Annotated in this window: 93 protein-coding genes (2 of these 93 running past the window's edge); 45 read left to right on the forward strand and 48 right to left on the reverse strand. The window is 69.9% G+C overall.

Annotation, left to right across the window (positions count from 1 at the left end; genetic code table 11):
• Together GTZ93_RS08615 and GTZ93_RS08620 are read left to right on the forward strand one after the other, a co-directional pair.
• Window positions 1-113, forward strand: the final stretch of a protein-coding gene (locus GTZ93_RS08615; protein WP_139920791.1) for a nuclease. It extends 1072 nt beyond the left edge of the window; 113 of the gene's 1185 nt are visible here — the last part of the coding sequence; the start codon falls outside the window, past its left edge; its stop codon occupies window positions 111-113.
• A 179-nt stretch (window positions 114-292) separates the two neighbouring features.
• Window positions 293-1051: a transglutaminase-like domain-containing protein gene (locus tag GTZ93_RS08620; protein WP_139920793.1), complete on the forward strand. Its 759-nt coding sequence runs from the start codon at window positions 293-295 to the stop codon at window positions 1049-1051.
• Window positions 1052-1063: 12 nt separating this feature from the next.
• On the opposite strand, the gene GTZ93_RS08625 is transcribed toward GTZ93_RS08620, so the two are convergent.
• Complete coding sequence (locus tag GTZ93_RS08625; RefSeq protein WP_139920795.1) at window positions 1064-1801, reverse strand: TetR/AcrR family transcriptional regulator; 738 nt, start codon at window positions 1799-1801, stop codon at window positions 1064-1066.
• Window positions 1802-1843: 42 nt separating this feature from the next.
• Window positions 1844-2404 (reverse strand): sugar O-acetyltransferase, encoded by a 561-nt coding sequence (locus GTZ93_RS08630; RefSeq protein ID WP_139920796.1) that lies wholly within the window; start codon window positions 2402-2404, stop codon window positions 1844-1846.
• Window positions 2405-2508: 104 nt separating this feature from the next.
• On the opposite strand from GTZ93_RS08630, the gene GTZ93_RS08635 reads away from it, so the two are divergent.
• Window positions 2509-3282, forward strand: a complete 774-nt coding sequence (locus GTZ93_RS08635) for an HAD family hydrolase (RefSeq protein ID WP_139920798.1) — start codon at window positions 2509-2511, stop codon at window positions 3280-3282.
• Between the two features lie 98 nt (window positions 3283-3380).
• On the opposite strand, the gene GTZ93_RS42670 is transcribed toward GTZ93_RS08635, so the two are convergent.
• The 5 genes from GTZ93_RS42670 to GTZ93_RS08655 form a co-directional block, all read right to left on the reverse strand.
• Window positions 3381-5093 carry an OmpA family protein gene (locus tag GTZ93_RS42670; RefSeq protein ID WP_257979373.1) on the reverse strand — a complete coding sequence of 571 codons (1713 nt, stop codon included), beginning with the start codon at window positions 5091-5093 and terminating at the stop codon, window positions 3381-3383.
• 36 nt (window positions 5094-5129) lie between these two features.
• A complete protein-coding gene (locus tag GTZ93_RS08640; protein ID WP_257979374.1) occupies window positions 5130-8429 on the reverse strand; it encodes a kelch repeat-containing protein in 3300 nt (1099 codons plus the stop codon).
• Window positions 8430-8558: 129 nt separating this feature from the next.
• Window positions 8559-9563, reverse strand: coding sequence for a type VI immunity family protein (locus tag GTZ93_RS08645; RefSeq protein WP_139920800.1), 1005 nt, complete (start codon window positions 9561-9563; stop codon window positions 8559-8561).
• Window positions 9556-10134 (reverse strand): hypothetical protein, encoded by a 579-nt coding sequence (locus tag GTZ93_RS08650; RefSeq protein ID WP_139920802.1) that lies wholly within the window; start codon window positions 10132-10134, stop codon window positions 9556-9558. Before GTZ93_RS08650 ends, GTZ93_RS08645 begins: the two co-directional genes overlap by 8 nt.
• A gap of 154 nt (window positions 10135-10288) precedes the next feature.
• A complete protein-coding gene (locus tag GTZ93_RS08655; RefSeq protein WP_139920804.1) occupies window positions 10289-11284 on the reverse strand; it encodes a hypothetical protein in 996 nt (331 codons plus the stop codon).
• Window positions 11285-11332: 48 nt separating this feature from the next.
• On the opposite strand from GTZ93_RS08655, the gene GTZ93_RS08660 reads away from it, so the two are divergent.
• A complete protein-coding gene (locus GTZ93_RS08660; RefSeq protein WP_139920805.1) occupies window positions 11333-12184 on the forward strand; it encodes a tRNA (5-methylaminomethyl-2-thiouridine)(34)-methyltransferase MnmD in 852 nt (283 codons plus the stop codon).
• On the opposite strand, the gene GTZ93_RS08665 is transcribed toward GTZ93_RS08660, so the two are convergent.
• Together GTZ93_RS08665 and GTZ93_RS08670 are read right to left on the reverse strand one after the other, a co-directional pair.
• Complete coding sequence (locus tag GTZ93_RS08665; protein ID WP_161662730.1) at window positions 12135-12752, reverse strand: DUF2378 family protein; 618 nt, start codon at window positions 12750-12752, stop codon at window positions 12135-12137. The two genes, GTZ93_RS08660 and GTZ93_RS08665, sit on opposite strands and share 50 nt — an antisense overlap.
• 79 nt (window positions 12753-12831) lie before the next feature.
• Window positions 12832-13833, reverse strand: a complete 1002-nt coding sequence (locus GTZ93_RS08670; RefSeq protein ID WP_261778169.1) for a LysR family transcriptional regulator — start codon at window positions 13831-13833, stop codon at window positions 12832-12834.
• Window positions 13834-13914: 81 nt separating this feature from the next.
• Here GTZ93_RS08670 and GTZ93_RS08675 point away from each other — a divergent pair, with 81 nt between their 5' ends.
• Entirely contained in the window at window positions 13915-14808 is an 894-nt protein-coding gene (locus tag GTZ93_RS08675) for an NmrA family NAD(P)-binding protein (RefSeq protein WP_139921161.1), read from the forward strand.
• Window positions 14809-14946: 138 nt separating this feature from the next.
• A complete protein-coding gene (locus GTZ93_RS08680) occupies window positions 14947-17715 on the forward strand; it encodes a bifunctional acetate--CoA ligase family protein/GNAT family N-acetyltransferase (RefSeq protein WP_139921163.1) in 2769 nt (922 codons plus the stop codon).
• Window positions 17716-17745: 30 nt separating this feature from the next.
• Here GTZ93_RS08680 and GTZ93_RS08685 read toward each other — a convergent pair whose 3' ends face one another.
• The 4 genes from GTZ93_RS08685 to GTZ93_RS08700 form a co-directional block, all read right to left on the reverse strand.
• Window positions 17746-18561, reverse strand: a complete 816-nt coding sequence (locus GTZ93_RS08685) for a hypothetical protein (protein WP_257979397.1) — start codon at window positions 18559-18561, stop codon at window positions 17746-17748.
• Window positions 18562-18579: 18 nt separating this feature from the next.
• On the reverse strand, window positions 18580-19416 hold the full coding sequence (locus GTZ93_RS08690) for a hypothetical protein (protein WP_139921164.1): 837 nt from the start codon (window positions 19414-19416) through the stop codon (window positions 18580-18582).
• Between the two features lie 60 nt (window positions 19417-19476).
• The gene (locus GTZ93_RS08695) at window positions 19477-21126 is read right to left on the reverse strand and encodes a serine/threonine protein kinase (RefSeq protein WP_139921166.1); all 1650 of its coding nucleotides are present in this window, start codon (window positions 21124-21126) and stop codon (window positions 19477-19479) included.
• 147 nt (window positions 21127-21273) lie between these two features.
• On the reverse strand, window positions 21274-21906 hold the full coding sequence (locus GTZ93_RS08700) for a DUF4142 domain-containing protein (RefSeq protein ID WP_139921168.1): 633 nt from the start codon (window positions 21904-21906) through the stop codon (window positions 21274-21276).
• A 192-nt stretch (window positions 21907-22098) separates the two neighbouring features.
• On the opposite strand from GTZ93_RS08700, the gene GTZ93_RS08705 reads away from it, so the two are divergent.
• Window positions 22099-24660, forward strand: coding sequence for a DEAD/DEAH box helicase (locus GTZ93_RS08705; protein ID WP_139921170.1), 2562 nt, complete (start codon window positions 22099-22101; stop codon window positions 24658-24660).
• A gap of 3 nt (window positions 24661-24663) precedes the next feature.
• Here GTZ93_RS08705 and GTZ93_RS08710 read toward each other — a convergent pair whose 3' ends face one another.
• Entirely contained in the window at window positions 24664-24957 is a 294-nt protein-coding gene (locus tag GTZ93_RS08710) for a LysR family transcriptional regulator (protein ID WP_120599136.1), read from the reverse strand.
• Between the two features lie 101 nt (window positions 24958-25058).
• Here GTZ93_RS08710 and map point away from each other — a divergent pair, with 101 nt between their 5' ends.
• Together map and GTZ93_RS08720 are read left to right on the forward strand one after the other, a co-directional pair.
• Window positions 25059-25850 carry a type I methionyl aminopeptidase gene (gene map / locus GTZ93_RS08715; RefSeq protein ID WP_139921172.1) on the forward strand — a complete coding sequence of 264 codons (792 nt, stop codon included), beginning with the start codon at window positions 25059-25061 and terminating at the stop codon, window positions 25848-25850.
• Window positions 25851-25970: 120 nt separating this feature from the next.
• Window positions 25971-26888, forward strand: a complete 918-nt coding sequence (locus GTZ93_RS08720; RefSeq protein WP_161662732.1) for a YeiH family protein — start codon at window positions 25971-25973, stop codon at window positions 26886-26888.
• Window positions 26889-27013: 125 nt separating this feature from the next.
• Here GTZ93_RS08720 and GTZ93_RS08725 read toward each other — a convergent pair whose 3' ends face one another.
• The gene (locus tag GTZ93_RS08725) at window positions 27014-27928 is read right to left on the reverse strand and encodes a LysR family transcriptional regulator (RefSeq protein WP_120578398.1); all 915 of its coding nucleotides are present in this window, start codon (window positions 27926-27928) and stop codon (window positions 27014-27016) included.
• Window positions 27929-28061: 133 nt separating this feature from the next.
• Here GTZ93_RS08725 and mltG point away from each other — a divergent pair, with 133 nt between their 5' ends.
• Window positions 28062-29078, forward strand: a complete 1017-nt coding sequence (gene mltG, locus GTZ93_RS08730) for an endolytic transglycosylase MltG (RefSeq protein WP_139917045.1) — start codon at window positions 28062-28064, stop codon at window positions 29076-29078.
• 9 nt (window positions 29079-29087) lie between these two features.
• A complete protein-coding gene (locus GTZ93_RS08735; protein WP_139917047.1) occupies window positions 29088-30791 on the forward strand; it encodes a sensor histidine kinase in 1704 nt (567 codons plus the stop codon).
• Between the two features lie 4 nt (window positions 30792-30795).
• On the opposite strand, the gene GTZ93_RS08740 is transcribed toward GTZ93_RS08735, so the two are convergent.
• Both GTZ93_RS08740 and GTZ93_RS08745 read right to left on the reverse strand, forming a co-directional pair.
• A complete protein-coding gene (locus tag GTZ93_RS08740; protein WP_180946039.1) occupies window positions 30796-31761 on the reverse strand; it encodes a hypothetical protein in 966 nt (321 codons plus the stop codon).
• Between the two features lie 148 nt (window positions 31762-31909).
• On the reverse strand, window positions 31910-34261 hold the full coding sequence (locus GTZ93_RS08745; protein ID WP_139917049.1) for an immune inhibitor A domain-containing protein: 2352 nt from the start codon (window positions 34259-34261) through the stop codon (window positions 31910-31912).
• Window positions 34262-34462: 201 nt separating this feature from the next.
• Here GTZ93_RS08745 and GTZ93_RS08750 point away from each other — a divergent pair, with 201 nt between their 5' ends.
• From GTZ93_RS08750 to GTZ93_RS08760, 3 genes are all read left to right on the forward strand, one after another.
• Entirely contained in the window at window positions 34463-37132 is a 2670-nt protein-coding gene (locus GTZ93_RS08750) for a phosphoenolpyruvate carboxylase (RefSeq protein WP_139917051.1), read from the forward strand.
• Between the two features lie 10 nt (window positions 37133-37142).
• Window positions 37143-37865, forward strand: coding sequence for a hypothetical protein (locus tag GTZ93_RS08755; protein WP_120580241.1), 723 nt, complete (start codon window positions 37143-37145; stop codon window positions 37863-37865).
• Between the two features lie 77 nt (window positions 37866-37942).
• On the forward strand, window positions 37943-39850 hold the full coding sequence (locus GTZ93_RS08760; RefSeq protein ID WP_139917053.1) for a CotH kinase family protein: 1908 nt from the start codon (window positions 37943-37945) through the stop codon (window positions 39848-39850).
• Here the strand turns inward: GTZ93_RS08760 and GTZ93_RS08765 are convergent.
• The 4 genes from GTZ93_RS08765 to GTZ93_RS08780 form a co-directional block, all read right to left on the reverse strand.
• Entirely contained in the window at window positions 39844-40197 is a 354-nt protein-coding gene (locus GTZ93_RS08765) for a DUF2845 domain-containing protein (protein WP_139917055.1), read from the reverse strand. The genes GTZ93_RS08760 and GTZ93_RS08765 overlap by 7 nt on opposite strands.
• Window positions 40198-40296: 99 nt before the next feature.
• Window positions 40297-40650: a DUF2845 domain-containing protein gene (locus GTZ93_RS08770; protein WP_120580244.1), complete on the reverse strand. Its 354-nt coding sequence runs from the start codon at window positions 40648-40650 to the stop codon at window positions 40297-40299.
• A 100-nt stretch (window positions 40651-40750) separates the two neighbouring features.
• Window positions 40751-42028 (reverse strand): SGNH/GDSL hydrolase family protein, encoded by a 1278-nt coding sequence (locus tag GTZ93_RS08775; RefSeq protein ID WP_139917057.1) that lies wholly within the window; start codon window positions 42026-42028, stop codon window positions 40751-40753.
• Between the two features lie 216 nt (window positions 42029-42244).
• A complete protein-coding gene (locus GTZ93_RS08780) occupies window positions 42245-43138 on the reverse strand; it encodes a hypothetical protein (RefSeq protein ID WP_257979086.1) in 894 nt (297 codons plus the stop codon).
• 127 nt (window positions 43139-43265) lie between these two features.
• Between GTZ93_RS08780 and GTZ93_RS08785 the strand changes: the two genes are divergently transcribed.
• Window positions 43266-43622 carry a TIGR02266 family protein gene (locus GTZ93_RS08785; protein WP_120580246.1) on the forward strand — a complete coding sequence of 119 codons (357 nt, stop codon included), beginning with the start codon at window positions 43266-43268 and terminating at the stop codon, window positions 43620-43622.
• A 59-nt stretch (window positions 43623-43681) separates the two neighbouring features.
• Here the strand turns inward: GTZ93_RS08785 and GTZ93_RS08790 are convergent, their stop codons facing one another.
• The 3 genes from GTZ93_RS08790 to GTZ93_RS08800 all read right to left on the reverse strand — a co-directional run bounded on the left by GTZ93_RS08790 (window position 43682) and on the right by GTZ93_RS08800 (window position 46338).
• Window positions 43682-44176: a GNAT family N-acetyltransferase gene (locus tag GTZ93_RS08790; protein ID WP_120580247.1), complete on the reverse strand. Its 495-nt coding sequence runs from the start codon at window positions 44174-44176 to the stop codon at window positions 43682-43684.
• A 96-nt stretch (window positions 44177-44272) separates the two neighbouring features.
• Window positions 44273-45328 (reverse strand): alpha-ketoacid dehydrogenase subunit beta, encoded by a 1056-nt coding sequence (locus tag GTZ93_RS08795; protein ID WP_139917059.1) that lies wholly within the window; start codon window positions 45326-45328, stop codon window positions 44273-44275.
• 2 nt (window positions 45329-45330) lie between these two features.
• Window positions 45331-46338 carry a thiamine pyrophosphate-dependent dehydrogenase E1 component subunit alpha gene (locus GTZ93_RS08800; RefSeq protein ID WP_120596976.1) on the reverse strand — a complete coding sequence of 336 codons (1008 nt, stop codon included), beginning with the start codon at window positions 46336-46338 and terminating at the stop codon, window positions 45331-45333.
• A gap of 345 nt (window positions 46339-46683) precedes the next feature.
• On the opposite strand from GTZ93_RS08800, the gene GTZ93_RS08805 reads away from it, so the two are divergent.
• The 6 genes from GTZ93_RS08805 (at window position 46684) to GTZ93_RS08830 (ending at window position 58965) form a co-directional block, all read left to right on the forward strand.
• Entirely contained in the window at window positions 46684-48483 is a 1800-nt protein-coding gene (locus tag GTZ93_RS08805) for a PP2C family protein-serine/threonine phosphatase (protein ID WP_139917061.1), read from the forward strand.
• Window positions 48484-48491: 8 nt separating this feature from the next.
• Complete coding sequence (locus GTZ93_RS08810; RefSeq protein WP_139917063.1) at window positions 48492-51005, forward strand: tetratricopeptide repeat protein; 2514 nt, start codon at window positions 48492-48494, stop codon at window positions 51003-51005.
• Window positions 51002-51928: a PhnD/SsuA/transferrin family substrate-binding protein gene (locus GTZ93_RS08815; RefSeq protein ID WP_233605253.1), complete on the forward strand. Its 927-nt coding sequence runs from the start codon at window positions 51002-51004 to the stop codon at window positions 51926-51928. Before GTZ93_RS08810 ends, GTZ93_RS08815 begins: the two co-directional genes overlap by 4 nt.
• Before the next feature lie 236 nt (window positions 51929-52164).
• The gene (locus tag GTZ93_RS08820; protein WP_139917064.1) at window positions 52165-54765 is read left to right on the forward strand and encodes a TonB-dependent receptor; all 2601 of its coding nucleotides are present in this window, start codon (window positions 52165-52167) and stop codon (window positions 54763-54765) included.
• A gap of 26 nt (window positions 54766-54791) precedes the next feature.
• On the forward strand, window positions 54792-55616 hold the full coding sequence (locus GTZ93_RS08825; RefSeq protein ID WP_233597447.1) for a hypothetical protein: 825 nt from the start codon (window positions 54792-54794) through the stop codon (window positions 55614-55616).
• A gap of 4 nt (window positions 55617-55620) precedes the next feature.
• Window positions 55621-58965, forward strand: a complete 3345-nt coding sequence (locus tag GTZ93_RS08830) for a protein kinase domain-containing protein (protein WP_139917066.1) — start codon at window positions 55621-55623, stop codon at window positions 58963-58965.
• 73 nt (window positions 58966-59038) lie between these two features.
• Here GTZ93_RS08830 and GTZ93_RS08835 read toward each other — a convergent pair whose 3' ends face one another.
• Window positions 59039-59431 carry a hypothetical protein gene (locus GTZ93_RS08835; protein WP_139917068.1) on the reverse strand — a complete coding sequence of 131 codons (393 nt, stop codon included), beginning with the start codon at window positions 59429-59431 and terminating at the stop codon, window positions 59039-59041.
• Window positions 59432-59518: 87 nt separating this feature from the next.
• Window positions 59519-59824, reverse strand: a complete 306-nt coding sequence (locus GTZ93_RS08840; protein ID WP_120581708.1) for a hypothetical protein — start codon at window positions 59822-59824, stop codon at window positions 59519-59521.
• Between the two features lie 242 nt (window positions 59825-60066).
• Between GTZ93_RS08840 and GTZ93_RS08845 the strand changes: the two genes are divergently transcribed.
• The 4 genes from GTZ93_RS08845 to GTZ93_RS08860 all read left to right on the forward strand — a co-directional run bounded on the left by GTZ93_RS08845 (window position 60067) and on the right by GTZ93_RS08860 (window position 66363).
• Window positions 60067-60597, forward strand: a complete 531-nt coding sequence (locus GTZ93_RS08845) for an SLOG cluster 4 domain-containing protein (RefSeq protein ID WP_161662733.1) — start codon at window positions 60067-60069, stop codon at window positions 60595-60597.
• 134 nt (window positions 60598-60731) lie between these two features.
• On the forward strand, window positions 60732-61133 hold the full coding sequence (locus GTZ93_RS08850) for a hypothetical protein (RefSeq protein ID WP_120580637.1): 402 nt from the start codon (window positions 60732-60734) through the stop codon (window positions 61131-61133).
• Window positions 61134-61151: 18 nt separating this feature from the next.
• Window positions 61152-65438: an AAA family ATPase gene (locus GTZ93_RS08855; protein WP_139921630.1), complete on the forward strand. Its 4287-nt coding sequence runs from the start codon at window positions 61152-61154 to the stop codon at window positions 65436-65438.
• A gap of 94 nt (window positions 65439-65532) precedes the next feature.
• Window positions 65533-66363 carry an acyl-CoA desaturase gene (locus GTZ93_RS08860; RefSeq protein WP_139921633.1) on the forward strand — a complete coding sequence of 277 codons (831 nt, stop codon included), beginning with the start codon at window positions 65533-65535 and terminating at the stop codon, window positions 66361-66363.
• On the opposite strand, the gene GTZ93_RS08865 is transcribed toward GTZ93_RS08860, so the two are convergent.
• Window positions 66341-67756, reverse strand: coding sequence for a B12-binding domain-containing radical SAM protein (locus GTZ93_RS08865; RefSeq protein WP_120580638.1), 1416 nt, complete (start codon window positions 67754-67756; stop codon window positions 66341-66343). The genes GTZ93_RS08860 and GTZ93_RS08865 overlap by 23 nt on opposite strands.
• 221 nt (window positions 67757-67977) lie before the next feature.
• Between GTZ93_RS08865 and GTZ93_RS08870 the strand changes: the two genes are divergently transcribed.
• Window positions 67978-69765, forward strand: coding sequence for a hypothetical protein (locus GTZ93_RS08870; RefSeq protein ID WP_139921636.1), 1788 nt, complete (start codon window positions 67978-67980; stop codon window positions 69763-69765).
• Between the two features lie 54 nt (window positions 69766-69819).
• Here the strand turns inward: GTZ93_RS08870 and GTZ93_RS08875 are convergent, their stop codons facing one another.
• The 3 genes from GTZ93_RS08875 to GTZ93_RS08885 all read right to left on the reverse strand — a co-directional run bounded on the left by GTZ93_RS08875 (window position 69820) and on the right by GTZ93_RS08885 (window position 72313).
• The gene (locus tag GTZ93_RS08875; RefSeq protein ID WP_139921637.1) at window positions 69820-70845 is read right to left on the reverse strand and encodes an inorganic phosphate transporter; all 1026 of its coding nucleotides are present in this window, start codon (window positions 70843-70845) and stop codon (window positions 69820-69822) included.
• 1 nt (window position 70846) lies between these two features.
• Window positions 70847-71473 carry a DUF47 domain-containing protein gene (locus GTZ93_RS08880; RefSeq protein WP_120580635.1) on the reverse strand — a complete coding sequence of 209 codons (627 nt, stop codon included), beginning with the start codon at window positions 71471-71473 and terminating at the stop codon, window positions 70847-70849.
• Window positions 71474-71650: 177 nt separating this feature from the next.
• Complete coding sequence (locus tag GTZ93_RS08885; protein ID WP_120580636.1) at window positions 71651-72313, reverse strand: TenA family transcriptional regulator; 663 nt, start codon at window positions 72311-72313, stop codon at window positions 71651-71653.
• Between the two features lie 218 nt (window positions 72314-72531).
• On the opposite strand from GTZ93_RS08885, the gene GTZ93_RS08890 reads away from it, so the two are divergent.
• A complete protein-coding gene (locus GTZ93_RS08890) occupies window positions 72532-73416 on the forward strand; it encodes a fatty acid desaturase family protein (protein WP_139915108.1) in 885 nt (294 codons plus the stop codon).
• Between the two features lie 68 nt (window positions 73417-73484).
• Here the strand turns inward: GTZ93_RS08890 and GTZ93_RS08895 are convergent, their stop codons facing one another.
• Window positions 73485-74918 carry a M28 family metallopeptidase gene (locus GTZ93_RS08895; protein ID WP_139915107.1) on the reverse strand — a complete coding sequence of 478 codons (1434 nt, stop codon included), beginning with the start codon at window positions 74916-74918 and terminating at the stop codon, window positions 73485-73487.
• Between the two features lie 317 nt (window positions 74919-75235).
• Here GTZ93_RS08895 and GTZ93_RS08900 point away from each other — a divergent pair, with 317 nt between their 5' ends.
• Window positions 75236-76051, forward strand: coding sequence for a hypothetical protein (locus tag GTZ93_RS08900; RefSeq protein WP_120593515.1), 816 nt, complete (start codon window positions 75236-75238; stop codon window positions 76049-76051).
• Window positions 76052-76106: 55 nt separating this feature from the next.
• On the opposite strand, the gene GTZ93_RS08905 is transcribed toward GTZ93_RS08900, so the two are convergent.
• Together GTZ93_RS08905 and GTZ93_RS08910 are read right to left on the reverse strand one after the other, a co-directional pair.
• On the reverse strand, window positions 76107-78557 hold the full coding sequence (locus GTZ93_RS08905) for a lytic transglycosylase domain-containing protein (RefSeq protein ID WP_139915106.1): 2451 nt from the start codon (window positions 78555-78557) through the stop codon (window positions 76107-76109).
• A gap of 209 nt (window positions 78558-78766) precedes the next feature.
• A complete protein-coding gene (locus GTZ93_RS08910) occupies window positions 78767-79456 on the reverse strand; it encodes a DNA-binding protein (protein ID WP_139915105.1) in 690 nt (229 codons plus the stop codon).
• A gap of 218 nt (window positions 79457-79674) precedes the next feature.
• Between GTZ93_RS08910 and menA the strand changes: the two genes are divergently transcribed.
• From menA to GTZ93_RS08935, 5 genes are all read left to right on the forward strand, one after another.
• Entirely contained in the window at window positions 79675-80601 is a 927-nt protein-coding gene (gene menA / locus GTZ93_RS08915) for a 1,4-dihydroxy-2-naphthoate octaprenyltransferase (RefSeq protein WP_139915104.1), read from the forward strand.
• A 234-nt stretch (window positions 80602-80835) separates the two neighbouring features.
• Window positions 80836-82767, forward strand: coding sequence for a hypothetical protein (locus tag GTZ93_RS08920; protein WP_120574272.1), 1932 nt, complete (start codon window positions 80836-80838; stop codon window positions 82765-82767).
• A 15-nt stretch (window positions 82768-82782) separates the two neighbouring features.
• Window positions 82783-83913, forward strand: a complete 1131-nt coding sequence (locus GTZ93_RS08925; RefSeq protein ID WP_139915103.1) for a hypothetical protein — start codon at window positions 82783-82785, stop codon at window positions 83911-83913.
• A 101-nt stretch (window positions 83914-84014) separates the two neighbouring features.
• Window positions 84015-85268, forward strand: coding sequence for a c-type cytochrome (locus GTZ93_RS08930; RefSeq protein ID WP_139915102.1), 1254 nt, complete (start codon window positions 84015-84017; stop codon window positions 85266-85268).
• Window positions 85269-85537: 269 nt separating this feature from the next.
• Window positions 85538-86383 carry a DUF5995 family protein gene (locus tag GTZ93_RS08935; protein WP_139915101.1) on the forward strand — a complete coding sequence of 282 codons (846 nt, stop codon included), beginning with the start codon at window positions 85538-85540 and terminating at the stop codon, window positions 86381-86383.
• A gap of 9 nt (window positions 86384-86392) precedes the next feature.
• On the opposite strand, the gene GTZ93_RS08940 is transcribed toward GTZ93_RS08935, so the two are convergent.
• Entirely contained in the window at window positions 86393-87790 is a 1398-nt protein-coding gene (locus GTZ93_RS08940) for a BamA/TamA family outer membrane protein (RefSeq protein WP_257978914.1), read from the reverse strand.
• A gap of 211 nt (window positions 87791-88001) precedes the next feature.
• Between GTZ93_RS08940 and GTZ93_RS08945 the strand changes: the two genes are divergently transcribed.
• Window positions 88002-88478 (forward strand): MaoC family dehydratase, encoded by a 477-nt coding sequence (locus tag GTZ93_RS08945; RefSeq protein ID WP_120574267.1) that lies wholly within the window; start codon window positions 88002-88004, stop codon window positions 88476-88478.
• A 94-nt stretch (window positions 88479-88572) separates the two neighbouring features.
• A complete protein-coding gene (locus tag GTZ93_RS08950; RefSeq protein WP_139915100.1) occupies window positions 88573-89724 on the forward strand; it encodes a fatty acid desaturase family protein in 1152 nt (383 codons plus the stop codon).
• A 2-nt stretch (window positions 89725-89726) separates the two neighbouring features.
• Here the strand turns inward: GTZ93_RS08950 and GTZ93_RS08955 are convergent, their stop codons facing one another.
• Window positions 89727-90224: a hypothetical protein gene (locus GTZ93_RS08955; RefSeq protein ID WP_139915099.1), complete on the reverse strand. Its 498-nt coding sequence runs from the start codon at window positions 90222-90224 to the stop codon at window positions 89727-89729.
• Window positions 90225-90362: 138 nt separating this feature from the next.
• Between GTZ93_RS08955 and def the strand changes: the two genes are divergently transcribed.
• From def to GTZ93_RS08980, 5 genes are all read left to right on the forward strand, one after another.
• Window positions 90363-90989, forward strand: coding sequence for a peptide deformylase (gene def / locus GTZ93_RS08960; protein WP_120574264.1), 627 nt, complete (start codon window positions 90363-90365; stop codon window positions 90987-90989).
• On the forward strand, window positions 90986-92053 hold the full coding sequence (locus GTZ93_RS08965; RefSeq protein WP_139915098.1) for an NADH:flavin oxidoreductase/NADH oxidase: 1068 nt from the start codon (window positions 90986-90988) through the stop codon (window positions 92051-92053). Before def ends, GTZ93_RS08965 begins: the two co-directional genes overlap by 4 nt.
• 19 nt (window positions 92054-92072) lie before the next feature.
• The gene (locus GTZ93_RS08970) at window positions 92073-92921 is read left to right on the forward strand and encodes an MBL fold metallo-hydrolase (protein ID WP_120574262.1); all 849 of its coding nucleotides are present in this window, start codon (window positions 92073-92075) and stop codon (window positions 92919-92921) included.
• Between the two features lie 30 nt (window positions 92922-92951).
• Window positions 92952-94112 carry an FAD-dependent monooxygenase gene (locus GTZ93_RS08975; protein WP_139915097.1) on the forward strand — a complete coding sequence of 387 codons (1161 nt, stop codon included), beginning with the start codon at window positions 92952-92954 and terminating at the stop codon, window positions 94110-94112.
• A 69-nt stretch (window positions 94113-94181) separates the two neighbouring features.
• Window positions 94182-94691, forward strand: a complete 510-nt coding sequence (locus GTZ93_RS08980) for a hypothetical protein (protein ID WP_139915096.1) — start codon at window positions 94182-94184, stop codon at window positions 94689-94691.
• Here GTZ93_RS08980 and GTZ93_RS08985 read toward each other — a convergent pair whose 3' ends face one another.
• The 4 genes from GTZ93_RS08985 to GTZ93_RS09000 all read right to left on the reverse strand — a co-directional run bounded on the left by GTZ93_RS08985 (window position 94692) and on the right by GTZ93_RS09000 (window position 100307).
• Window positions 94692-95456, reverse strand: a complete 765-nt coding sequence (locus GTZ93_RS08985) for an alpha/beta fold hydrolase (protein WP_139915095.1) — start codon at window positions 95454-95456, stop codon at window positions 94692-94694.
• A 14-nt stretch (window positions 95457-95470) separates the two neighbouring features.
• Window positions 95471-97030: a mucoidy inhibitor MuiA family protein gene (locus tag GTZ93_RS08990; RefSeq protein ID WP_139915094.1), complete on the reverse strand. Its 1560-nt coding sequence runs from the start codon at window positions 97028-97030 to the stop codon at window positions 95471-95473.
• A complete protein-coding gene (locus tag GTZ93_RS08995) occupies window positions 97030-99255 on the reverse strand; it encodes a DUF4139 domain-containing protein (RefSeq protein ID WP_139915093.1) in 2226 nt (741 codons plus the stop codon). Before GTZ93_RS08995 ends, GTZ93_RS08990 begins: the two co-directional genes overlap by 1 nt.
• A gap of 128 nt (window positions 99256-99383) precedes the next feature.
• Window positions 99384-100307, reverse strand: coding sequence for a hypothetical protein (locus GTZ93_RS09000; protein WP_167547949.1), 924 nt, complete (start codon window positions 100305-100307; stop codon window positions 99384-99386).
• A 118-nt stretch (window positions 100308-100425) separates the two neighbouring features.
• Here GTZ93_RS09000 and GTZ93_RS09005 point away from each other — a divergent pair, with 118 nt between their 5' ends.
• From GTZ93_RS09005 to GTZ93_RS09015, 3 genes are all read left to right on the forward strand, one after another.
• Window positions 100426-101418, forward strand: a complete 993-nt coding sequence (locus tag GTZ93_RS09005) for an alpha/beta fold hydrolase (protein WP_139915092.1) — start codon at window positions 100426-100428, stop codon at window positions 101416-101418.
• 40 nt (window positions 101419-101458) lie between these two features.
• Entirely contained in the window at window positions 101459-102667 is a 1209-nt protein-coding gene (locus tag GTZ93_RS09010; protein ID WP_139915091.1) for an extracellular solute-binding protein, read from the forward strand.
• A gap of 82 nt (window positions 102668-102749) precedes the next feature.
• A complete protein-coding gene (locus GTZ93_RS09015) occupies window positions 102750-105158 on the forward strand; it encodes a PAS domain S-box protein (protein ID WP_139915090.1) in 2409 nt (802 codons plus the stop codon).
• Here the strand turns inward: GTZ93_RS09015 and GTZ93_RS09020 are convergent.
• The 5 genes from GTZ93_RS09020 to GTZ93_RS09040 all read right to left on the reverse strand — a co-directional run bounded on the left by GTZ93_RS09020 (window position 105155) and on the right by GTZ93_RS09040 (window position 109587).
• A complete protein-coding gene (locus GTZ93_RS09020) occupies window positions 105155-105700 on the reverse strand; it encodes a M15 family metallopeptidase (RefSeq protein WP_139915089.1) in 546 nt (181 codons plus the stop codon). The genes GTZ93_RS09015 and GTZ93_RS09020 overlap by 4 nt on opposite strands.
• Before the next feature lie 121 nt (window positions 105701-105821).
• On the reverse strand, window positions 105822-106223 hold the full coding sequence (locus GTZ93_RS09025; RefSeq protein ID WP_120574251.1) for an MGMT family protein: 402 nt from the start codon (window positions 106221-106223) through the stop codon (window positions 105822-105824).
• Between the two features lie 88 nt (window positions 106224-106311).
• The gene (locus GTZ93_RS09030; RefSeq protein ID WP_139915088.1) at window positions 106312-107064 is read right to left on the reverse strand and encodes a hypothetical protein; all 753 of its coding nucleotides are present in this window, start codon (window positions 107062-107064) and stop codon (window positions 106312-106314) included.
• Between the two features lie 2 nt (window positions 107065-107066).
• Window positions 107067-108674 (reverse strand): patatin-like phospholipase family protein, encoded by a 1608-nt coding sequence (locus GTZ93_RS09035; protein ID WP_257978913.1) that lies wholly within the window; start codon window positions 108672-108674, stop codon window positions 107067-107069.
• A gap of 52 nt (window positions 108675-108726) precedes the next feature.
• Entirely contained in the window at window positions 108727-109587 is an 861-nt protein-coding gene (locus GTZ93_RS09040; protein ID WP_139915087.1) for an alpha/beta fold hydrolase, read from the reverse strand.
• A gap of 90 nt (window positions 109588-109677) precedes the next feature.
• Here GTZ93_RS09040 and GTZ93_RS09045 point away from each other — a divergent pair, with 90 nt between their 5' ends.
• On the forward strand, window positions 109678-110031 hold the full coding sequence (locus tag GTZ93_RS09045) for a hypothetical protein (RefSeq protein ID WP_139915086.1): 354 nt from the start codon (window positions 109678-109680) through the stop codon (window positions 110029-110031).
• Window positions 110028-110294 (forward strand): hypothetical protein, encoded by a 267-nt coding sequence (locus GTZ93_RS09050; protein ID WP_120574247.1) that lies wholly within the window; start codon window positions 110028-110030, stop codon window positions 110292-110294. Before GTZ93_RS09045 ends, GTZ93_RS09050 begins: the two co-directional genes overlap by 4 nt.
• A gap of 11 nt (window positions 110295-110305) precedes the next feature.
• Here the strand turns inward: GTZ93_RS09050 and GTZ93_RS09055 are convergent, their stop codons facing one another.
• From GTZ93_RS09055 to dgcN, 4 genes are all read right to left on the reverse strand, one after another.
• On the reverse strand, window positions 110306-111934 hold the full coding sequence (locus GTZ93_RS09055; protein ID WP_139915085.1) for a cell division protein FtsK: 1629 nt from the start codon (window positions 111932-111934) through the stop codon (window positions 110306-110308).
• 49 nt (window positions 111935-111983) lie between these two features.
• Window positions 111984-113624 (reverse strand): DUF2339 domain-containing protein, encoded by a 1641-nt coding sequence (locus tag GTZ93_RS09060; RefSeq protein ID WP_139915084.1) that lies wholly within the window; start codon window positions 113622-113624, stop codon window positions 111984-111986.
• 202 nt (window positions 113625-113826) lie between these two features.
• Window positions 113827-114555 (reverse strand): YebC/PmpR family DNA-binding transcriptional regulator, encoded by a 729-nt coding sequence (locus GTZ93_RS09065; protein WP_120574244.1) that lies wholly within the window; start codon window positions 114553-114555, stop codon window positions 113827-113829.
• 60 nt (window positions 114556-114615) lie between these two features.
• A protein-coding gene (gene dgcN / locus GTZ93_RS09070; RefSeq protein WP_139915083.1) for an N-acetyltransferase DgcN crosses the window boundary here: on the reverse strand, window positions 114616-115343 show its 3' portion. It continues 286 nt past the right edge of the window; only the last 728 of its 1014 coding nucleotides appear in the window; the start codon falls outside the window, past its right edge; it ends in the stop codon at window positions 114616-114618.

Below are 115343 nucleotides of genomic sequence, written 5' to 3' on the forward strand. Positions count from 1 at the left end.
AGCCCTTCGAGGAGGCCGCGGAGGCGCGGGCCGCGCTCGCTCGCACGCTGGAGCGCACCGTGGAGGGGCCGGACGAACCGGAGCCCGACGTCGCCTCCGAGCCGGTGGGGTGATGACGCCGGACATCACCCCGCGCACGGCTGTCATCAGCGGTGCGGGCCTTCGTTGACGAGGACTGGCCCACGGGCCTTGGAAACACAGGGGTTTGGCGTTCACCCCAGGAATCACGAGCGCTGGCACGCGCCGTGCTCATGGGACAGGCATCCCCGCTGTTTCCACGAGGCCCTGTCCCATGGCGATCTCCTCTCTCTCTCGTCCGTCCTCCACCCCATGCGCGAAGGTGTCCCCCGAAGCCGCGCAGGCCCCGAGGAATGTCGTGGTGAAGGTCGTCAACGCCGACGGCTCTCCCGTGAAGACGGTGGACTCCGCGAAGCAGCCCCAGGAGTTCGCCAAGCTGCTGAAGGAGCTGGGTCTGACGAAGGAGTCCCTGCTGAAGGGCGAGGGCGCGAAGGCCCAGGGCCCGAAGCCCACCGGCTCGCAGAGCTTCCAGCAGAACTGGCAGCGCGACAGCTTCGAGCCTTCCAAGGCCCAGGCCCAGAAGCCCCAGCCCGCTCCGGCCCCGACTCCCGCTCCTGCACAGGCGCAGGGTGCGAAGGGCCCGTCCTCCGGCAAGAGCGCGGATCAGGTGGCCCAGGACATCGCGAAGGAGGCCACGTCCTGGAAGTACGACTACTCGGGCGGCAAGACGTGGGATGCCGCCATGAAGAACTCCAGCAACTTCGACGCGTCCAAGTCCGGCGTCTGCGTGGACATGGCCATCGAGGCCGAGCAGCGCTTCGAGCAGGCCGGCGTGGACGCGCGCGTCGTCTTCGGCAATACGGACCGGGGCGCCCACGCGTGGGTGGAGTTCAAGGACGACAAGGGCCAGTTCCAGGCCTTCGACCCTACCGCCGCGGCCTGCACCAAGAAGGCCGACGACGCCATCACCCCGTATGACAGCGGCGCCTACCAGTACCAGGGCGTCACCGAGACCCACCAGGCCGTGGGCTGAAGTCCCCTCGGCTCAGTGTGAGAGCTTCGCGGCGATCCCGTCGAGCATGAATTCCAGTCCCTGATCGAACACCGCGTCCAGGGACATCTCCACAGGGTCCTCGACCACCTGGACGGTTCGCGGGAACCGGCCGGATTCGAGCATCCGCTGGTAGTAGGGCCCCACGGTGTCCCGCAGCTCCATCCATGCCTTGCCGAAGCGGCGCCCGTAGCGCACCTCGGCGGATTCGCCCTGGACGGCGCCACCGGCGTAGGCACCGACGTTCTGCAGGGTGCGCATGGCGATGCCGATGTCCTCGAACCCGGGCTCATCCGTCAACGCGGCCAGCGACACCTCCGTGTACACGAGCGCGTGGGGAACCATGCTGAACCGAGGGCCCTCCAGGTCGGTGAACCACAGGTGTTTGTGCACGGCCCGCCGAAACTGTTGGGCGACTTCGCGCAGGATCTGGCGCCAGTCTCCGGCGTACAGGCTGTCCGCGACCAGCTCCCGATAGAACGCGTCGACCATGAGCTCGTGCAACTCCTCCTTCGAGAACACGGAGCCGCGAAGCCGCTTCGAGTCCACCTTCAGCGCGGCCGCCACGGTGCGCAGGGAGACGGCGCCAAGCCCCTTCTTGTCGGCGCGGCTCACGGCCGCCCGTGCGATCGCCTCCCGTCGCAGCGGGACCGTCCCGGGCTCGTGGGCAGGCTCGGGGCGCTCCCAGATCATGGGCACCTTCTTCGCTGGCGGTAGCAATCTCAGGCTCATTGCATCGAGTCTTGCTCGGTTCCGGGCCGCAATGACAGTGCGCTACCGGAGGTTCCGGATGACGCGACAGGGATTGCCGGCGGCGAAGACATACGGAGGAATGTCCCGCGTCACCACGCTGCCCGCGCCAATCGTGGTTCCCTCGCCGATGGTGACGCCCGGGCAGATGATGGACCCACCGCCAATCCACACCTTCGAACCGATGGTGATGGCGCGGCCCAGCTCCGGACCCTTGATGCGCTCATCCGGGTCCAGCGGATGCGTGGCCGCGTACACCTGCACGCCCGGGCCGAAGGACACGTCGTCGCCAATCGTCACCGTGTTGCAGTCCAGGATGACGCACTGGAAGTTCATGAAGACGCGCTCGCCCAGCCGGATGTGCTCGCCGTAGTCGCAGAGGAACGGCGGTTCGATCCACGTTCCGGCGCCCACCTTGCCCAGCAACTCGGCGAGCAGGCTTTCACGCAGCGGCAGCTCGTCCTCGGTGGACTGGTTGTAGGCGCGCAGGATCTTGCGGGCGCGGCCCCGCTCGGCGGTCAGCTGCGGGTCCACGGCGACGTACAACTCGCCCGCGAGCATCTTCTCTTTCTCGGTTCGTGCCATGCCCTGAAGAGTAGACACCCGTTCTCCGGGATGGTGAACAGCCCGCCTTCCGGCTTCGCGGCCACGGGTGACACCGGCCAGTGCGGCCAGCGAGGATGCCGCCCATGAGGATTGAGCGGGTCGAGGAGACGCTGGAGCGCATCCGTCGCGAGGTGGAGCGGACGCCGGACGGTGTGCTGGCCTTCGACGGTGACGGCACGCTGTGGAGCGGGGACGTGGGCGACGACCTGTTCATGGCCCTGCTGGAGCACGGCGGCGTGCGCCCCGAGGCCCGCGTGGCGCTGGAGCGGCTGGGGGCCCGCCACGGCGTGGAGTCGCATCCGGACGCGGTGACGCTGGCGCACGCGCTGTTCAAGGCGTTCGAGGCCGGGCGCCTGCCGGAGAAGGACACCTACGAGATGATGGCGTGGGTCTTCGCCGGCTGGCACGCGGAGGAGATGCGCGGCTTCGCCCTCGACGTGGTGGCAAGGCGAGGCGTGGCCGGCCGCGTCCATCCGGAGGCCCGCCGCGTGGTGGAGTGGGCGCGGGGGCAGGGCGTGGACTGCTACGTGGTCAGCGCATCGCCGCGCGCGGTGGTGGAGGCCGCGGTGCGCGAGGTGGGCATCACGCCTGACTTCGTGGTGGCGTGCACACCGAAGGAAGCGGGCGGACGGCTGCTGACGTCTGTCTTCGAACCCGTGCCCTACGGCCCCGGCAAGGTGAACAGCCTGCGGCTGAGGACGAACCGGCCGCTCTATGCAGCCTTCGGCGACAACGTGTTCGACCTGGAGCTGCTCGCGGCCTCCCGCGTTCCGGTGGCCATCCGCCCCAAGGCTCGGCTGCGTGATCGCGCGGCGGATCTGCCCGCGCTGGTGCAGCTGCGCCCCGAAGAGGCCTGACGCAAAAACGGGCGTGGAGGAGGCCTCCACGCCCGTCTTACTGAGACATCCACGCGCCGCTTCGTGGGTGACCACGAAGCGGCGTCACGTTGGCGCGGTCAGCTCCCCGTGACGGGGACGAACTCCACGCGGCGGTTCGCGCTGCGGCCTTCCGGCGTCTCGTTGGACACGCGCGGACGGTCGGGGCCGAAGCCCTTCGCCTCCAGTCGCGAGCCCGCGATGCCCTTTTGGATGAGGTACTCGCGCACACGGTTCGCGCGCTGCTGGCTCAGCGTGCGGTTGGCTTCCTCCGGACCGCTGTTGTCCGTGTGGCCTTCAATCCGGACGTTCAGCTTCGGGTTCGCCTTCAGGTAGGCCGCGATGTCATCCAGCTGCCGCTGCTCGTTCTCCTGGAACTCCGACTGGTTCACCGGGAACTGGACGATGTGCTCCAGCGGCGACGTCGTCTCCGCGGGCTTCTCCTCGGGCTGGGGCTTGGGCTCCTCGGGCTTGGGCTGTTCCTTCGCGGGGCAGCCACGCTCGGACGCGGGGCCGGCCTCGTTCGGGCAGGCGTCGTCCTTGTCGGGCACGCCGTCGCCATCCGTGTCCTTCACGGGGCAGCCACGCTCGGACGCGGGGCCGGCCTGGTTCGGGCAGGCGTCGTCCTTGTCGGGCACACCGTCGCCGTCCGTGTCCTTCACCGGGCAGCCGCGCTCGGACGCGGGGCCGGCCTCGTTCGGGCACGGGTCCTCGCGGTCCACCACGCCGTCGCCGTCCGAGTCCTTGTCCGGGCAGCCGTTGTTCTCCACGGAGCCGGCCTCCAGCGGGCAGCGGTCGTCCTTGTTGGCCACGCCGTCGCCGTCGTCGTCCTCGTTCGGGCACTGCTCCGGCGTGTGGCTGCGGCCGGTGCGGCACCGGTCCACGGGCTCGGGCTCGTTCGCGTACGCGATGCCCGCGGCCAGCCGGAACGACGGCGTGCCCGGGATGTCCGTGAAGCCGTGCCCGCCAATCGCGAAGGCCTCGAAGCCCGCGCCCACCGGCAGCCGCACGCCGCCCAACAACTCCAGCGCCAGGTCCGACTCCACGAGCGACTCGGCGGCCTGCAGCGCGATTTCGGCGCGCAGCCCCTTGCCGCGCGTGGCCACCACCACGCCCTGCTCCAGCTCCGTGCCCACGTCGCGGCCCGGCTCCACTTCACGTGAGCGGATCCGGATGCCCGCGTTGGCGCCCAGCACCACGGGGCCCACCTCGCGGCTGACGGACACGCGGGGCGCGAACTGGAACCCGGCCCAGCCCGCCTGACGGCCGAACGCGTCCGCCGTGCCTCCCGGCAGCCCGATGTCCAATCCCAGGCCCAGGAACACCGGCGCGCCTTCCTCGCGCCGCAGCAGCTCGTAGCGCACGCCCAGCTCCGGCGTGCCCAGGCCGAACGAGTCCGGCTCGCTCACGCCCACCAGCTGCTCCGCGCCGTGACCGCCCTGCGCGATGATGACGGGCAGCTTCGCGGAGAACTCCAACCGGTCCACCGGCGACCACGCGCCGGCCAGCCAGCCCGCGGTGCGGTAGTGGAGGATGGAGCGCTCCAGCCCGTCACTGCCCTGGAGCAGGAGGATGCCGCGCTCGTAGTTGACCATGAGGAGCAGGCGGTAGCCGCCCTCGGGGAGCACGCGGCCGGTGTCCACCAGCATCGAGTCCGTCGCCGCCGGCGTGAAGCGCAGGCGCTCCAGGTCCAGCGGCCTGAGCGGGCTCGTGGTGGTCTGCCCGAACGCGGCGGGGGTGACGGCGGTGGCCAGCAGCGCGGCCAGCGCCCAGCTCTGAGCCTTCGTACGCAAGGGGAGGTCCATTCGAGAAAAGAGGGAGCGCATGTCTCAGTTCCCCCGGGCCGGGTTCTGACGGCGACGCGACGAGCCCCAGGCCGCCAGCGCGGCGAGGAGCGCCAGCGCGGACGTGGTGCCACCGGTGCTGTTACAGCCACCGCCAGCGATCTCCACGACCTGCGCCTGGACCCGGACCTGGAACGTGCACTGCGCGGTGTTGCCGGCCGCATCCGTCGCGGTGACGGTGACCTGCGTGGCTCCCGCCGGGAACTCACTGCCCGACGCGGGCGAGGACGTCACGGTCGGATTGGCTGTCACCGCGTCCGTGGCCGTGGGCGTGAACGTCACCTGCGTGTTCGGCGCCACGGTGATGTCCGCGGGGCAGGTGAGGGTGGGCGCCGTGGTGTCCTGCACCGTCACCTGGAACGTACAGGTGAGGCCGGTGGAGGTCGCGGTGACCGTCGTGGTGCCAATCGGGAACAGCGCGCCCGACGGCCGCGAGTAGCTCACCGGGAGCCCTCCCGCCGGTTCCAGCACGGCGGGGTCGTAGGTCACGAGCGCGCCGTCCGGATCCGTCGCCTCCACGGAGAGGTTCGTGGGGCAGGTGAGGGTGGGGGGGGCCGTGTCCTCCGTCACGTTGAGGGTCACGGTCGCGATGTTGCTGTCGTCGGCGCAGTCACGGACCCGGTAGGTGAAGCTGTCCGTGCCCACGAAGCCGGGGTTGGGGGTGTACTCGAGCGTCCCCTGCGCGCTGGTGCCGAGCGTGCCGTGCTGCGGCTGGGTGACCGCGGTCCAGCTCAACACCTGGCCGGGGTCCTGATCCGTGCCGGCCAGGGCGATCGCCGTGACCGTGTCCTTCGGAACGACGACCGTCTGGTCCGCCGCCGTCGGAGGACGGTTGGCGACGACGGTCACCATCCGGCCGCCAGAGATGGCGTTGGCGAAGACAGTCAGCCCGTAGGTGCCCACCGGCACGTCCGCGGGGACGGTCACCGTCGCGCGCGTGGCCGAGGTGTTGCTGGAGGGAAGCGTCCAGAGACGCCCGCCTTCCGCGGCGCGGAACCGCACCAGGGGGAAGTCGGTGGAGGAGTCCGAGTAGCTGCCGCTGCTGCCTCCGGAGATGCCCCGGAACAGCATGCCCTCCAGGACGGTGGGGCAGGCCGCGACGAGGGTCACCGGAATCGTCACCGTGGGCCGCCACGCGGGCTGGGCGCCGTTCTCGTTGAACAGCTCCGCGTCGGGCGCGCCCACGCCTCCCACGAGGAGGGCCTCGCCTGAAGGCAGGGCGGTGGAGATCAGCCCTCCGCGTGTGGTGGGGTCCGCGACGGTCGTGAAGATGCGCAGCTGGGGATCGAAGATCTCCGCGGTGTCGACGTACGCGCCCAGGTCGGTCAGGCCGCCCGCGATCAGGACCTTGCCGGAGGGCAGCAATGTGGCGGTGTGGTGATAGCGCGACTGCGAGAGCGAGCCCACCGGAGTCCAGGTGTTCGTGGCGGGGTCGTACAGCTCCGCGGACGTGAGGTACGTGAGGCCCACGAGTCCTCCCGCCGCCAGCACCTGGCCCGAGGGCAGCAGCGTCAGCGTCAGCTCGTCCCGGATATCGTTGAGGTTCGCTGCGGGGGCCCAGGTGTTCGTGGCGGGATCGTACAGCTCCGCCGAGGCCGTCTCCGCGCCGGTGTTGTCATGGCCGCCAGCGACGAGCACCCTGCCGTCATGGAGCAGCACCGCGCCGTGGCCTGCGCGCGCGACGCTGGGAGGCGACGCCGTGCTCCAGGTGTTGGCGTCGGGCGAGTAGAGCTCCGCGGAGGCGAGCACCGAGGCGTTGCGCTGTCCGCCGGAGACGAAGACCCGGCCATCCGGAAGGAGCGTGGCGGAGTGGAGGTGCCTCGTGCCGAGGAGGTCGGCGGTGGGCAGCCAGGTTCCGGTGGTGGAGTCGTAGCGTTGGGCGGAGGCCGTCGAGACGCCCGCGTTGCGGCCACCGGCGACCAGCACCTGGCCGGAGCGCAGGACGGTCGCGGTCGCGCGCTCGCGGGGCACGGCGAGCGCGGGCGCGGCGCTCCAGCTGTTGCTCGCGCGGTCATACACCTCCACCGCCGCCGAGGAACTGACGCCACGGCCTCCCGCGACGAGCACCTGGCCGCCAGGCAGCAGCGCAACCACGGGATCCGTCCGGGGCGTGCCCATGGCGCCGGCCGGGGACCACTGGCTCGCGGCGGGGTCGTAGACCTCCGTCTGCGCGAAGAACGTCGTGCCGGGGAGCTGGGCGAACCCGCCCGTGACGAACACCTTGCCCGAGGGCAGCAGCGTCGCGCTGTGGTTCTCGCGGGCGGTGTTCATCGTGCCCGCGGCGGTCCAGGTGCCGGTGGCGGGGTCGTAGATCTCCGATTCGATCTGCGCCACCCTGGAAGTGTTGGAACCGCCGGTGACGAGGACGCGGCCATTGGGCAGCAACGTGGCCATGTGGCTGGCGCGCGGGAACGCGAGGTTGCCGGTCGCGGTCCAGGTGTTGGCGGCCGGGTCGTAGAGCTCCGACTGGGCCGTGACACCGCTCGCGGTGAAGCCACCCGCGACGAGCACGCGGCCGTCGGGAAGCAGGGTGCTGGTGGAGTAGTGGCGGGCCACCAGCGGGGGTGCGGCGGCGGACCAGGTGCCGCTGGCCGGATCGTAGAGGTCGGCGCCGGGCACCTCTCCGCTGCCGCTGAAGCCGCTCACCGCGAGCACCCGCCCGTCACGCAGCCGCGTCGACATGTGCGCGTTGCGGCCCGCGGTCATGGCGCCCGTGGCGGTGAAGGTGTTGGTCGCGGGGTCGTAGAGTTCCGCGGTCGTGAGCCGGACGCCGCCACCGCCGACGCCGCCCGAGATCAGGACCTGTCCCGTCCCCAGCAGCGTGGCCGTGGGGAGCGCGCGGGTCGTGGACATGTTGCCCGTGGAGGCCCAGGTGTTGGCGACGGGATCATAGAGGCGCCCCCCCTGCGAGCCATCGGTCAGCACCAGCACCCGGCCCGTGGGCAGGAGCACGGCCAGGGTGACGTTGCCCGTGAGGCTGGAGGGGCCCGCGGAGGCCCAGGTGCTGGTGGCGGGATCGTAGGTCTCCGCCGTGCCCACGAATCCGGACGAGTTGACGCCGTTGACGACGAGCAGCTTCCCGTTGGGGAGCAGGACGGCCGCGTGTTGCCCGCGTGCCGTCGCCATGGACGGGGTGGCGTACCAGGCCGGTGCCGTCGCGAGACGGGCGTGCGTGGTGCGGATGCCCTCGGATGCAGCCGGGCGCTCGTTCCCGCCGCAGGAAAGAAGGCCCAGGCTCGCGGCGAACAACAGGAGCCTGCTCCAGACAGCGCGTTGTGACCGCATCGATGAAACCCCGATCCGCGAGGGCTGGCGCGACCACGACCGTCGGCCTGCCGCTCGACGTGAACACTCCGGGTTGCGGATTATCAGTGCGCCGGGTGCTGGGGCAATGCGTGAAAAAATCCGGCGCGGTCATCCGCCGCGTGGGTCGTAGATTTTCTCGGGAGGGGCCTCCAGGAAGCGGCGCCACCAGAGACGGGCCTCCTCGTCGGTGTAGCCGTCCCAGGTGTTGACGTGTGGGAAGGGCAAGAGCCAGGGCTCCAGGAACCGGGCCAGTTCGCGATACGCCGGCAGTGTCTCACCCCGTTTCGTGTCCCCCGCGAGCGGCTCGGCGCCCAGGCTGATCAGGGCACGGCCTCCGGTGAGCTCCTGGACAGTGGTCTCCGGATGGCTCAGGTGCGAGCGGAGCGCCTGGATGCCGCCAACGGTTTCGAGCAGGGGTGGGCCCAGGAAATTCAGCCAGTGCACGTCGTCGATCCACGGTCCCAAGCCCCACGTCAGCGGAGGCGGAACGTGCCAGCCGGGATGCCTGGACAGCTGCTCCTTGAGAAGGGGAAGGAGCTTCGACCTCCCGCGCGTGAATGAGAGCGACAGCCCGGCATGGCCCGTGGAGAACGGAAGAAGCTCCGCCAGAGACCGTGCCAGTGCAAAGGCCTTCTCGGGCCCCTGAGTCTCCAGGAAGCTTATCGGGAGCTTCACGCTCAGAACGCTGTGCTCGGAACTGGGTTCTCTCCATGGGAGCCGAGACTCGAAACTGAATTCGTAGCCATCTGGCTCCGAATGTCCTCCCTTGAGAAGAACCCATGTGTCGTAGTTCCTCTTGGTCAGGGTCCAAAACCAGAAGGAGTCCTGGTCCATGTCCTCCAGAGGCCCAAAGCGAGCCTTCTCCAACTCCGTGTGGACCTCTCCCCAGGTGTCAGGAGTGAGTGGGAAGGAATCCTCACTGATGTCGGGATCATAGCCAGAGGTCAGTGCCCCACCACTGGCCGCAATGAATCCAAGATAGGTGTCGAGGACCTGTCGTAGGACGGGGGCCAACACCCGGTGGTCATGCGGCAGATAGAACACGATGCGCAGGACCAGTTGGACCCGGGGGAGCGTCGTGGAGAAGTGTTGAAGGAGCGGATACTTATTCACGCAAGACTCCAAACTGGGGCGTGATGATCGCGGGCTTGCACTTTCCTCTCAGCTCCGCGTAGCGGGACATTTGTTCACGGGTTCCGTCGTTGGAGAGGGGGTCGCCCTTGCTTTTCAGCGTGCACGGGAACTTGAGGTCGAAAACGCATTGGATCTGGAGTGGCTGGCCAGTGGCATGAAGGACGATGTCGGGCTTCTTCGAGCCCTTCCATATGTTCGTCATTGTGGGGCCACCTGACGTAGGGGAGGTCCCGTAGCGAGGCTCGATTGAAACGTTATCGGGAAAGAGTCGACGGACTTCTCTCTGAACGCATGCGAAGGCAACCGCGTGTTTCAACTTCCCCAGCTCTGCTTGCCGCCAAATGGGTTTGCCGTCCTTGTCGTGCCCCACCACACGAAAGCACTCCTTGTCGTCCGGGTATTTCCCCTGGCCGTACTCACGCTCATTGACGATGAAGTCCGCCTCCTTCGCGCACTCCACCAGCAGGTGCTCGATGCGGGCCACATCCGCCGCCTCCAGGAGCTTCATCGTGGCGCCCGCGGAAGCCGCTGCCCTCACGGCCTTGTCCATCCAAGGCAGGAACGCTTCGTCCCCCGGCTGCGTGTAACAAGTGGGATTGCGAAGGCATCCACTGGTCGCCGAGTCCGTGGTCTGCGCGTACTGCCTTGGACCCGAAGCGCAAGACAAGCAGAGCAGGGCCACCAGCCCAGCCAGAAGGCGCAACTCAATCATCGTCTTCACCCACGTCGTGCGCCGCCGCGTTGAACAGACCGAAGCCCCCGGCCTCCTCACTGGAGATGTCCGCCCGGCGCAGGGCAGGGGAGTCCTGTGTCTGTCCCACCGCCATCCACCGGGGAGCGGCCAGCAGCACGCCATCCTTCGGCAGCTCCGGCAGCAGGTGCTCCAAATCCCCGAGGATGAACTCCGCGTGCCCCACGTCCGCGGGCTCCGGCAGCCCCACCGGCGGATGCCACGGCCCTCCGTCCAGGTGCCCGAAGGGGAAGCTCCCCGTGCCGCTCGCGCCCCCGTACCCCCCTTCCAGCAACCGCCGCGTCCGCTCCGCGCCCCCCGTCACCGCCGGCAGGCACACGCGCGTCAGCCAGTCCCAGGTCGCCGTGCCCTGCTCCACGGGCCAGTCCAGCTCCACCGTGTCATCCGCTTTCGCCAGCAGCGCATCGATGTACGCACACGCCGCTCGCGGCCCCAGCACGCCGCCTCGGCGCGCCTCCTCCACCGCCGAGGCCCACAGTTCCTCGCGGTAGTAGTGCGCGAAGTAGAACCCGGGCTCGTCCCACTCCGGACTCGCGCCCCGGGGCAGCTTCGCCAGCACCAGTCCGCTCGATAGGTACGCGGGCCCCGTGGCCCGGGGGTGGAACTGGCTGAAGGCCAGCCGGAACACCCGCACGGCCAGCCCTGCCTCCTCCGTCGCCTCCAGCCCGTCCGGACACCCCGCGCGCAGGTGGAAGTCGTCGAAGCGCAGGAACACGTCCACCGCCATGCCCACCGCGTTCTGACACAGCGACTCCAGGCACGCCGCCAGCGGATGCCGAGCGTCCACCGAGGCTTCCACCGACGCCTCCCACGCCGCCGCCAACACCGTGCGCGTTCCCGCCTCCACCCGCAGCGACAGCCGCACCCGGCCGCCCTCGAACGGAGCCTCCCCGTGCCGGACGTCCTCCCCGTGAAGCGCGCCCCGATGTTCCTGCCCTGGAGTCGTCATGCTAGGCACCCATCCTTTCCCACACATCCCCTCCAGGCCAGGAGCCCCATGTCCGAGCCCTCCCATCCGCGCGACGGCGACTTCGAGCTCGTCACCCTTCGCAACGGCCACCGCGCCGTGCGCCACCTGGGCCATGGCGAGGTCATGCACCCCGCGGTGGGCCCGTGGCAGGAAGCCCTGCGCCTCTACGTCGAACAGCCCGGCCTCGCGGACCGCCTGCGCCAGCCCGGCTCGCCGCTCGTCATCCACGACGTGGGCCTGGGCGCCGCCACCAACGCCGTCGCCGCGCTCACCCGCGCCCGCGAACTGGGCCCGGACCGCGCCCGCGACCTGCACATCGTCAGCTTCGAGGTGGACCTGGCCCCGCTGCGGCTCGCGCTCGCGGACGCGGAGGGCTTCCCCTTCCTCCAGCCTTTCCGCGAAGCCGCTGAAAGCCTCATGAAGCACGGCGCCTGGAGCGAGCCCGGCATCCAGTGGACCCTCAAGCAGGGGGACGCGGTGCCCTTCCTGGATCCGGACGCGGGGCTGCCCCCGGCGGACCTCGTCTTCTTCGATCCGTTCTCACCCGCGTCCAACCCGGACATGTGGACCGAAGCCGTCCTCGCCCGGGTGCGCCGGCATTGCCGGGAAGACGGAGAGGGCGCCCTGCTGATGACCTACAGCGCGGCCACGCCCACCCGCGTCACGCTGCTGCTCGCGGGGTTCTACGTGGGCGCCGGCGTGTCCACCGGCGCCAAGGGGGAGACCACCGTGGCCTCGACCCGCTACGAAACACTGGCCGCCCCGCTGGGGACCCGGTGGCTGGACCGCTGGGAGCGCTCGTCCTCCCGGGCCCCGCACGGGGGCACCCTCACGCCTGAGGTCGAGCGTCGCCTCCGGACCCATCCTCAGTGGCGCTGAGCGCCCCTTCCGCGGAAGCCTCGCTCCAGCGCAGGTGGAACGTCGCCGCCGTGCCGTCGAACTCCTCCGGCAGCGCCACCACCCGCCCGCCCCCGCACAGCGCCACCGCGCGCGCCAGCAACCCCGCCGCGAACGTCGGCTGATCCGCCAGCACGTCGTTCATCCAGAGTTCTAGTGACGTCGCGCTGCGCTCCACGATTTTGATTTCACTGAAGTTGTTGCCGGCGCGAAAGCCCAGGTCCGCCCGCAGCAGCATCCGCCGGGGACCGGCCAGCCGGCCCACGCCCAGGAGCGCACGGCCAAAGAAGGTGCCGAAGTAGGCGTCCATGAAGCGCTCGCCCAGGGAGTAGTACGCGGCCTCCGCCGGCACGCCGCCGTAGACGTGCCCGGCCGCGATGCGCAGGAACTCCCGCCACTGCTCCAGCGAGTAGGAGCGCTCCAGCTTTTTGTCGAGGTCCAGCCCCGCCCGCTTCAGGTGCTCGCGGCACGCCGGCGTCAGGCGGTTCTCCAGCGCGCGGACGAAGAGCGCGTCGACGGTCTGGGCGAAGACAAGCTTCTCAGGATTCATGGGGAGCACCCTACACGAAGCCCCCCATGCGATGCTCCCCCACCTGTGTACTGACGTTCAGTGTCGCGTCCCCCGAGTGTCAGGAAGCTGGCGCGCGCCGCACCCTTCGTGAAGTCCGGGTGTTTTCAGACCCTACGTCGACGGACCGTGCCACCAATCCGCGGAGCCACTGGTGCGCGGGGTCGCCGTCGAAGCGCTCGTGCCAGACGTGGAGGATGTCGAAGGGGCGCAAGGGGATGGGCGGGGGGAAGACCTGGAGTTCGTACGCGTCGCGGAACGCGGCGATGAGGCGGCGGGGCGCGGTGAGGACGTGGTCCGAGCGCGACACCGCCAGCGGCGCGATGAGGAAGTAGGGCACCCGCACGGCGATGCGGCGCGGGGACAGGCCGCGCTGGGCCAGGGCCAGGTCCACCGCGCCCACTCCGTCGCCTTTGGGGCTGATGAGGATGTGGGACAGCTTCAGGTAGGTGTCCACGTCCAGCGTGCGGCGCACGGTGGGGTGGTCCTTGCGCACCACGCAGACGAAGTCCTCGGTGAGGAGCTTCTGCTGGCGCAGGCCCGGCCCGGACGGCACGGGCGCGACGATGATGGCCAGGTCCACCTCGCCCGTCTCCAACTGGCCGGCGAAGGTGTTGCTGTCCACGTGCAGCACGGACAGGTCCACGCCGGGAGCCTCGCGGCCCAGGAGCTCCAGCGCGCCCGGCAGCAGCACCGACCCGAAGAAGTCGCGCGTGGCCACGGTGAAGCGGCGGGTCGCGGTGGCGGGATCGAACGCGGGCTCGTCGCGCAGGGCACGGCGCAGCTCCGCCAGCCCCCGCTTGAGCGGCGCGGCCAGCTGCTGCGCGCGAGGTGTCAGCACCATGCCGCCCCGGCCGCGGATGAGCAGCGCGTCGCCCAGCAACTCCCGCAGCTGCGCGAGCGCATGGCTCATCGCGGACTGGGTGAGGCCCACGCGCGCGGCGGCGCGGGTGACATGCGCCTCCTTCAGCAGCGCGTCCAGCGTCACCATCAGGTTGAGGTTGATGCCGGAGAGGTCGACCTCCGCGGGGGAGGGCGCTGGGGTTTCATGAGCGCGGCGCATGGGCCCATGCATAGCATGCAGTGGCCTCATGAATGGCGCGGGAGCACTGTTGCGCCATCTCGCTGTCGCTGGAGGCACCCCATGTCCATCGTCATCAACACCCCGAACGGCAACATCGGTCGTCCCCTCGTGGAGAAGCTGCTGAAGGCGGGCCGTCAGGTCACCGTCATCTCCCGCACCCCGGAGAAGGTGGCGGACCTGGTGAAGCTGGGCGCGAAGGTGGTGCAGGGCTCCATCGAAGAGCAGGCCACGCTGGACGCGGCGCTCGTTGGCGCGGAGGCGCTGTTCTGGTTGTCGCCGCCCGCCATCCGCCCGGACTTCCAGGACTGGGCGAAGGCCAACGGCAAGATGGCCGCGGAGCGCGTGAAGGCGCACGGCGTGAAGCGCGTGGTGCTCCTCTCCAGCGTCGGCGCGCAGAGCGGTCCGGGCACGGGGCCGGTGTCCGTGCTGAAGCCCATTGAAGAGGCCTTCCAGGCGGCGGCCCCCAACGTCGTCAGCCTGCGCGCGGGTTTCTTCATGGAGAACCTGCTTCGCGACGTGCAGGGCCTGGCGAAGGCCGGCGCGCTCTTCAGCGCGAGCCCGGAGACGAAGGCCTTCCCCATGGTCGCCACCGCGGACATCGCGGCCAAGGCCGCCGAGGTGCTCCTGGACCCGTCGTGGACGGGCCACCGCTATGTGGGCGTCCACGGGCCCAAGGACCTCACCTATCCGGAGGTCGCCAGCATCCTCACCCAGGTGCTGGGCCAGCCCGTGAAGTACGTGCGGGTGGGACTGGAGGACCTGCGCAACGGCATGACGGGCGCGGGCATGCCCGCTTTCGCGGCGGACACCTTCGTGGAGATGTACGGCGCCATCCAGGACGGACGCATGGACCCGGCCGAGCCCCGCTCGAAGGAGACCACCACGCCCACCACGCTGGCGGAGTTCGCCAGCACCGTGCTCAAGCCGGTGGTGGAGCAGGCTCGCGCGTCGTGACGGCGTCCGCCCGTTCGCTCGCATAAGGAACAGGATGGGGAAACGTCCGCTGCCCCGTCCCCTTCCTCACAACTGGTGCACGATGGGGGCCTGCCGGAGATTGCTCCGGTACGGCCACCCACCGAATACGAGCGCACCATGGACGAGCAACGCCCCGCCACGCCCCCGGCCCGGACGGACCCTTCCATCGACCTGCTCCACCAGCGGACCCGTCAGCCGCTGGAGGTCATCTTCTCCCCCCGCAGCGTCGCGGTGGTGGGGGCGAGCGAGCGCCCCGGCAGCGTGGGCCGCACCGTCCTCTGGAACCTCATCAGCAGCCCGTTCGGCGGCACCGTCTACCCGGTGAACCCGCAGCGCCCCAACGTGCTCGGCATCAAGGCGTGGCCGTCCCTGCGCGCGCTGCCGGAGCCCGTGGACCTGGCCGTCATCGTCACGCCCGCGAAGTCCGTGCCCGCCATCATCCGCGAGTGCGCGGAGGTTGGCGTCAAGGGCGCCATCATCATCTCCGCGGGCTTCAAGGAGACGGGCCCGGAGGGCGCGAAGCTGGAGCAGGAGGTGCTTCAAATCGCGCAGGCCGCGAACCTGCGCATCATCGGCCCCAATTGCCTGGGCGTGATGCGCCCCACGAGTGGCTTCAACGCCACCTTCGCCAAGGGCATGGCCCGCCCCGGCAACGTGGCCTTCATCAGCCAGTCCGGCGCGCTGCTCACCTCCATCCTCGACTGGAGCCTGCGCGAGGCCGTGGGCTTCAGCGCCTTCGTCTCCGTGGGCTCCATGCTGGACGTGGGCTGGGGAGACCTCATCGACTTCCTCGCGGATGATCCGATGACGCGCTCCATCCTGCTGTACATGGAGTCCATCGGCGACGCGCGCGCCTTCCTGTCCGCCGCGCGCGAGGTGGCCCTCACCAAGCCCATCATCGTCATCAAGGCCGGCCGCACCGCGCAGGCCGCGCAGGCCGCCGCGTCCCACACCGGCACGCTCGCCGGCAGCGACGAGGTGCTCTCCGCCGCCTTCCGCCGCGCGGGCGTGCTGCGCGTGGACTCCATCGAGGACCTGTTCCACATGGCGGAGGTGCTGGCCCGCCAGCCCCGGCCCTCCGGCCGCAGGCTCACGCTGCTGACCAACGCGGGCGGCCCCGCGGTGCTCGCCACGGACGCGCTCGTGTCCGGTGGCGGCGAACTGGCCGTGCTGTCCGACGACACCAAGAAGCAGCTGGACGGCTTCCTGCCGCCGCCCTGGAGCCACGCCAACCCGGTGGACATCCTGGGAGACGCGGACGCGGAGCGCTACGCGAAGGCGCTGGAGACCACCGGCGCGGACCCCAACAGCGACGGCCTGCTCGTCATCCTCACGCCGCAGGACATGACGGAGCCCACCAAGACGGCGGACCGACTCAAGGGCTACGCGAAGCTGCCCGGCAAGCCCGTGCTCGCCAGCTGGATGGGCGGTTCGGAAGTCGCCGCCGGTGAGCGCATCCTCAACGACGCGGGCATCCCGACCTTCGGCTACCCGGACACCGCGGCCCGCGTCTTCAACTACATGTGGCGCTACGCGGACAACATCGCCGGGCTCTATGAGACGCCCACGCTGGCGGAGGAGCCCACCGGTGGAGCCCGCGACGTGGCGCGCGCCCTGGTGGACGAGGCCCGCGCCTCCGGCCGCACCCTCCTGTCCGAATACGAATCCAAGCGCCTGCTGGCCGCCTACGGCATCCCCACCGTGGAGACGTGGCTCGCCACGTCCGAGGACGAGGCGGTGGAGAAGGCCCGCGCGCTGGGCTTCCCCGTGGTGCTCAAGCTGAACTCGCTCACGGTGACGCACAAGACGGACGTGGGCGGCGTGCGGTTGGACCTGCGCGACGAGGCGCAGGTGCGGGAGGCCTACCGCGCCATCCGCGACGCGCTCGCGGAGCGGGGCCTCCAGGACGCGTTCCAGGGCGTCACCGTGCAGCCCATGGCGAAGCTGGACGGCTACGAGCTGATTCTGGGCAGCAGCCTGGACGCGCAGTTCGGGCCGGTGCTGCTCTTCGGCGCGGGCGGCACGCTGGTGGAGGTGATGCAGGACCGCGCCCTGGGCCTGCCGCCCCTCACCACCACGCTGGCGCGACGGATGATGGAGCGCACGCGCATCCACCACGCGCTCAAGGGCGTGCGCGGCCGGGCCCCCGTGGACATGGGCGCGCTGGAGCGGCTGATGGTGCGCTTCAGCCAGCTGGTGGTGGAGCAGCCGCTCATCCGCGAGCTGGACATCAACCCGCTGCTCGTCTCTGGCGAGCGCATCATCGCGCTGGACGCGCGCGTGGTGCTGCACCCGCCAGAGGTCCCGGCCGCGGCGCTGCCGAAGCTCGCCATCGAACCGTACCCGCACCAGTACGCGAAGCTGCTCACGCTGAAGAACGGCGAGCAGCTCCTGGTGCGCCCCATCCGCCCGGAGGACGAGCCCGCCATGGGCCGCTTCCACCAGGCGCTCTCCGAGCAGACCGTGTTCATGCGCTACGCGGGCCTGATGAAGCTCAGCCAGCGCGTGGCCCATGAGCGCCTGGCGCGCATCTGCTTCAACGACTACGCGCGCGAGATGGCGCTCGTCGCCGAGCGGCCGTCGCCGGACGGGAAGGGCGGGGGAGAGATCCTCGCGGTGGGCCGGCTCACGCGCCTGCGCGGCACGAAGGACGCGGAGTTCGCCATCACCGTCAGCGACCCCGCGCAGCGGCTGGGCCTGGGCACGGAGCTGTTGCGGCGGCTGGTGGAGATTGGAAGGGACTGGGGCCTGCGCCGCATCGTCGCGGACATCCTCACACGCAACCGCGGCATGCAGGCCGTCAGCAAGAAGCTGGGGTTCACCCTCGTGGAACACGAGGAGTTGGCCCCGGACATGGTGAAGGCCGTGAAGGTGCTCAACGGCTGACCGTGCCCGGGGCTCCCCGGTGCTACGGAACTACACGTCGTCGCAGGGCGTGCCCAGCCGCGCGCCCGTGTAGACGCCCAGCTCGTTGTAGATGAAGGGCAGGTTCTCACCCACCGGCACCGCGCGCAGCTTCTGGCGCTTGCTCTTCACCACCCAGAACGACGGCTCCTCGCGGTCCACCACGAGGCGCAGGTCGCCGCCCTGCGTGGAGAAGATTTCTCCCTGCGAGTCGGTGACGACGTTGAGCATCTTCTGCTGCTTCACCTGGCCACGCTGGCCCGTGAAGATGCGGAAGCTCTTGTTGTCCGCGCCGATGCCGCGCTCGACCAGGTAGTACACACCCTTGTCGTCGCGCAGCAGCGCGTACGGCTGGAACTTCACCGGGCTGGGCTGGTACGTGGCCTTGCGCAAGAGCTCCTTGGCCTCTTCCGCCGGCACCGGCTGCTGCGGCAGGTTCTTCTCCCCGCAGCGCAGCGCGCACGTCTTGAAGTCCTCGCTCAGCTTCACGTCGGAGACGACGCGGTAGTCCGTGCCGCGGAAGTTGTCGTTGGCCTTGGGGTTGAAGAAGCGGGGCTCGAAGAAGGCGCCGTCCGTGGCGGAGGTGTAGCCCACGGGCACCACCTGCGTGAACGTCTTGCCGTCCCCGTAGAACAGGTCGCCCTCGTGCTCGGGCGTCTGGGGGATGAGGACCGTGTAGTGGCCCTTGCCGTCCGCGCAGACCTTCGCGGACTCCAGCACCATGCGGTCGCGCAGCTTCTGCTCCTGCTTCCAGGGCGGATCCAGCGCGAGCGCGGCTTGCGGGGCCAGGACGAGCCCCAGGGCGATGACCATGCGTCGAAGCGTCATTGTCGGTGGGCTTTCGTTCTAGAGGTTGTCGGTGAAGAAGGTGGTGGTCTCGTCCGACTGGACCGTCCGATCCGCGGTCACGGACCAGATGACCTTCTGGGCTTCCATCTTCAGCGCGGCCTTGGCGTCGTCCAAGCGGCACTCCACCGCCTGGAGCTTCTGCTGGACGGCGCGCTTGGCCTCGTCGGAGCGCTCGCACAGCTTCTGGAGCGACTCCATCGGGCCCACGCAGTAGCTGCCAAAGGACATCTTGTTGATCTGCGCGTCCGTGATGGAGTCCCAGGCCACGGTGGACGTCAGCTTCGAGCCGCACGCCTTGTTCGTCGCCGCAATGGCCTCGGACAGCTGCGTCTCCGCCTGGCTCGTCCAGAACTTGCGGTCGAACGCGAGCAGGCCCTGGTACTTCTTCTCGCCTTCCAGGTCCTGGTAGCGCTCGAAGACCTTCTCCACCTTCAGCGCGCCCGTCTTGCCCGTGTCCGGCTTCAGGTGCGTGTAGCCCGTGTGGTTCACGCCGCTGAAGACCAGGTCCTCGTAGCCGCCCCGATCATGCACGGTGACGAAGCGCTGCTTGTGGCCGCGCCACATCGTCCAGTACTCCACGGCGCGCCGCTGCTGCGTGTCCACCCCCGCGACCAGCACCTGGCCGTCCAGCTCGCTCTTGGTGCCTTCGAACGCGACCAGCGCCTTCTTCGCGTCACCGGGCTCCAGCGCGATGAGGGTGATCTTCTCGCCGGCCTCGTTGGTATACACCTTGCCGGTGGTGGGCTTCGTCCCCGCCACCTCGCTGTCGGGCCGCACGCCCCGGGAACATCCCAGGGACAGCGCCACGACCCCCACTGCCAGTAGCACTCTCACGACGACTCCTTGGATTGCGGGCGCGCCCCCGCTCTGGAGTTTCCGCGCGCCCGGACGACCCTACAGGTCGATATCGTACTGCGAACAGTATTGTCGGACCCTTGGACGTTCCGTTGCCGGTACGCGGGTCCAATTTGCCCGCGAGTTCGCCAGGTCGTGTTGCTGGCAGTACACGCGGGTGAGCAGCGAGAACGACAGGCCGGTGATCTTCGTGCGCTGGCTGCGCCGGATGTGACGCAGCGCTTCCGCCGTGTTCGAAGCGTCCAGTGCCTTCTGCGCCGCCGCCAGATCCTCGCGCACGCTGTCCGGCATGGACTCGGGGGCGACGCGAGGCTTCGGCTTTGCGTTCACCGTGGGCTGCGTGGAGTTCTCCGGTTCCGTCGGCTGGGGCTCCGGATCCACGGGCTTGTTCACGTCCTCCGGCGGCGCCACGACCACGGCGGGCGGGGTGACGGGCTCCGTGGGCTGGGGCTGCGGCTGGACTGGGGTCGACGGGGGATTCACCACCCCGACGGCGGGCGCCGTCACGCCCGGACGCTTCCAGAAGAAGGCGACGGCGAACGCGATGATGACCGCCATCCCCACGGCCACGGCCACCGGCCACTTCGCGCGAGCGGGGGCCAGCGGCTGGGCGGCCAGGGACTCCGTCCGAGGTCCCGCGGAAGGGGCGGGGGATGACGTGTCGTGGCCGGCGTGGGGACGCATGCCCACCGTGGGGATGTGCTCCTCGCGGTCCGGCGGACGCGGCACCGACGGCGGGGCCGTGGGATTGGCGGGACGCGAGCGCTGCTCCGGCTTCACTTCCGCGAGCGTCTGGAGCGGGCTGCCCGTCAGGTCCAGGATGAACGAGCCCACGTCCGGGTAGCGGTCGTCTGGCTTCTTCGCCATCGCGCGGGAGATGGCCGTCACCACGTGCGGCGGCGTCTCGGGCGCAAGCGTCAGGAGCGGCGGGGGCTCCAGGTGGACGATCTGGTAGATGAGCTCCGCGACGTTGTCGCCGGAGTAGGGCGGCCGGCCCGCGATCATCTCGTAGACGATGCAGCCGAACGCGAAGAGGTCCGTGCGCGCGTCCACGTTGCTGTTGTGGCCCATGGCCTGCTCAGGGGCCATGTACTGCGGCGTCCCCATCAGCACGGAGTCGAGCGTCATCAGCGTGCGCGAGTCCACGAGCTTGGAGATGCCGAAGTCGAGCAGCTTCACGCGCTCGCCCACGACGCCGCCCGCTTCCGTGGGCACGAGGAACACGTTGCCCGGCTTCAGGTCGCGGTGCACCACACCCGCGCGGTGCGCCGCCTGCAACGCCGCGCCCATCTGCCGCGTGATGGAGAAGACCTCCTCCAGCGGCAGCTTCTTCTGCTTGCGAAGCCGGCGCGACAGGCCTTCACCGCGCAGGTACTCCATCACCATGAAGGGCGTGCCGTCCTCCAGGGTGTCGAAGTCCAGCACCTCCACGATGTTCGGGTGCCCCAGCCGGGAGGCGATCTCCGCCTCGCGCCGGAAGCGCAGCGCCACCTCTTCCGACACCTCCTCCGCGCCGTGCAGCACCTTGATGGCGACCTGCTTGCCCGGCAGGCGCAGGTGGCGCGCGAGGAACACCGCGCCCATGCCACCCTTGCCCAGCACGGTGCCAATCTCATACGTGGAGCGCAGGACCCGTCCCGTGGTCAACGGCTCGCTCTGCGCGGAGGTCGGTTCGGTTGGCTTTTGCATCGGCGGTCCAAATTCCTACTAAACCGGTCCGACACGATTGGAAAGCACCTGGGTCGAATCCTCCCCCACGGGTCGTGTGAATGCACTCGGGCTCTCAGGATCTGAGAGCCCGAGCTGTATTTTTATCCGGAGACGGAAACGCTCCGGCTACGGCGTGGCGGGTGGCATCACCAGGTTCGACTGGATGGTCGCCGCGGAGTTGATGTGCATCTGCACGCCCTGCCGCTCGGTGGTCGCCTCCTGCTTCAGGGCCGGGTTGACGATCTGGGGCGACAGCAGGCTGTCGGCGAGGAAGGCGACTCTCGCGTGTGCGTCGAGCTGCGCGCTGATCAGCGCCAGGTCGCGCGCGGCGCCCGCGGGCGGTGCGTTCGGACCGGCGAGGATCTGCATCAGCTCCTGGACGTCCGTCTGCAGTTGGAGGCTCAGCGTGGTGTCCTCGGGCGTGATGCCCTGGGCCGCGAGCAGCGCGTCCAGCCGTTGTTTCACGGCGGTGTGCTCGGTCACCATCTGGTTGTTGAAGTCGATCACGGCCTGCTCGGTGGCGAGCGGCGCGGCGTACTGGCCCAGCATCACCTCGCCCTCGTTGGCGACCTGCAGGACGCGGGCGATCTGCGCGTCGGTGAGCGTCAGCAGCACGCCCGCGTCGGTGCCCGCGTCCGGGTACTGCTGCTGCGGTGCGTCCTGCGGCGTCGGATCCTTGTTCGCCTCGCTTCCGCAGCCGTAGCCCAGCGCCAGCGCGCCCGCCAGCAGTGTCCCCATCCAGAATTTCGCTGTCCGCATGTCCAACCCCCGTGAATGTCGCGGAGGCAGGATGGGGAGGCCCTCCGTTCATGGCCATGCGCGTCTCAGCCGTTGCCACTGTGCCCGGGTGCACAGGCCGGGCAGGCAGGGGACCTCTCCGGATGCGAGTGTCGGCCCGGGGACGCGCGATTTTTCACGGGGATGGGGCGGCACCTCCTAGAGTCGGGCCCGATGAGTGCCTCCGCCGACACCCGCGCCCCGCTCGCCGCCTTGTTGCCGAAGCCTGGCGAGCCCCCTCTCGATGCCGACGAGATCCTCAACCGCTTCGTGGGCTACGTGGCCACGAACGGCCTGAGCCTGTACTCCGCCCAGGAGGAGGCCATCCTGGAGCTCTTGAGCGACAAGCACCTGTTCCTCAAGACGCCCACGGGCTCCGGCAAGTCGCTGGTGGCCATGGCGCTCCACTTCAAGGCCATGGCCGAGGGCAAGGTGTCGTTCTACACGTGCCCCATCAAGGCGCTGGTGAACGAGAAGTTCTTCGCGCTCTCCAAGGCCTTTGGCCCGGAGAACGTGGGCATGCTGACGGGCGACGCGTCCATCAACCGCGAGGCGCCCATCCTCTGCTGCACGGCGGAGATTCTTTCGAACCTCGCGCTGCGTGATGCCTCCGCGCGCGTGGACGCGGTGGTGATGGACGAGTTCCACTACTACTCCGACAAGGAGCGCGGGGTGGCCTGGCAGATTCCGCTGCTGGCGCTGCCCAAGACGCAGTTCCTGCTGATGTCCGCCACGCTGGGCGACACGCACGTCATCGAGCAGAGCCTGGAGAAGCTCACCGGCCGCGAGGTGGCCACGGTGCGCAGCTCCGAGCGCCCCGTGCCGCTGGACTTCGACTACCGCGAGGTGCCGCTGCACGAGACCATCCAGGACCTCATCGCGCGCGGGAAGTACCCCGTGTACCTGGTGAACTTCACGCAGCGGGCCGCCGCCGAGCAGGCGCAGAACCTGATGTCCGTGGACTTCAACACCAAGGAAGAGAAGGAGGAGATCCGCCAGGCGCTGCTGGACGCCCCCTTCGACACGCCCTACGGCAAGGACTTCCAGCGCTTCCTGCGCCACGGCATCGGCATGCACCACGCGGGCCTGCTGCCCAAGTACCGCCTGCTGGTGGAGAAGCTGGCGCAGCAGGGCCTGCTCAAGGTCATCAGCGGCACGGACACCCTGGGCGTGGGCGTGAACATCCCCATCCGCACGGTGCTCTTCACGCAGCTGTTCAAGTTCAACGGCGAGAAGCTGACGACGCTGAGCGTGCGCGACTTCAAGCAGATCTCCGGCCGCGCGGGCCGCAAGGGCTTCGACACCGAGGGCAGCGTGGTGGCGCAGGCCCCGGAGTACATGGTCGAGAACATCCGCCAGGCGGCGAAGGAGGCCGCGGGCAAGAAGAAGACGCCCAAGGCGAAGCCGCCACAAAAGGGCTTCGTGCAGTACGACAAGAGCACCTTCGAGCGGCTCCAGAACGGGATGCCGGAGCCGCTGGAGTCGCGCTTCGACGTGAGCCACGGCCTGCTGCTCAACCTGCTCCAGAGCGACAAGACGGAAGGCAGCGGCGGCTACAAGCGGCTGGTGCAGCTGGTGATGCGCTCGCACAGCTCCGACTACACGAAGAAGAAGCTCCTGAAGGACGCGGCGATGTACTTCCGCACGCTGCGCGACGCGGGCATCGTCAAGGTGGTGCAGTGGGAGAAGCACTCGGCGACGGTGGAGGTGTCGGAGGACCTGCAGCGCGACTTCAGCCTCAACCACACGCTGTCGCTGTACCTGCATGAGACGCTGGAGCTGTTGGACCCCACGCTGGAGACGTACGCGCTGGACGTCGTCACGCTGGTGGAGTCCATCCTGGAGAACCCGGACGTGGTGCTGTACGCGCAGCTGCACCAGCTGAAGGGGGAGAAGATCCAGGAGATGAAGGCGCAGGGCGTGGAGTACGACGACCGCATGGAGGAGCTGGAGAAGCTGGAGTGGCCCAAGCCGAACCGCGAGTTCGTCTACGGCACCTTCAACGCCTTCGCGAAGAAGCACCCGTGGGTGGGCGAGGAGAACATCCGGCCCAAGTCCATTGTCCGGGACATGTTCGAGCGCTTCATGTCCTTCCACGACTACGTGCGTGAGTACGGCCTGCAGCGCAGCGAGGGTGTGCTGCTGCGCTACGTGGGTGACGTCTACAAGTCGCTGGTGCAGACGGTGCCGGAGAAGTTCCGCAACGAGGACCTGGACGACATCCTCGACCACCTTCGCGCGACGCTGCGTCAGGTGGACTCCAGCCTCCTGGACGAGTGGGAGCGGATGCGCAACCCGGAGGCCCCCGTCGAAGTGAAGCCGGTGGTGGACCTCAAGCCCAAGGAGCTCACGGAGGACCCCAAGGCCTTCGCCGCGCGCGTGCGCGAAGAGCTGCACCGTTTGTTGCGCGCGCTGGGCCAGCGCCGCTACCTGGACGCGCTGGGCATGCTGGACAACGCGCTGGGCGAGTGGACCGCGCCGAAGCTGGAGCTGGCCATGGCGCCGTACTTCGAGGAGCACAAGCTGGTGGTGCTCACGCCCCAGGCGCGCAAGCCGGCGAACACGCAGCTCAAGGAGGCGGGCACGCGCCAGTGGGAAGCCCAGCAGCGCATCATGGACCCGGAGGGCCATGGGGACTGGGTCATCGACTGTGAGATTGACCTGCGCGGCCGCCGCATGGACGACGGCCCCATCCTGATGCTGCGCCGCATTGGCGGGATGACCGCCTGGTCTTGACCGTCAGGTGTGGGGCGGCTTGGAGGCTCCAGAGCCTCCGGCCGCCTCGCGCACGGTGAGGGTGGCGACCTCCACCTCCGCCAGGATGCGGCGCGCGTGGTGGAGCAGGGCCTCGCCGGTGGGCAGCAGGCGCATGCCTTTGGGGACGCGCTCGAAGAGGGGCGTGCCCAGCTCATCCTCCAGGGCGAGGATGTGACGGCTGAGCGGCGGCTGGGTGATGTGCAGCCGGAGCGCGGCCCGGCCCACGTGGCCCTCTTCCGCCACCGCGACGAAGGACTGGAGGTGCGTGATGCTCACGCGCGGAAGGTTAGCGCGAGTCGTGCGCGCCGTGCACCCAGGCCGCGTCATGCCAGAACAGCATTGGACGCTCCGGACGGGCGGGTGCCACCTTGCCCGCCATGGGAATTCCTCTCTTCAAGGGCAGTGAAGTGGAGCGGTTGCGGCTCGCGGGCCGCGCGGCGGCGGGCACGTTGGCGCACGTGGGCTCCCGGCTCCAGCCGGGCGTGACGACGGCGGACATCGACGCGTGGGTTCGCGAGGACACGGCGCGGCGGGGAGGGACGCCCAGTCAGCTGGGCTACAAGGGCTTTCCCGCCACGGTGTGCACCAGCCGCAACCACGTGGTGTGCCATGGCATCCCGCGCACGGATGAAGTGCTGAAGCCCGGCGACATCGTCAACGTGGACGTGACGACGCACCTGGACGGCTTCCATGGCGACACGTCCGCCACGTTCATGATTGGCGAGGTCTCCGCGGACGCGAAGCACGTCGTGGACGTGGCTCGACGTTGCCGGGATGCGGGCGTGTCGGTGGTGCGGCACGGCGCGCGGCTGGGGGACATTGGCGCGGCGGTGATGGCGCTGGCGACGGCGGAGGGGTGCAGCATCGTGGAGGAGTTCGGAGGCCATGGCATCGGCAGGCAGATGCATGGGGAGCCGCATGTGCCTCATGTGGGCAAGGCGGGCACGGGCATCACGCTGCGCTCGGGGATGGTCATCACCATCGAGCCCATGGTGAACCTGGGTCGGCCGGACATCCGGATGATGCCGGACGGGTGGACGGTCGTGACCGCGGACGGCAGCCTGTCCGCCCAGTTCGAGCACACCGTGCTCGTCACCCGCGACGGCTGCGAAATCCTCACGCCCAACGAGCTGTCCCTGCTCATCCCCGTGAGCCATCCAGAAAACTGATGCCTTATCGCTTCTGACATCTGGTGTCCGGAGGCCGCCCGGCGCATCTCCTGGCGCATGGAAACGCCTCCACCGCTTCCCGTTGTCCATCCCCGGACCTGGACGGCCGGACATGTCCTGGTGCCGCTGTGCGCGGCGCTCTGCCTGCTGCCTTCTGTCTCCACCGGCGTGGCCCTGCTCGCGGGGCTGTGCGTGGCCCTGACCGTGGGCAATCCCTTCGCCGGGACGACGCGGGCCCTGACGCCCCGGCTGTTGTCCCTGGCGGTGGTGGGGCTGGGCGCGGGCATGGACCTGCGCACGGTGCTCGCGGCGGGGCGTGAGGGGCTGGGCTACACGGTGGTGGGCATCGCGGTGTGCCTGACGCTGGGGGTGGGGCTCGCCCGGCTGCTCGGTGTTCCCCGCGTGACGGGGCTGCTCATCAGCGTGGGCACGGCCATCTGCGGCGGGAGCGCCATCGCGGCGGTGGTGCCGGTGCTGCGGCCCCAGGAGCATGAGACGTCCGTGGCCCTGGGCACGGTGTTCCTGCTCAACGCGGTGGCGCTGTTCGTCTTCCCCGTCGTGGGCCATGCGGTGGGGCTGACGCCGCATCAGTTCGGCTTGTGGTGCGCGATGGCCATCCACGACACCAGCTCCGTGGTGGGTGCGGCGCTGCGCTACGGACCCGAGGCCCTGGCGGTGGCCACGCCCGTGAAGCTGGCGCGCGCCTTGTGGATCCTCCCGCTGACGGTGGGCCTGGCCGCGTGGCGCCGGCGCGAGGGCCACGCGGTGACGGGCCGGGTCCGTAGGCCGTGGTTCATCGCCGGGTTCCTCGGCGCGGCGGCGGTCGTGACGGTGTTCCCCGGGCTCGCGCCGGTGGGGCAGGGAGTGGCGGCCGTGGCCCGGCAACTGCTCGTCGTGACGCTGTTCCTGTTGGGAGCGGGGCTGACGCGCGAGACGCTGCGGGCGGTGGGCCTTCGTCCGCTCGCGCAGGCGGTGACGCTGTGGCTGCTCATGGCGGGCCTGTGCCTGGGCGCGCTGCGGCTGGGCTGGGCTGCATGAGCCGCGGGCTCAGGGCAACCGCACTGGGGGCGTGGCGGGCATGGCGCGGCGGCGTGAGCCTCGGCCTCAGGGCAGCAGCACCGGGGGCGTGGCGCGGGCATGGCGCGGCGGCGTGAGCCTCGGCCTCAGGGCAGCAGCACCGGGGGCGTGGCGCGGGCATGGCGCAGGAAGCGGCCCGCGGCTCCGGACGGATCATCCACGGGCAGGGCCCAGGAGAACGCTCGCGGGATGCGCAGCCCTGGCACGGGTAACACCTGGAAGCGGCCCAGGGACAGCTCGCCGTCGATGCTCCAGCGGGACAACAGCGCCACGCCCAGACCCAGGGACACGGCCCGTTTGATCGCCTCGGTGCTGCCCAACTGGAGGTCCCCGCGTCGGGGCCCCTTGCGCACGCCTGCCTTGCGCAGGGCCCGGTCCAGCACGGCGCGTGTGCCGGAGCCCTGCTCGCGCCACAGCAGCGGCACCTCCCGCAGTGCTTCCATGGTGCGGATCCGCGACCACTCCGCCGGCCCCTGTGACGAGACCACCGGCACCAGCTCGTCATCCAGGTAGCGCTCCAGCCGGATACCGGGCGCCCGCGCGTGGCCCTCCACCAGCCCGAGCGGCACCCGGCCCTCCGACAACCACGTCAGCACCTCGCGCGTATTGCCCACTTCCAGACGAACCTGGAGCTCACGGTGCGTGCGCAGGAACGACGCCAGCAGACCGGGCACGATGGCATTGGCCACGGTGGTGCTCGCCGCCAGCGCCAGCTCTCCGGTGAGGGTCTCCTCGGCCGCGATGGCGAGCGCCGCCTCGTCCAGCAGGCCATGGATGCGCTGGGCGTAGTCGAAGAGCACACGCCCCGCCGCGTTCAGCCGCACCCCGCGTGCCGTGCGTACGAGGAGCGGTTGGCCGCAGTCCGCCTCCAGTTGCCGGACCTGCGCGGTGACGGCGGGCTGTGACAGGTGGAGCAGGCGGGAGGCGGCGGAGATCTGCCCCGTCGAGGCGACGACGCGGAAGGTTTCGAGCCGGCGGGGGTCGACGAACAAGGGCGTCATCCTAGACGAGGCGCGAGGGGAGGGGCGCCTTCATCGCTGGGTGTTGAGAAGGGGGCGCTTGCGTCCGCCTGCCCGGCAGGGCGCACGGTGGTTCTCGTTGGAAGCGTCAGGGCCTTTGATAGGTTGCCGCCCCATGAAGAAGATCCTGGTCGCGCTCCTCGTGCTCATCGTCCTGGCGGTCGCGGGTGCAGGCGGCGTGTTCATGCACTTCCAGAACGCCACCACCGCTCCGCACGCAGCCGCGGATCCGGCTCCCAAGGAGTTCGTGGTGAAGAAGGGCGCGTCCGCGCGCTCGCTGGGCCAGCAGCTCCAGTCCCAGGGCTTCCTGGAGAATCCCGCCGTGTGGCGCTTCCACCTGTGGCGCCGGGGCAGCCTCAACGTGAAGGCGGGCCGCTTCATGCTCAACCCCACGGCGTCCGTGGCGGAGCTGGCCAACGCCCTGGAGGGCCAGCCGCTTCCGGAGGACGTGCCCTTCGCGATGATCGAAGGCTGGCGCCTGCGCGACACCGACCAGGTGCTCGCCGCCCAGGGACTCATCAAGCCGGGCGAGTACATCGCCGCGGCCAGCCGCACGAGCAGCTTCGCCGCGCCGTTCCCGCTGCCCGTGCGCAGCCTGGAGGGCTACCTCTACCCGGAGACGTACGGGATCATCGCGGACAACTTCAAGGTGGAGGCGTTCATCCAGCGGCAGATCGACACCTTCCGCGCCCGCTTCTACGACGAGCACAAGGACGAGATCGCCAAGAGCGGCCGGTCACTGCACGACATCGTCGTGATGGCCTCCATGCTGGAGCGCGAGGAGCCGGTGCCCTCCCAGCGCGCGCTCGTCGCGGGCATCCTCTGGAAGCGCGTGGACAAGGGCTTCCCACTGGGCGTGGACGCCACCAGCCGCTACGAACTGGCGGAGTGGAACGACCGCAAGGCGTTCCTCAAGCGGCTGCGGGACAACTCGGATCCGTGGAACTCGCGCACCCGCGCGGGCCTGCCGCCGGGCCCCATTGGCGCGCCCACGGTGGACTCGCTGCTCGCCGCGCTGCGGCCGGTGAAGAGCGACTTCTGGTACTACCTGCATGACGCGCAGAAGGTCCTGCACCCGTCGCGCAACGCGCAGGAGCACGAAGCGCTTCGAGCCAAGTACAACGTGTACTGAGGCACCTCGATGGCGTCCCCCCTCCTGGACCCGAGCCGCGTCTCCACTCCTCCCGCCGGTGCCGAGGTCGCCCTGCGCGAGGAGGTGGCCCAACTGCGCCAGGAAGCCGAGCGGCTCCGCCGGCTGCTGGAGACCGCGGCGCAGGTCACCTGGTCGACGAACCCCGCCAGGGATGCGCTGGCGCCCATCTCTCCGTCATGGACGACCTTCACCGGCCAGACGGAGGAGCAGATGCGCAACCAGGGATGGCTCCTCGCCCTGCACCCGGATGACCGGGCCGGGGCCCTGGCGGCGTGGGAGCGGGCCAGGGAGGGGACGCAGCCCTTCGCCACTCGCTACCGGCTGCGCCGCGTGGACGGGGCTTACGTGTGGATGCTCGCGCGGAGCATTCCCGTGCTGGGGCCGGATGGCTCCGTGCACGAATGGGTGGGCACCTGCATCGACATCCAGGCTCAGGTCCTGGGTGAGGAGCGCGCCGCGTTCCTCGCGCGGGCCAGCGAGTTGTTCGCGTCGTCGCTGGATGCCTCCGCCACGCAGGAATCGCTGGCGTCGCTGGCGAACCTGTCGGTGTCGGCGCTCGCGGACTGGTGCATCGTGGACGTGCTGCGCGCGGACGGCCACTTCGAGCGCGTCCAGGTGGTGTCGGCGGATCCCTCCCAGGCGCCGCTCGCGGCCACCGTGCAGCGGCTGACGCCGGTGCCTCGGGAGCGGCCCGTCTATCCTCCCGCGGTGGCGCTGGCGACCGGCCGGTCCACACTTGCGACGGAGGTCACGGACGCGGTGATGCAGTCCGTGGCGCAGGACGCGGATCATCTGGAGACGATGCGGCGGGTGGGCATCCGTTCGCTGCTCACCGTGCCAATCATGGCCCGGGGCCACATCCTGGGCGCGCTGTCCTTCCTGGTCACCACCTCCAGCCGCCGGTATGGCGACGAGGACCTGCGGTTCGCCCAGGAGCTGGCGAACCTGGCCGGGCTCGCGGTGGACAACGCGCGGCTGCTCCAGGGCGCACGCGAGGCCATCCGCCTGCGCGACGAGTTCCTCTCTGTCGCGAGCCACGAGCTGAAGACGCCGCTGACGCCGCTGAGCCTGAAGCTCCAGGCGCTGTCGCGCGCGGTGAAGTCGCATCCGGACTCGCCGCTCGTGCCGATCATCGAAGCCCACGTGGAGACGGGGCACCGCCAGGTCCGCCGGCTCACGGAGCTGATGAATGACCTGCTGGACGTGTCGCGCATCAGCGCCGGCACCTTCCGCCTGCAGCGCGAGGAGGTGGACGTCGCGGAGGTGGTGCGCGAGGTGGCCGCGACGTTCGCGCCCAGGTTCGTCCTGGAGCACTGCGAGTTCCAGGTGGAAGCCCCGGAGTCGGTGCGCGGCTGCTTCGACCGGGTGCGGCTGGCGCAGGTGTTGGATCACCTGCTGGACAACGCCCTCAAGTACGGCCCCGGTACACCGGTGTCCGTGCGGCTCGTGGCGGATGGGCCCGTGGCGCGGCTCACGGTGCGCGACGGGGGTATCGGCATCTCGCCGGAGCAGCGGCCCCGCCTCTTCGAGCGCTACTGCCGCGCGGTGTCCGAGCGCCACTATGGCGGGCTGGGTTTGGGGCTCTACCTCACCCGCACCATCGTGGAGGCCGAGGGCGGGCGCGTGTCCCTGGACAGCCGCCTGGGCGAGGGCGCGACGTTCATGGTGGAGCTTCCGCTCACGCGCTCCTGAGCCGCTACGGCGCGCCCGTGCCGGGCGACTGGGGTGATGTCTGGAACATGCCCGCGAGGATGCGCTCGGCCGCGTCCGCGAGCAGATCCCTGGCCATGCGCGTCTCCTCGCCGAAGATGCCGCGTGACGTGTTCGCGTCCAGCACGTGCGTGGCGAGCAGCGCGAACGCCGCGGGCTCGTCGAACGTCGCCTCCGAGGTGAGCACGCGCTTGCCGGGCTGTTGATCCTCTTCGTGGAAGCGCCCCTCCCACGTGTCGCCCAGGGTGATGGAGAAGTACTGCGCGGCCACGTTGCCGGGCCGCGACATGTGCGAGGCGGCCACCACGGCGCGCAGCTGACCGCGCTCCTCGGCGGTCATCTGTCGTTTCCACGCCTCGACCGAGGCATGCATGGTGTCGATCTGATCCCTCGCCGCGTCCTCGGCGTTCTTCAGGAGGTCTGGCACCCGGGCGTGGATGAACGCGGAGAGCTCCGCCTGCGTCACCCGGTTCGCCGCCAGCACGCCGTCCACGAGCGCGAGCGACGCGTCGAGCAGGCGGTGCTGCCGCGCCAGGGCTTCGGCCGGAAGTCCCCGGCCGTCCAGGCTCATGCGCGAGGCGGTGATGAGCCGCCGCATCGTGGTGAGCCGCGTGCGCGTCTCTTCATCGAGCGCGTCCTTGCTGGCGAGCAGGACGTGGAGCGCGAGGGGCACGTGGGTGACGGCCTTGGACACGTGGTAGCGGCGCGTGCGCGCGGGCGCCTCGAAGCGCTGGCCGCGCATGCGCAGGAGGAGCACGTCGTCGATCTGCGCGATGACGGGCCCCATGCGGGACAGCACGGCCTCACGGCGCGCGGCGTACGCGTCGCGGAACGCCTGGTTGAGCACGGAGAGCGGATCCGCGGGCTCCAGCGCCACGGTTCGCGCGACTTCGGAGGGCGGCTCGGGAGGAGGGGAAGGGGAGGCGGGACCGCCCACGGGGCACTCGGCCATGCGGGCACCGTAGCGCCCCCCGCGCGACCGTCATCCATGGCCGCGCGCCGGGTGTCCGGATTCCTTCAACCCGAAAGCGAAAGGCCGGCCCCGCATCGACGCGGGACCGGCCCTCCTTCACTGCTCAGCGGTGACGACGGTCAGAGGACTACTCGACCGGGCGCACCTGGACCTGCATCACGGTCTGGGCCGGGTTCGTCGACAGCACCTCGATGATGGTGCCAGTCTTCGGAACCTTCACGCCGCCGTACGGCTGCGTGGCGTACCAGAACTCGTTCGTGTCGTTGAACACCGGCACCGCGGGCTGCGAGGCGTACTCGCTGCGCGGGAAGCCGTTGGGCTTGAGCGACAGCGGGAAGCTGGGCTCCAGGCCGAACGTCGCGTCGTGCGTCTGCACGCGGCCGGACCAGTAGCGGCCGTCGCTGCGCTGCAGGGGCTGCGGGCGCGAGTCGATGGGCAGGATGCGGCCCGAACCCGGGTGCTGAGACACGTTGTTGTTCGACTGCGACGTGTCCCAGTAGGTGATCAGCAGGCCGGGGTTGTACGAGTAGCGCTCCGCCCAATCCACCAGGCCATCCGAGCTGAAGCCGAAGTTGTAGGGACCCGTGGCCAGACCCTCGTCGTAGCCGCGGAACTGGCGCCACTCGGCCAGGTAGTAGTTGTCGTAGAGGGTGTTGGTGCCGTCCGTCACGAAGAACGTCGACTTGTCCCACCACTTGTGGCCCCACTCACCGTCGTCACCAAAGAGGTAGGTGTTCTTCGCCCACAGCTGCACGGCGTCCACCAGGAAGCCCTTGTTGAACTCAGCTCCGTCCGTCTTGTAGCGGAGCTTCAGGGTGACGGTCTTGCCCGCGTAGGCGGACAGGTCGAACTCCAGGGGAATCCAACCAGCGGACGTGCCGGTGATGCCGTTGCCCAGGTTGTTGCCCCACGGGTTCGTGGTGCGGCTCACGGGGCTGGCCAGGTTGGTGAACGGGCCACCGTCCACGGAGAGGGCGACGTAGGCGTAGTCCCAGTCCTCCTCGATGTCGAACCAGGTCTGGAAGGAGAAGGTGATGGGCTTCTTGTTCGGCAGCTTCACCGTCTTCTCGAGCACGCGGTCCAGGTTGTTGCCCTGGCCGCCCTGCCACATGCCCTGGCCCTCGAACGGGGCGGTGGTGGGCTGCACCACGGGCTTGCCGGGCAGCTTCACCACGAGCGCCTGCTTCGCGTTCTGGGACGTGACCTCCGCGGGGCCCAGGTTGTGGTACGAGTACAGGCCCGCATCCGTGGTGGCGTAGTCCAGCCAGCCCAGCTGCAGCTTGTCCCAGGCGAAGAAGTCACCCGGACGGCTGCCAATGTCCTTGGTGCCGTCGTTCAGGTACGAGCCGGACGACATGATGGTCCAGAAGCCCGTCCCGTTGTCCGCCGCGTTCGTCGTGTCGTAGTGGTCCGGCAGGCCCAGGTCGTGGCCGTACTCGTGCGCGAACACACCCAGACCACCGTTCTCCGGCTGGATGGTGTAGTCGCCCACCCACTTGTCGATGCCCGTCCCGAAGCGCGTGCCGCCGTTCTGGTTGTACGCGGGGCCGATGCCATCCGCGCTCGTGCCGTTGCTGTACGCGAACCAGCGGTGGCTCCACACGGCGTTGGGGCCCTGCGCGCCGCCGCCGACTTCCTCACCCATGCCGGCGTGGACGATCTGGAAGTGGTCGATGTAGCCGTCCGGCTCGTCGAAGTTGCCGTCGCCGTCGTAGTCGTACCGGTCCCACGTGTCGAACGTGTCCAGGTACGCCTTGATCTCCGCGGGCGTCTTGCCAGCGGCCAGCTGGGCGTTGGTCCACGCCTTGATGGCGTCGCTGACGAGCGGCCAGATGGAGTTGGAGCAGCTGGAGCTGCCGCAAAGGTTGTTGCCGTAGCGGGCGGCGTTGTACGGCACCTTCACCCACTCGGACACCGTGCCGGACACGGTGTAGCGGCCGGAGGACGCGGCCTTGTAGAAGTTCGCCACCGAGTCCGCGCCGGGCGTGGTGTCGAAGTAGAGCTTTTCGAAGTGCTCGCGGTTGTAGTCCGGCTGCCAGATGGTGGTGTTGTCCACCGTGCGGTCCGGGCCCGGAATCGCGTTGTGCAGCGGGCCGGGGATGTTGCCGCCCGGGTTGGTGGCGGGGTTGCCGAACACCGGGTGGATCTGCGTGCCGTACTCCACCAGGATGACGAAGATGCGGTCCGTGCGCTGCAGCTCCAGCTCCACGAACTTGCCGTTGGCCAGCTTCTGCACGCGGCCCGGCTGACCACGACCCTCCAGACGCATCTGCAGCGCCTGCGCCTTCAGCTCCTTCTGCTGCTCACCCAGACGGTGGGGCAGGTCGTCCGTGATGTCCTGGACAACCGCCTGGCGCAGCTTGGTGGACGGCGCGGCGATGTCGGGTTGCGGCTTCTCGTACCACGCGCGCTCCGCGTACGCCGTCGGCGCCGCGAGCGTCAGCAGGCCCAGGGCCAGCCAAGATGGGTTTTTCCGCATTACCACTCCTTTGGGTCAGGTCAGACATCCCGGCGGGGTCCGGGAGTGCCCACTTTCTAGTGGAAGCCGCGACTCTTTGGGAAGACCGGGAGGTTGAATTTTTCCTGCAAGGACGGAGTGGGTCATCCGTCGGCTGGCGGTCGAAAATTCGAGAATGGGTAGGGGCGGTGGGGGGCCAAAGGACTACGGTTCTGGTCCGTTATGGCGCGTTCACGTCCCGTGGATCCCCCGCTGCGGCGGGATGTCCGGCTCTTGGGCCGGTTGTTGGGTGAGGTGTTGGTGGAACAGGAGGGGCAGGCCCTGTTCGACAAGGAGGAGGAGGTCCGCCACCTGGCCATCCAGCGGCGGCGGGGCCCGGTGGCCGGACGACGCGCCGCGGCGGCGGAGCTGGCGGCGGTGTTGCGGCGGCTGCCGTCGGATCAGGTGGAGCCGGTGCTGCGCGCCTTCTCCGTCTACTTCCAGCTGGTGAATCTGGCGGAGCAGCACCACCGCATCCGCCGCGCGCGGGCCCACGCGAGCCCCACCTCCACCCGGCCCCAGAAGGGGTCGCTGGAGTCGACGCTGCTGGCGCTGAAGGCCGCGGGCGTCAGCGCCGACAAGGTGCGTGAAACGTTGGGGACGCTGAAGGTGACGCTGACGTTCACCGCGCACCCGACCCAGGCGGTGCGCCGCACGCTCTTGGAGAAGCTCTACCGGCTGGCGCAGCTGTTGGAGGAGCGCGACCGGTGCACGCTCACCCCGCGCGAGTCCGCCGCGAACCTCACCGCCATGCGCGAGGAGATCACGGCGCTGTGGCAGACGGACGAGCTGCGCCGCGAGCGCCCCACCGTGGGCGACGAGGTGAAGAACGTCCACTGGTACGTGGAGGAGATGCTGTCGGAGCCGGTGGCCCGGCTGCCGGAGGCGCTGGACTGGGCCTTCGAGCGCGCCTACGGCGAGCCCCTGGGCGCGCTGGACACGCCCGTGCGCGTGCACTCGTGGGTGGGCGGCGACATGGACGGCAACCCGCTGGTGACGCCGGAGGTGTTCGCGGACACGCTGCGCGCGCACCGCGCCCGGGGCCTGCGGTTGCTCCTGCGAGACGTGGAGCTGCTGGGCGGGATGCTGTCCCAGTCGGAGCGTCACGCGCGCCCCACGCAGGAGTTGGAGCGCTCGCTGGAGGAGGACGCCAAGGCGCTGCCGGACGTGGCGAAGCAGCAGGGCCCGCGCACGCTGGGCGAGCCGTGGCGCCGCAAGCTGCGCTTCATGGAGGAGCGGCTTTCATTGGCGCTGGAGCACGTGCTGGCGCGGCGGCAGGGGCGGGAGTCCACGCTGCCGGCCGAGGCCTACCGTTCGCCGGAGGCGCTGGGGGATGACCTGGCGGTGCTGGAGCGGTCGCTCTTCGCGGCGCGCGCGGAGCACGCGGGCCTGCGCGAGGTGCGCCGCATGTCCGAGCGCGTCCGCGCGCTGGGCCTGGGCCTGGGGGAGTTGGAGGTGCGCGCCCCCGCGGAGGACGCGGTGAGCGCGGCGGCGTCCTTCAACGGCGGGCCGGCCCCTACCGAAGGCGGCAAGCGGCTGCTGGAGGTGCTGGCGAAGCTGCGCGAGGGCCAGGACGAGGGCGGCGAGTCCGTGTGCCGCACGCTCATCCTCTCCATGGCCTCCACCGCGGACGACGTGCTGGCGGCCTTCCAGTGCCTGAAGCACGCGGGGCTCTGGGACCCGAAGCTCCAGTGCGCCACCGTGGACGTGGCGCCGCTCTTCGAGCAGTTGGGCGCGCTGGACGGCGGCCCGGACGTGCTGCGCCAGCTCTTCGCGCATCCGGAGTACCGCCAGCACCTGAAGGGCCGTGGGGTGCAGGAGGTGATGGTGGGCTACAGCGACTCCGGCAAGGAGGTGGGCCTGCTCGCCGCGAGCGCCGCGCTGTACCGCGCCCAGGTGGCGCTCACGCAGGTGGCGGACGAGAACGACGTGCCCCTGCGCCTGTTCCACGGCCGAGGGGAGACGGTGGCGCGAGGCGGCGGCCCCGCCCAGACGGCCATCCTCGCGTTGCCGCCGGGCACGGTGGCCGGCGCCTACAAGGCCACCGAACAGGGCGAGGCGATGGACCACAAGTACGCGCGCCCGGAGCTCACCCAGCGCACGCTGGAGCTGGTGGTGGGCGGCGTGCTGCTGCACACGCTGGACGCGCAGCCGCGCCCGTCCCCGGAGGATGAGTCCGCCTTCCGCGCCGCCTTCGACGCGCTGGCGGAGTCCGGCCGCAAGGCGTACCGCGGGCTCGTCTGGGAGGACCCGGGCTTCGTGGAGTTCTTCATGAAGGGCACGCCGGTGGATGAGATTTCCGCGCTGCCCATCGGCTCGCGCCCCAGCAAGCGCAAGGCGGGCGGGCTGGACACGCTGCGCGCCATCCCCTGGAGCTTCGCGTGGACGCAGACGCGCGCCATCCTCCCGGCCTGGTACGGCGTGGGCAGCGCGCTGGAGGAATACGCGGCCACGCCGGAGGGCGCGGCGCTCCTGCAGCGCATGTACAAGGAATGGCCCTTCTTCCGCACGGTCATCGACAACGTGACCATGGTGCTGGCCAAGACGGACATGGCCATCGCGGCGCGGTACGCGAAGCTGGCGCCCGCGTCCACGCGGCCCCTGTGGCTGCGCATCCAGCAGGAGCACTCCCGCACGCGCCGCGCGGTGAAGTCGCTCACGGGCGAGGCGAAGCTGCTGGACAACAACCCGCAGCTGCAGCGGAGCATCGCGCTGCGCAACCCCTACGTGGACCCCATGTCCTTCCTCCAGGTGGAGCTGCTCAAGCGCAAGCGGGACGGGGACGCGGAGTGCGACCGGCCGCTCCTCCTGGCGCTCAACGGCATCGCTGCGGGCATGCGGAACACCGGTTAGAGAAGAGACCATGGCCCAGGACACTTTCGTCGTGGAGGAGATCAACCCCAAGCACGGCTTCGCGCGCGTGCGCCCGGAAGAGGGGACGGGGTTGCTGCACACCGCCCTCTATCCGGATCCGGAGTTCACCCAGGCTCCGCCCTTCCAGCTGCGCAAGGGGGACCGGGTGACGGGCCTTCGCCGGGGAGAGACGGTGTCGGAGGTGTCCTGGCTCACGCGCGTGGAGCCGCCCTGGGAGGAGGTGGAGCGCGTGGCGGAGCTGCTCGCGCTGCTGGAGCGCTGGGAGATCCGCATCCCCCACGAGGCCCGCGTCCTGGCCGAGCACGCCTGGCGCGACAGCAAGGACAACCCGCTGCGCGACGAGCTCCAGGCGCAGCTGCCCACCTTCTTCGACCTGGAGGGCGCCCACCCCTTCGAGGACCCGACGCTGCTGGAGCGCCTGTCCGCCGCCATGCAGCCGTACCTGCCGGGGTTCGTCATCCAGCCGGTGCAGGGCCAGCCCGCGGTGCGCGTGGAGCCCGGAGCCGTGGAGGTCCAGGCCGGCGTGGGGAGCTGGGACGTGCCCCAGCCCACCTTCGTCCCGATGATCGCGGAGGTGAACGCGCGGCTCGCCGCCGCCGGAGCCCCCGTGCGCTGGGTGCCCACACGCGAGGACTGGATGCTCGCGCCGCCCGCGCTGGCCGCGCTCCTCCAGAAGCACGGCCTGCTCGAAGCCACCGCGCCCCCCGCTTGAGGGAGGGGGCTCCCGCCGCGCTGTGTCACAGGGCGGTGTGAGGTCAAAGCATTGTCTGCTACAGGACGGAGACCCTCATGCGTCTCCGTCACTTCGCGTCCTTCGTCCTGGGTCTCCTCCTCGCCGGGGCCGGCTGTGAGCCCGCCCCCGAGCGGCGGCTGAATGAGGCCGAGCTTCCACCGCCCTCCGGGCCTCGCGTCACCATCGACGGGCACGAACCGGACACGCACCGGCTGTTCGGCGCGGTGGCGAGCGACGCCGGGCCGTCACGGGTGCAGGTGTACGAGGACGGGCGCTTCCTGGGCCATGCCGACATCGACAGTGGCCGTTGGAGCCTGCCCTGGTGGCCAGGCCGGCGCGCGCTGTCGCTGGAGGTGGTGGCGCGCGACAGGCAGGGGGCCGAGGCGCGGGCCCGCGTCGACTTCCAGCACCTGACGTTCGACGCGCGGCCCGGGCTCTATCAACCGGAGACACTGCTGGCGTTGCCCACGGCCCAGGGGTTGCGGACGTACTTCACGCGGGACGGCTCCACGCCCACGCCCGAGTCGTCGCGCTACACGGCCCCCATCGCGCTGCTGGCGCGCTCCACGCCACCGGCGCGGTGGTCCTTCGTCCCCACGACGCCGCTGGATGCCCCGGAAGTCCTGCGGTGGATCGCGCCGCTGGAGGAGCCGCCCCAGGTCGCGGTGGTGCGCTACCGGCAGTTCGCGGGCGCGGAGCCGGTGGGCCCGGTCCGCACGCGCACGTTCGTCATTGGCCGGGCGCCGTACACGCTGCCGGTGCTGTCGCTCGTCACCGACGCGGCGAACTTCTTCGACCCGGAGACGGGCATCTACGTCCCCGGCCTCGCCGCCGAGGCCCGGCCCGATGATCCGCTCGCGGCCAACTACAGGCAGAACGGCAAGGAGTGGGAGCGCCCCGTCCACGTGGAGTGGTTCGAAACCTCCGGCCAGCGCGTGTTCGCCCAGGACGCGGGCGTGCGCATCCACGGTTCTGGCAGCGCGGCGTTTCCGCAGAAGAGCCTGCGGCTGTACGCGAAGGAGGACTACGGCCCGAAGACGTTCGCGGGGCCGGTGTTCCCCGGCTCCCCGGTGACGGAGTTCACCCGGCTGATCGCGCGCACGTCCGGACAGGACCAGGGCGTCACCAAGCTGCGTGACTGCATGCTTCAGGGCCTGCTGGCCGAGACGCGGCTCGCGATCCAGGCCTGCCGTCCCACGCTCGTGTTCCTCAATGGCGAGTACTGGGGCCTGCACGAGCTGCGCGAGCGCCTGGACGAGTACTACCTGGCTTCACACTACGGCGTGGACCGGAAGAAGGCGGTCATCCTGGAGAACGCCGGGGTCCTGGACGTGGGGGAGGAGGGAGACGAGCAGCCCTATCAGGAGCTCATCGACTACGTGGCGACGCACGACCTGTCGGTGCCGGAGCACTCCGCCTGGGTGCGCGCGCGGATGGACGTGGAGGACTTCATCGAATACCAGGTCGCGCAGCTCTACCTGGGCAACTCGGACTGGCCGCGGAACAACGTGAAGTTCTGGCGGCTGCGCACGAAGAAGCTGGAGCCGGGCGCGGCCCTTGGACACGACGGCCGTTGGCGCTGGCTCGTGTACGACCTGGACGCCGCCCTGTTCCACGGTCCGGACCACGACAGCCTGGGGCGCGTGTTGGACGAGACGTCGGATGCGGGGGCCTGGTCCACGCTGCTCTTGAGGGGCCTGCTCCAGTCGCCGGAGTTCAAGGCCCGCTTCATCGAGCGCTTCCTCTGGCACATCGAGCACACCTTCGCCGAGGAGCGGGTGACGGCGGCCCTGGACGCGGCGGCGGAGGCGCTCGAGCTGGAGATGCCCGACCAGGTGGCGCGCTGGAGCCAGCCGGCCTCCATGGAGGGCTGGCGCGAGAACCTCCTGTTCTTCCGGTCAGCGCTGATCCGGCGGCCGGAGATCATGCGCCAACAGCTGGAGCAGTACCTGGGGCCTCAGTAGCCGTAGGAACCGCTGCGCACGTCCACCAGCCGGCCGTCGCGGAAGATGGCCACCTGTATCAACCGGTGGGGCCCGAAGTTGTAGGTCCACTCCTCCACGGTCGTGGAGGTCGTGACCTCCGTGGAGGCCTCCCCGTAGCGCGTCTCACCCCGCGCCCCTTCCTTGACCTTGTGGGTCACGTACTCCGTCTTGCTCTGCTTCGTCGCGGGCTGCCCACACTTGGCCAGCGCGTCCAACTGCGAAGCTCCTTCCGACACGATCTTGTTGTCGCAGCGCAGCGCGGACGCGTGGACGAGGGAGGGCAGGGCGAGGCCGGCGACGACGAGGGCGGCGGGAAGGGCGCGCATGGGGGACGCTCCGAGGAGGAGAAAAGGCAGGGAACACGGCCTGGACGTGGCGGCCCCGAAGCTATTCAACCGCCAAGACCAGATCGCGCGGCGCTGGACTCAGTAGCCGTAGCCGCCGCTGCGCACGTCCACCAGCAGGCCGTCGCGGAAGATGGCCACCTGCAACAGCCGGTTGGGCCCGAAGTTGTAGGTCCACTCCTCCACGGAGGTCGAGGTCGAGAACTCCGTGGAGGAATCCCCGCGGCGCGACCCGTCCCGTCTGCCTTCCCGGGACTTGTTGGTCACGCGCTCGCGCTTGGTCTCGGTCGACACGGGCTGGCCGCACTTGGCCACCGCGTCCGCCTGCGACGCCCCCTCCGACACGAGCTTGTTGCCACACCGCAGCGACGCCGCGTGGGCGAGCGAGGGCAGGGCGAGGCAGGCGACGACGAGGGCGGTGGGAAGGGCGCGCATGGGGGAAAGCTCCGGGAGTTGTGAAAGACGGGAACACCGCCTGGACGCAACGGCCGCGAACCTATTCAAACCCTCCGTACGGTTTCCAGCCGGGCAGGCGCTACAGACCGCCCTTCGCCTTGAGGGTCCGCGCCGCCTCGTCCGCCATGACCCGGTGGCCTTCCACGGACGGGTGGATGCCGTCCACCTCCAGTCCGTCGATGAAGAGGTCCACGTTGCCCGGCTGCCGCGTCACGGCCTCCAGGTCGATGAGCTGCGCGCGCGTCAGGGAGCGCAGCCACGCGTTGAACTCGTGGCGCTGGGCCTTCATCAGCTCGAAGTCACCGCCGTCCGCGCCCATCTTCTCCTTGGGCAGCAGCGTGCTGACCCACAGCTTGCACATGGGCTGGAGCTGATCCAGCAGCTGCGTCATGCGCTGCTGCAGCTTCGGCACCGTCATGCCCTCCGCGGCCAGGTCGTTGACGCCCAGCAGGACGACGCAGTCGGTGACGCCCTGCAGGGAGAGCACCTCCTGCGGCAGCTGGAGGTTCGCGTCCCAGAACCCCTGCCCGGACGCGCCCGAGTTCACCACCGGCACCCCGAGTTGCTTCTCCACCCGGGACGGCCACGCGTTGCGCGTGTCGTTCCACGTGCCCGTGTAGCCCTCGGTGATGCTGTCTCCAATGGCGACGAAGGCCCGGCCCGGCGCGCCTTCCACGTCCACCGTCGCAACGCCCGTGGCGTACTCCCAGGTCTGGCCGCCCAGCGCGCCCTGCGTCGTCGCGAAGGCGCCGGTCCTCATCCAGCTGTCCGGGAACGCCTGGATGCGGCTCTTGCCCAGCGCGCCCTTCACCTCGAAGGAGATGGCCACCTCGTCTCGGAAGCCCACCGGGAAGGCGATGGGATCCGACGTCACCAGCGTGCGCGTGCCCGTGGTGAAGCCCGCTTGTCCGCCGAAGGTGAGCGCCACCGGCGCGGAGCCCAGCGCGCCATTGGCGCCGGCCTTCGCCACCGTGGCCCGCTGCAGCGTCAGGCTGCCGTCGCCGGAGCGGAAGGTGACGCGCACGCGGCTGCCCGCGCGCCCCAGGGGCACCTTGATCCGGTACGTGGTGAAGCTCCCCACGGAGACGGATTCGCGCAGCGACTGATGGAAGGCGGGCTGGAACTGAGTGGGCAGGGGCGCCACGGGCGGAGTGGCCTGCACCTGGTGCCCGTCGTGCAGCGTCAGCGTGGGGGCGGCCTCCACGGACTCCGTGGCGGCGGGCGCGTTCACTTCCGCGTCCGTGCGGCCCGGCCCGGAGGACTCCTCGGGCGAGCGGCCGTCATCCATGCCTCCACACCCCACCAGCACGCTCAGGGCACCGAAACACCCCCAGCGCAGCGCCATCCTCAGACCCATGCCCACGACCTCCCGGCGCAAGACAATGTGCACGATGTGCCCGCGTGGCGACCCGGGGATTCATGGCGCGAGCCAATCGCCACGGACCGTGAACTTCCAACAGCCGGGCACGGACGGCGCAGGACTTCCCCCACGAGGTGGCGGGCCGGGCCCCTGGCGGACCCGCGCGCTCGCCACCCCGGGTGGGGACGCTTCCTTCCGTGGGCAATCCGCTGCCTACGGGACGCAGGCCCCCACGTCGCCGTTGTTGTTGTTGATGGCCCGGCAGGTCGCGCCGTTCGCACACCCCGGTGAGCCCGCGGGCAGGCGGCACAGCGTCCGGCACGTGCCGCTGCCGCCGGTCATCACGCAGGTGCTGCTTTGTGAACACTGGTTGCTGAACTCGCACGCGGCGCCTTCCGGCAGCGAACCCTGGCCCGCGCACACCGCGCCGTTGGCGGCCGGGTAGCAGGCCAGCGGGCTCTCGCAGTCTTGCGCGAACGGATCGCACCGCGCGGACGCGGGGCCACACACCAGCGGCAGCTCTCGCGTGCCGTTCAGCCGCAGCACGGTGTTGCACTCGCCGGAGCCACAGTCGGACGGCGCGTGGCACAGCTTGCGGCAGAAGAAGCCCGTGCCGCCGTCGTCCTGCGACGCGTCCTTGCAGTACAGGCCCGCGGCGCACGTGTCATACGTCTGGCCCGGAGGCGACTCGGCCAGCGTGCACGGCGCGCCCTCCGTGGCGGTGCCCGCGGCGACGCACTGGCGCGCGGTGGTGCCTCCGTCCGTTCCCACGTAGGTGCACCGCTGTCCGGACGGACAGTCCTGGCGAACCACGTCGCACGCGGCCGCGAAGCACTGACTGCCCGTGCCGCCATCCGCCAGGTCCGTGTAGAGACAGCTCTGGCCCGCGGCACAGCCCTCCTGCTTCGCCACGTTGCACGCGAAGTCGGAGCTTCCACCGCCGCCGCCATCGCCAGCATCGACAGTCCCGGAATCTCCGCCATTGGTCCCGGAATCCAGGGACGTGCCCCCATCCGTTGGCGGGCGGACAGTTTCTCCGTCATCGCAGCCCGCCACCCACAGCCCCAACATCAGGGCTCCACCCAACAACACGAGACGTGCACTCATCCGGAAACTCCTGGCTTCGAAGTAGCCTGGGACTTACACGAGCCATTCCGTTGTCCGTGGGCCCTTGAACCGGGCCTGGAAACCAGCCGACACTTCCGGTCCGAGAACCGAGGGGGTCAGGGTGCGCATGAACACGAAGTTGGATGGGCCGGTGGAGCCAGACCCGTACATGAACCGTCGCGCCGAGGAGCGCGTGGCGGCGCGGTTCGAAGTGCGCTTCGAGCAGATGGAGGACGCGGCGCGCGCGCTGCGGGCCTACTCGCTGAATGTGTCCGCTGGCGGTCTGTGCCTGCGCACGCGCAAGTCCTACGACGTGGGCGCGCAGGTGCGGTTGGCCATGGTCATCGACGGGGAGGACTTCCACCTCACCGCCGTCGTCGCCTGGGTGCGCGACGAGGCGGAGGCCATCGGCGTGCGCTTCATCGACGTGAGCGAAGAGGACCACGAGCGCCTGCGCCGCGTCATCGCGAGCTTCAAGCGCTGAAACGCTTCACTCCGCGAAGGAGCCCGGCCAGGACGCCGGGCCCTCGCGGACGCTTCCCGCTACCGCTGGGGCTGCTCGTACTCCGCGTGGCGGAACACCCCGGAGTCACCTTCCACGTAGCCGCACGCCCGGTAGAAGGCGCGCGTCTCCTCGGTGACGTTGATGGGGGCGATGAGCTGCAGCTGCTTCACGCTCAGCACCTTGCCCCGTTGGGCCACCTGCGCGAGCAGCGCGCGGCCCACGCCCCGGCGGCGCCAGCCCTCGGACACCACCAGCTCGTCCACGGTGGCCACGCGCCCGCGCAGCCGCAGCTGCGGCCGGTGGGAGAAGGACACCATTCCCACCGCGCGGTCCTGGGGGTCTCCCGCGACGAAGATTTCAATCTCCGGATGGCTGATGACCCAGTGCACCGTCTGCTGATCGGTGCCCTGGGGGTAGCCCAGCTCGCGCAGCAGCTGGGCCATGACCTCGGCGTCACCGCGACGCGCGCGGCGGATGCGGAAGGCGTTGGCGTCTGGGGCGGGGGTCATGGTGCGGACGATGGGCTGGGACACGGAAGTTGGGATTCTAACGACTGGGCCGCCGGCCTCCAAAGAGGAACGGCGGCCCGGATGTCTTTCTGCGGTGTAGGCGGAAACCCGGGCCAGCGCCTACGGCTGCTCGCGGCAGAGGTTGCGCAGGGCGGTGGTGACGTCGTTCTGCTGCGGCACGGACGCCATCTCCAGCGCGTCCGCCAGGCCGATGCCCGGGACGAACTTGCCGGCGACCAGCCGGGGCGGCGCGAGCAGCGAGTAGAACAGCTCCTCCACGGTGCGCCGGACCAGGTGCTCGCCGAAGTTGGTGACCTCCGTGTCCTCGTTGACGAAGAGCACGCGGCCCGTCTTCTGGACGGAGGCCTTGATCATCTCCCAGTCGTACGGCCAGAGCGAGCGCAGGTCGATGACCTCCACGCTCAGGCCCTCTTCTTCCAACTGGGCGGCGGCCTTGATGCACAGGGGCATGGTGCGGCCGTAGCTGATGACCGTGGCCTGGGTGCCCTCGCGCACGAGCTTGCCCTTGCCAATGGGGATGGCGAACGCCTCCACCAGGGGCCACTGGGGCTTCCACTGCGAGCGGTCACCCAGGGGCGCGTCGATCATCTTCGACAGCGCGCGGTCGTCCTCGGGCTCGCCCGGGATGCGCTCGTCGCCCTTCACGCGCAGGAGCGCCTTGGGCTCCAGGAACATGACGGGGTTGGGTTCCTGGCACGCGGAGATGAGCAGCCCGTACGCGTCCAGCGGCGTGGAGGGCATGACGACCTTCCAGCCGGGGATGTGCGTCATCGTCGCGTCGAAGGAATGCGAGTGGTACAGCGACCCGCGGATGCCGCTGCCCACGGGCGTGCGCACCACCATGGGCACGGACCAGTCACCGTTCGTGGACCAGTGCGTGTTGCCCACGAGCTTGAGCAGGTCGATGGTGTTGTAGATGTAGTCGCAGAACTGGATCTCCGCGACGGGGCGGTGGCCCGCCATCGCCAGGCCCATGGCCGCGCCGATGATGCCGCGCTCGTCCAGGGGGCTGTTCCACGCCGTCTTCAGACCCTGCGTGCAGGTGAAGACGCCGCCCAGCGGGGCACCCACGTCCTCGCCGAAGATGTCGGTGACGCCCAGGTTCTCTTCCGCGTAGTGCAGGGCCATGCGGATGGCCTGTGCCATGTTCGCCATGGTTATTTCTTCTCCGCGTAGATGTGTTCCCAGATGGAGTCGCCAGAGGGCTGCGGCTCGTCGCGAACGGTGCGCGCCGCGGCGGCCAGCTCCTCTGAATACCGGGTGCGCGCCTCGTCCATCTGCTCGCGGTTGAGGACGCCTTCCTGCTCCAGCCGCGCCTCGAACAGGCGCAGGCAGTCCTGCTCCTCGTTCACGAAGTTGGCGCCGGACGCGGACGAGTGCCCGTACAGGCGGGACACGCGAGCCTCGATGAAGAAGGGCTTGCGCTCCTTGCGCACGTACTCCATCGCGGCCTGGATCTCCTGGTAGGACTCCACCGGATCAATGCCGTTGATGGTCTTCGCCTGGATGTTGAAGGCGCGCGCGCGGTCGCTGATGTTCGTCTCGCCGTGCTGGCCGTCCGAAGTGGTGCTGATGCCCCACTTGTTGTTGGTGACGATGATCAGGATGGGCAGCGGGTTGGCCGGACGGCTGCTCCAGATGAGGCAGCTGGCGAAATCGCCCTCGGCCGTGCCCGCGTCGCCGCCGGTGACGATGGTGATGCCGTCGCCGCCGTGGCGCTTCTGGGCCATGGCCGTGCCCGGCGCGACGGCGTACTGCACCTCGATGGGGGAGGTGACGGGCGCGATGTTCTTCGAGCGCCGGCTGAAGTGGCCCGCGAAGTTGCGGCCGCCGGAGTAGGGGTCCGTGGCCGTGTTCTTCATCTGCCGCAGCGCCCCGATGGGCTCCTCGCCCATGGCGAGCAGCGTCGCGGACTGACGGTAGTGCGCGTGCAGGTAGTCGTAGGCCGGGCCCTCGCCGACCTTCATCAGCATGCCCAGGGGGACGTTGAACGCCTCCTCACCGGGGCCGCCGATCCAGAAGTAGCCGTGGCCCTGCTTGTACATCTGGATCAGGCGCTCCTCCAGGACGCGCGCCTTCACCATCAGGTCATGGATGCGAATGAGCTGCTCTCGGGGCAGGGAGAGCGGCGCGGAGTTCTCTTTGATCAACCGGGGCCGAGACACGGGCGGACGACCTCGAAGGGGAAAGAAAGGGACGCCCCTATACTCCGAACGCGGCCTCCCGACTCAAGGACCCTGATGTCTTGGGTGTTCGCCAGCACCTTTCTGCCCCCGGGTGGCGCGACGCGGCAATGAGCGGAACTCATCCATGCCCTCGTGACGTGCTGCTTCCAGGAGGCGGTTGGACGCTCCCGGTCCGGGCTGATCGCACGGCCGTTGGGGGGGCGGGTGAGGGGGCGACCGCGAGGAATAGCCCGACAGGTGGACTCCTCGCGTCAATCAGGAAGTGAGATAGAGTCCGCCCCGCCCCGACCGCGTTCTCCGACGCGGGCTCCCCCAGGTGTGCCTTTGTCCCGTACGAACCCGCGCCTCGATCCCGTGCCCGAATCACCTGATGCATCCGATGCGGCGCCCGGCACCCCGCCTCCTCCACCGGAGTACACCGGCACCCATTCCCGGGAGCTCACCGGGCTGCGTGGGGAGAACACGGCCACCCGGCTGACGGGCTCGGTGGGGCTGCCGGCGACGGAGCCCACGAGCACGGTCATCGCGCCCATGGAGGCCGGCGAGCTGCCCAACGTGGCGGCCATCCGCGGGCTCCGGTTGGATCAGCTGCTGCTGCTCACCACGGGCGCGCTGGTCATCGTGATCGTGGGCCTGTTGGCCGCGCTGTCCGCGAAGACGACGGAGGCGCAGCTCACCGCGACGTCGGACCGCTTCACGCAGCGGCTCCAGTCCCAGGCGCGCGAACTGGGCCAGACGGTGAGCCACACGCTGGCGCTCACCTCCGCCACCAGCCTGCGCGACAACAACTACGCGTTCCTCACGGAAGTGGCGCGCTCCATCATCGCGGACAACCGAAACATCCTGCGCGTGCAGATGTTCGACGCGGACGGGCAGCTCGTCGCGGACAGCGACCCGTCCGCCAAGCTGGGCGAGTCCTCCGGAGGCCGCACCGCGGAGCGCCGCTGGGCCAGCGCCTTCTTCCAGGGCCAGCCCGTCTTCGAGTTCCAGGAGCCGCTCGACTACGGCTCGCAGGCCGGCAAGGGCGTGGTCGTCATCAGCTACTCGCTGGAGGACCTGCAGAAGCAGCTGCATGAGTTGGAGGAGACCAACCGCGCCGCGGTGCGCGCCAACACGCTGCGCATTGTCGGGCTGGGCGTGGGCTTCGTCGTCCTGGCCGGCGTGCTGGCCGCCTTCCAGAGCCGCCGCATCACCAAGCCGCTGGGCGTGCTCACCCACCGCGTGATGCAGCTGGCCGCCGGTGACCTGGGCGCTCGCGCGGGCACGGCGCCGGGCGCGGGCCGCGAGGTGACGACGCTGGGCGTGGTGTTCAACCACATGGCGGAGCGCATCAAGGTCCTGCTGGAGGACGTGCGCGCCAAGGCGCAGCTGGAGCGCGAGGTGTCGCTCGCGCGCACGGTGCAGGAGACGCTCCTGCCGGGCCGCGAGGCCGTGACGGTGGGGCCGCTGCGGCTGGCCGGGCTGGTGGTGCCCGCGGACGCGTGCGGCGGCGACTGGTGGTTCCGCGCCGCGCTGGACGACCGGCGCGTGGTGATTGGAATCGGAGACGTGACGGGCCACGGTCTGTCCACGTCGCTGGTCGCCACCAGCGCCACCAGCGGCTTCGCCTCCGCCATGACGCTGCGCGAGCCGTCGCAGGTGCACGCGCAGATGCTGATCACCGCGCTCAACGTGACGCTGGCCAACGTGGGCCGCGGCGAGCACCAGATGTCCAGCGCGCTCGCGGTCATCGACGTGTACAGCGGGCAGATTGATTACGCGGCGGGCGCCCACCCGGCGGCGGCCATCTACAACCGGAACACGCGGCAGATGGCCTCGCTGCCCGCGCGTGGCCCGCTGCTGGGCGCGAACGTCGCCTCGCAGTTCACGTCGCGCCAGGCGGTGCTGAGCCCCGGCGACATCATCGTCTGGTACACGGACGGCCTCACCGAGGCGCGCGACGGTGCCAACCGGCTCTACGGCACGCAGCGGCTGGCCGCCGCGCTCCAGACCCACGCCCACCTCCCCGCCGACGCCCTTCGCGACGCGCTCCTCGCGGACGTGCGCGCGTACAGCGCCGGCCAGCCCCAGCGCGACGACATCACCGTCATCGTCGCCGAATTCAGCCCCGCCCCCTCGCCTTGACGAATCGCATGCGCCCATTCCTTCGTTCCCCGCGCCGCGTCTCCACCGCGCTCGCCCTGCTGGCCACCCTGGCCGGTCCGCCGGCGGCGCTCGCCCAGTTCCGCCCGCCGCCCGCCACCGAGGCGCAGCGCATGACGGAGCAGGGCGAGCAGGCCCTCGTGTCCGCCAACGCCGCCGCCTCCAAGGGTGACAAGAAGGAGGCGGAGGAGAAGTTCAAGAAGGCGCTCCAGCTCTTCGAGCAGGCGCTCACGCAGGAGCCCCAGTCCGTGTTCGCCGCCGCGGGCCTGGGCAGCGCCGCCAACGCGCTCCAGGACTTCCAGCGCACGGTGACGCGCCTTGCGCCGGTGTTCGCGCAGAACCCGCAGGAGCTGTCGCTCGCGTACCCGCTGGGCACCGCGTACTTCAAGCTGCGCCGCTTCCAGGAGGCGGTGCCGGTGCTGGAGCAGGTGGCCGCCGCGGATCAGCCGGACCACCTCATCGTCCACTACTACCTGGCCAGCTACTACCTGTACGTCCAGGACGGGAACCGCGCCGTGACGCGGCTGCAGCGCTACCTGACGCTGCGCCCGGAGAAGCTCGCGGGCAACGACTTCCAGATCCACGAACTGCTGGGCAAGGCGCATCTCATCCGCCGGGACGCCGTCGCCGCGCGCGCCTCGTTCGAGAAGGCGCAGGCCGGCCGGGCCGAGTCCGCGACGGCGCAGATCGGCCTCGCGGCCGTGCTGGAGATGGAAGGCCACGTGCCGGAGTCCCGCGCGCTCCTGGAGCGGCTGGTGACGAAGTTCCCGCAGGTGGCGGAGCCGAAGGAGCGCCTCGCGCGCCTGTACCTGGCCGCGGGCGACGTGCCGCGCGCGGACCTGCAGGCCACCGCCCTGATGAAGCTGGGCTCCACGCCCGCCGCGCACCTCTTGATGGGTGACGTGCGGCTCGCGCAGAAGCAGCCCGCGCAGGCGGAAGCGGAGTTCCGCAAGGTGCTGGAGCTGCAGCCGGGCCTGCTCCTGGGACAGATTGCCGTGGGCAAGGCGCTCCAGGCGCAGGCGCGCCACGAGGAGGCCATCCAGTTCCTGGAGTCCGCCGTGAAGTCGGGTGGCGGCAGCCTGGAGCTGTGGGCGACGCTGGGCTCCGTCAACCGCCGCGCCGGCCGCTACCAGCGCGCGGTGGAGGTGCACCGGCGCGTGGTGGAGATGGCCCCGCGCCAGGCGCTGGGCCACGTGCTGCTGGGCGCGGATCACTTCGCCACCGGCCAGTGGGATCAGGCCATCGAGGACTACGGCAGCGCGCTCCAGGTGGAACCCAACCACCCCGGCGCGAAGCAGTGGCTGGCCCGGGCCCTGGCCCACCGCGCGAGAGATCGCGCCGGCACCCAGCGCCTGGAAGACGCCGTGCGCGACCTGCGCCGCGCGTATGACCTGGACCGCTCCGTGCCCATGGCCCGCCGGCTGGGCGCGGCGCTCCTGGACAGCCACCAGTTCGCGGAGGCCCGCAAGGTGATGGAGGGCGCGGTGACGCTGCCGGGCGCGACCTGGCGCGAGCACCTGTTGCTCGGCTACACCCGGCTGGGCGGTGGCGATGCGCAGGCCGCGCTCGCCGCGTTCACCCAGTCAGGTGAGGCCACGCAGGAGCCGGATCAGCGCGCGGAAGCGTCCGCGGGCGCCGCGCTCGCGGAAGTGGAGCTGGGCCAGGTGGACGCCGCCGTGCAGCGGCTGACGGACGCGGGGCCCTCCAAGACGGCCGCGAAGGTGGCGGAGGCGAACCTGCCTCGCGTGCTGGTGCGCCGGGCCCTGGCGAAGCTGGAGACGGGCGACGCCGCCGCGGCGAACCGGGACCTGGACGCGGTGGACCGCCTGGGCACCGGCAAGCGCGCGGACGTGGCGAAGCTGGCCGCCTTCGCCCGGGCGCTCACGCGCGCGGAAGAAGGGAAGTTCGCGGAGGCCACCGCGGGCCTCAAGCGCTCCCTCACGCCTGCACCGGAATGGGCGTGGCCCAACACGCGCGCGCTCGCGGACGCGTGGGTGCTCTACCGCCAGGGCAAGGTCGCGCCCTCGCGCAAGCTGCTCACCGCCGCGCAGAAGAAGCCCATGCCCGGGCAGCCGAAGTGGATGGGCAACCTCACCGGCGCGCTGCTGCGGCGTGAGGCGGCGCTCGCGTACGCCTCTGGCAACATGAAGGCGTCGGAGAAGGCGCTGAAGGCCGCGCTCGCCGCGACGCCCGACGACGCGCTGGTGCAGCACAACCTGGCGTGCGTGGGCTGGCGCCAGGGCGACAGCGCTTCGGCGCTCGCGACGTGGAAGCGCCTGGAGACCGCCGTACCTGTCGCCTCGCTCAACCTGGGCATCGACGCGCAGGAGCGACGGCATGAACCCGCCGAGGCCGTGGACGCCTGGCGCCGCTACCTGGCTGCTGGCGCGGGCCCCCGCGCTGCCCAGGTGCGGGAATGGAAGGACCGCCTGCAGGGCCTCTATGGACTGGGTGACGCGCAGGGCGTCACGCCGGCCACCGGGGTCGCGGAGGAGACGCCGTGAAGACGCCATCCCTTGTCGCGCGGGGGAGCCTCCTGCTCGCCGCCGTGCTGTTCGCCGTTTCCGTTGCCAGCCCCGCGTCCGCCGCGCCGAAAAAGGCCACGCTGGGCGTGTTCCTCGCCACGACGTTGTCGGACGGTCAGGAGCGCTTCCAGTACGCGGAGGCGCTCGCCCAGAAGCTGGAGGCCAGCCTGGGCCGCCCCGTTGGCGCCAAGAGCTTTGGCCGCTACGAGGACTTCTCCAAGGCGGTGGGGGAGGGGCAGATCGACTTCGCCGTGGTGGACGGCTGGGCCGCGGTGCAGCTGGGCTCCAAGGCGGATCCGGTGGCGTACGCGCCGCGCGCCGGTGAGACGCAGCAGCGCTGGGCCATCATCTCCCTCCAGAAGGGCACCGTGAAGGACCTCGCCGGCAAGCGCATGGCGCTGGTCAAGGGCGCGGGCTCCGCGGATCCGAAGTTCGTCTCCCACGTCGTGCTGGGCGGCGACCTGGATGCCCAGAAGCACTTCAAGCTGGTGCCGGTGCCCAACGTGGAGTCGGCGGTGAAGATGCTGGAGGCCAAGGGCGCGGAGGCCGCGCTCGTGCCGGTGGCGCACGTGCCCAAGGACATGCGGGTGCTCTTCAAGAGCAGCCGGGTGCCGGGCGCCGTGCTGGTGGACCTGAAGGGCGGGGGAGACGCGTTGTCCCAGTCCCTGTCCTCCGTGGGTGCGGTCGCCCCGTTCGACGCCTTCGCCCGCATCCAGGGCCGCGAGTTCGAGGACTTCCGCAAGCTCGTCACCCAGGGCCCCCCGCGCCGTCAGCCCGTCCTCGCGGACTCTCCCGACCTGCGGGTGGAGACGCCCGTGCTCGTCCAATCCGAGTCGCTGGGTCCCGCCCTCCCGCCGTTCGTGGACGACCTGGCCGTCTCCGCCGAACAGCCGGATGACTGATTGCGCCGTGAGCTGATCCGCGCACGGGGTTTCCACCGCCGTGCGCGTGTTTCACCGCGATCGACAGCCATGACTTGGCCTAAGGCGAGTTATTGCGGTAATTTGAGAAGTCGAGCGGAACGCCACCGTTCAGGGGTGGAAACTCATCCCTGAGAACAATTGCCAGTCGCACCGGCTCTGGTTCCTGGCGCTAGAACCGCGGATACCCCCTGCTTCCCCTCGTGGAATTGAGAACGATGGACTCGACTGAGTACGGTGGATCGCGCACCAACGCGGTGAAGGGGTTTGCCGGTCGGATGGGCGCGCGCGCGTGCCTGACCCTGGTGGTTTGCGCCCTGTCCCTCTTCGCGGTGGAGACGGCCCAGGCCCAGGAGGCCCAGGAGCCCGCCCCCAAGACGCGGACCAAGGCCCCCCGCAAGCGCGCGGCGACCACGCCGGGCGCCAAGGCCGCCACGCCGGGTGCCAAGGCCGCCACGCCCGGCGCGAAGCCTCCGCGCACGGCGAAGACGCGCCGGGGCGCGAAGGCGCAGCCCCCGCCGACGGACGTGGAGCCCATTCCCGGGGACGAGCCCGCCGCGCAGCCGCCGGCGCTCGCCACCGAGCCGCCGCCCGCGCCGCTCGCCCCCGTGGCCGGCCCTGGCCCGTCCGTTTCGGATCCGCTGCCCGTGGCCTCGCCGTCGCCGTATGACGGGCCGCTGACTTCGGACATCCCGTCCAACCCGCCGCCCGCGCCCACGCTGGGTGCCGGCGCGGTGCTCCCGTCGTCACAGCCGCGCACGGCGGACAACGTCCCGGACCGCGCGCCCTTCACGGAGCCCACCTCCGACCGCGCGCTGCCGCCGCCCTCCAGCCTCTCCGGCCTGGACGGCCCGGACCTGGGCGGTGGCGACGACCTGGAGCAGAACATCAACAGGGCGCTGAGCGAGGCCGTCGTCACCACGGCGTCCAAGCGCAGCCAGCGCATCTCCGACGTGCCCCTCACGGTGTCCTGGATTCCGGCGGAGGAGCTGGAGGGCACCGGCCAGTTCTCGCTCTGCGAGGCCATCCAGTACTTCCCCGGCATGGAGTGCCGCCGGGGCTCCATGCGCAAGGCGGCGGTGAGCGCGCGCGGCCTGGGCTCCAACTACCTGTCCAACCGCCTCCTGCTCCTCAAGGACGGCCGTCCGCTGACGGACCCCTGGACGGGCCAGTTCTACGCGGATGAGACGACGCCGCTCACCAACCTGAAGCAGGTGGAAGTCATCCGCGGCCCGGGCTCGTCGCTCTACGGCTCCAACGCCTTCAGCGGCGTCATCAACATCATCGAGCGCCAGCCCGCGGACCTCATCGCCAAGGGCCAGAACGTGGGCGCCGACGCGCGCATCCTCGCGGGCCAGGACAAGACCTGGCGCCTGCAGACCAACGTCGCCGGCCGCGGCGGCCCGGTGGAGGCGCTGCTCGGCTACTACGGCTTCGGCTCGGACGGCCCGCAGCTCTTCAACAACCCGCAGCTGAACCAGACGGACACCAACGAGGACTCGCTGGTCCACCAGGTGAACGGCAAGGTCCGCGTGGGTCCTCTCGCGCTGGACGCGGACTTCACGGACGGCAACATCGGCCGGCCCGGTGGTCAGAACATCTCCACCGTGGGCAACTGCGGCCGCTGCCACTACACCGCGCAGGACAACGAGCACGTCCAGAACCTGAACACCGCCCTGCAGCTGGATCAGCAGGTGACGGACAACGTGCGCGTGTTCGCCCAGGCCTACGCCTTCTTCAAGCGCCGCAACGTGACGCTGGAGAATGAAATCACCGGCGCCCTGGAGGACACGCTGGGCAAGCGCAGCCGCCTGGGCGGTGAGGCGCGCGCGCTGTTCTCCCTGGACAAGCTCTCCGTCACCGTCGGCGGCGACGTGAAGGCCGACCAGGTGAACAACCAGAACATCCTGCCCGGCCTGACCCTGGACGACACGAAGCAGACCATCCTGGGCGGCTTCGTGGACGCGGAGTACCGCATCACGGACCGGCTGGTGGTGGGTGCGGGCGCTCGCTACGACAACTACCAGATCCCCTCCAAGGTCTGGGAGGCGAAGACGGATCAGGTGTCCCCGCGCGCCAGCGTCGTGTTCCACGCCATCCCGGAGCTGCTCACGCTGCGCACCAACTACGGCCGCGCCTTCCGCGCGCCCACGCTGGCGGAGCTGGCCATCAACCAGCAGATGTACGCCGCGACGCTCCTGGGCAACCCGTCCCTGCGCGCGGAGACGCTGGACACGGTGGAGGCGGCGGTGGACTTCTGGCCGCTGGACCGCAGGGTGCGCCTGACGGGCACGGGCTTCTACAACCGCGCCCGCAACTTCATCAATCAGGAGCTCCTCTTCGGCTCCACGTCCCAGTTCAAGAACCTGGGCGACGCGCGCGTGGCGGGCTTCGAGGCGGAAGCGGCGGCGCAGGTGCCGTCCCTCAACTCGTCCTTCGACGTGGCCTACCAGTTCCTGGACGCCCAGGCGCTGCCGGTGGGCGGCGGATCCAGCTACCCGCTGGACTACGCGCCCAGCCACCGCGTCTACCTGCGCGGCCGCACCAACATCGGCAAGTTCGCCTTCGTGGAGCTCTACGGCCTGTTCGTGGGCGCCCGGTATGATCCGGGCTTCGTGGTGGACGAGAACGCCGGCACCACCACCCGCGTGAAGCTGCCCAGCTACATCACCGCGACCGCGCGCGTGGGCTTCAACGTCCACGAGCGCGTGGCGGTGTCACTGTTGGGCACGAACCTCTTCAACGCGAAGTACGAGGAGTCCCACGGCTTCCCCGCACCGCCGCTGGGCGTCTTCACAGAAGTTCGACTCCATTATTAGGGCGCTGTTTGGATACCGTCGCCGCCGTGAAGGATGCTCCCCTGAAGTTGACGCCGGACACGACGCTCACGCCGGAGGCGCTGGAGAAGGCCTCCGGAGTGCTGGCCCGGGACGGCCTGTTGTTGGGGCGCGGTGACGACGCGGCGCCGCAGCTGGTGCTGTTCGACGGGCGGTTCACTCCCGCCCACGCCGCGCTCCTGGAACGCCGTCCCCCGGCGCTGCTGCTGGCCACCCGTGAGGGCGGCCAGCCGTCCGCCTGGGAGGCGCGGCTGTTGAGCGCGCTGTTGCGCGGCGAGCCCATGATCCCCAAGGAAGCAGCCACGTCCGTGGCGTGGCTGGGCAGCGTGGCGGAGGTGACGGCCGTGGGCGAGCGCGCGGCCGAGGCCGTCCTCCAGGCTGGCGGCTCCAAGGGCGCGGCCAGCCGGGTGGCGGATGTCGTCCATGAGATTGGCGTGAACGCGCTGCTCGACGCGCCAGTGGACGGAAGCGGCGAGCCGAAGTACGCCCACCGGCGCGGCCAGGTGCAGTCGGTGGCGGATGAAGACCGCTGCCTGGTGTCGTGGGCGGTGGCGGACGGCAGGGCGTGGCTGGAGGCGACGGACCGCTTCGGCCGCCTGTCGGTGTCACCGTTGGTGCGGGTGGTGAAGGCCTGGGGTGAGAAGGCGCAGGTGGATGCTTCGGGTGGTGGCGCGGGCCTGGGTCTGCGGCGCATCCTGGAGCACAGCGACGCAGTGGCGGTGCGGGTGACTCCGGGAAAGCGCACACAGTTCGCCTGTGGAGTGGACCTGGGCGACGGTCGCCGTCGGGCCGCGCAGCCCAAGTCGCTGCTGTTCAGTCTGGAACGAGGGTAGGCGGGTGGAGAGCCAAACTTCCAATGCCAGCATCACCTCCCTGCGCGTGGGCAGTCTGACCCACGTGCGCGTGGCCGGGGTGATCGACGAAACCTTCCCCCTCACGCCAGCCTCCAAGGGCATCCAGGGCCTGGTGGTGGTGGACCTGGGCCTGGTGGAGCGGATCAGCTCCTTCGGTGTGCGCCGGTGGATCGAGTTCGCCGGCCACCCGCCGCAGGGCGTGTCGGGGCTGTACGTCGTCAACGCGCCGCCGGTGGTGGTGGATCAGCTCAACATGGTGGAGGGCTTCGCGGGCGTCGCGCGCGTGCTCTCGCTGTTGGCGCCGTACACGTGCCGCTTCTGCAAGGAGGACCGGCTGCGGCTGGTCCGCCTGGTGGAGGAGGCGAAGGTGCTGGAGCAGGGCGGGGCCCCGCCGCACCAGTGCCCGGTGTGCTCCCAGCCGCTGGAGTTCGCGGACGAGCCCACGGAGTTCTTCGACTTCGCGCGCCGCCAGCAGTTCTCCGCGGTGGATCCCGCGGTGCTGCGCTACCTGCGCTCCGGCATCCCGTCGGAGCCGTCCGAGCTCTCGTCGCACCTGAAGATCGTCCAGGACGACATCACCTTCATCACCCTGGCCAGTACGCTCAAGGGCGACCTCAACGTGCGCCGGCTGGCGTCCGGCCTGGAGGGGCGCGTCGCGTTCGACTGCTGCCACGTGAGCGTGGTGGAGCAGGAAGCGCTGCCGCGCATCGAACAGGTGCTGGAGGTGGCCGCGCAGGGCGCCCAGGTGGTGCTGTGCCGCGTGCCGCCGCCGCTGCTGGCCGTGCTGGCGAAGTCCACCAAGACGCTGCCCGCGAAGCTGGCCACGCTGTGGCTGCCGTGTGACTGCCGCAACTGCGGCCAGGTCACCCACCAGCGCATCCAGACCTCCGAGTACCTGGAGGTGCTGCGCGCCAAGGGCACCATGGAGCGCGTGTGCCCCGTCTGCGGCGGCAGCGCCCGGGCTCCGGCGCTCGCGCAGTTCCAGGGGCTGCTCGCGCGCACGCCGCTCACCGACAAGCCGCTGGAGGACATCGAGGCGCTGGAGCAGCGCGCGCTCAGTCAGTACCTCTTCGGCTCCACCAACACGGACCCCGGCGCCCGGGGCTCGTCAGCCACGGACACGCACACCAGCGGCGCGCGGCTGCAGATCATCCGCCGGCTGGGGCAGGGCGGCATGGCGGAAGTGTTTCTCGCCAAGCAGCAGGGCGTGAAGGGCTTCGAGAAGTTCGTGGTGATGAAGAAGATTCTCGCGCAGTTCGCTGAGAATCCTGAGTTCGTCGACATGCTCTTCGCGGAGGCCCGCGCCAACGCGCGCCTCACGCACCCCAACGTCGTGCAGACCTTCGACGTGGGCGTGACGGACGGTGTGGCGTACATCCTGATGGAGTATGTGCGCGGCCCGGACCTGAAGCGCCTGCTCACGGAGCTGCGCCGCAAGGGCATGGCGCTGCCGCTGGAGCACGCGCTGCGCATCGTGGCGGAGGTCGCCGCGGGCCTGCACTACGCGCACAGCTACGTGGACCCTTCCGGCACGGCGCACCCGGTGGTGCACCGCGACGTCAGCCCCCACAACGTGCTGGTGTCGCTGGACGGCGCCATCAAGCTGTCGGACTTCGGCATCGCCAAGGTGCAGGGCGAGGAGCACACGCAGGCGGGCGTCATCAAGGGGAAGATTTCGTATCTCTCCCCGGAGGCCGCCAGCGGCCGCCCGCTGGACTGGCGCAACGACGTGTTCGCGCTGGGCGTGGTGCTCTTCGAACTGCTCACCGGCCAGCTGCCGTTCCGCCGGGACCATGACGCGGCCACGCTCGCGGCCATCGTGCGCGAGCCCGCGCCGGTGCCCTCGCAGCTGCGGCCCCACATCCCGCAGGACGTGTCGGACCTCATCCTGCGCGCGCTGGTGAAGGACCCGGCGCGGCGCACGCCCTCCGCGGCGGCGATGCGCGAGGAGATTGAAGCCGTCATCGCGCACCACCGGCTGTCCTCGTCGCCCGCGTCGGTGGCGCAGTTCTTCAAGGAGACGCTGGGCGACCGGCTCTCCGAGTACGCGCCGTCATCCATCGCCGGCCCGGGGACGGGCTCCAACCCCCGGGCGCTGATGCCGGGCACGGGCTCGCACTCGCGCAACGTGGGCACGGGCTCGGGCAGCGACATGCGGGCCCCCTCGGACCTGTCCCGTCCGCCCGTGCGCGGCGGTTCCGGCAGCATGCCCCGGATGGAGCCGCCCCCGGTGGCCTCCCCGCCGGAGCCCGCCGAGCGGGGCACCGAGGTCGTCTCCGTCAACGGGCCGCCCATGGCCTCCGCGCCTCCGGTGGCACCGCCCGTGGCCGCCGCGCCCCGTCCGTCGCGCCCGGCCGCGCCTCCGCCCACGTCGCCGATGCCGCCGCCCACCGCGGTGCGCCCCGCGGCGTCCGCCAACGTGCCCACGCGCGTGGGGCCGCCGCCGCAGGCGCCCGCGCGTCCGTCGGTGGCGGTGCCGTCCGTCGCCCCGCTGACCGCGGCTCCGCAGCCGCACCCCGTGGCAGCGCCCCCGTCGCATGGGGGCACCCACGCGCAATACGGGGCCGCCCACGCGCAGCAGGGAAGCGCCCCGCCGCCGCCGCTGGGGCACCATGCGCCGCCGCCGACCGGCTCCCACGCGGCCTATGGGGGACACCACCCCGTGGCCGCGCCGCCGCCGCACGTGGCTGCCCCGCATGCTCCGCCGGTGTCCGCTCCCGTGGCTCCGCCCACGCGGCCTCCGGCGGCTCCCGTGGCCGCGCCGCCGGCCCCCGTCCACGCGGTCTCCCCCACGGCTCAGGCGCCCGGCGCCGAAGCGACGGGGAAGGGACTGACGCCCGGTCAGCGCAAGGGGCTCATCGTGGGCGGCGTGGGCCTGGTGCTCGCGGGGCTCGCGTTGGTGTTCCTGCTGCCCAAGGGCGGCGTGGAGGTGCGCAACGCCCAGGAGGGTGAGCGCGTCTACGTGTCCGGCGTCCTGCTGGATGCGAGCCAGGGCCTGCCCGAAGGCAACACCGGCTGGCTCATCTCCACGGCCGTGGACGGCAAGCTGCACCGTTTCGGCAAGGTGCCGAAGTCGGAGCACATCGACCTGCGCACGCTCGCGGACGCCCCGCCCCAGGCGGAGGCCCGGGGCATGCTCAGCATCACTGGTGCCCAAGGCTGCCGCGTGGCGCTGGGCTCGCAGGTGCTGGAGGGCCAGACGCCCCTGTCCAACCAGATGCCCGCGGGGCGCGAGTTCGAGGTGCGCGTCACCTGCGGCGGCAAGCCCGACGTCGTCCGCTGGGTGATGGCCGTCCCGGGGCAGGGCGTCGTGCTGGACGTGCCCTGAGCCGGACGGAATGTCCCGTGCCGGAGGACACCGCTGACAAAGCGGCCCTCCGGTCGGTGAGGCCGTGCGGGGCCTACAGCTTCTTCAGCAGGAAGGCCCGGTACGTGCCGTAGCCCGGCAGGTCCTCGCCGAGCGAGCCGTCCACCTTCGCGCGCAGGGTGAGCGTGCCGTCCGTCAGGTCCAGCGTGAAGCCCGGCGCGTCCTTGTGGACGATGTGCAACGTCTGGATGCCTTCCCGGACGGCCTGCTTTCCGATGGCGTCGCTACAGACGGACTTCATGTCGTCGATGAGCCGGTCGAAGACGCCGTTGGAGAGCATCTGGATGGCGGCCACGGTGGTGAAGCTCGCCTCGTCCAGCGTCACCTGGATGTCCGCGCCCGCCGCGGCCTCCTTCAGCTCCGCCACCTTCGAGGCGAAGGTGTCGTTCTTGAACGCGGCCATCTCCGACCGTTCGGCGAGACCCATGGTGTTCGTGCTCCGTGCTGTGTCCGGGCGGGAATGCCTGAAAGAAGGCGGAAACCTCGTGGACAGGCCGCCCGTGTGTCAACGCCCTCAGTCGTGGGTGCCCACGTGCAGGTCGCCGTGGCGCGTGCAGACCCAGTGGAAGGCGCAGGAGCAGGCCACCGCGCGGGCATGCGTGCAGCACCGGCCCCCGAAGTCCTCCGGGAGGACTTCGCGCTCGGGAGGTGGCGGGTCGGGCAGCTCCTTGGGGGCGCCCCGCCCGGAGTCCGCGGGTGCGCTGCCGCAGCAGCCGCGCACGAGGCACTCGGGACACAGGGACAATTCGCAGTGCGCGCACCAGTCGAACACCTCTCCGGCGGTGCCACGGCGCTCACAACCTCCACAGGCGTCGAACATGGGCAGCCTCCTTGCTCACCTGCGAGGAAGGTAGAGGAGGGGTCCGACATCACGGGTCGTGCGGGAACGTCTGGCGCTCCGGGAGGAGGGAAGCGACGGCTGGCCGACGCTCGCGCCACGCACCTTCCACGGGTGGACGGGAATCAGGACGCACGCCGGTCCGTGAGCCCTTGCGGCGTTGGCCGGGGATTCGCATGGAACAGGGGCTCACGTAGTTCCAGTTTTTCGGGGAGGACGCAGTCATGCGCAGACACCGCCGCATCATCGGAGTGTTCGGCTCCGGGGCGCACTCCCACGACGAGTGGGTCGTCCCCCTGGCGCGGTGGATTGCGGAGGCCGGGTTCGACCTGCTCACCGGCGCGGGTGGCGGCGTCATGAGCGTGGCGGCGGGGGCCTTCGTCCAGGTGGAGGGGCGGCGGGGGGCGGCCATCGGCATCATCCCCGGCACCGTGGGCGCGGACGGCCGTTACCAGCCCCGGGCCGGCTACCCGAACACGGACATCGAAATCCCCATCTACACCCACCTGCCGCTCAGCGGGGAGCAGGGCACGGACCCCATGAGCCGCAACCACATCAACGTGCTGACGCCGCATGCCCTGGTCGCGCTGCCCGGGGGCGCCGGCACCGCGGCGGAGGCCGTCCTGGCCTTGCGCTATGGCAAGCCGCTCATCCTGCACGGGCCACCGGAGCTGTTCCGGCGCTTCCCGGTGGAGGCCGAGCGCACCACCTCCCTGGAGCGGGTGGCCGAGTTCCTCCTGGCCGCCACCCGCTAGGCGGCAGGCGGGCTCAAGCAGGGCCTTGGTGAAGGGGAAGCCGCCCCACGGGGTGGCAAAAGATTCTAGGATGGACGTCGTGGGGAGGGGTGTGCGCCGCGGGTGCACGTCCGTCACCCATCACGTCCGCCATCATGATCAACCCCGACTATCCGTTGGCCAGCTGGTTCCTCGCGGTCTCCACCTCGGTCTTCCTGGTCGTCTACGCATTGCCGTTGCTGTTCATCCCGTTGCGCTGGGCGCGTTGGTTCGGGTGGGAGCTGCCCACGGGCAACAACGACTTGACGGTCTACTTCGCGCGTTGCCTGGGCGGCCTGGCGCTGTCCGTCATCATCGCGGTGGTGCAGTTCATCCCGGACCCCAAGAGCCACCTGGTCATCTTCGAGCTCATCGGCCTCATCGGTGGACTGATGACGGCGGTGCACGTCTGGGGCGCGGTGCGCAAGCAGCAGCCCTGGCCGGAGACGGCGGAAATCCCCCTCTACGGCGCCATGTGCCTGGGCGCCCTGTACCTGCGCTTCGCGAACCTGTCCTGAGCGGAAAGCCCCTTAAGGATGCCCTCCACGCAGCCCATTGATCCCGCTGTCGCGATGCTGGCCCCGTACATGCCGGCGGCCATCCTCGCGCGGCTTGGGAGCCAGGATGCGGACGCGCTGCCCCGGGTGGAGGGCGTGCGGGGCGCCATCTTGCTGCTGGACATCGCGGGCTTCACGCCCATCGTGGTGGGGCTGAGCGGCGCGGGCCCTCGCGGCATCGACGCGCTCCAGCGCCTGCTGACGAACTACTACACGGAGATGATCGACGTCGTCCGCGACCACGGCGGGGACATCTACCAGTTCGCCGGCGACTCCATCCTCGCGTGCTTCGAGTCCGCGCCTGAGGAAGCGGACGCGGACGTCGTGCAGCGAGCGGCGGTGTGCGCGCTGGGCGTGCAGCGCAGGCTCGCGCGCTTCGCCCGGCTGGAGCTGTTGGGCCAGCGCTTCGGCGTGTCGTCGCGCATCGGCATCGGCTTTGGTGAGGCCACGCGCATCGTGATGGGCACCACCGGCCTGTGGATGCACCCGGCGCTCGTGGGAGAGCCGCTGGCGCAGGCGGTGGGCGCGGAGAAGCAGGCCACGGTGTCGGAGGTCGTCCTCAGCCCGCGCGCCTGGGCGGCGCTGCCGGAGTCCGCGCGCAGGGGCGACCCACGCGAGGGCGGCAACCACCGGCTGGCGCTCGACGCGCCGGTGGAGTCGGTGAAGCGCCCGCTGCCCGCGCCCACGGGTGGGGCGGAGCTGGTGGGCCGGTGCGCGCTGCTCCTGCACCCGGTGCTCTTCACGAAGATCACCACCGCGCACCAGGAGTTCGCGGGCGACTTCCGCGACGTCACCTGCTTCTTCGTGCGCTTCACCCACGCGCGGGCGGACACGGATCCGGACGCGTTCACCCACGACCTCAACGCCTACTACGAATACGTCCAGCGGGAGTCCGCCCACCACGGCGGCGTGCTGCTGATGACGGACTTCACGGACAAGGGCAACGTGCTCTACGTCCTGTTCGGCGCGCCCACCGCCCAGCAGAACAAGGAGGTGCTGGCGTGCCGGCTGGCCTGCAAGCTGCTCAAGGCCCGGGCGCAGTTCCCCTTCCTGGATGAGCTGCAGATCGGCATCGCCACCGGCCACGCCTACTGCGGGGACATGGGCTCGCCCACGCGCAAGGGCTACTCGGCGCTGGGCGAGGTCGTGAACATGGCCGCGCGCCTGATGACGCACGGCGGACACCAGGACGGCGTGCACCTGTGCGCCAACACCCAGGCGCGCTCGCAGCAGGGCGGCTTCGCCACGGAGTTCGTGGAGGACGCGAAGCTCAAGGGCGTGTCGCGCTCGGTGCCGGTGTACCGGCTCTTGGGGGAGACGCGCCGCAGCCTCTTCATCAAGGGCCGGGGCGACATCATCGGCCGCAGCCGCGAGCTCAACGTGCTGCACGCGTCGCTCAACGCGGCCTTCGCCGGCCAGGGCCGCGTGAGCGTGGTGTCCGGCGAGGCGGGCATCGGCAAGTCGCGGCTGGGCGCGCGCGTGCTGGAGGACGCGGAGGAGGGCGGCGCCCGGGCGCTGTACGGCGTCTGCTACTCCTACGAGGCCTTCACCCCCTTCTTCCCCTGGAAGGAGGTGCTGCTCCAGGCCTTCGGTCTGCACGACTCGGACGACACCGAGGCGCAGCTCACGCGCCTGCGGCAGGGGCTGGACGGCCTGGAGGACGTGGGGCCGGAGTGGATTCCCGTGGTCGCGGGCATCCTCGGCATGTCGCTGGAGGAGACGTCCGCCACGGCGGGGATGGACGCGCGGCGCAAGCAGCAGAAGGTGTTCCAGATCGTCTTCCAGCTCCTGGAGAAGCTCAGCCGCGCGCAGCCGCTGCTGCTCTTCTTCGAGGACCTGCACTGGGCGGACTACATCTCGTTGGATCTGCTCCAGTACCTGGCGGTGCGCGTGGGCTCGCACCGCATCATGGTGCTGGCGACGATGCGCCCGGGCGACCAGCTCCGCGGGCTGCGCGACCTGCCGGAGTTCGTCCCGGTGGACCTGACGAGCCTGGACGAAGAGGACACGCGGGCGCTCCTGCGCTTGCACCTGCGCCTGTCGCCGCCGGACGTCGCGCTGGAGGACCGGTTGCTCGCGAAGGTGCAGGGCAACCCGTTCTTCATCGAATCCATCGTGGAGGGCCTGGCGGAGCAGGGCTACCTGGGACCGGTGGAGCCCGGATCGCAGCGGATGGAGCTGAAGCGCGGCCTCCAGGACCTGCTGCTGCCGGACTCCATCCAGGACGTGGTGCTGTCGCGCATCGACCTGCTCAGCGAGACGGAGAAGCTGGTGGTGAAGGTGGCGTCCGTCATCGGGCGCATCTTCACGCTGGACGCGGTGGCGGCGCTGGTGCCCACCCTGGGCCACGGCGTGCTGCGTGAGGCCATGGACACGCTCCAGCGCCTGGGCCTCATCCTGCTGGAGACGGAGGAGCCGTACACCTGCCTCTTCAAGCACATCGTCATCCGCGACGTGGCCTACAACACGCTGCTGGTGTCGGCGCGTGAGGACCTGCACCGCCGGCTCGCGCGCTACCTGGAGGCCCGCGCCAACGACAACCTCGCGGCCTCCGCGGGTCTGCTCGCGTTCCACTTCCTCGCGGGGAACGTGGAGGACAAGGGCCTGGCGTACACGCTGATGGCGGCCCGCAGCGCGCGGGCGCAGTACGCGAACGACGACGCGCTCTACCACTACAACCGGGGACTGGAGCTGCTCGGCACCGTCGTTCCGGTGGACCCGGAGGTGACGCTGCTCCAGACGCGCCGGGTGATGCAGGAGCTGGCGGAGACGCTGCTCCAGGCGGGCCACTACGCCAACGCCATCCTGATGTTCGAGCAGTGCCTGGTGGACGAGGAGGAGCCCCCTCGCCAGGCGGAGCTGCACCTGGGCCTGGGCCGCGCGCACCAGGAGAAGGGCGAGTCCGCGCTCGCCACGCAGCACCTGGAGAAGTCGCTGGTGCTGAGGGGCCGCAGCCTCCCCGGGAGTCTGGCCGCGCTGGGCCTGCGCACGCTGGCGAACCTGGTGCTCCGGGGGCTCGCGACGCTGCTGCCCTTCATCTTGCGTCCGCTGCCGGCGGCGAGGCTGGGCAACTACCTGCAGCAGCTGTCCACGCTCAACTCGCTCATCCGCATCTACTACTTCGCGGACATCACCAAGCTCACCTGGGCGACGCTGGTGTCCACCAACATGGCGGAGCGCTCGCGCAACGACTACGCCATGAGCATGGCGCGCGGTTACTACGGCACGCTCTTGTTCGGAGCGGGGCTGCTCAAGCGCTCGCGCTACCACTGTGAGAAGGCGCTGGAGTACGCGCGCCGCTCCAAGGACCCGGTGGCGGAGGGGCTCGCGCTCAGCCGCCTGGGCATCCAGGCCTTCTTCGCCAACGAGCTGGAGCGCGCGCGCGAATTCCAGGAGGAGGCCGTCTCCACGCTGCGCCAGGTGGGCGAGCGCTGGGAGCGCCAGACGTCGCTGATGATGCAGGCCACGGGCGAGTTCCTCCACTCGCGCTTCCGCACGGCGGTGGCGCTCTACGAGCAGATGGGGACCATTGGCGTGGAGCTCAACGCGCTGATGCACCAGGGCTGGGCGCACTCGTGGGCGCCCATGTGCCGCTACCTGTTGGGCGAAGGTGACGTGGGCGAATTGTGCGCGGAGCTGGAGCAGGGCCTGCGCATCAGCGAAGAGGTGGCGGACCTGGCCAACCAGTGCGCCAGCTTGAACCACCTGGCCAACGTCACGGTGCGCGAGCACCAGGTGGAGGAGGCGGCGCTCGTCGCGGTGCGCTGCTTCGAGAGCATCTGGAGCTATCAGGTGCTGGTGCCCTTCCTCCAGGTGGGGCTGGTGGACGCGGCGGAGGCGGCCCTCTTCGCGCTGGAGGAGGGCGCCACGGTGGTGCCGCGCAAGAAGCTGCTGAAGGTCGTGCGGCTGTCCTGCCTCAAGGCGCGCGTCATCGCGAGGCTCTATCCGTACCTGAAGGGTCCGGCGCTGCGCGTGACAGCGCGCTCGCTGGCCCTGCGCAAGGGACCCAAGGCCGCGGAGCCCGTGTTCCTGGAGGCCATCGCCGTCCTGGAGAAGAGCCCCAACCGCTGGGAGACGGGCGTGGCCTACTTCGACGCGGCGGTGGCGCTGCCGAACCGGCGCGAGGAGTTCCTCGCCCGAGCGCGCGCCATCTTCACGGAGGTGGAGGCCCGCGCGGAGCTGCGCCGCATGGACCGCTTCCAGGGCCACCCTCCAGGCCCCGCCGGTGGAGGCGCTTGTTGCTCCCCAGGCCTCAAGGTCCCGTGACGCTCGCGTGATGTGACGCGCCTGACGCATTCCTTGTCCCGTCAGGCGGGGCCCCTAGACTGCGTGCTTCTCCTTCGACCTCACGCACCGGGCCATGATCACCGCGCCGCTTCGCTTCCAGCTCAGTCCCGTCATCGTCATCTACATGCTCGTGGTCCACGGGCTGGCCGCGCTGGCGTTCTTCCTGCCCTGGCCGCCGTACGCGCTGCCGGTGGCGCTGGCCGTGTACGTGTCCATTGGCCTGGGCACGACGGTGGGGCTGCACCGGCTCCTGTGCCACCGCGCCTTCGCGTGCCCCCGCTGGGTGGAGTACGCGCTGGTGTCGGTGGCCATGCTCACCGCGCAGGGCAGTCCGCTCCTGTGGGCCGCGAACCACCGGCTGCATCACGCGAAGGCGGACGTGGACGGGGACGTGCACTCACCGCTGCGCGGCTTCTGGTACGCGCACATGGGGTGGATCCTCAACGAGTCCTCCACGGAGGAGGACGGCTGGCGCACCTGGTGCCGCGACATGGCGGACGACGGCTACTACCACTGGCTCTTGCGCTACCGCATCGCGCCGCAGGTGCTGGGGGTGCTCTTCGTGGGGCTGACGTTCGGCTGGCGCACGGTGCCCGCGTACTTCTTCCTGCCCGTGGTGTGCTGGATGCAGAGCACCTACGCGGTGAACTCCGTGTGCCACGCGGCGTTCGGCGAGCGCGTCCACGACACGCGCGACCACAGCCGCAACGTGTGGTGGGTGAGCGTGCTCGCGCTGGGCGAGGGCTGGCACAACAACCACCACGCCTTCCCCGCGTCCGCGCGGCACGGTTGGGTGTGGTGGCAGTGGGACCCGGGTTGGCTCTTCATCCGAGCGCTCCAGGCCCTGGGGCTGGCGTGGGACGTGCGCCTGCCGTCCCGGCTCAGGTCAGGACCTGCGGCGTGAGGCCCAGCGCGGGCATCCGCTCCGCGTCCCACGCCTCGATGGCGTCCAGCCCCGCGATGTAGCGGCGCTCCTTGTTCTTCACCGGGTTGCGGATGCTGACGATCTCCGGCCCGGAGAAGAGGATGGTCTGCTTGTAGCGGGGCAGGTCGCTCATCATCAGCTTGGACGCGTAGTGCCGCGCGATGTTGGGCAGGCTGCCCAGCGTGTGGCACAGCCGCTGGAAGTGCTCCACCACCTCCGACGCGTGCATCTGCTTGGGCCGGTGGCACAGCGTGTAGCCGTCGTAGTCGCGGCTGGTGGTGCCGGGCAGCAGCCGGTCCTCGGCCTTGAGCTCGCGGAAGAAGGGCGTCTCCGGATACGGGCACACGATGCCCAGGAACGTGACGGAGAAGTACTTCAGGTCCGCCAGGTAGTCCGGCAGCCGGTGCAGGTACTCGTTGGTGTCTCCGTCCGAGCCGACGATGAGCCCGAAGGACAGCAGGATGCCGGCGGAGAAGACGCGGCGGATGACGGCGTCCACCTCCGACAGCTTGTTCTGGCCCTTGTTCATTGCCTTGAGCGACTCCGGGTTGAGCGACTCCAGGCCGGTGTAGACGTAGCGGCAGCCCGCCTTCGCCATCAGCTTCACCAGCGAGTCGTCCTTGAGCACGTTGAAGGTGAGCGCGCAGCCCCACGTCTTCTTCAGGGGGATGAGCGCTTCACACAGCGCGCGCAGGTACTTGGGCGAGCCGCCCAGGTTGTTGTCCAGGAAGACGAACGCGTCCCCCATCAGCCCCAGGAAGTTCGGGTTCCAGCGCATGCGCGTCTGGATTTCGTCGATGACCTCCGGGATGGGCCGGAAGCGATAGCGCTCGTGGCCGGTGAGCACGCAGAAGTTGCACGTGAAGGGGCATCCGCGCGACGCCTCGATGCCCGGCAGGCGCACCTTGTTGTGCGTGAAGTCGATGAGCTCGTAGCGGTACGGCCGGATGGCGGCGGCGCCCTGCGACGGCAGGCTGTAGCGGGGCTTCAGCTCGCCCTTCTCGAAGTCCGCGATGAGCGCGGGCACGTTGGACTCCGGCTCCCCGGTGATGACCGCGTCGAAGTACTTGGCCGCGTCGTCGGGGAAGTGGCCCGCGTGCCGGCCTCCCGCCACCGTCGTCATGCCGCGCTGACGGAAGAGGGTGGAGAGGACCTTGGTGTGCTCGTAGTACGAGTGCAGGTACGAGAAGAAGACGAGGTCCCAGTGCCGGTCCAACGGCAGCTCCGCCTCCTTCTCGTTGAAGATCTCCACCTCCGCGTGCTCCGGGCACAGGCCCGCGATGAGCTCCGGCACGGAGGACTGCATGATGGAGGGTTCCTTGATTCGCAGCCGGGTCGGATGGGTGTACGTGGCGATGATGGCGATGCGCATGCGTGCGGGCCCGGCGGCGGCGCGGACGAAACGAGGCGCGCTCGCATTCGTGTTTTCACCTGCCGGACCGCGTCCCCCTTCGTCGGCGGAGGATCACCCGGAGTCCGGGCGGTGGCAAAGGATCTCCATCGCACGCGCCGCACTCCGCGTGTTTCCGGTGGCAGCGGACGACCCAGGAGGACCTATCTCGTGTGGGGGCCGTGCTGATAGATCTTTGAAACATGGATACTTCTCCTTCGCCAGCCGCCCCGGGTTGGCCGTTTAAGCGCTACTTCTGGATTTCCATCGTGTTCGCGGTGGCGCTGGGCTCGCTCGCGTTGCGCTCGGGATTCATGCCGGATGACTTCATCTGGCTGGGCGTCTGGGACAACATTCCGCCGCCCGCGCCGCTGGGGAACACGCCCCTGGACGTGTACCGCACGGCCACGGGCATCCCGGAGCACACGCTGCACCTGGCGCAGGTGGGCGTCTTCCCGTGGTGGGTGGAGCCCACCGTGCGCGTCGCGTTCTTCCGGCCCCTGGGCAGCCTGCTCTACGGACTGGACCACGTGCTCTACAACCGCGTGGCGGTGGCCTACCAGTTCCACTCGTTGCTCTGGTACGTGGGCCTGGTGGTGCTGGCGGGCGTGCTGCTCAAGCGCGTGCTGCCCACGGCGGTGGCGGGCGTGGCGATGTTCCTCTTCGCCATCTGGGGCTCGCACGCGGCGGTGCTGGGCTGGCTGTCCTACCGCAGCGTGGTGATGTCGCTGCTCTTCGGCGTCCTCGGCATCTTCCTCCACGTGAAGTGGCGGGAGGAGAAGCGCACGAGCACCCTGGTGGGCGCGCTGGTGTCCTTCGCGCTGGCGCTCCTGTGCGGCGAGACGATGGTCATCCTCAGCCCGTACGTGCTGGCCTACGAGGCCTTCTCCGGCCCGGGGCAGGCGAAGGACAAGCTCAAGGGGCTCATCCCCTTCGGCGTGCTGATGGCCATCTACTTCGCGGCGTACCGGGCCATGGGCTACGGCGCGGGCGGCTCGGACATGTACCTGGACGCCCTGGGCACGCCCGTGGCGTGGTTCCAGGCGATGCTCGGGCGCGTCCCGGCCGCCATCGCGGGCCTGACGCTGAACGCGCCTCCGGACTTCATCTTCGACCAGTCCCTGGTGCCCCTCTTCACCCTCCTGGGCGCGGTGGGTTTCACGCTGTTCGCGCTGCTGGTGTGGGGCGTGTGGCCCCGGCTGGAGTCCGCGGAGCGCCGCACGGTGGGCTGGATGCTGACGGGCGCGTTCGTGGCCACGTGGATGTCCAACTCCGCCTTCGCCGGCTCGCGCACGCTCATCGTGCCCAGCCTGGGCATGGCGGTGGGCCTGGCCGTGGTGCTGCGCCACGCGTGGAAGGGGCGGGCGAAGACGTTCCGCGCGGGCGCGGTGCTGGCCGGCGCGGCGCTGATGGCGCTCATCCACGTCGTGGGCTCGCCGTACCTCTGGTGGCAGACCATGGAGCAGTACTCCCAGGCGGACGCGCTCATGGGCCGCGTGCAGGCGCGCTACGAGGAGGCGTTTGACCAGACGAAGCTCTCCAATCAGCGCGTGGTGGTGCTCAACGCCCCCAACGGCATCATCGGCATCTACGGCTCCGTGCGCTGGTGGTCCTCGGGCAATCCGCTGCCGAAGGCCTGGTGGGTGCTGTCCTATTCGCTCTATGAGCAGAAGGTGACGCGCACCGGCCCCAACTCGGTGGAGCTGGAGCTCACCAAGGGCGGCCACTTCCTGGACTCCGTGGAGGAGCGCATCCACCGCGCCGCGCGCCACCCGGTGCACAAGGGCGACGAGTTCGACATGAAGGGCATGATGGTGCGCATCGAGGAGGCGGACGCGGAGGGACCCACGCGCATCTCCTACACCTTCGATGTGCCGCTCGAGGACCCGTCGCTGAAGCTGGTCCAGTGGCAGAACAAGAAGGTGGTGCCCTGGGTGCCGCCGGCCGTGGGTGGACCGTCGTCGTCCCTCAACGTCCGGGTCGTGCAGTAGGGCAGGGCAGCAGCAGGTGGCGCGGGGGACTGCTCCCCCGCGCCCGGGCTTTCTTCAGCCCACCATCCGAACCACGGCCAGCGTGATTCCGTAGACGATGACGGACACCAGCGCGGCCGCGGGGATGGTGAACACCCACGCCCAGATGATGCGGCCGGCGGTGCCCCACTTCACGGCCCGCCAGCCGCGCGTGGAACCCACGCCGACGATGGCGCCGGTGATGGTGTGCGTGGTGGAGACGGGGATGCCCAGCTCCGCCAGCGCGATGATGGTGACGCCGCCGCCCGTCTCCGCGCTGAAGCCGCCAATGGGCGCCAGCTTCGTGAGGCTGTGGCCCATGGTGCGGATGATGCGCCAGCCGCCGAAGAACGTGCCCATCGCGATGGCGGCGTGGCAGGAGATGATCATCCACCAGTCGATGTGGAACGGGCGGTCGCGCCAGATGGTGCCGAAGAGCACCACCGCGATGATGCCCATGACCTTCTGCGCGTCGTTGGTGCCGTGGCTGAAGGAGAAGATGGCGGACGACACCAGCTGCAGCCGGCGGAACCAGGTGTCCACGCGCAGCGGCGTCTGACGGTGCACCGCCCAGGTGCTGGCCAGCATCATCCCGATGCCCAGCGTCATGCCGATGAGCGGCGACAGCACGATGAAGGCCGCGATGCGCGCGATGCCGCTGCCCACCAGGCCCTCGAAGCCCAGCACGGGCAGGGTGGCGCCAATCATCCCGCCCGCCAGCGCGTGCGACGACGACGAGGGCAGCCCCCACCACCAGGTGAGCAGGTTCCAGACGATGGCGCCCATCAGCGACGAGAAGATGACCATCAGCACCGCGGTGGGGCCGGCGGCGCGGAGCATCTCGAAGTTGATGATGCCCTTGCCCATGGTGTTGGCCACGTGCACGCCGCCCGCGAAGGCCGCGATGAAGTTGAAGAACGCGGCCCAGGCGACAGCCAGGTTCGGCGACAGCACGCGCGTGGACACCACGGTGGCGATGGAGTTCGCCGCGTCGTGGAAGCCGTTGATGAAGTCGAAGATGAGCGCGACGATGACGATGGCGACGACCGCTGCGAGCAGCATCTCAGCTGTGCTCCAGCACGACGCCCTCGATGACGTTGGCCACGCCCTGGCACTTGTCCGTGGCCGTCTCGATGAGGTCGTAGATCTCCTTCCACTTGATGATGGTCAGGGTATCCACGCCGCTCTTGAACAGCCGGCCCATGCCCGCGCGCAGCGCCTCGTCCGCCTGGGACTCCAGGTGCTTGATCTCCTTGCAGCCCGCGAGGATCTGCTCCGGCTTCTTGATGAGCCGCAGCGCCGCGACGACCTCCTGCACCTTCAGCGTGGAGAGCACCAGCAGCCGCGCCAGCTCCGTGGCGTCCGCCCGGGTGGATTCGATCTCGTAGTACAGCAGGCGCGCCGCCGCCGCGTTGGTCAGGTCCAGCACGTCGTCGATGCGCGACAGCAGCGTGTGGATCTGCCCCCGGTCGAACGGGGTGATGAACTGCTGGTGGAGGCGGTTGAAGGCCGTGTGGGTGACCTCGTCGCCCTTGTGCTCCACGTCCTTGAGGGCCTGGACGCGCGTGGGCACGTCCCGGAAGTCGCTCAGGAGCTCGTGTAGGAGCTTTGCTCCCTCGACAGTTCTGGCGCATTGCGCGTCGAAGTCGTCGAAGAACTCGTCCGACTTCGGCATCAGCTTTTCGAGCATGGGGATCTCCCTCGGCGCCTGGAGGGACAGGAGCTGTCAGCCGCGGGAGGGTGGTGGCGCCTCTAGGGGGTGACACTCCCGTGACGCGGGAGTGACTACCCTACCTGGAGAGATTCGCCAGTGTTCCGTGCGAAAACGCACGGATTCCAAGGGGTTGCGCTTGACGCAGGCCGCCGCTCAGACGACGCGGTTGCGCAGCTCCTCGAAGAATCCCACCCACAGTTGCCACATCTCCTCGGCACCGCGGGTGATGGTGGCCAGCTCCTCGTCCGTGTACGCGAGCCCCATCGTGTGGCCGGCCGTCTCCACGTGGTCCGGCTCCTGCTTCACGTGGATGTCCACCCAGGGCAGGGACTTGAGGCCCGTGGTGCGGCGCACCAGCTTGCCCAGCTTGGCCACCATGGTGAGGTCCGCCACCTCCGTGCCGTAGAGGAAGCCCAGGCCGGTGAGGTGGCTGTCCGTGGAGCGCTGGTAACCGTCGATGAGCCGGCGCGTCGCGGGCGTCATGTCCGCCTCGGACACGCCCGCCTGGGTGAAGCCCGCGTCCGTCATCGTCTGGATGAAGAAGCGCTCGTGGGCGCGCGCCGGGTCTCCCTCGCCCACCTCCTGGTTGAGGATGTGCGTCACTGCCGTCTTCATCTCCATCTGCGGGCAGACGGCGATCAGCTTGCCCAGGAAGGTGGGGAAATAGTGCAGGGGGTGCCACCACTGACCCAGCACCAGCTCCGCCTGATCGCGGCTGAAGGCCTTCTCATCCACCACTTCGAAGAACCGGTGCTTGATCAGCTGCTCACGGTGGGGATTCTTCGCCAGTGCCGCCTCGATGGTCTGGTTCCGCATTGCCGCCTCCAGGGTGGTCCAAAAGGGCTGGGTCGGCGTTTATCACAAAGCAGGACTGTGATTCTTGGAAATGTGGAAATACAAGTACAACGTGACTACGTGGTTTACCGCCAGTGTGGAACGTACAGGCGGACAAGGGCGGGCTGTTCGGGGTGGGGAATGCAGCCTACAGTTGGAAAAGCGGCATTTTTTCCCCGGCCCACTTGTCTCGGAAGCCCATGACCCTGTTCCGGCACCCTGAAGATCGCATCCCGGTCCTGATGTTCCTTGGCGTGTTCGCGCTCGACGTGACGGTGTTCCTCACGGCTCAGAGTTGGTGGATCCCGGTGCTGTGGTTCGGGCTGGGCATCATCCCCAAGGGATGGATCTGCTCGTGGAACCACCACCACCAGCACCTGTCCTTCTTCAAGCACGCGCTGCCCAACCGCCTGTTGGAGATCGTCTTCGGCTTCCAGACGGGCGTGACGTCGCAGGCGTGGTTCCTCCACCACGTGCTGGGCCACCACAAGAACTACCTGGACCAGACGCAGGACGAGTCGCGCTGGAAGCGGGATGACGGCTCGACGATGGGGGAGGTGGAGTACTCGCTGAGCACGGCGCTGACCGCGTACTCGCGCGCGTTCCACGTGGGGAAGAAGCATCACCCCAAGGCGCTGCGCGTGTTCGTGTGGATGGCCGCGCTCCAGGTGGTGCTGCTGGCGGGCCTGTTCTGGGTGAACCCCTACAACGCGCTCTTCGTGTTCCTCTTGCCCATGATGGCGTCGCTCTACGTGACGACCTGGGCCACGTACTTCCACCACGTGGGCCTGGAGACGGCCAACCACTCGGAGGCCTCGTACAACATCCTCCACAAGGGCTACAACCTGATGACGGGCAACCTGGGCTACCACACCGCGCATCACACGCGGCACGGTCTGCACTGGTCCAAGCTGCCGGAGCTGCACGCGCAGCTGGCGCAGGAGATCCCCGCGAACCTGTACCGCCAGCCGGGCATCCCGTTCGTCTGGAGCGGCTCTGAAGAGAAGCTCGTGCTGAGCGAGCACGAGGTCGCCGCGCTCTCCGGCAGGCCCGTGGAAGGCAGCGGGGAGAAGCTGGCCGCCTAGCGGTCCCGCTGTCCCCGCTGGATGCTCCCGCCGGAAGTGCTCCTTCCGGCGGAGGGTGCCGCGGTCAGCTACTTCGGCTGCTGCTGCGGCTCCGTCGTGCGGTTCGCCGCGATGTTGATGACGTTGAGGAGCAGGTCCTTCACGCGGCGGGGCTTGTTGCCGCCGTTGTCCTCGATGATCTTGTCGATGTCGTCATCCTGCCGGTGGTACTCCGGGATGAGGTCGCCGCCGCCCTCGGGGTTGGACAGGCCCTCGAAGAGGAAGAGCACGTCCTCGCCCTTGCGCCCGAAGGACGCGCCGTCCTGCCGGTCGCGGTAGACGTTGATGTCGCGGTTGATGCGGTCGAACGGATCCGCCAGCTGCTGGTTCGCCTGGTCCACCACGTCACGGAAGTAGTTGGGCTGGCCCTTGGTGTTGGTGTCCACCACGGACAGGCGCTGATCATCCCAACGGCCCACCATGTCCGTGTTGATGACGCCGGCGATGTTCTTCAGCTCCAGGCCGGGGATGGGGTGGTCCACGAAGTACTGCGAGCCCACCAGGCCCTTCTCCTCCGCGCCCGTCCAGATGAAGAGCACGGAGCGGTCCAGCTTGCCGTTCTTCGCGGCCTCCGCCAGCTCCGGCACCGCCGCCATCAGCACCGCGCTGCCGGACGCGTTGTCGTCCGCGCCGTTGTACGGGTTGCCCTTGCGGTCCACGCCCACGTGGTCCAGGTGGGCCATCACCACGATGACCTCGTCCTTGTGGGGGCCGGTGCCGGGCAGCATGGCCATGGTGTTCACCGCCTGGCCCGTGGCGGCGGCCACCTGCTTGAGCTCCTCCACGCTGCGCTGCTTGCCCGCGCGCGCCGGCACCACCGACTGGCCCGCCGCCTTCATCGTCTGCTCGTACTGCTGGTTGAGCTTCTTCAGCGTGTCCTTGGGCATCTTCTCGTCCAGGTAGAAGCCCTCCTGGAACATCGTGTGGCCGAACTGCTTGTGCTCGGCATGCCCTGCGTGCGCCGCGCCCGCCGCCTCGCCCGCCTTGTCCGCGCCCAGCCACGAGTAGACGTTGAACTTCTGCTGGAAGGGGTTCTCCGGGTTGTTGATGTTGGGCCCCACGAGCCCGTACTTCTCCGCGTGGGCCTGCACGTAGACGGAAGCGGCATCCAGGCCCGCGGAGGGGCTGTCACGTCCCTGCAGCGCGTCCGAGGCCAGGTACTCGATGTGCGTCATCGGATCCGAGTCGACCGAAACGGGCGGCTCGGTGGGCGCCTCCGGAGGCACCGGCGTCGTCGGAGCGGGCGTCGGGGTGGTGGGCGCGGGCAGCCCCAGGATCGGAGGCGGCGCGGGCAGCCGCGGCAGCTGGCCGGGCGCGGGGCGCGTGCTGCCGGAGGACTCGAAGCCGTCCTTGAACGCGAGAGGGCGGTTCCGGGACTTCGCATCCGTCGTCCGGGCGTCCTGCGAGGACAGCCGCGAGACGGAGGTGAGGGGACGCGAGCTGTCGTTGATCTTCGAGGCCATGGTGGGGAGTCCGGGGGAGGAACCGCGCTCCCCAGATTATCCGCCGAACCCCCTGGGGAGTTGTGCGCCACGGCAAAGTTCCGTCCGCGTCCGGCTCATCCCTTGAATCCCCGTTTCAGGATCCCGCCCGCGAGTAAGGGGTCCTGACGCTCCGGGTGAGACCGGACCTGCTACAAATCGCGTGTTTCATGTGACATCCGCCGCTACTCCGTTTTCTCAATCAATGAATGACACGAGTGAAACAGACGGGCTCCAGGTGTTGGCGCGAGGGGTGCAGTGGGGCAGCGGGCAGTACACCCCACACCATGAGGTAACGGATGCATCTGAAGATCACGGGTTCCCTGCTGGCTTCCATGCTGCTGAGCATCACGGGTTGCGCGGGCGGTGCCGATGACGGCCAGGCCTCCGGTTCCCTGAACGCGCAGGAAGCCGCGGCGTCCCAGTGCGTGAAGAAGTTCGAAGGCATCACCAGCTGCGCGCTGGGCCGCGCGAAGGTGGATGCCGTCGCTGACGGGCTGGCGGTGTCCAACCTCACGACCCAGAAGGACGGCGTCTCCAGCAGCTTCACGCAGGCCGTGAAGTGGGAGCAGCGCGTGGCGACGCGTCTGGGGGCGCAGGGTGGCTACCAGCTGTCCGCGCGCGATGGCGATCAGGTCGTCAGCACGCTGAAGGTGACGCCGGGCCGCGAGGCGAACACGGTCAACATCCTGCCCACGTTCACGGGCTCGCCGGGCGGCTCCGCGTACCGGATGAACATCTACCGGGGCGGCGTGCTCCAGGGCTCCAGCCCCCAGCCGGCCGGGCTGATGATCACCTTCACCAACTGGCGGGACTTCCTCCGCTGGGCGGAGATGAACCACCACTTCCTGAACGACTTCGACATCGACGGGCTGTCCACCGGCTCCGCGGAGACGAACGTGGGCGCGTGCGTGTGGCGCCTGGACTCGGAGAAGAACACCTTCACCGTGGACATCAACGGCAAGTCCGTCACCGGTGACTCGGTGGAGTTCATCGAGACCGTCGCGGATGGCGCGTACCCGTACCGTCACTTCACGGGCATCGACACGAACGCCATCGCTGGCGAGTACACCATCCGCTCCGAGTCCATCACCCAGCCCACGGGCCTGAAGTAGCGCGAACCCGCGGTCCCAGCGCCGGACGGGAACACGGCCCCGTCCGGCGTACCGCCTAGCGTCTTCCGGAGACGGAGGACGTGGGCGTCGCCATGTTCCGGCCGCTGCCTCCCACGCCCGACGCAGGGCTCATCGTGGGCGTGCGCCCGGCCTCCAGCGGGGCCTTGCGGGCCGGCGCGAAGGAGGCGGGGACTTCGTTGGCGTAGAGCAGCTTGTAGGCGCTGTAGCTGCTGAGCACGCGCTTCACGTAGTCGCGGGTCTCGTCGAAGGCGATGTGCTCCACCCACTCGTCCAGCTCCGCCTGGGGCAGGGCCTTGCGCCAGCGCTCCACCGCATTGGGGCCCGCGTTGTAGGCGGCCACCGCGTAGGCGGGGTTGCCGTCGAAGTGCTTGAGCAGCGAGCCCAGGTACGCCGCCCCCAGCCGGATGTTCGGCGCGGGCTGGAGCAGCGACGACATCTCGAACGACGTCAGCTTGAGCGAGTCCGCCACCGCCTGCGCCGTCGTGGGCATGAGCTGCGCGAGCCCCAGTGCGCCGGTGGACGAACGCGCGCGCGGGTTGAACCGGCTCTCCTCGCGGATGAGGCCCTGTAGGAGGTCGGGGTCCACGCGAGCGGCCTTCGAATAGCTCTGGATGAGCGGCCGGAACGCGAGCGGCCATGTCGCCTCCCACACCGGACGGGACGCGGCGCTGAGCGGCCCGGCGGCCTCCTGGCGCAGCGTCACGCGAGCCACCTGCCGCGTGGCCCGGCCCCGGCCGGTGCGGCGCATGGTCTGGTAGAGCAGCCGCGCGGGCGCTTCCGCCAGGCCGCGCGTGTCCACCGCGAGCAGCTCCTCCACCACGCCCGGCTGTCCCAGGCGCAAGAGCTCCACGCCCGCCGCGAAGCGCGCATCCTTCTGGAGCGGGCCCGGGGGCAGGGGCCAGACCTCGTCGTTGGCCGGCGCGGCGGTGTTCAAGGTCTTCGCCACGGCCGGTTGCGCGGCGGTTTCCGTCAACCGCGCCAGCCGCTCCGGTGCGTGCTGCGCCAGCCGCGTGCGGGACAGCAGCCCGTACCAGGCCGTGGGCCGCTCGGTGGCGATGAGCTCGTAGCGCGCGAGCGCCGGGTCCAGCGCGCCAGAGTTCTCCTGGACTCGCGCCTGCCAGTAGCGCGCGCGCCAGAGGGCGTCGTCGGTGCGCGCGGCCTCCGGCAGCTGCTCCACCGACATCAGGGACGCCAGGCCCTGCTGCGTCTCGCCCTTGCGCTGGTGCAGCCAGAAGGCGCGGAAGAGGGCCTCGGCGGCGAAGTTGCCGGCGGGGTAGCGCTTCGCGAGCGCCTCGTAGTTCTCCAGCGCCTCGTCCGCGCGGCCCAGGCGCTGCTGCGTCCAGGCCTCGAAGAACAGCGCGTCGTCCGCGTAGCCGTGCTCCGGGTAGTCCCGCGCCAGCGTGGCGTACGTGTCCACCGCCGCTTCGGGCTGCACCACGGACTGCGAATAGGCGAGCAGGTAGAGCGCCTGCGGCCGCTGCTCCGGCGACTGGCACTCGCGCGCCACCGGCTCCAGCACCTGGATGGCGCGGCGGTGCTGACGCTCCTTGCGCAGGGCGCGGCCCAGGGTGAGCTGGGCGCGGCAGGCCAGCTCGTCCGGGAGCTCCGTGCGAGGCCCCGAGCGGGCCAGCATGTTCATGGCCGGGACGTTCTGGTGCAGCTCCACCAGCGCCTCCGCGCGGCGCACGCGCCACTTCATGGGCAGGGGCAGGTCGCGCAGCAGGGCCTTCGCGCGATCCGCCTCCGGCGACAGGGGCGCGGTGGCCCAGACCTCCAGCAGCGCGCGGTGCTCGGCGTTGTACTGCCCCGCCGCGCGTGCCAGGTCGCAGTACGCGAGCAGCGCCTTCATCCGCAGCGCGTCCGGCCCGCGAGCCTGCCGGCTGTCGATGAACTCCTGGAGCGCGGCCAGCGCCTCGGGGATCTTCAGCTGGCGCTTGAGCACGCGCGCCATGGTGAAGCGGGCCTCCGGGTAGAGCGGGGAGCCCGGGCTCACCAGGCCATACTGCTCCGCCGCGCGCAGCGGCTTGCGCAGCCGTTCATGCGACTGCGCGGCCTTCATCAGGCAGTGGTCGCGCAGCGGGACGTAGTCCTCCGCGAGCGCGGTGAACTCCGCGGCGGCGGTGGCGAAGTCCCGTGCGAGGAACGCGCTCTGCGCCTGGAGGAAGCGGCCGGGGAGGGAAGGGGGAGACTCCGTCGCGAGCAGCGCCCGCGCGGACTTGTACCGGCCGCGGTCGAACTCCGCCTTCGCCTTCGCCAGCAGGCCTTCCGCGAAGTAGGTCGAAAGCCGCTCCGGCCCGAAGGCCTCCGCCGTCACCTCGTCCTGCGAGGGCTGCGCCGTCGGCGTGTCGAGCAGGGCCTCCAGCTTCTCCTCCGACATCACGTCGCCGGAGTCGTCCTCGTCGGGCGCCTGTGCCCACGCGGTGCCCGGGGCCCACAGGCCCGCGCACGCAAGCAAGACCGCTGCTGTTCCTCGAAGTCCGTCCATGCCAGCCCTCGTTCGTCCGCCAGGGACTCGGATGGATTGGCACTGCGCGTACGCTTGGAACCTGCCCGCCTGTCCCCTTGTCAGGCGCACGTTGGCTTTCGTGCATCCGCCCCCAGGCACACATCTGGAGCCCTGCACGAAAGCCAACGGCCCATCGACCCTGCGTCTGGCGTCTGGGGTGCTACATACCCAGGGGCGCCTGGCTGCTGTCAGGGCGCGGCGCTCTGCACCGAGAGGTCGCCCGGCATGCGGGGCGCCACCTCGTAGGTCGTCTCATACTGCGCGGCCAGCCCCACCACGGCGATGCGCTGTCCCACGGTGAGGGCCTGGAGCGAAGCCTTGTCGAAGCCGGCGGAGACGTGGACGAACACCTGCACCTCGCCGGTGCCGTCGTCGATGTAGAGCTTGTAGCCGTAGGGCGAGTCGTCCTGGAACGCCTGGGTGATGGCACCGCTCGCGCGGATGAGCTGGCCCTCCACGGACTCGTTCACGCCGCCGGTGGTCACTTCCTTGGGCGACACCTGCTCCGTGCCCGACTTCAGGTCCACGTCCTCGGGCACGCTCTTGAGGATGCGCAGCATGTTCTGCTCGTCCAGCGTGCCGGAGACGCGCACGCGGGCCCCCAGCCCGAAGGACAGCTTCTCCTCCAGCTTGACGTAGATGCCGCCGGTGTCGTCCTGGATGGCGAAGCCCTCATCGCCCAGGGCGGAGGAGAACGTGCCGGGCGCCACGGTCACCGCGCCCTCCACCACCACCTCCGAACCGTTGGAGCGCGAGCGCGCGTCCTCGATGGAGAGCACCGGATGACACCCGGCGAGCGCGAGCACGAACGCGCCCAGCAGCGTCACGGCGCTCCGGCGCGAGAGGGAAGGGGAGGAAGGGAAGGAGGTCGAGTTCATGGCCGCCTTCTATCACCCGGTGGCCACGGATGGCCTGTATTTCTGATTGTTCCGGAATTTGCCCGAGAGGGGACTGGCGTCTGGCTTTGTGTCACGCAGCCGCCCGCCGGAGTGTAGACAGGTGATACATGAGGAAAACCGATGTGAAGCATTGGCTCCTCTTGCGGTCGGCGGGCCTGTAGCTTTACCGTGCGCCTGCTGCCCTCCCCCGGACATCCATGGCCACTCCGAGTCTCCCGTCGTCGAGTGTCGCGCTTGAATCAAGACCCCCTCTGGCCCGCGTCTGGTGGCTCGCGCTGCGGCCCAAGACGCTGACCGCCTCCGTCGCCCCCACGCTGCTGGGCTGGGCGTTCGCGAACGCGGAGGGCCACTGGCGGCTCGCGCCGGCGCTGACGTTCCTGGTGGGCTTCGTGCTCATGCAGATCGTCAGCAACCTGGTGAACGACTACGCGGACTTCGAACGGGGCGCGGACACCGAGGCGCGCCTGGGGCCCGCGCGCGTCACGCAGAAGGGCTGGCTCACGGCGCGCGAGGTGGCGACGGCCGCAGCGCTGGCGTTCACCGGATCCTCGCTCGCGCTGCTGCTGCTGACCCAGGCGGAGGGCTGGCCGGTGTTCGCGGGCGGCGCCTTCTGCCTGGCGGGCGCGGTCTTCTACTCCGCGGGCCCCGTGCCCCTGGGGTACCTGGGCCTGGGGGACGTGCTGGTGCTGATCATCTTCGGGCTGCTGGGGGTGAGCGGCAGCTATGTGGTGCTCACGCACCACGTCACACCGGCCGTGCTGGTGGCGGGGCTGTCCATGGGGCTCTTCTCCGCGGGCATCCTCGCGGTGAACAACCTGCGCGACCGCAAGACGGACGTGATCGCCGGCAAGCGCACGCTGGTGGTGCGCTTCGGCCAGCGCTTCGGGCAGTGGGAATACACGCTGGCGGTAGGGGGCGCGTTCGTGCTCCCAGTGATTGCCTGGGCGGTGCTGCCGGAGCACCGCTGGGCCTGGCTCCTCACCCTGGTCGCCTTGCCGCTCGCGGTGCGGCAGATCCGCGCCATCTGGCGCGAGGACGGCAGCGCGCTCAACCCACACCTGGGGAAGACTGCCGCGCTCGGGCTGGTGTTCGCGCTGCTCCTGTCCGCGGGCCTGAGCCTCTGATCCGGCGCGCGGGCGCGTGCTTCCCTCTGTGCGATCTGAAGTCCACGAATTGCGCGGACTCTCATAATGTGGTCAGTTTGAACCGATGAGGTGTTCTCCTCCCAACCCTTACCAGGCCTCACCATCTCCGCGTCGCGGAGCGCTGGCGGCGTCGGGAAGGGTGGGTCGCGTGGGCCCGCGCGTGAGGACACCTGCTCCTTTTCCTCCCCCCGACTCCCTCCGGCCTCGTCTTCCATGAATCGCTCAATCCTGTTGAAGAGCGCGTGGTGCGCCCTGCTGGTGCCCCTGCTGTCCTGCAACCTCCTCAAGGTCACTGATGACGAGGGGTCCACCACGGGCCGCGGTGCCAAGCGGTTCGACCCGTACCAGGGCCTCAACTCCGGCGCGATCCGGCTGAGTCTCCAGTACATCAACGGCTGCGCCTTCCTGCCCAACGGGCAGATGGTGGCGAAGAACGGCGTGCCGTTGAGGCACAACGACCTCCCGGTGACCTACCCGGACGTGTGCGTCACGCCGCTCGCGCAGAACCCGCTGACGCAGTCGCCTCCCACGGGGACGCTGCAGATCCTGTCGGACACCCAGTACTTCCTGAACCAGTTCTCCGTGTCGGAGACCGTGGTCAACCAGCACAACAATCCCAACGACCAGACGGCCGCGCTGGCGTGGATCAAAAACCAGTCCGTCTTCTCGGGACTGGACTGGACCAACGTCAACCAGGGCCCGGACGAGTGGAGCTTCTACAGCCTCGCGGGCGCGGTGGAGGACTGCTGGACCCGCGAGGTGCAGTTCGGCAACGCGAACTGGCAGAAGGTGAAGGACGACACCATCACCGTGGAGGTGCTGGACGAGTCGGGCACCCCGCGCGCGAGCCAGACGTATCTGCGCTCGGAGCTGCTGGCCTCCTCGCCCTACGCCGGCCACAGCCGCTTCTCCTGGCGGTCGGAGAACCTGAAGCCGCCGCGCTTCCCCGGCGACAAGGACCCGGGCACCGTGACGGGCTTCGCGGGTGGTCTGGACCAGAGCGCCATCACCCGCACCATCGCGCGCGTGGACTGGGTGGGCAGCACCAACCCCTTCAAGGTGCTGCGCGTGCCGCGCCTGTCCGGTCCCGGCGCGCTCAAGGCCACCTGGAGCCAGCTGCCGGACAAGCCGTTCTTCTTCCCCGTCACGTACGTCATCCCGGATGATCGCCCGTCCACCTGCACCGACGACGCCGGCAACCCGGTGCAGTGCAACCCGGGCCTGGACTCGCGGCTGGTGTTCTCGCCCCCGAAGGAGGGCAGCTTCTACAAGCCCGGCGAGGACGTGAGCGTCTACGTGGACCTGCGCGACAGCGCGGGCGCCCACCTGCACTCGCGCGACCTGTTGCCCAGCGCGCGGGAGATCATCAGCGGCCAGTCCAACGGCCTCGTGACGTTCGTCCCCGGCGTCATCGCGTCCGTCACGGAGAACGACTCCATCTCCAACGTGGCCATCGCGGGCCCCCTCCAGGATCTCCAGGTCCTGGGCAACCCCAGCGACAAGCCCCAGTTCTTCGCCAAGCCGTTCCCGTTCGCGACGCTGGATGACGCCACGCTCACGGGGCTGACGCCGGGCCTCATCGACTACAAGTGGCCCACCCGCCAGACGTTCTCGCTGCCCGCGAACGCGAAGCCGGGCACCTACGTGGCACTGGTGAAGTTCAACCGTGGAGCCATGGGCGAGCGCGTCGCGAAGCTGAACCCCTTCTTCTTCCAGGTGGGCCAGGACGAGTCGACGACGTACCCGGGCAACGTGGGCAACTGCCAGCTCTGCCACCGCGGCGTGCTGTCGCTGGACAACCTGCGCCACGGCCTGTCGGTGGACCACATCGAGAGCTGCAAGGTCTGCCACCACTACGACACGGACACGGTGGGCCGCACGCAGGAGATGGTGCACCGCATCCACATGAACTCGCCCACGTACCCGGCGAACCGCGCGGACTGCACCGTGTGCCACCTGACGCGCAAGAGCACGGAGCGTCCCAGCCTGTCGCTGTGCGGCTCGTGCCACATCTCCCAGCACGGGGACGAGTTCTTCCAGATCGCCTTCAACCAGCGCGGCACGCCCAGCCGGTTCGGCAACTGCGCGCAGACCTGTCACGGCGGCGATCAGCTTCCCGCCAGCCACATCCTCCCCGCGAAGTAGGGGAAGCAACCCGCCATGCAAAGAGCTCTCTTCGTCGGAACGCTCCTCGGCGCGGCCCTGCTGAACGCCGGCTGCCAGGAATCCTCCAACAACCCCACGGCGTCGACCTTCACGCCGCGCCCCACGTATGAGAACCGCGAGCCGGAGGGCCTCACCTCCCGGCTGAACGGCTTCACCGTGGACCCGGAGGCCTACTTCTTCAACCTGGCGGCCTGCGCGCCGCCGCCCGCGCAGTGCCCGCTGCCGCCGCTGTACGCGGAGTTCAGCCCGCTCCTGCAGCGCGCGGTGGTGCAGAACGCGCCCATCACCCTGCTGGACAGCGCCACGGGCCAGGTGCTCGCGGAGAGCGGCGTGTTCGCTGCATCGGACGCCCATGGCGTCTGGACGCTGGACAAGGTGCCCACGCGCCGGGGCGCGCCGTTCTTCGTGCTGTCGTCGGCGTTGCCAGGGGTGCCGAGCGGCACGCTGGCCAATAATGCCCCTGCGGGGCCGCCGCTGCCGCCGCTGCCTCCCGTGCCGGAGGGCAACTACGTGCCCACGCTGACGGTGCGGCCGGTGGTGCCCGCGCACAGCGCCTGCGTGGGCCTGGAGGCCCTGCAGATGAGCGACAAGGGCATCCTGGAGGCGGTCGCGAAGTACCTGACCACCGAGGGCACGCTCACCACGGTGGCGGACCTGCTCAACCCGGCCCGCTTCGGCGGCGTGACGGTGTTCTGGCTGTACCGGCCGGGCTTCCCCGTCTTCCGCGTGCCAGCTGCGAACACCACCGTGGTGGCCAGCGCGGGCCGCGTGCTGAACATCGAGTGGGCGCCCCCAGGCGCGCTGCCGCCGCCGCTGGCGCCGTTCCAGTCCACGCGCGGCTTCTTCATCCCGCCGGGGCCGCCGGCGCCGAACAGCTCCCTGGGCGTCGTCGCTGTCGTCCACCCGCCGTTGCCGCTGCCGCCGATGGGGCCGCCGCCGGTGGTCCACTACGAAGCGGTGGACTCCACCACCAGCGACCCGGAAGGGCGCCCGTGGGTGCTCCAGCCGCTGGATCTCCCCGTGGCCCCGGGCAGCGTGACGTTCGCTGGCCTCCAGATGTACAGCAAGACGCCCTCGACGACGCCTTCGATTCCCCCGCCCAGCACCTGTCTGCCGGGCCAGTAGCCGCCTCACCCGTCCCAACACCGGCGCTCTGTCCACTCCTCCCCCGTGGGGCAGGCAGCAGCGCCGTGTGTCGTCCCCGTTCATCCGGAGAAGCGTTCCCCATGATGAAGAAGATCCTGATCGCCATTGGTGCGTTGGTCGCCCTGGTCCTGATTGGCGCGGGTTCCGCCATGGGCGTGGCCACCCACAAGATCAACAAGACGTACGACTATGTCGCGCTGCCCAACATCACGCGGGACAGCTCTCCTGAGGGCATTGCCCGCGGCGAGCAGGTGTTCCGCGCGGTGTGTGGCGAGTGTCACGCGGGCGGAGGCAACACCAAACCCGTGGGCGGCCGGATGTTCGACTTCCCGGCCGAACTGGGCACCTTCTACTCGGCGAACATCACCTCCGACATGGAGAAGGGCGTGGGCGCCTGGACGGACCAGGAGATCGCCCGCCTGGTGATCAACGGCATCGACAAGAACCACCACTTCCGCCCCATGCCCCCGTTCCCCAACATGGGTGACAAGGACATCGCGGCGGTCATCGGCTTCATGCGCTCCGGGCACCCGGACTTCGCGCCGGAGAAGCAGCAGCCGCCGCGCTCCGAGCTGACGCCCCCGGGCCGGATGGCGTTCGCGTTCGCCATGGGCATCAACGACAAGGGCCGCACGGAGCCGGTGCCCGTGCCCGCGAAGGCGGCGGACTCCGTGGAGTACGGCCGCTACCTGGCCTCCAGCGTCTACGACTGCACCTTCTGCCACTCGCCCGGCCTGGAGAGCAGCGCGGTGAAGATGCAGCACCCGGAGACGCTGCTGAGCGGCGGCTTCGAGTTCGACATGGTGCCGCTGGGCGGCGAGGGCAAGCTGCTGTCGCCCAACATCACCCCCAGCGAGACGGCCGGCATCGGCAAGTGGACGCTGGACGAGTTCAATCACGCCATGGTCACGGGCATCACGCCCGGGGGCTACATCCTGCGCGCGCCCATGCCCAAGTACCGCTACGCGGACGCCGTGGAGCTCTCCGCCCTCTACACCTTCCTGCGCTCCATGAAGCCCAACGACAAGGTCGTGCCGCCGCCCGCCGGTGGCCGCCCCAAGGCGGAGCCCTCCAGCGACCCGGAGAAGATGTTCAGCTCCCTGGGCTGCGCGACCTGCCACGCCCCCGGCAAGGCCTACGAGGCCAAGCTCCAGGGCGCCAAGGGCAAGGCTCCTGAGGAAGTGGCGAAGTGGATCCGCAACCCGGAGACCTTCAAGCCCGGCACGCAAATGCCCACCTACGAGTCCCTCGTCGACGAGAACAACGCCCTCGCGCTCGCCAGGTACGTCCTGGGCAAGACGGGCAGCACCGTGAGTGAAGGCACCACGCCCTGAGTTTGACATCGATGTGACAAAGGCCCCCGCGTGAGTGTCAACACGCGGGGGGCCTCGTGAAACATCGAATTTCTTCCGAGCGGGTGTCATCACACGAGGGACCGGTTCAGATAAGCTTTCATGTGAAGTCGTTCCCCCACCCCGCGGAGCGTCATTTCATGAATGTTTCACCGGCTTCCCCCTCGGCTCACCGGTCGCAGCGTTCCCAGTCGCTTCACCTCCACGAGACAAAGGCCCCGGACGCGCAGGGGCCCATCCGGTTGGATGACGTGCTCTGGAATCCGGTCAACGCGGAGGAGGCGCTGGAGGGTCTGGAGAAGATCCTCGGCCGGCTGAACGCGCGGGATGACTCACGCGCCATCTTCCTGGACATCTACGCCATCGTCACTCGGAAGGTCGTCCACCTGCTGAGCCGCGATGACGCGGGCGGCTTCCTCGAACCCGAGTGGCTGTCTCACCTGACGGGCCGCTTCGCGGAGGAGGCGCTCATCGCGGTGCGCGACTCGCTGAAGAACCTGCCGCTGCCCACCGCGGCGTGGCGCTTCGCGACGCACTACCCGGCCCAGGGTCTCACGCAGCCGTACCAGGACGCGCTGCTGGGCGTGAGCGCCCACATCAACCACGACCTGGGAATGGTCGTCTACGACAACATCGCCCACCAGTCGCCGCCGGCGGATGCACGCCGGATGGCGCGCTACCGGCATGACTACTTCCACGTGAACGAGATCCTCCGCTCGTGCATCCCGGACTGCGTGGACCTGCTCGCGGAGCGCTACCGGTGCGCGTCCACGCGGCTGCTCCTGCGCGTGCCCTTCAGCCGCCCCGTGGTGGAGCGGGCGGTGATGCGGATGCTCATCGTCTGGCGGCAGCGCGTCTGGGACAACGTCGTCGCGATGCTGGAGGCGCAGACGCCCGAGGAGCACCAGGCCGTCGTGGAGCGCGTCCGCACGACGTCCGGCCGCATCGCGCAGGCGCTGTGCGCGGACAAGGCGCTCTGGTGGACGGTGCGCGGCGAGTCACCGCCGTTCAGCCTGGACCTGCCGCCGGAGGCATGGCCCGGCGTGGTGCCGCCTCCGGAGCCTGAGCCGGACGCGGACGCTGCCCGCGCCGGCTAGCAAGCCGCATCAGGAGGGCGTGACTCCGGCCACGAGGTAGAAGCGCACCTGGCCGGAGTTGACGGCGTAGGCGACGTCCACGCCCAACAGGGGCAGCACGACGTTGTTGAGGTACAGCCGCAGGCCCCCGCCCACGCCCTGGGCCACGGTGACGGCGTTCTGGCCCGTGATCGTCTCCCGCAGGTAGTTGCGGATGACGCGTCCGTTGGCGTCGCGCAGGTTTCCGTCCTCGGGCACATCCCACCACGCGATGGCACCCGTGTCGGAGAAGGCCACGCCCCGGAAGGCCAGCGACTGCACCTTGAAGAGGGGGAAGTGGTACTCGGCCGTGAAGGTGAGCCGGCTGTCGCCGCGGAACTGCCGGTACTGGAAGCCGCGCAGCGTGTTGCCGCCCATCACCAGCTCCTGTTGGAAGGGCAGGTGCCTGCCCAGGACCAGCTCCCCGCGCAGCACCAGGTTGTTCTCCGTGAAGAAGCGGATGCCGTGGCGATAGAGGAGGCCGAACTTGCGGTAGTCGAACTCGCTCCACACGCCCGGGGTGGACACCTCGTAGGAGGCCTCCAGGTTGAGCCCCTCCGTCACCGCGTGCAGCGTCTGGCGCGAGTCCAGGCCCACCATGAGGCGCAGCGACGTGTCTCGCATGGCGGGGCCGGTGGAGAACGGCGGCACCGTCACCGGCATCTGCGGATCCGGAGTCTTCGCGTCGATGCTGGCCAGGCGGTACTTCGCCGCCGCGCGCACGCGCTCGAAGAGGATGAAGCCCAGTTCGGAGCTGATGGACGCGGAGTTGAAGCGCGTCCGCCGGAGGATCTCCGGGTCGTCCTCACTGGCGTCCATGCTGTACTCGTCCACGCGGTCGCTCTTGAGCTGTCCCTCCAGGCTGAACTTGAGCTGCGGCAGGCCGAAGAGGATCGGATCCAGGAAGCCCACGTACAGGCCGCTCTCGCCGGTGCTCACCTGGGCCGCGACGGCGAACTTCTTCGCGCGGCCGCCCAGGTTGTTCTCCGCGTAGAGCAGCCCGCCGCCGGTGTTCGCGGAGGACAGCGCCACCGTGGGGGCCACCACCCACGACGCCTTGTCCTTCACTCGCAGCACCAGCCGCACGCGCCCGTCGGGCATCGGCTCGGTGCCGACACGGACCTCCTGGAAGAGGCCGGTGGCCAACAGGCGCCGCTCCACCTTCTCCAGTTCCTCGCTGTCCACCTCGTCGCCCACGCCCACCTGGCCGAACGAGCGCACCGTCCCGGACGTCGTCTTGTTCGCGCCCTCCACCGTCACCTCTCCGACCTGGGAGCGGTCGATGGAGGACACGGGCGTGTCCTCGTCGGCGTGGGCGACGGGGGCCGCCAGGCCCGTCAGGGCCAAGGCGAGGACGGACAGGTGACGGCGAAAGCAGGAGAGAGGCACGCACTGCTCATACTCCACGGGCCGCGGGCGCTGGTTGTTTCGGCGCGTGTCCGCCGGTGCGGGCGCGCGATGTTCAACGTTCGGCATCCGGAGCGACCCGGGGGCGGCCACCCGTGCGACCTGGAGAACAGTGGCACCCGGACGAGCGCCCCGGTCATGGACGGATTATGCTCATAATGTGGGCGGGCATCCGTCCCGGAGGGACGTGGGCATGGCATCGACGGCAGAGGGCGGGCGCCAGGAGTTGTTCCTGGACGACCTGTCCGTGGGGCAGAAGTTCTTCAGTGACACGCACGCGCTGGACGCGGCGCAGATCATCGCCTTCGCGAGGGAGTTCGACCCGCAGGGCTTCCATCTGGACGACGCCGCGGCGAAGGACACGCTGTTCGAAGGGCTGGCGGCGAGCGGCTGGCACACGGCGGCGCTCACCATGAAGCTCAACGTCCAGAGCGGTCTGCCCTTCAAGGGCGGCATCGTGGGGGCGGGCGGGGAGATCCGCTGGCCCCGGCCCACGCGCCCGGGGGACATCCTCCAGGTCGAGAGCGAGGTGCTGGAGATCATCCCTTCCCGCACGCGGCCGGACCGGGGCATCGCCACGGTGCGCAGCGAAACTCGCAACCAGAAGGGCGACGTGCTGCAGGTGCTCATCGCGAAGCTGGTGCTGCCCCGTCGCCCGGCGAGCGGGTGAGCGGGACGTGACGCTTTGCGTGAGCGCTGGCGGAGGCTACCGTGCGGCCCGCATCGGCCGTGGTCCCCGTCCCGCTCTCGAGGAGTCCCTTCGCATGTCCCGCGCCACCCCTGACTTCGACCTGGCCTCCGTGGACGTGGAGGGCTTCTACGCGGAGCTGAAGGCGCTGCGCGCCCAGCTGGACGCGAACCTGGGTGAAGCGGACAAGGCGCACCTGCGGAAGATGGAGCGGTGGGGGAAGGTGGCTTCGGTGCTGGGCATGGCCACGGCGTGGATTGCTCCCAATCCACTCTCCGCGTTGGCGCTGGGCCTGGGCCGCTCCACGCGCTGGCTGCTCATGCACCACGTGGGGCACCGGGGCTATGACCGCGTGCCGGGCATGCCCGCGTCGCGCACCAGCAAGGGCTTCGCGAAGGGGAACCGCCGGTTCGTGGACTGGCTGGACTGGATGCTGCCGGAGGCGTGGGTCTTCGAGCACAACGTGCTGCACCACTCGCACACCGGCGAGGATGCGGATCCGGACCTCCTGGAGCGCAACGCGGAGGGCTCGCTGCGTGACACCGGCCGGCCGCTGGCCCTGCGCTACGTGCAACTGGCGCTGCTGGCCGTCACCTGGCGCGCGAGCTACTACGCGCCGGAGACGCTGGGCTCGCTGCGCCGCAAGGGCCGCCGCGAGGGTGGGGCGCTGACGCGCGCGGAGCTGTGGGAGCTCTTCACGCGCTGCTACCTGCCGTACGCGACCGTCTTCTTCGGGCTGTATCCGGCGGCGTTCCTGGTGGTGGGGCCGTGGGCGGCGTTCAGCGTGCTCTGCAACTCCGTGCTGGCGGACGTCGTCACCAACCTGCACACGTTCTTCGTGGTGGGCCCCAACCACACCGGCGAGGACCTGTACCGCTTCGACTCCGCGCCCGCGAACAAGGGGGAGCGCATGGTGCAGCAGGTGGTGGGCAGCGCGAACTACCGCACGGGCGGCGACCTCAACGACTTCGCGCACCTGTGGCTGAACTACCAGATTGAGCACCACCTCTGGCCGGACCTGCCGATGCTGAAGTACCGCGAGGCGCAGCCGCACGTGCGCGCCCTCTGCGAGAAGTACGGCATCCCGTACGTGCAGGAGAGCGTCTGGACGCGCGCGCGGAAGATGGTGGACGTCGTCGTGGGCAAGGCGTCCATGAAGCGGCTGGTGAAGGCCGCGGCGCCCGGGATGTCGGCCGCGGACGCTCGCGCGGAGGCCTCCGCGGCCTAGCGTCAGGCGGGCGGAGCGCGACGGCGGCGCGGCAGCGGGGCGAGCGCCACGGGCGTGGCCTCCGAGGCCGTGGCTTCCTGGCGCACGGCCTCCGCGTTCACCACGCGTACACCGTCGGGTTGGACGGGCAGCCCCAGGGTGTCCACGAAGAGGCGGTAGCTCTCCTCCAGGCGGCGGTGCAGCGTGTTGAACGTCTGGTGCGCGGTGCCGGGCATGTCCTCGGTGTAGGTGAAGTACCAGCGCAGCTCGTCCAGGCGCCCGTAGAAGTGGTCCACCACCGCCTGCTCCTGTTCGGTCAGGTGGATGAGCTGGGCGAAGGCGCCGTCCGCGTAGCGCGAGGCCACCGTCTCCACCAGCGGGCCGCGGCTGCGCAGGCGGGAGAAGAGGAGGAACATGTCCTCCCTGCGTGCGGCCAGCCGGCGCATGATGCCGGCGGCGTCGAGGGCGAGCAGGTTGCGCACGCGCGCGGTGGTTTCGTCGGCCTTCTTGCGGCGAGCCATGGTGCGACACAGCCTACCGTCAGTGGTACCCCTCCACGCCAGGGGCCGCCCGCTTCGTGAGGAGCCGGGTGGCCGGGCCCATGCCGGCCCCACGGCGTTGCGGCGCGGCGGGAGAGCGGTTGTTACGGTGGGGCCACCATGGTGCTCAAGATCGTCCAGGCGGGGGAACCGGTGCTGCGCCAGCGCGCGCGGGAGCTGACCCCGGAAGAAATCGGCAGCGAAGCGACGCGGCAGCTCATCCAGTTGATGCGCGACACGATGAGGGACGCGCCCGGCGTGGGGCTCGCGGCACCCCAGGTGGGCGTGGGCCTGCGGCTGGTGGTCATCGAGGACCGCGCCGAGTACCAGGCTGGCGCGGCGCCCGCGGACCTGGCGCTGCGGGAGCGCTCGCCGGTGGCTTTCCACGTGCTGATCAACCCGAAGCTCGTGGTGGAGGACCCCACGCCGATGGAGTTCCACGAGGGCTGTCTGAGCGTGAACGGCTTCGCGGCGCTGGTGGCCCGGGCGCGTGGCGTGCGGGTGGAGGCGCTGGATGAGAACGGGCGGCCGGTGTCGGTGTCCGCGCGCGGCTGGTACGCGCGCATCATCCAACACGAGCTGGATCATCTGGACGGCACGCTCTACGTGGACCGCATGGAGACGCGCAGCCTCACGACGCAGGAGAACCAGCGACGGCACTGGCTGGGCAAGAGCACGGCCCAGGTGCGCACGGCGCTGGGCTTGCCAGAGCAGACCCCTTCGCTTCCTCGAAAGGACCCGACATGAGCAGCAAGCTGTTCTCCCCGTTGAAGCTGCGGGACATCACCCTGCGCAACCGCGTGGTCGTCTCGCCCATGTGCCAGTACTCGAGCGACGACGGCTTCGCGAACGAGTGGCACGTGGTGCACCTGGGCAGCCGCGCGGTGGGGGGCGCGGGGCTGGTGGTGACGGAGGCCACGGCGGTGGAGCCGGAGGGCCGCATCTCGCCGCAGGACCTGGGGCTGTGGAAGGACGCGCACGTGGAGCAGCTGGCGCGCATCAACCGCTTCATGCACCAGAACGGCGCCGCGTCTGGCGTGCAGTTGGCACACGCGGGCCGCAAGGCCTCCACGCCCCGTCCTTGGGACGCGGGCAAGCGCGTGGAACCGGAGCATGGCGGCTGGCAGGTGCTGGGCCCCACGACGGAGGCGTTCGAGGAGGGCTACCCGGTGCCCACCGCGCTGGACGAGGCGGGCATCCAGCGCATCGTGAAGGCGTTCGCGGACGCGGCGGTGCGGGCGAAGGCCGCGGGGTTCCAGGTCATCGAGCTGCACGCGGCGCACGGCTACCTGCTGCACGAGTTCCTGTCGCCGCTGTCGAACAAGCGGACGGACAAGTACGGCGGCACGTTCGAGAACCGGACGCGCTTCGCGCTGGAGGTGACGCGCGCCGTGCGGGCGAAGTGGCCGGAGTCGCTGCCGCTCTTCATGCGCATCTCCTCCACGGACTGGGTGGAGGGCGGCTGGACGCCGGAGGACTCCGTGGCGCTGGCGCGGCTGGTGGCGAAGGAGGGCGTGGACCTGATGGATTGCTCGTCCGGCGGCGTGGTGCCGTACGCGAAGATTCCGGTGGGGCCGGGCTACCAGACGCAGCTTTCGGAGCAGGTGCGCAAGGAGACAGGCTTGCTCACGGGCGCGGTGGGGATGATCCGCTCCGCGTTCCAGGCCGAGCACATCCTGGCCACGGGCCAGGCGGACGTCGTCTTCCTGGCGCGCGAGCTGTTGAGGGATCCGTACTGGCCGCTGCGCGCCGCGAAGGAGCTGCGTGCGGATGTGCTGTGGCCGCACCAGTACGAGCGCGCGAAGAACTGATCGGCGTAGGCTTCCGCGCATGCTGACCGAGGTGCAGGCGGGACCCTATACCGTGCGCGGCGTGTCCGTGGGCGGCGTGTACACGTCGCTCCTGGTGCCGGAGTTGGGGGTGCTGCTCGACGCGGGCATCCCCATCCGCTCCTTCGCCACCACGGACCGCATCTTCCTCAGCCACGGGCATGCGGACCATGCGAGCGCGTTGGGCTCGCTGCTGGGCATCCGCGCGCTCGTGGGCAAGGGGCCGCCGTTCGTCTATCTGCCGGCGGAGATTGAAGCGCCCGTGCAGGAGGCGCTCGCGGCCCTGGGGCGCCTGCACCGGATGAAGTCGGAGGTCCGCACCGTTCCCCTTCGCCCCGGTGACACCGTGAAGGTGCAGCAGGATGTGTGGGTCCGCGCCTTTCGCACGCACCATCCCGTGCCGTCGCTGGGCTACCAGTTCCTCCGCCGCGTCGCGAAGCTCAAGCCGGAGTTTCGCGAGTTGCCTCCGGCGGAGATTGGCCGCCGTCGTCAGGCCGGTGAGCCGCTGTTCGATGAAGTCGAGCGGCTGGAGCTGGCCTACTGCACCGACACTCTCTCCAACGTGCTGGAGCGTCAGCCGTCGTTGTTCGACAGCCGCGTGCTCATCCTCGAATGCACGTTCATCGACGCGGAGCGCACCGTGCGCGACGCGCAGGAGCGGGCCCACATCCACCTGGAGGAGATCGCCTCCATGGCGGACCGCTTCCAGAACGAGGCCCTGGTCCTGATGCATTTCAGTCAGGCTTACAGCCCCGCGCAGGTCCACGCGACGCTCCAGGCCCGTCTGCCAGCGTCGCTGCTTGAGCGCGTGCGAGTCTTTGCTCCTGACGCCGGCCGCTGGTTCGGTTGACCCGTGGCGCCGGCATGACCGGAGGCCGCCATGACGTCCGCATCCACCCGCCACGTCCTCATCGCCGGAGCAGGCATTGGAGGCCTCACGCTGGCCTGTGCCCTCCAGCGCGCGGGCCTTCGCGCCACGGTGTTCGAACGCGCCGACGCACTGCGCCCGGTGGGCGCGGGCATCATCGTGCAGATGAACGCCGCGGTCGCGCTGCGCCGCATCGGCTTGTGTGACGCGGTGGTCGCGGAGGGCGAGCGCGCCGAGCGGACCCTCATCCTCGATTCGACGGGCGCTCGTATCACCGCCATCGACGTGCTCTCGCTCCAGGAGGAGTTGGACATCCCCATGGTGGCCGTGCACCGCGCGCGCCTCCAGGCGGTCCTTCACGCCCACGCGGGCCCGGAGGAGGCCGTGCGGCTGGGTGTCAGCGTGACGGGCTTCCAGGACGACGGCGCCCGCGTCACGGTGACGCTGTCCACGGGCGAGACCGTCACCGGCGACGTCCTGGTGGGCGCGGATGGACTGCGCTCCGCCGTGCGGACCGGCCTGCTGGGCGCGCAGCCCACGCGTTACTCCGGCTACACCAGCTGGCGCGGGGTCTGCCCGGGGGCGGACCTCGTGGAGGCGGGGCAGGTCACCGAGACGTGGGGACCTGGGTCCCGCTTCGGCATCGTGCCCATTGGCCATGGCGAGGTGTACTGGTTCGCCACGCTGAACGCGCTCGCGGGGGCGGAGGATGCGCCGGGACAGACGCTCGCCGTCCTTCAGGAGCGCTTCGCCGGATGGCACGCGCCCATCGCGAAGCTGCTCGCGGCGACGCCGCCTGAGCGCGTCCTGCGCACGGACATCCACGACCGTCCACCGGTGCGACACTGGAGCCGGGGCCGGGTGACGTTGCTGGGTGACGCCGCGCATCCCATGACTCCGAACCTGGGGCAGGGTGGATGTCAGGCCATCGAGGACGGTGTGGTGCTGGGGGAATGTCTCGCTGCGCCGGGCAGTGTGGAGGACGCACTGCGTCTGTATGAGTCCCGCCGGGTGAAACGTGCCAACGCACTGGTCGTGCGCTCACATCAGGTGGGACGTGTGGCCCAGTGGGAGAATGGAGCCGCGCGCTTTGTCCGTGATGCACTATTCCGGCGAGTCCCGCAGTCGGCCGCGAGACGCCAGCTATGGACGCTGGTCCAAGGCGTGAGCTGAGACGTATCGGGCTCTATAGAGTTTGTCTTTGCCAGGAGAGAGAGCAGCCTGCCCTGGCGGGGGGAACTCATGCAGACGAAGCCCACGCGGCTTGCCGCCCTTGTTCTTGTGTCAGCGGCTCCCTGTCAACGCGCTGAAACACCGGCAGCCACCGCGCCACCAGTCGCTCCCAATGTCGTCACCGGTACGCCGGATGCCGGAACCGGAGACGTCAACGCCCGCATCCAGAGCGTCCTCGGAGAACCCGCGAAGTACGAACAGGCCTTCGCGGCGTTCCAGAAGGCGGTGGCCGCGCACGATGCGAAGGCGGTCGCGGCCCTGGTGGCGTATCCCTTCACCGCGAACGTGGGCGGCAGGAAGGTGAAGCTGCCCGACGCCGCAGCGTTCGTGAGGCACTACGACGTCATCGTCACGCCGGCCATCGCCAACGTCATCACCCGGCAGCGCTACGCGGACCTCTTCGTCAACGCCGACGGCGTGATGTTCGGCCAGGGCGAAGCGTGGCTCAACGGCATCTGCAAGGACGATGCTTGCAAGGACTTCGACGTCCGCGTCATCGCCATCCAGTCCGCGAATTGATCAGGGCCGTGTGACGGAGGCGAGGAACGGCAGGACGTGCGGCAGCACCTTGGGCGCCTTCGCCCAGGCGCCGCCATGGTCGGCGTGATCGATGGTCGCGAACGCCGCGCCGGCCCGCTCCGCTACGGCCCTCATGGAGCCGTGGTACGGGTCCGTCACGCCGCAGTACAGCAGCCCTGGCTTGCCGGATTGCACCAGTGCCTCATCCAGGCCCGCCGAGGTCTCACAGGCCTTCATGCACAGCCGGAGCGCGTCCAGGTCTCCCGCGTCGATGGCCTCCGCCAGCTCCGGCGCGCGTCGTGCTCCCATCAGGAGCACCTGGAACCAGTCCACGCGGGTACCGGGCTTGAGCTGCTTCTCCATGGCCGCGTAGGCCACGGGCAGGCCCACCACCGGATCCCAGCCGCCCACCACGTATGAGGCCAGCCGCTCCGGCGCGAAGGACGCCAGGCCACACACCGTCCAGCCGCCCATCGAGTAGCCCCACGTGTGCGCCCGGTCGATGGAGAGCGTGTCGAGCACCGACAGCGCGTCCTCCACGCGATGCTTCAGCGCATAGGCCTCCAGGTCGTGCGGCGTGTCGCTCTGGCCATGCCCCAGCGAGTCGAACGTCACCACCGTGTACGCATCCGTCAGCGCGGGCAGGTACCCCTTGAGCGACCAGTGCGAGCCCAACTGGAGCAGGCCGTGCAGGAGCAGCAGGGGAGGGCCGTGGCCCTGGACCTCGTAGTGGATGCGGCGGCCGGACTTCGTCGCGAAGGGCATGGCGTGGCGATTCCCTACAGGCCCGCGACCTTCGCTGCGCGGGCCACCGTGAAGCCGAAGTCCACCGTCTGCCGGGAGCGCGCTGGCACGTTCAGCTCGAAGCGCACGATGCCCTCGGCACTCACCTTCGTGGGCGCGGGCTTCGCGGCGTCCTTGAGCAGCGCCACCTCCACTGCCTCCACCTCCGACACCGGCATGCGCTCCTCCACCGCGAGCGCCGTGGGCTTCGCGCCCATGTTGGAGATGAACAGCTTCACCTTCTGCGTGCGGGTGCGCCGGCCCGTGATGCGAGCGACCTCCTCGCCCACGTCCACCTGCCGCGACACGCGCAGCGAGTCCTCGCTGCCGAAGCCCAGCTTCACGCGCTCGCCCCGGCCCGCGAACTTCAGCTGCGCGCGGCCCACGTAGCCGCTGTTGCGCACCAGGTCCACCGGCCCCGCGAGCAACACCGCCGGCCCCGTGTTGTCGAACTTCGCCACGCGGTGCACCAGCGGTGACTGCTCCGGGCAGGCCACCAGCTCCGACGTGGCCGGCGACGTGAACGCGAACAGCGCCACGCGGTGCGCCTCTCCGTCCGACGGCACCGTGGCCTTGTGCGGCGCGGACAGCGTCACCGCTTCGCCGCCGTCGTCCATGCCGGGCAGCGCGTCCGCCGCCTTCGTCGCTCCCGCTTCGCCCGTCTCCTGGAGGGACTCCTCGCGCATGGAGACGTCCACCACCTGCTTCTCGCGCGACGTCTTCTCCCGCAGGAAGAGCCAGTCCTCCGTGAGCCGGGGCGGCGTGGCGCCCAGCGTGGGCCGCGCCGTGGAGAAGGCCAGGGTCACGTCCTTCCACGCCTCGCCGGTGTTCTGCCAGACCACGGCTTCGCACTCCAACTTCACCGAGGACGCCTCATCCGCGAGACCCAACACCGCGCGGTAGGCCGGCCGCCACGCGGCGCACGGCACCAGGTAGCTGAGCGTCAACGTCCCTTCACCGCCCGCGGCGTGGCTCACGTCCAGTTCCGCGCGCACGTCCAGCCTGGGCTCCGGCATCTCCGTGCGGGACAGCACGTCGCGGGACTCCTGGATGTGCTGCCGCTCCAGGCGACCCAGCTCACGGCGGGCCTGCCGCAGTTGATCGTCGGTCGCGGTCTGCTCCTGGCGGACCGTCGCGAGCTGTTCCTTCCATCGCGCAGGATCCGCTTCACCGGCTCCGGTGCGCTCGGAGATGGAACGGAGGATGTCCCGGCGCGCGGTCTCCAGCAGGCCGTGCTTCGCCTCCAGGCGCCGCACCTCCGCCTGGGCGCGCGCCAGCACCTGCTCGCGTTCGAAGGCTCGGCGGGCCAGCTCCGAGTGGTGCTCGCGCAGGGCTTCGGGCAGCACCGCGCGCATCGAACGGCGCAGGCTGGCCTGGGTCACCATGCCGCCGGTGAGCTTCGCCTGGAGCGAGCGGTCCACCGCCACCGCCGGCAGCCCGTCCACCACGAGACGGCAGGGACCCGGCGGCAGCGTCACCGTGCCGCTGCGCTCGACGAGCGCCCGGTCCTCCAGGACCGTCACCTTGATCAGGGGCAACAGAATGGAAGTGCGCATCACGTCCTCCGGTTCCCGCCGTTCAGCATCTTGCTGGCGGGCAGCTTCACGACCCACGACGCCTTCATCGAACGCTTCTCTCCAGCGGGGACGCTCACGCGCCACACCCGCTCGCCCTCCACTGCCTCTTCACCCGGCAGCGGCGTGGCCTTCTGCCAGGGCGGTGCCACCTCCGCCTCCTCCACCTTGATGTCCTTCTGGGATTCGGGGATCGCGCTGATCCGCTCGGAGATGGCGATGTTCGCGGCGCGGGAGAGGTGGTTGGCCACCTCCACGGAGACGTGGTGCGTGAGCACCGTGCTGTTGCCGAACATGCCGCCCGAGGCCTCGTCGAAGCGGGTGTTGCGCGCCACCTGGAGCGCCTCCTCCACGCCCAGGCCCAGCCGCTGCGTCTCGCCCGGCCCCAGCGTGGGCATGGGCGACGTCATCAGGAACTCGTCGCCGAGCGTCACGTCCACCGGCCCCGCGAGCAGCGGATGCGGCGAGGCGTTGTCCAGGCGCACCGTGCGGAAGACGCGCGGCTCCACGGAGGGCACGCACACGTATTCGGCCTTGAGCTCCAGGGGCACCGTCAGCATGGGCACGGTGTGCCACGCGCCATCGGACGGCACGTCCGCGACGGCGTCCGAGTCGAAGCGCGCATCGAAGTGGCGGGCGGAGTCGTGCGGCGGCACGGCCCAGGTGGGGGGCGCCACGCTGTTCACGGACTCGGCGATGACGAAGGCCTGCGCCTCCAGGCGCACCACCTCCACCTGCACGTTCACCGAGGTGATGGACAGCATCGCCTGGGAGACGAGCGCGGAGCGGGGACGCAACCGGCCGCGCTGCGCCTGGGAGGCCGCGGGGGCCAGCGTCAGCGAGTCGTAGTCGAACAGACGGTCCGCCGGCTCCAGGCCGGCCGCGCTCCGGAGCTCATCGCCGGCGCCACCCTCTTCTTCGTCCATCGACATGTCCGCCATCGGGGCGCCAGCGAAGTCGTCCTCCTCGACCGCGCGCTTCTTGCTGCGCATGCGGTCGCTGCCGCCACCGCCGCGGGCCCCGGGCATTTCCTGTGCCGGGATGGCGCCGGTGACGTTGCGGCGGGACGCCGAGGGACGAACCGCTCCCAGAAAAGCCCCCGAGGACTTCGGTGCCGGCGCCATGGGCGCTGGCGGAGGAGGCGCGGACATGCTGGGCGCTGCTCCTGGCGCGCCTCCGAACGAGGCCGACTCCTTGTAGAGCTTCTCCTGCTCGTAGGCGCCTTCACTCATGATCGGCGCGGGCGGAGGCTGAGGCTTGGGAAGGACCGGCTCCGGGCGGGCGACGTGCAGGGCGTCGTAGCCCGCGAACAGCTCCTCCAGGCCCGGCGCGGGTTCACGCCACCCCGAGCGCGCGGGGGCAGGCTGGCTGCGGCCGATGCGCAGCGACTTCAGCTCCGGCACCTCCGCGCGCCGCTCCAGGCTCGCGGTGGAGACCGCCAGCCGCACACCGTTCCAGTCCTCGCCGGTCCGCTGGACGACGGCGGCGCGCATGCGCAGCGTGCCTTCCTCCAGCGTGCGCGGCAGGCGCAGATCGTAGGTGGGCACCCAGCGCGCACCGGCCACCGCGTACTCCAGCACCAGCCGCGCGTCCGCGTTCGCGGCGATGGGGCCGGACAGCGTCAGCAGCGCCGCGCGGAACAGCCGGGTCCGGTCCACGCTCTTCGCGGAGGACAGCTCCTGGACGCGGCGGCGGCGCAGCTCCAGCTCGTTCGTGGCGTCGCGGTGCTGGCGCGCCAGGTCCAGCTCCTGGGCCTGCAACTCCGCCAGCTCCGAGTCCACGAAGCCGGTGAGGGACAGCATCGAGGACAGCGGTGCCTCGCGCGGGAGATGGCCCTTGCGCGGGGCCGGCCAGGTGGGCGTCAGCCCGCGCAGCGCCGAGATCTCCGCGCGAACCCGCTCCAGCCGGCCATGCACGGCCGCCAGGATGGCCTCCGCCGCTTCGAGCGAGTGCTGTTCCGCGGGCAGCTCCGACTCCGGTGGCATCCGCACGTCGAACGTGGGCTTGAGGTCGCGGACGAGGAGGTCCGGCGGCCCCTCCACCACCCGGGCGCGCAGCGAGCCCGTGCGCAGGGACAGTGGCAGGCCGTCGATGCGGACCTGGCCGGGCAGGTGACCGTCCTCGGGCGAGAGCACGAACGCGCGCGTGCACAGCGCGCCCTCGGCGTGAACGGTGACGGATTCCAGGACGGACGACACGACTCTCATGGGCCCCCTCTTCCGTGGAGAGGCCCGCAGGCTACCCCGAGGCCGCCGCGAATGGCGACCGGGGAGAAGAGGGGGCAAGGCTTTCCACGGCGCGGATCACGCACCGCGCCGTGGGGCACCGGGCGACATCAGAACGCGCGGTTCACGGCGTACGCGCAGATCATGTGCTCGGCCTTGTACGTGTTCGCGCCGGGGAGGCCGTCGATGGGGCCGGTGTAGCCAAAGGACCGGCCCACCGTCTGCACGCGGGTCCAGTAGATGGAGCCGGGGATGCCATCGTCCTCGGAGGAGGTGCGAGGTCCGCCGCGCCGGTTCAGTTCGCGCGCGGTGATGCGCACGCGGATCTTCTCCGTGTTCGGCCCCGTGACGCCGTCGATGGGGCCCGTGTAGCCGTAGTCGCGCTTGCCCACCGTCTGGATGCGCTTGTAATAGATTTCACCCGGGATGCCGTCGAACTCGGTGGTCGTCTGCGGCAGGCTGCTGGAGCCGCCGCCCGGAGACTGGCCTCCGCCGGCGATCTTCCCGCCCGCGTAGTCCATGGACCAGCCCAGGTAGCGCGCGCCCGTCTTCGACGTGTAGCCGGAGACGCTGTTGACGCCAATCGCATCTCCCCACGACTGGGAGAGGTTGTACGTGGCCATGAACACCGTGCCGCCGCCGCCGTTCAGGTCCGCGCCCACGTGGCCCGCGGAGCCGATGTCCCACCAGTGGAAGGCACCGGTCAGCGCCTTGGACGCGTCCGTGGAGACGATGCGCGAAGCGCGGTAGGCCTCGATGGCGGTGGGGCGCACGGCGGAGTCCGGAAGCTGCCCGAAGCGGACCATCAGCGAACCGCACCACTGGTTCCACGAACCACCGTCGCGCTTGGGATTGGCGGCGGCGTACGCGCGCGCCCGGTCGTAGATGGGCGAGTTCGCTTCGCCCTCCACCGTGCCAATGGCAGACACGTCCATCCCAGGGGCTTCCAACTCCGGGCCGCCGCACGCGGCCAGCATCAGGCCCGCGGACACCAGCAGGGCAGGGGACCACGTCATCCAGTTCGAGCGAATCATCTGTCTCCGAGGGGGGATTCAGCGGGGGTTGGAAAATTACGCCGAAGTCGAGCCAGGCCTGATTTGCGACCTTGGGCCCGTTCCGTTGTCGCGGTGGGGCATGCAAAGGTTTCCACCCATGCGAACGTCCTGGCTTCGTCTGTCGTGGGTGCTGTTGCTCTCCGCCTGTGCGACCACGCCGTCACCGCCGCCCGGCGGCCCGGTGGATCCACTGCACCAGGTGAGCCGGGTGCGAGTGGCCCCGGAGGTCGAGCTGGAGGTGCTCGACTACGGCGGCAAGGGTCCGGCGTTGGTGTTCCTGGCAGGCGTGGGCAGCACGGCCCATGTCTTCGACGTGCTGGCGCCGGAGTTCATCGCCACGCACCACGTCTATGCCTTCACCCGGCGCGGCTTCGGTGCGTCGAGCTGGCCGGCCACCGGCTACGACAGCGCGACGTTGGGGCACGACGTGCTGGCCGCGATGGAGGGCCTGGGGCTCGCGAAGGCGACGCTCGCGGGGCACTCGCTCGCGGGGGATGAGCTGAACTGGATGGGGCTGAATCATCCAGAGCGCGTGGAGGCGCTCATCTTCCTGGACGCCACGGACAACAAGGGAGAGATCGCCGAGTTCCTGAAGCCGGGCCCGTTGCCGCCGCTGCCGTTCACCGTGCTCGACGGGCAGCCGTCACGTGAGGCGGTGACTGCGCTGCTGGCGCGCGACCTGGGCGGACCGTTCCCGCCGCACGAGATTGATCAGGCGTATGAGTTCGACGCTGGCACGGGCGCGTACCTGCGCTACCACCGCTTGCCGGAGGCCACGGAGCAGTGCATCCGGGGCGCGGCCTTGCCGGACTACGCGAAGCTGCGGGGCCCGGTGCTGGCCCTCTCCGACGGCCAGGCCTTCGCGGGGTGGGTGGCGTTTCTGGCCCAGGCGGAGAACGTCCCCGCCGACCTGCGCGAGCGAGCGCGCGCGTTCCTTCCGGAGCTGAGCCAGCACGAGGCCGCCCAGGACGCCCTGCTCAAGAGCCTGCCGAACTGGAAGCTCGTGACGCTCCAGGGCGCGGGGCACTACCTCTGGCTCCCACGACAGGCGGAGGTCGTCTCCGAGATGCGCGCGTTCCTCGCGCGCTAGGCATTCGCCCCACTGACATCGCACCCGAGAGGTCACAGCAATGAGTTGGAAAGCCTTTATCTGCCCAGCCGTCCTGGTCCTGAGCGCCTGCTCGGAATCACCCGATCCCGACCCCACTCCCAGGCGTCCGCTGAAGGCTGTCCTGTTCCCATACATCCCCGACTCCGCGGGGGACAGCTTCGCCAGCCTGGAGCAACGGCTGGAGGCCGACTTCGAAGCGGCCCATCCGGACATCGACCTGGACGTCGTCTTCGACGCCAACCTGGATGTCTATGACCTGGATGAAGGCGGGACGCTGAACCAGCTGCTCGGCACGGGGACCGGGGCCGCCCAGGTGGTGGAGGTGGACACGCTGATCCTCGGCTCGCTCGCGGAGAAGAAGTGGATCCAGCCGGTCGCGCTGGAAGCGGGCGTCGTGCATTCCGCGGCGGAGGAGGCGGTCCGCATTGGCGGTGCGAACTACGGCGTGCCCACCTACCTTTGCACCAATGTCGTCTATTCGCGGACCACGAACATCCGGTCCGCGACGGACAGCGCCTCGCTCGTGCGAATCCTTCGCGAGGCGGCGCCCGGCAAGCGCCCGTTGGCGACGAACCTCGATGGGAGCTGGACGCTGCCTTCCTCGTACATCGATGCCTGGGCGGACACGCATCCGGGGGATGCGCTCGCGAGCGCCATCTCGCTGCCGCTCGACTCACCGACCCTGAACGCGTTCGCGGACGTCGTCGACAGCTGCTCGCTCGAAGCGGGCGTCAATCCGTGCCTGGATGGCAGCTACGCGGACAACACGGTGGCGGAAGTGGCCTTCGCCCAGGAGCAGGCCAACGGCTTCATGGGCTACACCGAGCGCCTGTTCTACATCCTCCAGTCACAGCCCTCCATGCCGCTCCCGGAGGTCATCTCGGTCCCGCTGGGCGCGGGCTCGGCGCCGGCGGTCTTCGTGGATGCGCTGGTGCTCAACGCGAACTGCACGGGGACGTGCGCGGAGGATGCCCGGGCCTTCACGTCGTTCATGCAGGACCCCGAAACGCGCAGCCTCATCGCCTTCAGTGAAGACGGCCCCCAGGGCACCCGGCCTCGCTACCTGCTCCAGGCCAACCGCGCCTTCTATCAGCAGGAGCCCGCACGCTCCGACCCCATGTACAAGCAGTATGAAACCCTCCTGAGCGGAGCGCGGCCCTATCCCAACCAGCGCTTCCCGGAGAACCGGAAGGCGCTCCAGGCGGCCCTGCTGGAAGCCCTCCAGTAACGCCGGGCGGGCGGTGTCTGGCACATGGGCGGGCGAGCCCCCATCGTTGAAGAGGGAAGAGTCCGTCCCTTCCACGCGTCCCATGGCCCGCCTGCACGACAGCCCAGCGCATCCGTCTCCACGTGGCCCGCCACCGGAGTACAGCAGCCTCCTCGACGCCGTGCTCGCCAGCATGGGCGAGGGGCTGCTGGTGGCGGATGAGCACCAGCACCTCGTGTTCATCAACCCGAAGGGGGAACACATCCTGGGCATGGGGCCCACCGACGAGCCGGTCAGCCGCTGGCCGGTGCATTTCGGGCTCTACCTGCCGGACCAGGTCACGCTCTATCCGTCCGAGCGCCTGCCCATGAGCCGGGCGCTCCGGGGGGAGACCGTCAGCCGCGCGGAGGTCTTCCTGCGCAATGCCTCAAGGCCGGCGGGGACCTGGCTGCACGTCAGCTCCAGTCCGGTTCGCGACGGAGCCGGCCAGGTGCGCGGTGGCGCCTCCGTCATCAGCGACGTCACCGACTTCAAGCGGGCCGAGGACGCGGCGCGCGAGGGCGAAGAGAAGTACCGGTCGCTCTACAACACCACGCCCGTGATGATGCAATCCATTGATCCACGCGGGCGGCTCATCAGCGTCAGCGATTACTGGTTGAGCACGCTGGGCTACGCGCGCGCGGAGGTGCTCGGGCGCGAATCGGTGGAGTTCCTCACGCCGGAGTCCCGGCGGTACGCCCGCGAGGTCGTCCTGCCCGAGTATTACAAGACAGGGGTGTGCAAGGACGTGCCGTACCAGCTCGTGAAGAAGGACGGGCAGCTCATCGACGTCCTGCTGTCCGCCATCGTGGAGCGGGACACCTCCGGCAAGATGGTCCGTTCGCTCGCGGTGCTGAACGACGTGACCGAGCGGAAGCGAACGGAGGAGGCGTTGCAGGAGAGCGAGCAGCGGCTGCGCGCCATCCTGGACAACGCGCCGACCGTGTTCTTCCTCCTGGATACGCAGGAGCGCTTCCTCTTCGTGAACCGCGAGTGGGAGCGGCTCTTCCACCGCACCCGGCAACAGGTCGCCGGCAGGACGGTCTTCGATGTCTTTCCCCGGGACATCGCGGAGACGCTGCACCAGGCCAACCGGGACATCTTCCAGAGCCGGGTCCCCGTGCAACGGGAGGAGCGGCTCCCGCACGACGATGGGATCCACGTCCACCTCACGCAGAAGTTCCCGCTCCTCGACGCCAATGGGGTTGCCTACGCGCTCTGTGGAGTCGCCACCGACATCACCGAGCGCAAGCGGATGGAGGTGTCACAGCGGTTCCTGGCCGAGGCGAGCAGCGAGTTGGTGGCCTCGCTCGATCCTGAAACCACGCTCCAGCGCGTCGCCGAGCTGGCCGTGCCCCTGCTGGCGGAGCTGTGTGTCTTCTTCGTGCGGACGGACGGCGTGGGTCTGCGGCCGGTGGCGGTGGCGGACCGTTCGCCGGCCCGCGCCGCGAGCGTACGGGAGTTCCTGCGACGCCATCCGCCGGAGCCGGAGTCCCTCCACGGTCCAGCCCGGGTGCTGGCCACGGGAGAGTCGGAGGTCTCCGAAGCGTCACAGGGCCTGTGGGATCCCGACGAGCTGCCGGAGGACCTGCGGCCGCTCGACGACCGGCCTTCGCTCGGCGTGCCCCTCCAGGCGCGAGGCCGCACCCTGGGCGTGCTGTATCTCCTCTCCCCTGATCCGGGGCGCACGTATTCACCGGCGGAGCTGGCCTTGACGGAGGAGCTCGGCCGCCGGGCTGCATTCTCCATCGACAACGCGCAGCTCTATTGCTCGGCGCAGGAGTCCATCCGCGCGAGGGACGAATTCCTGTCCATTGCCTCCCATGAGCTGAAGACCCCGCTGACCTCCATGCGGTTGCGGGTGCAGCAGATGGAGTCCGTGCTCGTGGGAGCGCGCCCCCTGCCCCCGGAAAGGGTGAAGCGGATGCTGGAGGTCTTCGAATCCCAGCTCCAGCGGCTGTCGCATCTGGCGGAGCACCTGCTCGACGTCTCCCGCGTCAACGAGAAGCGGATCGACCTGCACCTGGAGGAGATGGACCTGATGGCGGTGGCGCGGCACGTGGCAGGCCACGTCGCGGAGCAGCTGCAGAAAGCAGGCTGCGAGTTCGAACTGGTGGCCCGGGAGCCGGTGTGGGGGAGCTGGGATCGGCTGCGGCTGGAGCAGGTCATGCTCAACCTGCTGACCAACGCGATGAAGTATGGCGCGGGTCATCCCATCCGGATGGAGGTGGCGAAGCACTTGGGGAGGGCGCGGCTCACCGTCGAGGACCAAGGCATGGGCATTCCGTTCGAATCCCAGGCACGCATCTTCGAGCGCTTCGAGCGCGCCTCCTCACGCAACTACGGAGGGCTCGGCTTGGGGCTCTTCATCACGCGACGCATCGTCGAGGCGCACGGTGGAAGCATCCGCGTCGAGAGCGAGCCGGATCACGGCGCGAAGTTCATCGTGGAACTGTCGCCTCACGCGGCCTAGCTCGCGTCCTGGCGGACCACGGCGGGCGTGGGCTCCACGTCCAGGGGACGGCCCATGCAGTCCTCGCCGTCGTCGGGCGCCGAGGTGGTCTTGGGCCGGTACTCCCAGTGCCACGGCTCCGACGCCACGGTGCGGCGGAAGCCGAAGCGGCACGCGTTGCCCGCGAGCCAGTCATACGTGGGGGACGCTTCTTCGCTGCCCACCACCAGGTCCACCGCGAGCCCGCGGTTGTGATTGGAGCGGCCCGGCCGCGCGGCCTTGGGCCCCAGTCCCTTGCGGTAGCGGCGCCACAGGAAGCGCTGCTGCTGATACGAACGCCACCCGCTCGTGACGAGAAGGGGCTGCCCCGCCGTGCGCGCCTCCTCCGCCATGCGCTCGAAGGCGGACGCCGCGTCGCGGTGGAGACGGTGGCCGGTGTGGATCCGCACCAGGCGCGGTGCCTTCGCCTTGGCCCTGCGGACCTTGGCTTCCTTCGCGAACCCGATGGGTGCCAGCAGACAAATCAGGAGCACGAGGCCCCAGCGGAGCAGGGGAGAGGACATTCTTCGGAGGTCCAAGCAGTGGGCGAGGACCTGAGGCTGACGCCTTTATTCCGCTCTGAAAAGCAGGCGAGCCTGCGAGCGCTTTCCGCTCGTATCCGGTCGCCCGGACGCTCCGTGAGCCCTAGAAGAGCTTGAGCTGCGCGTCGGGTGCGGGCGCGTCCTTGGGCGGCAGCACACTGAAGCCGTTGGCGCGTGCCCAGGCCTCGCTCGGGCCCTTCCAGTGGTGCGCGTCCATGCGCGCGTGGCCCGCGTCATCGAAGGCGACGCCCTCGGCCTCCAGCAGCTCGCGCTGGCGGTGGCCGGAGGTGCTGATGCCTCCCGTGCGGTTGATGATGCGCTGCCACGGCACGGTCGACGCTCGCGACCCCAGCGCCGCCATCGCATGGCCCACGGTGCGCGCATCACAGGCCCCGCCGACGATGGTGGCGATGTCTCCGTAGGTGGCCACCTGTCCGGAGGGCACCTGTTCGCAGACGCGGTAGATGCGCTCGTACGGGTCCTGCGTGTCGGTGGGGGATGTCATCGGGTCTCCGGGCTGGGGCTGCCAGAATCCTACTCATGGCATCCACCAATGCACGCGAAACCCGAGGCGTCCCCCGAGGCCATTCACCTCAAGGGTGCTTCTCCGTTTCGGTGAAGACCGGTTCGTTCCGCCGGATGCGTTCGAAGATTTCGCCGTGGTCGATCTCGCCGAGGTCGATGTCGCAGAGGCCGGGCACCAGGAAGGCGGAGGCCCACGATGCGGCTTCCTCACCGGAGCGCCCGTTCTCGAAGCGATGCTCCGTGCGGAGTTCTCCGTAGCACGCGACCTCGTGATCATTCTCATCCAGGAAGCGCGTCTCCAGGTTGCCCGCCACGATGAGACTCTCATCGTTGTAGACGCCCTGGATGACGTCCCGGACCACCAGGTCGCCCAGGACCAGGAAGTTCCCCGACGTCCGCAGCCCCTTTGCGACACAGCGGCCCAGGACCACGATGGTCGAATCCGGTCCGCAGTCGTCCAGGAATCCATCGACCTCCAGGTCGCCCAGCACGAGGAGGGGACAGGTGACGAGCAGCGAGCCGGGAGCCTTCGCGTTGCCCGTCACGACCGTGGCCTTGGACAGCGACGCATCCAGTACTGCGTCCACGGGCTCAAGCAACTCGCGCATCACCACGGCGGCCAGGCCGACATGCGACACGGGCCCGGGACACAGCGCCTTCGCGAGCGCGGCGGGCTGGAGGGGCGCGTCCTTGGGGAACGCCCTCCCCAGGGTCGTGACCAGGGGCGTGCCCTGATGGGAGAGCGCATCCCGGAGGGCACCGTCCAGTCGGGCGAGCGTGGCCTCCGCGCGCGGAAGGAAGTCGTTCTTGGAAAGGAGCATGGTCATGCCGCCACGGCCTGTCGTTCCTGCGAGGGTGCACCGGCCTGGTTGAGCACTGCCCATTCCTGGCGCAGGCGCTCATACAGGGCATTCAACGGCTGGCCCGGCGCTTCGTACTGCCCGGCGTGGTGCTCCACGATGTGGCGCAGGAGCACGTAGCAGATGGTGGCCGCGCCCGCGCTCTCCACCGCGGTGAATTGAGCCTTGTCCGTGAACCAGAGCGTGGTGGGCATCTGACAGGCCTGCGTGCCCGTGGCCACCAGGTGCGCACCCGGCTTGAGCCACGGGTGTTTCGCGAACAGGTTGGGCCGGTCCACCGTGAGCGCGGAGATGAGGTTGGAGATGCGCCGGTCCTTGAACCGCGAGTCCCCATACACCTGACCGAACACGAGCCCGCGTACCCGCTTCATGAACACCTGGGTCGTCAGCGCCAGCAGCGACGTCGCGCGGAGCACCAGCATCTGCGTGAACTCCGGCACGGTGAGCTTCTTGAACGACGGCCAGACGTCCAGGTCCATCTGCCGCTTCACCAGGGTGATCACGTCCGTCAGCCGCGCACGCACCCAGACCAGCGCCGTCGCCACCGACGCCGTCAGCATGCCGGGGATGAGGTAGAGGAAATAATCCCGAGGCTCCCAGTCGCCCGCTTGAGCGGTCTCGAACCCGCGCCACGCGAGGATGGCGGCGGAGAGCAGGGTGAGGAAGAAGAGGCCGTAGGCCAACCAGGAGACGCCGCTCAGCGTCACCCAGCCGCGCTTCGTCGGGTTCTCCGGAACGTTGTACATCTCCGGGCTCTGGACGCTGACGTCGGAGATGACGAGCGTGGGCGGCGGATCCGCCCGGTTGAACGCGAGCAACAGGCTGTCGATGCCCTGGTTGTCGTAGATGCCGCCGTCCATCAGTGGCAGGCCGTTCTGGAAGCCCGGGCCCAGCGCCGCCAGCGCGGTGGCGAGCGGATAGCCCTGGGGCCAGTGGAACTGCTGCGGGAACACCAGCGGTTCAAAGCCGCCCGGGAAGCACGACGACGCGGCGGCGATGTCCGCCAACCGGACGTGGCTGGCCACCGGGCGAGGCATCCGGTAGCCGTTGTTGCCCAGGATGGTGAGCGGTTTGTTGCTGCGCCGGAAGCGGAAGTCCAGGCCGGTATGGAACTCGGTGGTGTTGAAGATGGCCTCCTGGAACTGGAGCCCGCTTGCGTCCAGGACCTCGCCGAAGCGCCGGTCGCCCAGGAAGTCGGGCCGGGCGTAAACCTCCGCGGCGGACCGGATGAGGCTGGCCCAGGCATGGCTGCCGTGGTCGCGGTTGGTGGTCAGCCCCGTCAGGGCCTCCGCGATCACATTCGTCTGAAGCAGGTACGCCGAGAACGTCTCGTGAAACGCCTTGAACGGCTTGCCGTCCAGCTGGCTCACCACCCAGGCCAGGCCCGTGAGCGTGCCACCGGACACCGTGGACAGGCCCACGACATCGGACAGAAGTCCCACGGTGTCGAGGAACCGCAGCGTCCCCAGGTGGAACGCCGCCGCGCGGTACCCCCCACCGGACAGGGACAGCGCGAGCGGGCCGAGCGGACCGTGTTTCTCTGTGACAGGGGGCGTGGGGTCTTGGCTCATGGGGCTGGGGTGCGGCGGAGAGGACGGCGGGAGCTTAGGCCAGCGGCGCGTTCTACCGGTACGCCGTGGCGGACTGGCGGGAGCCCTCCGCGGCGTCCAGGTGATCCTTCAGGAGCGCGTTGATGCGGTCCGGGAAGCGCAGGGGCACGCCGTGCGAGGCATGGGGGAGCTCCACGAAGCGGGCGCCAGGAATTCCCGCCGCCAGGGCCTGACCGGCGGTGGGGGGCGCGATGGGGTCGTGCGTGGCGCTCACGACCAGGGTCGGCAGGCCCGCCAGCCCCCGGAGGAACGGGGTCGCGTCCGCGCTCCGCATGGCCCGGAACTGGCGCATCGCCACGGGAGGCTGGTCCGCGAGGTCATGGTCGAACAGCTCCGCGAGTTGCTCCGCCAGGGCGTCCTTGTCGGCGTGGGCCAGCTCCTCGGGCGCCAGCACCATGCGGAGGAAGGCGTGGCGCCGCATGCGCCGCGTGCCGACCTGGGTCCGCAGGCCCATGAGCAGCAGGCCCGGCGTGAGCCGGGTGGGCACCGCGCCCGTCGCGAACGTGCACAGCAGCGCGAGGCTGCGGACCCGCGCGCGTGCCTGGTGCGCGAGGTACAGCGCCACCAGCCCGCCCAGCGAGTGCCCCATGACATGCGCGCTCTCCCAGCCCTGCGCGTCCATCAAGGCGAGCACGTCGTCGGCCATCATCTCCACCGTGAGTGCATCGCCTGGCGGCTGGCTGGATCCGAAGCCCCGGTTGTCCAGGCAGAGACACCGGAAGTGGGATGCCAGGCCTTCCACCTGCGGCCGCCACCCCGTGGCGCCGACGCCGACCCCCTGGATCATCACCACCGGAGGACCGTCTCCCTCCACGAACCAGCTCAGCGTGCAGCCCCGGTGCAGGGTGCTGTGTCGGAGGTAGGCGAGGCTCATGAGGGCTCCTGAAGCAGGGAGGCGCGAAGGCTATCCTGTCCCCGGGGTCACTGTTGCTTCGCGTAAGCGTTGGGGCAGGCTCTCCATCCCATGCCAATTACTTCCTCGCATCATCGCAAGGCCGCCTCGACGGCACTCTTCTGCGCGGGACTCGCGCTGGGCTGGCCCCTGTTCGCGGGCGCGAAGCTCCAGGGTGGGGTGTGTGATCCGCTGAATGATGAAGCCGACGGCATCCGGGTTCGGCTCGTGTCGGCCACCGCGGATGGTGTCTCCATCATCCCCGCGCAGGGCACGGGCCCCATTGGCGCCGTCTACAACGTGTGGGCCGTGCGGCCGGAGGCGGGCGCGACCGGCGATTTCGCGAGGGCCATGCTCTTCGAAGCCGAGCCGACGGAAGGCACGGGAGAGCTCTACCGGAACCTCAGCCTCCAGAGGCAGCCATGAGGAAGCTTGGCATCGTGCTCGCGGGCATGCTGACGAGTGCCCTGGCTTCCTCTCTGTTGACGGCCTGTTGTCCGGATCGCCCCCCGCGCGTGGTCTTCAAGCTTCCCTTCGGAAACTACGGAGTGACGACCCCCACGGCGGACACGAACTATCGCCTCTTCCTCTCCGAGGACGGCGTCACGGTGGTGGAGACCTTCGAGCGCGGGGGCAAGGCCTACCGGCAGGAGTACCGGGTGACGGACCGGCAGCAGACCGACATCTAAGGCCGCGCCCGTCAGGGGACCGTGTAGATCCCGACGACGTTCGGGTCCAGCGTGGCGCTGGAGATGCGCAGGCCGGTGGCGGTGCTGATGCTCGCGACGTCCGTCACGCCCAGGTCCGCCAGTGAGAATGACACGCCTCCGAGCTTGGACTGCACCGTGCCCACCGGGTTGCCGGTGAGGCTCGCCACGCCGCTGGTGTACGAGACGGTCGCCAGCGCGGTGGACGTGTTGCCCGCCGCCGAGCTGGTGAAGTCGCTCGCGAGCAGTGCCAGCGAGTAGCTGCCCACGACCTGGTTGGACGCGTTGATCAGCGTGACGGTGGCCTCGTCGCCGAGCGTCGTCGAGGTGGGCGTGCTGTCCACGATGAAGAAGCGCGTCTTCGTGGTGAACGCCGCGCCGAACTGGAAGTGGCCGGCGTTCAGGTTGTTCGTGCCGTCGTGGATGCTCAGCCCGGTGGCGGCCGCGTTGGCGTTCGCGGGCGCCGTGCCCCGGGCGCTGGGCGTGTTGGTGCTCGTGATGCCGTTGGCCGTCGCGCCCACGAGGTTCGTGAACGTGCCCTCCGACGTCGTGAGCGCTGCGAGCTGCGTGTTGCCGGTGATGTTGGCCGGCGTCCCCGCCGTCACTGAACCCGTGAAGGTCGCGCCGGTGACGCGCAGGCGCGTGGGCGCGTTGACGACCGGATCCGGCAGCGCGGTGATTTCATGGGCGATGCGGTGGAGGTTCACCGCATCCGTCACGCTGATGCCCAGCTCTGCCGCCGCGCTGCCGGTGCCCGTCGCCAGGCCGCGGGGATCCGCCTGGGTGATCTTCGCGAACAGCACCGCCGCGGACAGGTAGCTGCCGTACTTGCTGGAGTGCCGGCTGTCCTGGGCGCTCCACAGGTTGAACATCCCCGGAGAGATGCCATCCGCGGGATTCGGGTCGGCCAGGTTCTGGTCCACCGCGCGCATGTAGCCATCTCCCACGCGGGCGACGCCCGTGAAGCCCAGGTCGCGGTAGGCCTTGAAGTAGGCGTCGCGCAGGTCGGTCTGCATCGTCTGGAGCCCCGCGGTCCCGCTCGGGTAGCCCTGCGCGCCCACGGACGTGGGCGACGACCACGTCTCATACAGATACAGGTTGGCGGAAGGGTTCGCGGCGCGCACCAGGGTGCGCAGGTCGCGCACGGCATCCGTGAAGCCCGTGGGTGAACCGCCGCGCGAGGTGGGCAGCGGCGTCGTGCTCTGCTCCTGGAGCACGACGGTGTTCCACGTCGCCTGACCGATGGTGGCGGCCCGGTTCGTGTGGTGCCACCGGAGCGTCTGGCCGCTGGCCGTCTCCAGGCTCACGTTGAACGTGAAGCCGGCCTGCGTGGTCAGCTTCTTGAAGATGCCCGGGATGCCGCCCTGGCCGGAGCCATTCGTGTCGGTGACGGCGGCCTTGTTGTACGAATAGGCGGGCTCTTCGTTGCCGTGCGTGAAGCTGTTGCCCACGAAGAGGATGTTGCCGCTGGTGACCGCGGCGGTGGTGCTCTCCAGGTCGTCCTGCTCGGTCTCGGGGAGGGACGCGCAGCCCGCCTGGGTCGCGAGGCCGCCCCAGGCCATCAAGCCCAGCACGAGAGGGTGAACAGCGGCCAATAACGCATTGAGTTGGGACCGGCGCATTTCGCCATCATGACGGAATAGCGTGATTAACGCGAGTCGGTGTCTGTCTTCACCCGCGCCGGTCGCGCAGCCGCGTGTATGTGTATGAGACGAGCAGCAACATGACGCCCAGCAGGATGAACGTGACCACGCGCTGATCCGGCGGCAGCTTCGCCACGTCCACCAGCACCAGCCGCCCCAAGGCGAGCCCCAGCACCGCCAACGCGGCCAGCCGGTACCATCGCTCGCGCACCGCGAAGCCCACGCCGAAGAGGAGGAAGGCGGCGATGACCCAGCCCAACGTGACGAGCCCGTCGGGCATCCGCGCGCCCACCAGCGCCACCAGCGCCAGTCCTGCTCCCGCAGCGCCAATGGCGGTGAAGGCCGTCCGGGCCTCGGGTTCGGGCAGGCCCGCGACTCGCACCGTCCCGCCGCGCTCCACCAGCACGAACGCCACCACCAACCCGATGAGCAACGTCAGGCGTCCCTGCGTCTCCCATTCACACGCGCCCAGCGCCACGTAGAGGATGAGCACGCCCACTCCCCGCAGCACCGGGGACTCCACCCCGCGCGCGGCCAGGCCCGCGACGAGCCCCGTCACCGTCCATGCCGCCACCAGCGCGACGTCGTCGTAGCGCGCGGGCATGGCCAGCGCGAACGTCACCGCCGTCAGCGCCAGGTACGCGTGCGTCAGCGCCGTGGGCGCACGCTGGAGCCTGGACACGACGGCCCCCGCGCCATGCGCCAGCGCGACGACGAGGAGGAAGCCGAAGAGGTGCGAGTCCTGCTCCTGAGCAACTTCGTACGCGCCCAGCGACGTCAGGCCCACCCAGTTGAGCAGCGTGAACGCGAGGCTTGCGCGCACGGGCAGGTCGCGCGGGCGCACCAGCAGCGCCACGGAGAACAGCAGGAAGTAGAGCGCGAGGAAGCCCAGGCTCAACAGGAGCCGGTCATCCTCGGGCGCACCCGGCGCCATGTGGCCCGTGCGCACCGCCCAGACGACGTGCGTGCTGTACACGGCCACCAGGCTGGACAGGGGCACGATGACCCAACGGTTGCGCACCAGGAAGAACAGCGCGCCCGCCGCGAGCATCGTCGTGGACAGCAGTGTGAACGCGGTGATGTCGCTGAGCATCCCCGTGTGCAGTCCCAGGAACAGCGCGATGCCCGCCACCGTCTCCGACTGCATCCGGTGCGCGATGGTCACGATGGCCACCACGAACCCCGCGAGCAGCACCAGCGCCAGCACCTCGCTGTCGATGACCCGCACCGCCGGGATGAAGTGCAGCGCGTAGGTGACGAAGTACGCGAGCGCCAGACCGCCGCCGAAGACGATTCGCCCGAAGAGCTGGTGCCGCCGCGCCAACCACAACCCGAACGCGCCCAGCCCCGCGCTGAGCAGGTAGCCCGCGCCCACTCGCGCCAGCACCCCCAGCTCTCCGAAGTGGTACGTGATGAGGTACGCGATGCCGATGATGAGCGCCACGATGCCCAGGCGGCTCAACCAGTAGGTGCCGACATGCGCCTCCAGGTCCCGCTGCTGCTCGGGCACTGCCACCGGGGCCGTGACTGTGCCGACCGCGGGCATGGTCACGGGGCGCGGCGCCTCCCGGGACTCCAGGCTCGCGAGCCGCGTCTCCAGGGCCGCGACCGTCGCCTCCAACCGCTTCACCGTATCCCGCAGGTCCTGCCCGTCACCTTCGTCCGACATGGACTCCCCTCGTACTCCAGCGCGCATTCCGGCCCGGGGAATCTTCAAGTACGGGTCTGGCGTCCCTTCAGTTTGAGACGAATCCGTTCGCCGGCGTTGATACATCCCGGGCATCAACGCGGCGGAGCTTCAGCAGCTCTGACGCCGCGTGAGCGTGGCAGCAGCCCCCGGGGAGTGAGCACGGGGGCCGGAGGCCGTTGCTTCAGGCGAGGTTGTGGAACACGTGCTGCACGTCGTCGTCCTGCTCCAGCATGTCCACCAGCTTGAGCACCTCCGTGGCCTGCTCCTCGGGCAGCTCCTTCAGGGTGCCGGGCAGGGGGATGTACTCGGACTGGGTGGACGCGGTCGCGATGCCCTTGGCTTCAATCGCGGACATGAGCTTGCCGAAGTCAGCGAACTTGCAGCGCAGGAGCAGCTGCTTCTCGCCCTTCTCGCCCGTGGTCTCGCCCATCTCCTCCAGGCCGTGGTCGATGAGCTCCAGCTCCAGCTCCTCCGCGTTCAGCCCTTCGGCGTCCAGGCGGATGGCGCCCATGCGCTCGAAGAGGCGGGAGACGCTGCCCGCCGTGCCCATGCTCCCGCCCAGCTTGGTGAAGGGGAAGCGGACGTTGGCCACGGTGCGCGTGACGTTGTCCGTGGCCGCCTCCACCAGGATGCCCACGCCGTGCGGCGCGAAGCCTTCGTACAGGAGGATCTGGTAGTCGGCCTGGTCCTGACCACTGGCGCGCTTGATGGCGGCGTCCACGTTGGTCTTGGGCATGTTCGCCGCGCGGGCGTTCTGCACGGCCCGGCGCAGCGCGGGGTTCGATTCGATGGTCGGCCCGCCCGCCTTCACCGCGATCACGATGTCCTTCGTGATGCGCGTGAAGACCTTCGCCATCTTGTTCCAGCGGGCGAACATCGTCGCCTTGCGTGTCTCGAAAATGCGTCCCATGGTGTCCTCAGTATACCGAGAGCCGCTCCCGTGGAGCGGGTTTCGCAGAAGGGGCCCGTGTCACCCGCGCGGGAAGCGGCTCGCCAGCGCGTCCGCCAGGGGGCCCGCGCCCGTTCGCAGGGGGTCCACGCAGGGCAGGCCATGCGCCCGGCCGGTGGCCTCCAGGAGCGCCAGCGCCTCGTCCTCGCCCAGGTGCTCCGTGTTGATGGCGATGCCCGTGCACTGGATGGCCGGGTTCGTCAGCCGGCCCTCCAGCACCGTGCGGTCGATGACGCCCTGGATGGATGGCAGCGGGTGTTTCACGCCGCGCATGCTCGTGCGCGTGGGCTCATGGCAGACGATGAACGCGTCCGGCTGTGAGCCGTGCAGCAGGCCCAGCGTGACGCCCGCGAAGGAGGGGTGGAACAGCGACCCCTGGCCCTCCACCACGTCCCAGTGGTCCGCGTCGTTCGCGGGCGTGAGCCACTCCGCCGCGCCGGCGACGAAGTCAGACACCACGGCATCCAGTGCCACGCCTCGCCCGGAGATGAGGATGCCCGTCTGCCCGGTGGCCCGGAAGTCCGCCTTCCACCCGCGCTGACGCAGCTCCTTCTCCAGCGCTAGCGCCGTGTATTTCTTGCCCACCGCGCAGTCGGTCCCCACGGTCAGGACGCGCAGGCCGGGCCGCTTCGTGCCCTTTCCCGTGGCGAAGTCCCTGTCCGGGAAGCGCACGTCGTGCAGCTTGTGCCCGTGCTTCGCCGCCGCGGCCGCCACGGCGGGGAACGAAGACAGACGCTTGTGCAGCCCGG

The sequence above is a fragment of the Corallococcus exiguus genome, assembly GCF_009909105.1.
GTDB lineage: Bacteria > Myxococcota > Myxococcia > Myxococcales > Myxococcaceae > Corallococcus > Corallococcus exiguus.

Coding starts and splice junctions, on each gene's coding strand:
- GTZ93_RS08620 (WP_139920793.1), top strand. CDS start 293: ATGGCGATCTCCTCTCTCTCTCGTCCGTCCTCCACCCCATGCGCGAAG.
- GTZ93_RS08625 (WP_139920795.1), bottom strand. CDS start 1,801: ATGAGCCTGAGATTGCTACCGCCAGCGAAGAAGGTGCCCATGATCTGG.
- GTZ93_RS08630 (WP_139920796.1), bottom strand. CDS start 2,404: ATGGCACGAACCGAGAAAGAGAAGATGCTCGCGGGCGAGTTGTACGTC.
- GTZ93_RS08635 (WP_139920798.1), top strand. CDS start 2,509: ATGAGGATTGAGCGGGTCGAGGAGACGCTGGAGCGCATCCGTCGCGAG.
- GTZ93_RS08640 (WP_257979374.1), bottom strand. CDS start 8,429: ATGCGGTCACAACGCGCTGTCTGGAGCAGGCTCCTGTTGTTCGCCGCG.
- GTZ93_RS08650 (WP_139920802.1), bottom strand. CDS start 10,134: ATGGACAAGGCCGTGAGGGCAGCGGCTTCCGCGGGCGCCACGATGAAG.
- GTZ93_RS08655 (WP_139920804.1), bottom strand. CDS start 11,284: ATGACGACTCCAGGGCAGGAACATCGGGGCGCGCTTCACGGGGAGGAC.
- GTZ93_RS08660 (WP_139920805.1), top strand. CDS start 11,333: ATGTCCGAGCCCTCCCATCCGCGCGACGGCGACTTCGAGCTCGTCACC.
- GTZ93_RS08665 (WP_161662730.1), bottom strand. CDS start 12,752: ATGAATCCTGAGAAGCTTGTCTTCGCCCAGACCGTCGACGCGCTCTTC.
- GTZ93_RS08670 (WP_261778169.1), bottom strand. CDS start 13,833: ATGCGCCGCGCTCATGAAACCCCAGCGCCCTCCCCCGCGGAGGTCGAC.
- GTZ93_RS08675 (WP_139921161.1), top strand. CDS start 13,915: ATGTCCATCGTCATCAACACCCCGAACGGCAACATCGGTCGTCCCCTC.
- GTZ93_RS08680 (WP_139921163.1), top strand. CDS start 14,947: ATGGACGAGCAACGCCCCGCCACGCCCCCGGCCCGGACGGACCCTTCC.
- GTZ93_RS08685 (WP_257979397.1), bottom strand. CDS start 18,561: ATGACGCTTCGACGCATGGTCATCGCCCTGGGGCTCGTCCTGGCCCCG.
- GTZ93_RS08695 (WP_139921166.1), bottom strand. CDS start 21,126: ATGCAAAAGCCAACCGAACCGACCTCCGCGCAGAGCGAGCCGTTGACC.
- GTZ93_RS08700 (WP_139921168.1), bottom strand. CDS start 21,906: ATGCGGACAGCGAAATTCTGGATGGGGACACTGCTGGCGGGCGCGCTG.
- GTZ93_RS08705 (WP_139921170.1), top strand. CDS start 22,099: ATGAGTGCCTCCGCCGACACCCGCGCCCCGCTCGCCGCCTTGTTGCCG.
- map (WP_139921172.1), top strand. CDS start 25,059: ATGGGAATTCCTCTCTTCAAGGGCAGTGAAGTGGAGCGGTTGCGGCTC.
- GTZ93_RS08725 (WP_120578398.1), bottom strand. CDS start 27,928: ATGACGCCCTTGTTCGTCGACCCCCGCCGGCTCGAAACCTTCCGCGTC.
- mltG (WP_139917045.1), top strand. CDS start 28,062: ATGAAGAAGATCCTGGTCGCGCTCCTCGTGCTCATCGTCCTGGCGGTC.
- GTZ93_RS08735 (WP_139917047.1), top strand. CDS start 29,088: ATGGCGTCCCCCCTCCTGGACCCGAGCCGCGTCTCCACTCCTCCCGCC.
- GTZ93_RS08740 (WP_180946039.1), bottom strand. CDS start 31,761: ATGGCCGAGTGCCCCGTGGGCGGTCCCGCCTCCCCTTCCCCTCCTCCC.
- GTZ93_RS08745 (WP_139917049.1), bottom strand. CDS start 34,261: ATGCGGAAAAACCCATCTTGGCTGGCCCTGGGCCTGCTGACGCTCGCG.
- GTZ93_RS08750 (WP_139917051.1), top strand. CDS start 34,463: ATGGCGCGTTCACGTCCCGTGGATCCCCCGCTGCGGCGGGATGTCCGG.
- GTZ93_RS08755 (WP_120580241.1), top strand. CDS start 37,143: ATGGCCCAGGACACTTTCGTCGTGGAGGAGATCAACCCCAAGCACGGC.
- GTZ93_RS08760 (WP_139917053.1), top strand. CDS start 37,943: ATGCGTCTCCGTCACTTCGCGTCCTTCGTCCTGGGTCTCCTCCTCGCC.
- GTZ93_RS08765 (WP_139917055.1), bottom strand. CDS start 40,197: ATGCGCGCCCTTCCCGCCGCCCTCGTCGTCGCCGGCCTCGCCCTGCCC.
- GTZ93_RS08770 (WP_120580244.1), bottom strand. CDS start 40,650: ATGCGCGCCCTTCCCACCGCCCTCGTCGTCGCCTGCCTCGCCCTGCCC.
- GTZ93_RS08775 (WP_139917057.1), bottom strand. CDS start 42,028: ATGGGTCTGAGGATGGCGCTGCGCTGGGGGTGTTTCGGTGCCCTGAGC.
- GTZ93_RS08780 (WP_257979086.1), bottom strand. CDS start 43,138: ATGAGTGCACGTCTCGTGTTGTTGGGTGGAGCCCTGATGTTGGGGCTG.
- GTZ93_RS08785 (WP_120580246.1), top strand. CDS start 43,266: ATGAACACGAAGTTGGATGGGCCGGTGGAGCCAGACCCGTACATGAAC.
- GTZ93_RS08795 (WP_139917059.1), bottom strand. CDS start 45,328: ATGGCGAACATGGCACAGGCCATCCGCATGGCCCTGCACTACGCGGAA.
- GTZ93_RS08810 (WP_139917063.1), top strand. CDS start 48,492: ATGCGCCCATTCCTTCGTTCCCCGCGCCGCGTCTCCACCGCGCTCGCC.
- GTZ93_RS08820 (WP_139917064.1), top strand. CDS start 52,165: ATGGACTCGACTGAGTACGGTGGATCGCGCACCAACGCGGTGAAGGGG.
- GTZ93_RS08835 (WP_139917068.1), bottom strand. CDS start 59,431: ATGGGTCTCGCCGAACGGTCGGAGATGGCCGCGTTCAAGAACGACACC.
- GTZ93_RS08840 (WP_120581708.1), bottom strand. CDS start 59,824: ATGTTCGACGCCTGTGGAGGTTGTGAGCGCCGTGGCACCGCCGGAGAG.
- GTZ93_RS08845 (WP_161662733.1), top strand. CDS start 60,067: ATGCGCAGACACCGCCGCATCATCGGAGTGTTCGGCTCCGGGGCGCAC.
- GTZ93_RS08850 (WP_120580637.1), top strand. CDS start 60,732: ATGATCAACCCCGACTATCCGTTGGCCAGCTGGTTCCTCGCGGTCTCC.
- GTZ93_RS08855 (WP_139921630.1), top strand. CDS start 61,152: ATGCCCTCCACGCAGCCCATTGATCCCGCTGTCGCGATGCTGGCCCCG.
- GTZ93_RS08860 (WP_139921633.1), top strand. CDS start 65,533: ATGATCACCGCGCCGCTTCGCTTCCAGCTCAGTCCCGTCATCGTCATC.
- GTZ93_RS08865 (WP_120580638.1), bottom strand. CDS start 67,756: ATGCGCATCGCCATCATCGCCACGTACACCCATCCGACCCGGCTGCGA.
- GTZ93_RS08870 (WP_139921636.1), top strand. CDS start 67,978: ATGGATACTTCTCCTTCGCCAGCCGCCCCGGGTTGGCCGTTTAAGCGC.
- GTZ93_RS08875 (WP_139921637.1), bottom strand. CDS start 70,845: ATGCTGCTCGCAGCGGTCGTCGCCATCGTCATCGTCGCGCTCATCTTC.
- GTZ93_RS08880 (WP_120580635.1), bottom strand. CDS start 71,473: ATGCTCGAAAAGCTGATGCCGAAGTCGGACGAGTTCTTCGACGACTTC.
- GTZ93_RS08885 (WP_120580636.1), bottom strand. CDS start 72,313: ATGCGGAACCAGACCATCGAGGCGGCACTGGCGAAGAATCCCCACCGT.
- GTZ93_RS08890 (WP_139915108.1), top strand. CDS start 72,532: ATGACCCTGTTCCGGCACCCTGAAGATCGCATCCCGGTCCTGATGTTC.
- GTZ93_RS08895 (WP_139915107.1), bottom strand. CDS start 74,918: ATGGCCTCGAAGATCAACGACAGCTCGCGTCCCCTCACCTCCGTCTCG.
- GTZ93_RS08900 (WP_120593515.1), top strand. CDS start 75,236: ATGCATCTGAAGATCACGGGTTCCCTGCTGGCTTCCATGCTGCTGAGC.
- GTZ93_RS08905 (WP_139915106.1), bottom strand. CDS start 78,557: ATGGACGGACTTCGAGGAACAGCAGCGGTCTTGCTTGCGTGCGCGGGC.
- GTZ93_RS08910 (WP_139915105.1), bottom strand. CDS start 79,456: ATGAACTCGACCTCCTTCCCTTCCTCCCCTTCCCTCTCGCGCCGGAGC.
- menA (WP_139915104.1), top strand. CDS start 79,675: ATGGCCACTCCGAGTCTCCCGTCGTCGAGTGTCGCGCTTGAATCAAGA.
- GTZ93_RS08920 (WP_120574272.1), top strand. CDS start 80,836: ATGAATCGCTCAATCCTGTTGAAGAGCGCGTGGTGCGCCCTGCTGGTG.
- GTZ93_RS08925 (WP_139915103.1), top strand. CDS start 82,783: ATGCAAAGAGCTCTCTTCGTCGGAACGCTCCTCGGCGCGGCCCTGCTG.
- GTZ93_RS08930 (WP_139915102.1), top strand. CDS start 84,015: ATGATGAAGAAGATCCTGATCGCCATTGGTGCGTTGGTCGCCCTGGTC.
- GTZ93_RS08945 (WP_120574267.1), top strand. CDS start 88,002: ATGGCATCGACGGCAGAGGGCGGGCGCCAGGAGTTGTTCCTGGACGAC.
- GTZ93_RS08950 (WP_139915100.1), top strand. CDS start 88,573: ATGTCCCGCGCCACCCCTGACTTCGACCTGGCCTCCGTGGACGTGGAG.
- GTZ93_RS08955 (WP_139915099.1), bottom strand. CDS start 90,224: ATGGCTCGCCGCAAGAAGGCCGACGAAACCACCGCGCGCGTGCGCAAC.
- def (WP_120574264.1), top strand. CDS start 90,363: ATGGTGCTCAAGATCGTCCAGGCGGGGGAACCGGTGCTGCGCCAGCGC.
- GTZ93_RS08965 (WP_139915098.1), top strand. CDS start 90,986: ATGAGCAGCAAGCTGTTCTCCCCGTTGAAGCTGCGGGACATCACCCTG.
- GTZ93_RS08970 (WP_120574262.1), top strand. CDS start 92,073: ATGCTGACCGAGGTGCAGGCGGGACCCTATACCGTGCGCGGCGTGTCC.
- GTZ93_RS08975 (WP_139915097.1), top strand. CDS start 92,952: ATGACGTCCGCATCCACCCGCCACGTCCTCATCGCCGGAGCAGGCATT.
- GTZ93_RS08980 (WP_139915096.1), top strand. CDS start 94,182: ATGCAGACGAAGCCCACGCGGCTTGCCGCCCTTGTTCTTGTGTCAGCG.
- GTZ93_RS08985 (WP_139915095.1), bottom strand. CDS start 95,456: ATGCCCTTCGCGACGAAGTCCGGCCGCCGCATCCACTACGAGGTCCAG.
- GTZ93_RS08990 (WP_139915094.1), bottom strand. CDS start 97,030: ATGCGCACTTCCATTCTGTTGCCCCTGATCAAGGTGACGGTCCTGGAG.
- GTZ93_RS08995 (WP_139915093.1), bottom strand. CDS start 99,255: ATGAGAGTCGTGTCGTCCGTCCTGGAATCCGTCACCGTTCACGCCGAG.
- GTZ93_RS09000 (WP_167547949.1), bottom strand. CDS start 100,307: ATGATTCGCTCGAACTGGATGACGTGGTCCCCTGCCCTGCTGGTGTCC.
- GTZ93_RS09005 (WP_139915092.1), top strand. CDS start 100,426: ATGCGAACGTCCTGGCTTCGTCTGTCGTGGGTGCTGTTGCTCTCCGCC.
- GTZ93_RS09010 (WP_139915091.1), top strand. CDS start 101,459: ATGAGTTGGAAAGCCTTTATCTGCCCAGCCGTCCTGGTCCTGAGCGCC.
- GTZ93_RS09015 (WP_139915090.1), top strand. CDS start 102,750: ATGGCCCGCCTGCACGACAGCCCAGCGCATCCGTCTCCACGTGGCCCG.
- GTZ93_RS09020 (WP_139915089.1), bottom strand. CDS start 105,700: ATGTCCTCTCCCCTGCTCCGCTGGGGCCTCGTGCTCCTGATTTGTCTG.
- GTZ93_RS09025 (WP_120574251.1), bottom strand. CDS start 106,223: ATGACATCCCCCACCGACACGCAGGACCCGTACGAGCGCATCTACCGC.
- GTZ93_RS09030 (WP_139915088.1), bottom strand. CDS start 107,064: ATGCTCCTTTCCAAGAACGACTTCCTTCCGCGCGCGGAGGCCACGCTC.
- GTZ93_RS09035 (WP_257978913.1), bottom strand. CDS start 108,674: ATGAGCCAAGACCCCACGCCCCCTGTCACAGAGAAACACGGTCCGCTC.
- GTZ93_RS09040 (WP_139915087.1), bottom strand. CDS start 109,587: ATGAGCCTCGCCTACCTCCGACACAGCACCCTGCACCGGGGCTGCACG.
- GTZ93_RS09045 (WP_139915086.1), top strand. CDS start 109,678: ATGCCAATTACTTCCTCGCATCATCGCAAGGCCGCCTCGACGGCACTC.
- GTZ93_RS09050 (WP_120574247.1), top strand. CDS start 110,028: ATGAGGAAGCTTGGCATCGTGCTCGCGGGCATGCTGACGAGTGCCCTG.
- GTZ93_RS09055 (WP_139915085.1), bottom strand. CDS start 111,934: ATGCGCCGGTCCCAACTCAATGCGTTATTGGCCGCTGTTCACCCTCTC.
- GTZ93_RS09060 (WP_139915084.1), bottom strand. CDS start 113,624: ATGTCGGACGAAGGTGACGGGCAGGACCTGCGGGATACGGTGAAGCGG.
- GTZ93_RS09065 (WP_120574244.1), bottom strand. CDS start 114,555: ATGGGACGCATTTTCGAGACACGCAAGGCGACGATGTTCGCCCGCTGG.